The organism is Brevibacillus sp. JB24b, from assembly GCF_051713385.1.
Lineage (GTDB): Bacteria > Bacillota > Bacilli > Brevibacillales > Brevibacillaceae > Brevibacillus_B > Brevibacillus_B laterosporus.
The window spans coordinates 30,001-145,000 of record NZ_JBNVQV010000001.1 but is presented as its reverse complement, the minus strand read 5'-3'; the positions used below and the strand labels follow the sequence as shown (position 1 = coordinate 145,000).

The following is a 115,000-nucleotide window of genomic DNA, read 5'->3' as shown; positions in this document are numbered from 1 at the left end:
CTTATCGATTAATTTCAAGTACTTCGTATTGAATAACGCCCGCTGGAACGTTTACATCTACTGTAGATCCTTTTGCTTTTCCAAGCAAGGCTTGACCAACAGGAGATTCGTTTGAAATTTTATTGTTTAATGGATCAGATTCAGCAGAACCAACGATAGTGTAGTCTACTATGTCCCCAAATTCAAGATCTTTTAGACGAACAGTCGAACCAACACTTACCACATTGGTATCAACATCTTCGTTCGTAATAATGCGAGCATTACGTAACATTTTTTCTAGGGTTAGAATGCGCCCTTCGATGAACGCTTGCTCATTTTTAGCTTCTTCATACTCAGAGTTTTCACTAATATCTCCAAAGCTAATGGCTTCTTTAATACGCGCAGCTACTTCTTTACGCTTAACAGTTTTTAAATCTTCTAATTCTTGCTCAAGCTTCGCAAGGCCTTCAGGTGTAAGAATGACTTCTTTTTCAGACATCTTCGTATTCCCCCGTTTATCAATTTTTAATCCCGTTATCAAAAAAGTACACAGGATTATATGTAGATCACCCACTTAATATACTAGGGGTAATCGGGTTTCTTTTTGTAATACAGTGGGTCATAGGGAAAGCTGCCAGATCAGATCTGGCAGCTTCAAGTACATAATACGATGAATTATAGGATATGGGAAATACGTTGTCAATGTTTGATTTCCATTATAAGGCAGAGATTTTTACAGACCCTTCTTTTTCAATCTCTGTATCATCAAACACTCCGCTTTCTACCCAATCAACGTACTCATGTAATAGACGGTGTAATTCCTCTTCTGTTTCAACAGAATTTATCAGGTGTTTAGTCTGAGTGGCACCTTTTAAACCTTTCAAGTACCATGCAGCGTGTTTGCGCATCTCAAGTATGCCAACTCTTGGTCCTTTTAATGCAACTAAACGTTTAGCATGTAGCAAACAGATATTAACCTTATCACGGGCAGTAGGCTCACCTAGCAATTCTCCTGTGGTTAAATATTGAATCGTACGATACAGCATCCAAGGATTCCCTAGAGCTGCACGACCGATCATAACCCCATCGCAGCCTGTCGTATCTAACATTCTTTTTGCATCTTCTGGTGTTGATACGTCACCATTACCGATAACCGGAATATTAACTACCTCTTTGACTCGGCGAATCCATTCCCAATCAGCCTGACCCTTGTACATCTGAACACGAGTACGAGCATGCACAGAAACTGCTTTACCACCAGCGCGCTCTACCGCCTGTGCATTATCTAGGACGTATAGATGATCCTCGTCCCAGCCTAAACGCATTTTGACTGTTACCGGTTTGTCTACAGCATCTACTACTGCTGACACCACTTCATAAATTTTTTCCGGGTCTAGTAACAAACGAGCTCCTGCATCACAACTAACAATCTTAGGAACAGGACACCCCATGTTAATATCGATAATATCTGCATTGGTGTTTTGGTCAACGTATTGAGCTGCTCCCACCAATGTCTCCTTATCTCCGCCGAAAATTTGTAGACTCAAGGGTTTTTCACGTTCATCTACATATAACATGTCTAACGTTTTTTTGTTACCATGCATAATTGCCTTGTCGCTAACCATTTCAGCACAGACCAGACCTGTGCCAAATTCTTTAGCAATCAAGCGAAAAGCAGGATTACATACTCCTGCCATTGGGGCTAAGACAACATTATTTTTTAGTTCTATGTTCCCGATTTTCATATATAAAACCTCCTTAAGCGAAGGGACTCTGCCTACTTTTCATTCCCTTTATTTATAGCACATAATTCCTCATATTCAACTTGTAAAGTGTTGGCTATCTTCCGTAACACCAGTTCAGTCGGTGGTTTCGTCCCTCTCTCCAAGGTACCTACAAATGATAATGATACTCCCATTTCAGTGGCTAATTGCTGTTGTGTAAAGCCTTTTAATTTGCGGAACGCTCTGATTCGGCTCCCCAATCTAATGTCCCCCATACCTGTACCCCCTGCGTTTCTATACAATGATGGATTGCTTCTTCTATGGTTAAATCTGTTCCCGGTATAACTCCTTGCCATACCTCTTGAAGAGGAATAAGCACAAACGCACGATGAATCATCTCTGGATGAGGAATAACCAAATTCGGTAACTTCACTTGCTCTTCTCCAAAAAGCAATAGATCAATATCAATATTGCGTGGGCCCCAGCGCTCAAGGCGAACTCTCCCTAATCTTTGCTCAATTGATAAGGCTGCCTCCAATAACTCTAGGGGCGCTAAGCTGGTCTTAATCTGAATCACCATATTTAAAAAGGCAGGCTGATCTGTATAGCCCACTGGATCCGTTTCATATACAGAAGAAAGGCGAGATACCTGAATAAAATCATGTGCATGTAACTCGGCGATGGCACCTTTAAGCATAGCTTCTCGCTCTCCCTGATTAGATCCAAGGGCAATATATGCTTCTGTAAGGTTGCCCATGCTAGTTACTCCCCTTTTTCCTGATCATCTCAATCGCAACTGACTGGTAATGCCCTGCAATAGGAGGGTCTGGTTTTGTTACTTTTACTTTGACTTCATCTAAAGGAAAATCACTCAACAAGCCATCGCAAATCTGCGACGTCAATTTTTCCACTAATTGATAACGCTCTCCTTCGACGATAGCCTTCACCCTTTCGTAAATATCCGCATAATTAACGGTATATTCTAGCTGATCCGTATCAGCAGCCTTTTGCAAGTCAAGCGAGAGCTCCAAATCAACATAGAACCTTTGACCTAGCCTAGCCTCTTCTTGAAAAACACCATGATAACCATAAAAAGCCATACCATTAAAATAGATTTTATCCATTGTAACGTGCCCCTTTTTTCATAGCATCCATCATCGTTGCTGTTCGTTTTATGGCTTTAACATCGTGCACACGCATGATATGACAACCTTTTTCAATACCTAGTGCTACCGTAGCTATTGTACCCTCTAAACGTTCTTCCACAGGTAAATCAAGAACCTTACCAATCATGGACTTCCGTGAGGTTCCTAGTAAAACAGGATAGCCAAGAGCCACTAAATCGTCCAACCGCCGCATAGCCTCCAGGTTTTGTTGCAATGTTTTAGCAAAACCAATGCCTGGGTCCAGCACGATCATCTCATCCGAAACACCTGCTGCTAAAGCTAGCTGGATAGATTCCTGTAGATCCTCTATATAGTCGGGGAAGAAATCCTGGTACTCCATCTGCTCTCGATTGTGCATCAAGATAATCGGCACATTCCATTTAGCAGCTACAGCAGCCATTTCGGAGTCTTTTTTCGCCCCCCACACATCATTAATAATATGGGCTCCTGCCCGCAACGCTTCGTCAGCAACCCGGGCTTTATAGGTATCAACAGAGATCGGTACATCTATATCGCGGGAGAGGCGCTCGATAATCGGAATGATTCGCTCTAATTCTTGTTCCGCACTAACAAGCTGAGAACCTGGCCGTGTCGACTCTCCCCCTACATCGATGATATCCGCCCCATCCTTCACAAGCCTCTCAGCATGGCGCATAGCGGCATCCAGCTGATTGTAATGTCCTCCATCCGAAAAAGAGTCAGGAGTGACGTTAAGGATTCCCATAATTAAAGTTCTTTCGTGTAGCGGAAGATTATATGTACCACATGATAGTGATGTAAATTTAGTCAGAGGACGCTCATGATCATGTTTCATCTTTTTCGAACTCCTTTTTATAATGTGGAAAGCATAACACAATCAGTTGGACAATTCTACCAATCGCCTGTAGGCTTCGTGCAACTTTCGTGTCACCTTTCCATAAACGTATGGAATTTCTATATTCTCTACAATCGACACCGGAACAAGCTCTTGAATTGAGTTCGTTACGAACACTTCATCTGCTGTTAATAAATCCTCAAGGGGATAAAGACCTTCCTCCACGTTTAGACCACCTGCATGCGCAATAGTAATGACAGCATCCCGGGTAATTCCCGCTAACAGATTAGTATCCACGGAAGGCGTATATACCTTATTGTCCTTCACCCAAAAAACATTACTTACGACTCCTTCACAGATATGACCTTCTTTTGTTAAAAATAGACCTTCTATATCCGCTGCCTTTCCTATTTCTTGTTTACCCAGAGCGCAATTCAAATAATTGTGAGACTTAAAACGCTGGTTTCCTTCCTGAGTCTGCCTTGGAAAGGAAATTACTTTCAATCTTTTGGCAATAGGAGGCTGTGCGATTTGCGTTACTGATTTGACAAAAATATAAAGCGATGGCTGCTCATATACACCGCTATGCAAACCAACACCCTCTTCTCCCCCAGTAATACTAATTCGTACATAAGCATCCTCTAGCTTATTCTTCTTGAGAGTAGCCTGCACAGCACGATATATCTCACTACGATCCCACTTGTGACGAATACATAAGGCAGTCATTCCTTGTTCCAGACGCAACATATGCTCATCCCAAAAACACGGTTTTCCTTGATAGATTCGAACGCTCTCAAATAAACCGATACCATATAAAAAGCCATGATCCATGGCTGAAACTACTGCTTGTTCAACAGGTACAATGTTATCATTAACAAACACCCACATCCGCTTAATCTCCTAGCTATCAGACGTTTATCCCTCTTCTACAGCACATAAAATCATAGTATCATAACTAAAACTTTCCTCGAAACTCTCCTGTCGTGACTTTGGTTTATTCCACTTTTGAAAAAACCACCTGCAATCATTTTTGCAAGTGGCTTTGAAGTAATGTTTCGTTATTTGATAGGTTGAATCTCTTTTGCATAAGCCGTCAAAAAGTTTTTCAACATTTGTTTTCCGTATTGGGTAATGATTGATTCGGGATGAAATTGAACCCCTTCGATAGGTAGCTTTCTATGACGAATGGCCATTATTTCACCTTCAGGCGTTCGTGCTGTAATCTCTAGTTCTTCTGGAATTGATTCTTCCTGGATCACTAACGAATGATAACGCGCAGCTTGGAATGGTGAAGGTATTGATGCAAAAATAGTTTTGCCATCATGTAATACCTCCGATGTTTTTCCATGCATAAGCCGGTCTGCTCGGACTATTTTCCCACCAAATACTTGGCCAATTGATTGATGTCCGAGGCATACACCAAAGATCGGAACCTTACCCGCAAAATGACGGACGACATCCATACTAATTCCAGCTTCATTCGGTGTGCAAGGACCTGGAGAAATCATCAGGTAGTCTGGCTTCATGTTTTCGATTTCTTCTAGCGTGATTTTATCGTTACGAAATACCCGTAACTCCTCACCCAACTCTCCAACAAATTGTACTAGGTTGTACGTAAAGGAATCATAGTTATCAATCATAATGATCATACTCGGCTCTCCTCTCGGCTCTTCAGCCTCTCGTTCTCGAATTCTTCCCTCAGCTCAACTGCTTTCCACAAGGCCTCCGCCTTCTTCAACGACTCGTCACTCCGCTTCTGACATAAGAATTTAAATGGTCAAAAGCAACAGGTCTTGATCTATCATAACATACAGATCTGATAGCTGTAAGTCATCATTTGGAAGCTTTTGTAAGATTAATTCAAAAAATGAATTGATTTCATAGCTTAGATAACCGGATCTTCAGGCTCAGTAGCTGCTTCATACACGTCGCTACATAATCCCTCATTCCTTGTCACAGAAAGAAAAGGGAATCATGCAATTTCACTCTTTCCACACAGAGAACGACAAAAAGAAGTGGTCCCAGCATCGTGCCGAGCCACTTCCATTCGATTATTCCTTATAAAAAAGCCAAACCACTATTAATCTTCAAAATGATAAAGTGGCGTAGATAAATAGCGTTCTCCATTACTAGGAATAATAACCACTACTTTTTTCCCTTTACCTAAACGACTTGCTATATCGAGAGCCGCTGCAATAGCCGCACCTGAAGAAATTCCACCTAAGATTCCTTCTTCCTTAGCTACACGACGAGCTGTTTCAAAAGCAGCCTCGTTTTCAATAGGAAGAATTTCATCATAAATAGACGTATCCAAAATCTCGGGTACGAATCCAGCACCAATTCCCTGAATCTTATGAGGACCTGGTTTTCCTCCAGACAAGACCGGTGAAGCCTGAGGTTCTACCCCGTAAATTTTTACCTCTGGGTATTCCTCTTTTAGCACTTGGCCCACACCTGTAATCGTTCCGCCTGTACCAATACCAGCAATAAAAGCGTCAATACCACCAATCTCTTTTCCTTGCTCAAGTAACTCTTTTGCTGTAGTTTCTCGATGTACCTTAGGATTGGCTGTATTATTAAATTGTTGCGGGATAAAATAGTTTGAGTTCTCGCGAGCAAGTTCTTCTGCCTTACGAATCGCTCCGCCCATTCCTTCCGCTCCAGGGGTCAAGATTAGTTCCGCTCCATACGCACGTAGCAAATTACGTCTTTCAATACTCATTGTATCTGGCATAACCAAGATAGCACGATATCCCTTTGCCGCAGCCACCATTGCTAATCCAATCCCTGTGTTACCGCTGGTTGGTTCAATTATGGTATCGCCAAGCTTCAATTTACCTTCCGCTTCGGCTGTTTCAATCATAGAAAGTGCGATACGATCTTTCACACTACTTCCGGGGTTAAAGAACTCCAACTTCAAATAGATATCAGCCATGTCTTCTGTTACGACACGATTGAGTTTGACTAATGGCGTATTTCCAATCAGTTCTGTAATAGATTGTGCAACCCGCATGTTTTTGTCCCCCTCAAATAATCACCGAGTAATTTGCTAGGATTTGTAGGTATTATAACAAATCATATTCATTAGCGTCAACGATATGTTAGCTCCTTCACTTCTACTTTGGTGGTCTTACGTAAACGATTTAAAATTTCATCAAACGACTCGGCTTTGGCGATAGCCATGTCTTCAAAAACTTTTTCCTTCGATTGCTCAAAAGTTGGGATAACTTCTTCCTTCCGCTCTGTTATACGCAATAGTGCATAGCCGTCTTCAACCGGAATAGGAGCAGATACTTCATTTATTTTCATATCCTGAAGAGCGAACTGTTCATTTTCTGTTAAAGAATCATCCTTTAATAAAATGATCCCCATATCTCCACCACTTGAAGCTGTTTGAGCATCTACAGATCGTTCTTTGGCTAACGCAACAAAATCTGCTCCCTTTGACAGCTCTTGAAATAAATCTTGAGCTTCTTGTTCTGTTTTTACTAACAGTCGATAAAGATGTACGGTGGTTGGTTGAATATAATCTGATTGGTGTTGCTGAAAATAAGCTCGTAGCTCATCATCACTGATTGTCACATTCTTTGAGGCCAGCTTTTTCAACAGCAATTGATAACGAACTTCCTGCTCCATTTGAGCTGGAGTCTGTCCTAATCGATCCTGCACCTCACTAGGGATATCACCCTCATGTGGGAAATGACTTCTTATCCTCTGAATCTCTTCCTGAACTCGCTGATCAGAAACAGTAATTTGCAGACGACTTGCTTCTTGGAAGACTAGTTGGTGGTCGATCATACGATCCAACATCTGCTTTCCATAGCGCTCTTTTAACTGTGAGATTAGCGCTTGCTCTGTAACGGTTTCGTCTCCCACCTTAGCTACTGCTGCTAAACCTGCTCCTTTGTACCAAGCACCCGATACGACAGCTAACAATAAGATGAGCGCACCAATCAAGCTCCACAAAAACCGAACGTTACGCATCCATTTCTCTCCATTTCATTGAAATTCTATAATATTAGGGCAAGAAAAAAACGGTAGTTGACGTGTCGTTAGCAATCGCACATGTCTCATGCTCTAGTCTCCACCGTTTTGTCTCTTATTCTTTATTTATCCAAATCATTAATGATTTCCTGCAAATCATCCCGGTCAAACTGGTAAAGTTCATTACAGAAATGGCAGTGAACCTCTGCTCCGCCCTCTTCTCTTTGCATGCTCATTAATTCTGCCTTACCTAAGCTTGCTAATGTATTACCCACTTTTTCGGCTGAGCAACCACAGTTAAAGGTAAGATCGAGCTTGCTATGAATAGTAGGATTATCCAAAACCTTAGCTATCAATTCTTCCGGCGTAATGCCTTCTGCAATTAATCGTGATACCTGCGGCAATTTACTAATTTTCTCTTCAATTTTCGCAATATCCTCTTCAGGAGTACCTGGTAGTAATTGCAAAATAAATCCACCTGATCCAAAAATGGAATGATCCTCAGGATTGACCAATACACCTACTGCAACAGCTGAAGGAGTCTGCTCTGATACCACAAAATAATAACTAAAATCTTCACCGATCTCACCAGATACAATCGGTACACTGCCTTGATACGGTTCTCGAAGACCTAAATCCTTCGTTACATATAAAAAACCATCGGTACCTACTGCTCGTCGAACGTCTAGTTTGCCAAGTTCATTTAACTCAAAATGGACTTGTGGATTTGTTACATACGCACGCAATTCGCCATGGGCATTGGCCTCCGCAAAGATACTACCAATCGGACCACCGCCATTAATCTTGACCGAAATACGTTCGTCCCCTTTAAGCATAGCACCCATCATAGCGGTCACTGTAAGCGTGCGCCCTAAAGCTGCACTAGCAGTATTCAGCATACCGTGCCGTTTTCTAATATCCTCTACAATTCCGGTCGTCCGGGCAGCAAATGCTCGAACGTTACCATTAAAACCTGTTGCTCTTACCAAATAGTCGCTCATATTAGTCCTCCTTGCATGTCCTCTTCTTTTGTTTCAGTGTGCCTCGTGTGCTCAGTACACATTCTCTTGTTTTTGCACATTCTGGGTTACTGTTGTTTGACTGTAGGTAATTGATTGCACCAAAGTATTTCTCTTGTTTACGCAACTTTGATCCAATCAATTAGCTATTCATGCACAACAAAACTCCCGCGCAAGAGGCAGGAGTCCTCCATTCAGTCCCTATTTAGAATGTACCCAGGATTCGGCCCAAGTTTGCACAGCATCCATGACGGTTTTTAACCCTCTGCCCTTATCTGTTAACTCGTATTCAATACGTACAGGGGTTTCAGGATAGACATTCCGCGTCAAAACACCAGCAAGTTCTAACTCCTTAAATCTTTCCGCCAACATCCTATCACTCATACCAGGTATGACTTCAGATATATCTTTAAAGCGCTTAGGCCCTGTCATCAACACACAAATAATTAATCCCGTCCAGCGTTTCCCCAACAATTCAAAAGCAGTCTCAAGCTTTGGACACAATTGGTGGTCACTCATCTTTATCACTCCCTTATAGTTATTTTACCATAGCTACTTGACAAAAATAAGTTCTCAGAAGTGGAGATTCCTTTCAAAGTGTAGTTTTCCCGCTTTCCAATTAAAAAATGGTTACTGCCTACTCACTTATTTACTTTCCTCATATGAATAGTATAAGGCCTTCCTATTATTAGACAAACCTCTATGGTAATTATGTTAATTATATAGAATTTTCAGTTTATTTCAAATGTAGGAAGAGTTACACAGACATAAGAAAAATAGACAATAAAAAGGAGCATGATCATGCTTCTTAGCATGTAGCTCCTTTGACCTCCAATTATGGGGACAATGAATGAATGATCTTCTTTTTACATACCTTAGGAAAGGTACTCCATCAAATTGCGTGAACACTTCTGTTTGCGCAATCTCTCAATCGTAGTCGCTTCAATTTGACGTATACGCTCGCGAGTAAGACCAAACATCTTGCCCACTTCCTCTAACGTATAAACCTGATCATCGTACAGTCCATAACGCATCGCAATGATTTCTTGTGAACGTGGACTTAATACGGATAAAGCATCAAAGACTTGGTCTCTTAGATCAACTCGTTCAATCCAGTCTTCTAATGAGTTTTCTTTGTCATCAACAATTTCGGCGTAGCTTAGCAATTCTTCGTCATCTTCCATGTGGAGTACGACGGGCTGCTCGTCAATTGATTCCATTTTAATGCGAAGAGCATACTCGATGGTATCCATTTTTTCCAAGGGAATATTTAAATAGTTTGCAATCTCATGTCGTTCGGGATTGCGGTTCAGCAAATGAGCTAATTGCATTACTTTCTTTTGATAGAGACGTATTTGCTCATGCATGTGTACAGGTATACGAATAAGACGGCCTTTGTCACTGATAGCACGTGTGATGGCTTGTGAAATCCACCAATGCGAGTAGTGATATAAACGGACGCCTCTTGTAATATCAAATTTTTCTATTGCAGTAAATAACCCAATTGTTCCTTCCTGAATGAGATCAAGGAACGGCATTCCCTTTTTTAAATGACGAAGTGCAGTGTTAACGACATAACGAAGATAAGCACGTACTAGAACCTCGCGAGCTTCTAAATCACCATCACGCTGATACTGAATCAAATATTGCATTTCTTCATCTTTATCCAACATAGGTGTTGCTGCTACGCCCTCCAAAAACAATAACGCGGAAGTATCTGACCGTAAAGATTTAGGAACAACAATCGATAATTCGTTCTCGACTTCACGCCAACGCCGGGCACAATCTTGGAAAGAGGTGTGACTCATAGTGGTCATGTGCAACCCTCACTTCATCGGAAATAGAAATATTCAGTTATCTCCTGTTGACACATTAAAACATATTGTATAATTCTTATGTTAACAGAATATCAGGAAAAAGGTGAACAAAATTTTTGAAATAACTAGAACTTTTTACATCTAGTTATTAATTCCTTAATTATGCTATACCTTTCATGATATACATTACGTACCAGTTCTAATTTTACCGTACGTAGGAGATAACGGTCACATTACTACTTACCGGAAAATGTTTTGTAGCGAATCATTAGTACTTCGGTAAACGAACTAGTGCATTCTTTTATGGTAACTGATCCTTTGTTAATCAGTGTACACCAATTTTACCTTGTACCAAACCCTCTAAGTTAAAAACTTTTTGAATTAACTCGCTACTAATATTGACTCCCTATCCCCCCAAAAAGTTGCATTTCTTCCTATATGTAAAATCTGGATACCCATTTGCTGTCTACTTATAAGAAAATAAATGATATGAAACGCAAAAAAAGTGTAAGAAAGCTATCATCATCTCGTCTATTTCCTTACCCAGCTTTTTGGAGCTTCAAATAATGCTAGTAAGGATGAAGCAGACTTGTTTTTTACATATACTCCAAGACTATCAGAGGGTAATTCTTTAAAAAGAGGTGTTACACAAATTGACTAGGCGCGAACACATTGAGGAGTGGTTTGTTCATTATAGTGACGATATATATAAATTTTTAGTTTACTATACGCGTAACCGCGATGTAGAAGATTTGGTGCAGGAAGTTTTCATGAAGGCTATGAGAGGTTATGAAAAATACGAAGGAAGAGCTCAACCTAAAACCTGGCTTTTTTCAATTGCACGCAATACAGCAATTGATCATGAACGAAAGAAGCGCTATATGAGTTGGCTACCAGATACCTGGTTAAAACAAATAAAATCAACTGACGAAACACCTGAAGAGATTGTAGGCAAACAGGAAGAAAATCAAATGCTCTATGCCGCTGTGCAGCGATTAAAACCATCCTATCGGGAGGTTGTGATCCTACGCGGAATAAAGGGATTGTCCCCAAGTGAGACCGCAGAAATCCTGCAATGGAGCGAAAGCAAAGTAAATACAACCTTGCATCGTGCTTTAAAAACTTTACAGAGAAGCCTGGGCAAAGAAACTGATGTAGATGGGGTGATTAATCGTGTCATTTAATAAATTTACAGACCTAGATGATCAATCGAATCAAACGTTAAAGCATCTGCAAACACTCCCAGATCACAAACTGGATGCTGAAAGCAAGCAACACATGCTGGCTCATTTATTAAGAGAAGAGAAAAAAGATTTGCACAGAAGTGATCTATCTACTTATTTTACTTGGATCAGTAAGGGGATTGTGTGCAGTTCATTAGTTCTAGCCACCTTCTGGTTAGGAAATTCGTGGGTTCAACAGAATCAGCTAACCAATCCAAACAAAGCTCTGGTATCTGCTACTCCAAGTTATTATAAGGAGTCTCGCAGTACTGATTCACTCAACTTTTTCCATGATAGCAAGAAAAGTGTGGGGAAAAATAGCCAAACAGTGACTCCTGCGCAAAACAAGCTTTTATTAAACGTAATGGAGAGAGCTAGAAGCGGTAAGGTTATAAATGCAGATATTGCTGTGGGAACATCCCAAGCGGACGACATAAAAAAAGTGTGGGGTGAATCAAAAGGGCAGGATCAGGTACGATTTGGTCTGCCTACTGCTAATTACCCTGAGAAGTCATTAGCGTTTGCTTACAATAAAGGGGGAGTGCTAGTAGAAATTATTTCAACCGACTCTCGGCTGACCGCTCTAAATAAAGAACAAGTGGAACAGGTTCTTGGGAAGCCCCAATTTGTGCAACAGTACACGGATCAACTGAAATACAGCTATTCTGCGGGTGATGATTATCAATTAGTATTTTATTTTACTCCTACCAGCATCAATAATAGTTCGAACACAACTGATCCGTCTGTTGGGAATCATGATGTATCTCTACAAATTGAACATGTAAGTATCGTCTATCCACACGGACGGATAAACCCCATGTTTGGAGATAATATTGATCTCTTACAAAGAAAAAATGAATCTGCTTCTCAAGGACTGTTAGTAGAAGACTTTAGAGTGGGACAAACCACTAAGGAGCATATAGAGCAACGCTGGGGTAAAGCTGATAAAATGGACACTCCATATAAAACTACCTATGCGGTCTATCGTAAGCAAGGTACTGTCGTAGGATATGATTCTAAAGGTCTACTGATTGAAATCCGAAGCTTTGATCTTCTCTTGCAAGACATTCACCTATCGGAGGTCAAAACAGCCTTGGGCGAAAAATTAAAAGGATACTTTAATAGAAATAAAGAACAGATCTTTACTTACCCACTAAATAATGAGTATCAGCTTCAAGTGGTCATAACTCCTGTAACAAATAATAATACAGACCCATTAGTGGATCATGTAAATGTAGTACACAAACAATCCGAGAGTTGGGAAACGTGATTTCTTGAATAAGAACCACGGTAGATAGAGATTTTAGCTGGGACACTATTTGGTTTTTTATGACTTTGCCTGGGTTAGAAATCAGGCAAAGTCATTCTTGCTTTTTTGATGCCTTACCATATGCTTTCATTTTGTGGCCCGGATATGTTCATCTTTATCCCTAAATGCTTAAACCATCTTACGCTCACCACTTTAATTCTTCTACACTGATAACAGGGAATTCATGTGGCTGTTGAAAAGGAAGGATAGAAGGTTCAGAAGCGTATACGACAACAATTCTCGATGGCCCGATCATTTTCTTTGGAGCTAGAGTTTTCGGCTTAGCTTCTTGGTCAAAAACCGTTATATTTAATTTTCCACCAGTTACTTCCTTTTCAGGTGAAACAACAATATTTTTGGCAAAGAGCTTTTTATCACGATATTGCAGATCTATTTTGTGATTTTTATACCACTGTTCAAAGTCTATATAAAGTGAATACATTGCTAATGGTTGTGATGTAATAGAGGATTTCCCAGGTTGTAACTCTACTTGTCTTACAACGTAATTCCCATTCTTTTTCATACTGTCACTAAAACGAATAAAAGCCTGTTTTTCAATCAAATCAATAATTCCTTCTGATTTTAGCTCCTCATGAATAGCAAAAGAAGCATTATGATTACCTAATTCAATTAATGACTTAATCTCTTGCTTTTTTTGTATGATGATTTCTGTATCGACCACAACTAGACCCAAAAATAGAAAGAGAAGCAGTGTTGACATCGTAAGTAGTTTAATTCCCGTATGCTTCCCTCCTAAAGATCATAGTCCATTGCGTTAATCGTTCCCTGTCGATGTGCATAAATGAGGGGCTTATCAGTAAGAAATAGCTGTGAAAAAGCAGGGATAGCCAATCCCATTTGTAACCTGAATTCATCAGCATGACTCCATAAGGCCTGATCCTGAGCATAGCTTCGCTTAATTGAAAACACGATATCTGTATCTTTTAGCTGATACGGTTTGCGCTTTACTTCTTCCTTTATAAATTGCTCCACAGCTTGAGTAACATCCGCCTCACTTCTAGCTCCACGGTTACTTATAAATTTTGTTGTAGCAAAGCTTACATCAAGTAATTCATTTTTCATCTGGAAAACAGTATGGATTTGTACACAACCAATTTTTACAAGTATTAAAAGAATGACCGATAATATGGTAGTTATTAGTTGCCCCATTTATCTCACCCCAAAATAAGTGGCAATCTCTATAAGACGGGAAAAGAATTTGGTACTAGCCCCCAGTACACTGTCGGTTCCCATAAATAATACGTTTACAGCTAACGGTAATGTGATTACTAGCAAGACCAAAACAGCTATAAGTTTACTCATCATTACCACCTAACATCAAAATATTCAGAAGGTTGTCGGCTATAAAAGGCAAATATATACGTGCCTTTTGTATATTTGTTCAACATTCTAGCTACACGAGATGGCTTTACTTGCAATTGTAATTCAATAAATTCTTGCTTTTCTTTTAATACACGCTGATTAATCTCTCTGGGATAACTGCCTTGAAAATAGTCACCATCCACTGCTTCCCACCCAAGTTTATTCATCTTTTCACTGTAATACCTTTCTACATCCCTATCTAAATAGCCAATATCTCTCATATCATCCATAACATCACTGAAAATCCCTCTAGCCAAGGCGTGTTCAACAATAGACATCTCCAAACAGGCTGTCATGGAAATTAAAAAGACGATAGCTACTAGGCAAACAAAAAATAATTTTATTTTTATCATCTCTTATTACCCACCACTGTTAATAAAATGTAAGAACGGTAGCTTGCTTTATTCTTTGATGATGTCCTTCTACTAATTTTTCAAAGGGATGTATGGCCCAAATTGCTGCAGAAATCATACTCGTCGCTGAAATAATAAGTAAAGCAGAGATAAAGTTAGTCATCTTAATTACGAGGAGCAGAAGTATATGAGGTTCCATTTTGCATTTGAAACCTAATGACTTGATTACCTGTATCATAATTTAGAGAAGAAACAGAATCATCGATTCTTTTGGAGGCGTTTGTGGCCGATGGACTTAATTCGTTGCCATAAGACGATACTCCAATACCAAGTACCATGACACAAGCTAGAAAAATAAAAAACATCTTGGACATATACAACACCCCTCTTAATATTTATTGTAGAATTAATCTAGTCTGGTTTTTTCTAACGGAATGGCACTATCAATCCATTTGATAGTTTTGTCACGCAATCCATTCTTCTTTACTACAGCTTCATTTAAAGAACCCATTGAACCAACAATGATTCCGAGTGTGAAAATGATGCAGCACAATACTGCAAAAAACTTACTCACATTCCCCCCTCCCTTAAACCAAATATTTATTTAAAATTTCATGTAAAAACTTGTACCAAGGAAACATTGCAACGATTAGACCTATATAAAATGCTGGATATACAATCAGACTGTATGCCATGCCTAAGGATTTAATCTTTTTCCTCTGTCGAAACATTCTGCGGTTATCTACTGTCATCTCAAGACGATGCATGGTTTGTGATAGCAGAATAGCAGGCATTTTTTCTAATGTACGCATATTTGAGACGAGAATAATTGCATCCTCCACACCAAGGTCACGCTTAAATTGCTCAAGAGCAACAACTCTATCCCTATTCCATTCTGATAAAGAAGGTAGGTATCGCTTCAAGTGCTTCGTCGGTCTTGCAGCTTTCACCATGGCAGAATAAGCTGGGACATTATTTTCTAATAAGGCTATATATCTATTAGTAAACCGAGCAATATCCTGACTAAGAATATCCTCGCGATAGGAAGCCCACCATTTCAAAAGAACATACGGTATAAAGTAGGTAATTGTCGGTATTACTAAAATCCAAAATAAAGAAAGCGCTGTTGAAAAAAATATCATCTTTACCATTAACAACATTAAAAAAATGGCTAAACCTCCAAAGAATTGTATTGCTATCCATTCTGACTTGCCCAACCCCAATAGATATCCAGCTTTTTGTAAAAGCTTATCCCATTCCCCATCAGTTTCCTTTTCTAATGTATCCCTCCATCGCTTCCATAAGGTTTGAGATAGATATTTCGGCTTAACACGAATCCTTTTTGTCACAATAAATAGAACAGATATAAAATTGATAAAAAGTAGGATGGCGGTACCAAGTAAATAAAGATAGGATAGATATGGTGTCATGAATCACTCCTCCGGGCCCAAATAAATGCTAGCAAAATTGAAAAGGACCATGTCATTACTGCTAAAGAAAGCAATGATTGTCCATCAGCTGTAAAGAAATAGAGTCGATAGGAATCTTCTAAAAGGATTTGATTATAAGGGATTAACAGCAGACAAATCATAATCACAGCAATCAAGCTGATCCAGATAGCATGAATTTCACTCCTCCGTTCATTCCATTCATCTTGCTGGACAAACATTTCATTCGTTAATCGATTAAGGGCTGATTGAATATCTTCTGTTTCTCCTTCTAGTCCGCTCATAATATAAGTAGCAAAATCCTCCGCCCAAGAATGATTTAATCTCTCAGCAAATTGTTCCAAAGCGAGATGAAAATGACTCCCGTCTGCTAATCTATTATTCAATATAATTAATTCTGATTGGAGATCTTTCGGGCATTCATCAATCATCTCGCGAAATGCTAACATGATATTTTTATGCCCGCTATAATATCTAGCAAAAAGATCAATAAATACTGCAAAGGATTTGATTTTTCGATTAGTTGTTATCACATAGGTAGCATAAAGAAGTAACCAAGGCACTAATAAAAATAGTAGGAATAACGATAACGACACTATGATATTTCTAGTAAGTAATCCTAATAAAAAACCGACACCTGAACCAATTAAGGAAAACAACATAAATGCTTCTGGGTTATAAGCTCCGACGACATCACACCATGTAGCTACCCTGTTAAACATATATCGAGTATTTTTATCATTATTGAAAAACTCACGTAACTTCCAAAAGGTTATGGGATAACTAGCCTGTCTTCCAAGCCATGCTCTATAAATCAGTATACCGAGAGAGTAAAAACCGATTATGAAGCAAAGCAGCATAGGTAAAAGGAGTAAATAGTTCATATAGCACTCCCCTTTTCAATCACCCCTAATTCTTGCAAAACTTGAAGATCAGCTTGTCCTGTCAGACACATATACTCTGCTAACTGCCTCTTAATTTTTCTTCCTGTCCATTCATATTCTCCCGAAGCGACATTGAATATAACTAAGGGGATAGATTCTACTCTGCACATTTGCTCATTCCAGCTACTAGTATATATAGCATCAATATATCTGTGTCCTGTATTACGGATTTTCAAAGAGTTAATAAAATTCACTGCTCGACTAATTCTTTCTTGAGTTAATTCGATACTTCTCCCTCCATATTGGAAGACCAAATCTGTTAAATCATGAAGGGCTTTATCTGGAAACCGTTCATGTAATGCTGCAATCGTAGCATCAGTGCCTCTAATTCCTGCATTGACGAAATGGTACGCTTCTAAAGGCTCACGAATCTCTCCTATTAAAACCGTATTAGCTGTTGTTCTGTATATATCCTTAAAGCAGTTTTCTAAGCTAATGCCAATCTCTTCTACATTTTGGAGTTCGACTACCTCTCCCGGCCAGACATCAGCAAATCGCATCTCATGCTCACTTTCATAAATAGTGATATAGTCTTCATACGGATTTTTAAGTTTTAACATCGAGATTAGTAATGTTGTTTTCCCCGCAGCCATTGGACCAATAACCAGTACATTTGCCCTTCCATATACTTGTTGTTCAAGTAAAAGCTGAATTTTTTTATCAAAGGTTGGCTGAGATTGAAGTCGTAGCTCTTCAAGAGAAAATGAAGTAGTAGTAAACCTACGGAGTATAATGGTCGGGTTCCTTGTATACGGGTACGTAAACATCGTTAATCTTGATTTTAACTTTTCCAAATATCCACTTAGCCTTGGTCTTTTCTCATGAAAAAGTAACCCAGATGCATTTGTTAGTTTTTGTTGCAATACCTGTACTTCTTGCCAAGTAGGTACATAAGGTAAAAACTTTTTATTCCCTCCCTCCATATAAGTGACCTGTTTCTCTGCTGTAATCCTTACCTCTTCTATGAGAGGAGATAAGTGTAGAACCACATCGAGAATTCCCCATCCGTAAGTAGAATATACGAGCCCTTCGTAGCTGCTACAAAAGGGCAATATTTCCTCCCTTACAGGTCGGTGTAAGATTTCTTCAAAATAGTGCTGTAACCGTAAGATCAAATCCCGTTGACTCTCTCGATCTCCCTGTTCGACTAACACCAGCTTTCGCTGAATTTCAAGGCTTTCTTCCTTCGAATTTCCATAATGATTTAAATAATCTCTTGCTGCTTGTTTAACATTATCTATCGTCTTGATTTGCTCAGCTGATTGGGTCGCTTGTTTCCTTTTACCTTGTCTGTTCATTTGGCTACCCCCCGGTCTTTTGTACAATCAACAGGCATCGGGAAGCTTTTTAAGCTTTGAACATATGCCTTTGGTGGAAATATCTCATTTATCATTACACTCTTACCCATACTAGATTGATGTATTCTACATGCCTCTATCCTAGCTACTGTTGCTTTGACTGGAATATGCGCTAGATTTTTCATGTTAGCTTTACTCATTTCCGCTTCTGAGTAGGGAGAAGCTACTAACCCGATAGGCAGATCGATTAAATCTATTTCATCCAGTATTTTTTTCACATACTGCAAGCTAAACTTATCTGGCCGACTGAATATGTAAACATAATCGGACTGCTTACATATCTGTTTAGATGGCTCCAGTTGCAAAAGCGGATTGCCCAAATCGATAAACAACACATCAAAAGTGGTCTGTAGGATATTCAATAAGGTTATTACTTCATGATTTTTCCACCTACTAGTTGCATTCGAATAGTAAAGATTATGTAATGAGGATACCTTTTGAAACGCTGCTAGCCAGTCTCTATTTAATATAGAAATAGATCGACTAAGATCAGGACGAAATTTTGATAAAGTTTTACTTTTTAAAGAGAAGAATTCGCTCATATCCGGCTTTGTACTATGCATGTCTAATACCCCAATACTTAGTTCAGGATGTTTTCTGGCCAGCCAATGAGGGTAATTTAGACAAAATGTCGTAACCCCTGCTCCACCTGGGCTTATCATGGTATATATTCCTCCCTTTTTCACCACGAAATTTTCTCTCGGCGTTATACGTTTGGGGGAATTTAATAGCAAGCGCATCTCATCCTTGATTTCGAGATGAGATAAACCAGTGGGTAACATATACAAGTGACATAAATTTTTTACGTGTATAATTTCTTCTATTATCTTTTGGTCTTTATTCAACGGTATGATAAAGCTTGGAATATCTATAGGGAGTCGGCTTGAAATCTTCGGAAGCCACTCCCATACAGGATCTGAAAATGCCTCTGAAAACAGTAGACAAAAATCTGGTTTGTATATTTGTACATATTCGATAAATTCATCTATACTTTTTGCGCAAATATATTCATATTCTTCTGGCACAAAAATCCTTGCTATAGAGTTCATTGGATAACTTACAAGCCCTCTCAATATCCGTTTCCTCCCTCCAACATCTCACGGCCAATCTGGATTGTTCCGTATTGCAAAGCTTCAGTTAGTATCAAATACTGTTGATCTGTTAAATTAAAGCCAACAAATGCAGCCACAGCAGAAGGTTGTGCTCGATAGTCCCAATATCTTTTTTCCAATTCATCTAATGGGGTGGCTTGGGAACCATGAAAAAAAGCTTTAGTCATTTTTCCTGCATCAGGGAAAAATTGTGGCTGTATAGTGTAAATCTCAAACCCATTGCTATCCTTTACTGTTACTAGTTGACTAGTAAAAAGTAACTCTGCTGATGTACTTTTCATTTCAAAATGCTTAGGTTTCGGTAGGTTTTCTAATTCAGCTGTTGTTTTATATCTAAGCCAAACTTTTACCTGATCTCCCTTTCGCATTTCAGTAACAGGCATCATAGCTGTAAGAGGTAACTCATACCTTGCCTGGCCTCGGTCAGGAAGTAAATATCCATCTCTTAGTTTTTGAATAAGGATTTGCTCACCAGAATAAATAGTTTGAACACTTTGCTTCCCTAAAATTTCTTCCAGCGATTGAATTGCTTCCGGATGAATTTTATCCACTTGCTCTTGTTCAATGATAATATCTGCCCTTGAAATGGGGTGAAATGGTTCCAACCGTTTCCCCTGAGCAACTTTAATAACTGGAGCAAACATTTTTTCATGTACTAATTTATTAATATATTTGGTAGCTACATAGAAGCACCCTAATGCTAACAGAAAGGATGTTATGCATATTAGCAATAACGTTTTTTTCTTCATACACCTACTCCTTAGTTATATAAAAGCTCAAACCAATCACTGTATTCTGTAAAAAGCTCACAATAAAATCTCCCCTGTAGCTGTGCTTGAATTACCTTATCTGCACACATTTGAGATATATAACAATCGATTTTTCTGGGTCTGCTATCTTTGTTCCAAAGTGATAATGTTCCCTCTATTTGCTTATCTAGGGCATGCTCGGTCATATTGTCGTTCCAGCGATTCAATATATATTTGCATTTTTTTGAAATATCATTCCAAAACACAGGTGGTTCTTCAGTACATATAAGTTGTGCTAAACGGGATATATTTGTATCAAGCGTAATCCAAACCTCATCAGCCCATTGCATTAGAAGTTCAATACCTTCTTCTCTCCAAAAAGAAGATAAATCTACAAGGAGTAAACTGCTCTGCTTTTGAAGAGTAAATAGATCAGATAACATTTGCATTTCTATTTTTCTTGTTTTTCTTTTTATTGAAGTATCTACACAAATAAGTAATCTCTCGTTTTCTAAGTATGCTATCTGATTAGATGGTCGAATCTTGGTGGGAGTGTTTTGTGAGAAACACTTTTTTGCCTCCATGTCCAGCGCAGTGTAATAGTAAGAAGGTCGAAGGGGATGTTCGCATAAAGTAGTTTTACGTTTTTGGCTGGATAGCCAAGCATAATTCCCTGCAATAAAACTAGAGCCTGTTGAAGGATATAAACTAATGATGATAATTACTTTTGAAATTACTTCTATCTCTTCTATTAAGGGAGTATGTACTAATTTTTGTTTAAGCAGCAACCATCGCTTTTCTTCAGATTGACTAGATGTAAACTCTTTACTCTCCAAATCTCTAAATATTTTGAGAAATCGTTGAGCATTATTATTCATCGAATTTCACTTGATAAAAAATTCTCTAATTGATCGTTAACCTTCTCTTTTCGATGTTTAGCTTCTATATAATTAAGGAACTTCGATACCATTCCATCAATTTCCAGATGATTGCGATAGTAATAAAAAATCTTACGAATTCGCTCTCTTTCTTTCCTATTTAGAACTGGCTGCATTTGCTCAATTTGGTCAATGAGCCTGCTCAGTTGGACGTTATTGGGCCTACCCCGTCTAATTGGTCTTTGATAATAAGCTTGTTGGTATTCATCAAACGCTTGAGGATTTTCAATGAGCCATGAATCAACTAATGCCTCAATATCATTAAAATTACGGATTCCTAATTTATCTAAATAATGAAAATACATCACTTTAGTTCTATTCCCTTTAGATTGCCACTGCTCCATATAGCCGTTTGATTTAGTAAGCACTTGCGTTACATATTTAATTAATTCTTGTCTATTTCTGACTTCATACATTCCTATCGTTCTACGTACAATAGAAAATAGAACGGAGTGAAAACCCGCACTTCTGTTATTATTTATCCTTCTCTTTCCATACCAATCCTCTACTGCTTGATCAAAATCTTTTCGACAATGAACCAGATGTAATTTTTGCAAGTGCTGATAGAAAAAATCTGAGTCATGCTCCGCTACTACCTCTTCCTGGTAATCAACGAATACATAATCAATAAATTTATTCTTTAACTCTTCCTTCTCCAGTAAACTGCAGACTTGCTCATAACAACGCTCTACTAGTTCTAAAGAATCACTTGCTAACATAGTAAGTAAACCTCCTATAATAGTTAAAATATTTCGGCTATATTTTGTGTGATTATAAGAGTCACGTCAACAAAACAAAGAAATTACTACCGCCCCTACAGAAATACCCAGAGGCGGTAGTAGGAAAATCACTGAATCAAAAGATACAGTTCTTCCCCCGTTGGCAATAGAAATGCGATTCTTCCATTGCGGATTATGACGGTTGGAGCACTCTCCATCATGATTAATCCGTCATTAATGACCATGTGCTTTCCAAATTGGTGTACTGACTCAATTGGAAAGGCACCTTTTGGCATCTCCTCTACTGAAAGGAATGCTCCCGGTCTGTGTTTCTGATAACGAACTTGAAGACCAATTATCGTTTCCAATGTCAAAGCTTGCGTCGTGTGAGCAATTACCGTTGCCATAGCAACCCTCCTTCTCACCAACAGATTAACGGCCGTTCCATACGCTTATAAGCTTATGAAACTATCTCTACGGTATAAAAAGACAGAGGGTATTCGCAAATAATTCTTACCTATGTTCTGGTTTATTGAAATTACCTTCCTCTCCCCATAATCTTGGTTCAGCTAATTCAGGATATATCTCAGTGATTAGATCAAAAGGAGAGAAATACAAAGTATCTACTAAGATTTTTAACTTGTATGTACGTAGAATTTGATAGGCTTGTTCTGTTTTTCCAAAAATCCTTGGAAGTTCTGAGATATTCGTAATCTTTAAAAGCTCTTCACACATATAGATAAAACAAATTTTAGCTCGTTCCTCTCCTAATACGCTCTGAAAATAATGCAGTGGGAAATGTCTCCGACGACCATTTAGAACTTCTTGGTACACCCAAAGCGCTTTTTCCTTTTCTGTTAATTTAGGTAAATAGGGATAAGCATAGTCGATAATATAGTACACATCTGTCGCTTTCGCTTCGATTGGAGGCTGGATGAACTCAATAATTAAGTGTAGCTTTAACTTTTTAATGTCTTCTAAAGAAAGCTGACTTTTAGCTTGCTCAGGTGTCCATTTCTTTACTTCCTCCACTGCATATTGAATGATTAACTGAATCTTTTTCTTTCGGAATTGAATATCTTCAAATTCATAAGGTGAAAAACGTTTTTGCGTTCCAGCTAATATTTTCTTGTATTTCGTGATAATTAATGAGGGCATGCCGATACACTCCTTACTTAGAGTCGGTTTCCCTAAAATTAGCACGTGAAATTAGGACAAAAATATCAAAATTATCCTATTTTTATCAAATTATTCTATTTTGCTATTTTTTCTTATTCCTGCCTGAGATGTCCTCCGAAAAAGAAATTCACGTGCCCCGAATAGCATATAAACCTTCTTTTTCATCTCAATAGCTACATGATATATTCCTTGGGTATATAACGAGGATTTCTCGCCTTTTTGATGCGTTATGTTAATATCACTAGCTATCCGATTCAGCCCTGTTTTATTTAAACGATAGAGAATCTCTGCTTCTTCTCTAGCGCCTCGAATAATACTCGCCTTTTTTCTCTTAGCTTCTTCCGTTGTAGCTATTAATAAAGAACGTGCCTCTTTTGTTTCCGAGTCCACTTCGATCCATTGCCCAGCTGTTCTTGCTCCTCTAACGATGACATCCGCCGTTTGTTGTATTCGCATTTGTGTCAAATCTGCTTGTTGCATTAACAACACCATAGATAACAATAAACAAAGACAGATAAGAAAAAAGAGCGAGGTGGGTAACATACTTCCTCGCTCTTCTACTATGATTCTTCTCAGAGACATATTAGTCATATATCAACCTCGATCTCTTGCATTTTCAATCATCATCAAATAAGATTCTTCTACCGTATAGGACTTTCCTGATCCTAGGAGAGGGAAGGTAATCCTTACTTTTGCTTCCACATGATTCCCTTGTGACCAACCACCCCTAACTATCAATTCAATCTGTTTATGTTCAAAATAAAGGGCCTGTTCCAGCTCCTTTTCGGCATACTTTTTCGCCATATAGGTGGCTAAACCATAGTTAGGTTGTACACATGCAAATCTTCCTGCCTCATATGATGCAGCTAAAGCCTTTTGTTTTTGATACATAATACTAAATTGATCACAACCATAAATAAATAAAAACCAGAGAAGAGGAAAAACCAAAACATACTCGACAATTTGACTCCCTCGCTGATTTCTTACATATCTAAACCATCTATATCTATTGAACATAGAGCTTCACTATATAAATCATGTATGCCAATAAAAGACTTAAAGCATATGGGAGAGCTAAAGCCGATTTTCTTACCTCAGGTAACCAAAACCTACGATGGGCAGACCACATACCAGCACTACTCTTCAAATGATAATAAATCAGAGTTATACGTGAAGGACAAACTAATAGAAAGCAAATACTCACCACTAGAGAACAACAAAAAATCCAATAGGTAGTAGCTGGAGTTGTATAACTGCCTACCAGCATGAGCAATTTTTGATCACCCATTCCCATCCCCTTTACTAATACAGGTAACAATGTTAGTAAAAATCCCGCTCCTATACCTATTATCATTTGCACTATTTCGCCAATCGCGCCTCTTTGTAGGCAAGCTATACATAATGTTACACCGACAAGCCAATTAGGGACTTTCCGGTATCGTACATCGTAATAGGTAGCTATAGCCAATACTGGAATCAGTACAAAGCTCATTTACTTATTTTCTCTTGCAGCTCTTTTAGTTTCTGATCTTCCGTTGTACGTAGCTCAACCAATGTAGGGATAAGGAATATTAAAATTACTGCTACAATAATGACCATCTCTACGATTGTCACAGCATCTTCTTCTTTCCAAAATCGTCTAGCATAATGCACAATATAATTCATATTTTCCAGCCCCCTTCTCATACTCTTACTTTCACAAAAGATAGAGATCAGCTGCAAATAAATTTTTACTATTAAAGCTGATTTTTTATCCCAATAAAAGAGGGTCCAAGCACTAGAAACATCAAGGGAACACCCATAAACAAAACTACTAGGGGTAACAATCTTACACTCATTCGATTTACCTCATTTGTCATCTGGTCTTCTTCTCTTCGTAATTGCTCTTCAATATGCATTCGCAGTAAATGAGCAATACTAGTTCCTTTAGTCACTGCCTCTTGTATATCAGTCACAATTGATAAAAAAGAGGCCAGCTCCCAACGTAGAGCTAGCTCCTCCAAAGCTTTTCTCCAATTTCCATATCGCTTTTGCTCTACTTCTAAACGAGCAATTTCTTGTCCAAGTCGTTTAGGGTATCTACTTGCAGCTTTACTCATTGCCGAATGAACAGGCATACCCGCTTCCACAAGAGCCAATACAATACTAAAAAAGATGGGTATTTGCACCTCTATCTCCCTTTGTGCACGTTTGTCATACCAGTTGATAATAAGGTTAGGAGAAAAATATAACAAAAGGGAGAGGATTAACCCGATTTTTTGAAAAATATCGACCTCTCCATCTCGCAAGTACCGATAGCCTAAAAGAAACACTGCACATCCTAAAAATAAAGCACCTAGCGCTTTTAAAACGAACCATTCCTCTACTTTTGTTTTCCAACGTAAACGCTGAAGCTGTCTGTCCACACGAAGCAAATCAAATCCTAATCTCCTTGCAAAAGCATCCAAACGTTTTGGCTCCGTCATCCACAATATAATACGTTGATCTCTTGAAAACAGCCTTTTCTCCTTCTTTTCTTTTTGCTCTTCTACCATAAATCTGGTAAATAAATTCGTTTTCTCTCCCATATTAACTACATAGAAAAAAGGAGAGGCTATCATAATTACTAAAATTCCAATCGATATACTTGCAAAAAGAGCCATTGTCTCCCCTCTCCTATCCTTCTTGACTTCCTACTGAAAGGGCTAAATAACGAATAACCTCTCCTCCAGCTATAATTAACAAAAAGCTGCCCAACATTGCAAAGCGACCACTCAAGCTCTCCGTTAATGGAGCAAAATGATTAGGATTGTTCACATATAAAATACCAACAAAAAAGAAAGGCATTGCACTTAGCAAATTAACTTGAGATAAAATTTGAGACAAGGCAGACACCTGTCTTCTTTTTGCTTGTTTTCTACGGATTAGTGAGGAAACAGCAATATCTAGCGTTTGGGCCATATCGCCACCTAACTCACGCTGAACCTGTATAATCGTCGCTACATATTGAATATCTGATGATCCGGTTTTTACATACAACCAGTTCATCGCATCTTCTAATAAAAGTGTGCCACGTAACTTTTCAACAATCTTTCCATACTCCTGTGCAATACTCTTATCAATGAATCTACTAGTAGCCACTTGTTCAAAAGCATGAATATAAGAGGGATTCGCGCGAATAGAGCTTGCAATAATTCGAAGTGCCTTCTGATTCTCTTCTTCAAAGCGTTCTCTTTTCTTATTCCGCCAAATTGCCAACCAACGATGAACAACTAAAACCCCAATAAACCAAAAGGGTAGGGCAAGCCACCAAGAATCTAAAACATATAAAGTTAGAACATAAAAAAATAAGCCCGTAATAAAACAGAGGACTACATATCTTCTAATGCCGATATCTACACGCGCTTGTTTCAGTCTTTCCTCGATACGCATGTCCCAGCTTTTTCGATTTTGATGCATTTCAGTGATAACCATATGAGTAGAGCTATTTTCAGTTTTTACATTCAAAAAATTAGCCGGCATCATAATGCTCAAGATAAGTCCACCTGAGAGTAAAGCTACACAACGGGCGGTCCACTCAACTAACACTACCTCACCCTCTTTTGTTACAGCTTAATAGGCTCCGTAAAGAACATCGCATCTATTTCCTCTTCACTTATTCCTTTTGCTTTCCAACACTTTATCAAGCCCTCTGGTCTATATCCCGTCCACCTGTATTGACCAACAATCTTTCCTTCTTTTACTCCCATGGGTTCATAGACGTAAATATCTTGAAGATATACTCGATTAGGTATCACCTGCTTGACCGACAGCATTTTTCTAATCTTATCTTCATCCGACTCACCAGTTCCTATAACCTCTGTAATAGAGATAACCTTCCTACTACCATCTTCTTCAAAGCGTTTAACTTGCACGATCAAATCAAGAGCCGAACCAATCATCAAGTTTCTCTCTAAGGAGCTGTAGGATTCTTCTGCCTTCCCAAACAAAATGGGCAAAGTTGAATCAATCAAGGCCCGTGGAGAATTGGCATGAGCAGTACTCCAGCTACCTGGGTGATCAGTATTCATAGCCCAAATGATGTCTATAATCTCTCCTCCGCGAGTCTCTCCTACAATGATGACATCTGGCCGCTTGCGCAAAGAAAGCCTGACACAGTCACGTATGGAAAATCCACCTTTCCCCTCATGATTAACTGGCTTCGTTAAGAATCTACGAACAAAAGGATGCTGTAGCTTTAATTCCAGGACATCTTCAATCGTAATAACACTAATCTGTGGAGAGATAAATTGAGAAATAAGATTAAGAAGGTGGGTTTTTCCTGAACCTGTACCCCCACTTACTATTCCAGAGGCCCTTGCTACTCCCACAGCATGCTTCAAAAATGACAACATCGGTTTACATAATGAACCATACCGCAAATAATCCTTTTGAGATAAAAGATCTCGGTGCTTTCGAATAGTAAGCATATGCCCATCCGGTGAAATAGATCGATGAGTAGCTGTAAGCCTTGAGCCATCGGGAAGTTGAGTATGTAAATCAGCTCTGGATTCGTTAAACTCTCGTCCCATAGTAGCTGCGATCTGCTCGATTAAGCGCAACAACTGCTCCTCATCAAAGAAATATTTCTCAGTCAAGCGTTCAAGCCTACCGGTACTTTTTCGCTCTACTATTACATCACTAAATTTTTGTACAATGATCTCTGTAATATCTTGATCTTCAAGTAATTCGTCCAGATGCCCCCAACCTATTAATTCATGTAAAATCCGATGTACCTCGACTTCCAACTGATGGGTTGGCAACGGTGCTTGTCGTTCTACCAATCGCCGTAATTCTTCCTTCACTTCCTCTATCAAGGCTGGTGAGCTTTTCTCTTCCCATAATCGTTTTCCATAAGCTTCAACAATCTGTCCCTTTACATGAGTTTCCTCCTCTTGGGATAAAAACCATTCCTTTTCTACATACTTACTAGTACTCTCCTGAACAACATGACCTACTTTCCTACGTAGGTTTGAAAAATCATGAGCCTGTCTCTTTAAATCAGATATATCTAAACGCTTCTGTCTCTCTGTTCCTAATAGCGTTTGACGCGAAAAGCTCATCGTAACCCCCACCCTCCTTTACTAAACCATTTAAATAAACCTGTCCTTTTTCTACTATGTGTAGAATCATCAAAAAATTGTTCCTCTTTTTCGGAACGTGGAATGAGTACTTGCCCCAATTTTTCTATGGCAAGTTTGGCTTGAGACCTAGACGCAGTTAGCATAAGTGGAGTTCCTGTATTAATTGATCTTTTCACTTCATCATCATCAGGAATTGTTAATAGGGTCTGACTGGGATGTAGCTGGAAGTATGCTTTCATTTCTTCTAATGTAAACATTTCTCGCTTTTGCAACCGATTCATACAGATTTGAATTTTCTGTTCTGGATACTCAGCTTCACGCAGTAATTTTAAGATTCGGTGAATATTTTCAATTGCATCCACCACAGGACTCCCTACCATTACCACTCGTTCAGCGAAAAATAATGCTTGGATGGTGGCATCCGTAGTATCTGGCGCAGTATCAATTAAAACAACATTGTATACACTTCGTTTAATGGTTTCGAGAATGATGTACAAATGATAATCCTTAATCTCAAAGCTTTGTCGTATGTCCCTTGGTGAAGTAAGCACATGTAGTCCGGATTCAGGATGTATCACAATATAACGCTCAATCTCTTCTGGATGAAGAGCCATTGAAGCTGCATACTCCTGCCATTCCTCGTGACTAATGAAATCAGGATCCCTTCCGTCTCTCTGAACTACTTGAATTAATCTATCTTGTATATCTTGAACCCATGTGAACAGATTCGGAGTACGAGGCAAATTTAATGACGTAGCAAACGTACCCAAATCTAAATTAAAATCAATGGCGAGTACTCTATTCTTTCCTCCTTCTAAGGGTTGAAGTGAGTAATAGATTGCTAATTCACGCGATAAAAATGTTTTACCTACTCCTCCCTTGGGTCCATATACAGTAATCAAATGCTGGTGGTGTTCTTGAGACAAACCAGCAACCGATAGATTGCGAGTTGCTATTTCAGAAGCTTGCGCAAACTGCTGCTTGGGGGTATCCAACTGTTGTATAGTCATAGAAGGCAATATTCCTTGAGAGGGATCTTGCATGGCAACCATTTCAATCATCGAGGGGGAAATTGGTTTTTGTAATACAAACACACCTAGATTCCTTATTAAGGCTTCCCATTGCGCCGCATGTAAATCGCAAGCTGCTATACAAGTAATGGTAGGAAAGTAAAAACGAATTTGATGACATAACAGACCTAGTTCTGTTTCACGAAAAACCCCAACCAGCACGATATCTGGTTGTTTTGTCTGTAAAGTATGGAAAATCTCTTTATATTCATTGACCACCCCACATACTTTCACATAATGACTCTCTACTAGTTGTTCCACTAAGTCACTCGTACATTTTTCATCCTCATCGACAAGTAACAAACCCTTAGGACAAGTCTGCATTTTAGCTTCCCCCTTCCCCTTCCATATCCGTCCATCTTTTATTACTTTTCATCATTGCTGTAGCAAAATGAATGTCTCCAATTCCTGATATTTGGTCTTTACCATACCCTGCTTTTCCTAGGTGTAACTTGCCATAGTGCAAGGCATGGGTGAGCAATCTAGCTTCATGAAGCGTTAAGGAAATCGTCACTGCTTTCAGAACTGCACCATCCCCGTCCACTCCACGTTGTACACTAACTACCGGCATCGCCTTTAATAAAAGTCCAGTATGTGCCCCCTCGTCATCCTTAAAAGAGGCGTATATATGAACACGCTCTCTCTCCTGCAACTGTGCTGATACACCACTGATGTTATCAACTGGTATTGTCAACGCCGTTTGATTGGGTTTGTTAATCTGTATCTGACTTTCTTCTGTACTTATTGGAATATCTCCCATGAGTAATGGACCACCTGCCTTTACGTGCCGAGTCACTGGCAGTCCAATTAAATTACTGGCCTCTTTCCAGGGAATGAAACCGGGTACCTCAACCGAGCTACTAAAAAATCGATTACCCATTTCTAATACTCCTTTTTCAATATGATCAAGTGACAGAGGGGTTCCCATTTCTAGTTCACTCTGCTCCTTCACCTTAATGTAATAAAACACCTCAGGTCGTACTGCCTGATAGCTTAGGAAACCACATGCAATTGCCAACAGCGTGATAACTAGCAAACGAATATAACTAATACGAAAGCCTCTCACTGCAACCCCTCCTTCACCATCCAGTAAAGGAATCATACTGTTGATTTTTAGGACAAAAAAAGCCATGAAGAAATCCCCATGACGGTAATAACACTCTTATATTTCTTCATTCTTCCTTACCTAATCATAGGAAGCTCATCATAGTGGGTGGTGTTGCCGCTGTTACAGCTGGCCTTTTTGTAGGGGAAGAGTTGGATAAACAAAGGAAAAAAAATAGGGATGTTTATTTAAGTACAAAGAAAGAAATCGAAGGTGCTGCTGATGCAATCCCCCAGAAATTAAAAAAGAAAAACGACGATTACTCTGTAGATTTAGATAAATTTACTGATAAAGTAAAAGGAAGAAAAGGTACATATAAAGATCAAAAAACAGGTTGGACTATTGAAAAAACTAGGGGAACTGGAGGCGATAAGAACGGACATAAAGGAGATGTATGGAAATTGAATGATAGAAAAGGAGAGAGAATTGCTTCTTTGACGAAAGAGGGGAAAATTGTTGGACAGTAAGCGTTTTGTAACGTTCCAAGACTACATTTCACATTATGCCATCGACATGGATTATCTAAAAAAGGGTTGTGATGAACCTGAAGATTGGGATACGGATGCTCTATTTTGTTGATAAGTGGGATGAGTTTGATATTCAATATACGAATAAAATGTATAGAATCAAAAAGGGCAGCAATCAATAATTAAGGTGGTATATATGGAATTAAAAAATTTTATGGAAGAGCATTATAATAATTTAAAGTTAATGCCTGATTTTTATCATCTTTGGGGACTAGGAATCCATGTTGAATTAGGCGATGGTATATATCAAATTGATGACAATGGTCGACTTAATATGGATAGGTTTTATAGGGTGTATGAGCAAGTTTCTGAAATTATTTCCTTGTTATTTCAACAAAAGGATGATGTCATTGTTGTTGTGAACTCATATCCGAATGAAACAAAAAAAACAGTATATCCGAACTTTTTTAAACGTTATGTAAAAAATCAAAAGCTAAAATATTCATTACGTCTTCATGAATGTTATTGGCAGGTTGATGGAGATAATGAGTTTGTGCAGCAGATGGAATTGTTCTGTAAAGTATCTGACTTAAAATTAGAGTGGTTATTAAAAACATTGATTCATGAAGATTTTTATGAATTACAGCCTCGTTTAAGAAAAAAAGGTAGTTTTTATGCGCCTGATGTATTCTTAGTAAACATCAATACAAATTGTATTTTCCATCTTTATGACGATAGAGGTTGCGAAATCATGAATACAAATAGGGCATTTCATCAAGAACTAATGAATTACTTCAAAGAATGGGAAACCCAATCGAAGTCTTAATTTTTCAATTTAACGGGCGCTTTTTAGGAAGGTACGAAAATCTCCACCCGATCCTTGCCATTGAAAAAGTCTTAGCTTTGGTGATCGTCCGCTTGTAAAACTTATCCAAAAGGTCTTAATGGGCCCTTTGCCTTTCTGGTAAAGGGCTTGCTTCTTTGACGAAAGAGGGGAAAATTGTTGGACAGTAAGCGTTTTGTAACGTTCCAAGACTACATTTCACATTATGCCATCGACATGGATTATCTAAAAAAGGGTTGTGATCGACCTGAAGATTGGGATAAATATAATCAAGCAGAGATTTTTTATGATACAGATAAGGAGATCAAGGAGCAACAGAGCTATTTAGAGCTTGAACGCAAATTTCTAAATGTTTTTGGAAAGGCCTGGTGACTTTGCTTGCCCTACCTATTTGACAGATCAATCTAATAGGGAATTTCTAGAAAAAATTTGTAATGTTGAAGGGGTTTATCTCTGCCCTTTGAGCTCATAAAAGGGAAACGCTCTGGCTTACTATGAACTGCACCACAATGTTAGACACATCTAACATTGGAGGTGTAGTTTTTCTATGCAATCATTTATGACACTCTACCTGTTAAATCAAATCCTCTAGGTAAAAGACGAAGTGTTAAAAAAAACCACAGGATCATGCCCATGGCTCTTGAAAGCACCTCTTACATATTCCGCTCATAAATCAATCGTAAACCCTTTAACGTCAGATGCTGATCGACCACATCAATACAATCGGTCTCTCTCGCAATGAGTGGAGCAAGACCCCCTGTTGCAACCACCGTTGGCTTGCTATTACACTCCTGCTTCATTCTTCTCACAATGCCCTCAACTTGTCCAATAAAACCATAAAAAATACCGGATTGCATGGAAGCAATCGTGTTTCTGCCAATCACAGTCGCAGGCTTGGCAATCTCAATACGGGGTAGCTTTGCGGCACGCGTAAAGAGCGCCTCAGTCGAAATCCCGATACCTGGCGCGATTGCACCTCCCCAGTATTGGTTCTTTTCATCTACATAACAGAAGGTCGTAGCCGTACCGAAGTCAACAATTAATAAAGGCGATCCATACTCATGAATCGCTGCAACAGCGTTGACGATTCGATCTGCTCCCACCTCTCTCGGATATTCTGCTTTTATATTCAGACCGGTTTTAATACCTGGTCCAATCAATAGCGGCTTCTTGGCAAAATACTTTTCACACATACTTTCCACCGCTTTATTTAAAGGTGGTACGACCGAAGAAATAATAATTCCGGTCACGGCTTCTAGTGTAAGCTTAGCGTTTTGAAATAAATTGAGCACTAGCATACCATACTCATCTTCGGTCTTATTGCGGTCACTTGCAATACGCCAATGGTAAACTAGCCTATCTCCTTGATACATCCCGAGCACAATATTGGTATTGCCTATATCCATTACGAGTAGCATGGGTAGTTCCTCTTTTCTCTATCTTGTCCACTGACGCTGACTATCTTTTCCGTTGGTTCAAATCTAAGCTGATATCTAAAGCAGTAACGGAATGCGTGAGTCCACCCACCGAAATCACATCCACACCAGTTTCAGCAATAGCTCTCACCGTCTCTAATGTAACTCCACCAGATGCTTCGATGATTGCCTTGCCTTGTATGATTTGGACTGCTTCTCTCATCATATCGCAGGACATATTATCCAGCATAATAATATCGGCTCCTGCTTCCAATGCTTCATGTACTTGCTTTAGTGATTCAGCTTCTACCTCTATTTTCATTGTGTGGGGAATGGCTTCACGGGCCTTCCTCACTGCTTCTTTTATTCCACCTGCACCTTTACTATGGTTGTCTTTGATCATCACTGCATCGTACAGGGCAAACCGATGATTATGCCCACCACCTACACGCACTGCGTATTTTTCCAATAATCGCAGACCCGGTGTTGTTTTACGTGTATCTACCACTCTCGCCTGTGTATGCGAAATCTCCCTCACAAACAATTGGGTACGTGTAGCAATCCCTGAAAGACGCTGTAATAAATTAAGGGCTAACCGTTCACCTGTTAAAATAGCTTGTACCGAACCAGTTACTTCAGCAATCACATCCCCTTTTTGTACCTGACTGCCCTCCGGCACTAACCGTTGAAAGTCCAACTCATGATCCACGGTATGAAAGACCTGTTCGGCAATATCTAATCCTGCAATCATACCTGGTTCTTTAGCATACAAGATTCCCGTACCTTTTTCATCTGCCGGAATCGTTGTCATTGTTGTGATATCCCCATGACCAACATCTTCGAATAGCCATTCCTCTATTTTCCGTTGTAAATCGCGTTTATTCCATAGCATTACGGATTTCACTCTCCTCTTGTAGTCCTGAGTTGATGCCTTGCGTAATATGCTTGTGCCATCTCTCTTCATTTGGCTCAGGATAATCGACGCGATAATGACCACCGCGGCTTTCTGTGCGTGCCAGCGCTGCTCTGGTGGTAAGGATGGCTGTTGTTAGCAGGTTTTTCAGTTCAAGGACCTCACGTTTTATTGTATGAGTTGATAAAACTGTCTGCATGCTCTCAAGTTCTTGCAACGTTTCTTGTAAGCCCTGTGCCTCACGCTTTACCCCTACTTTACGCAACATGATCTTTTGTAGTTGCAGGCGCATTTTTTTGAGGTTACCTATTTTCCCAGTACGTAAAGATGATTCATTAAGCGAAATAGATGACATAACAGGTGATAGCTTTTGTAAACGTTCTACGATACGATGACCAAAGACAATCGCTTCTGACAATGAATTACTAGCTAAGCGATTAGCACCATGTACACCTGTACAAGAAACTTCCCCGCACGCAAATAGCCTCGGTACATTTGTTTCACCATATAAATCAGTCTTTACGCCACCCATCATATAATGGCAGGCAGGTGCCACTGGTATCCAGTCAGCTACCATATCAAGTCCATAGGCCAGACAGAAATCATAGATTGTTGGAAAGCGATGTTTAATCAGCTCTTCAGACTCATGTGTAATATCAAGATAGACAAAGGTAGACTTCGTTTTTTCCATCTCTGATACAATAGCTCGTGCCACAATATCTCTCGGAGCCAATTCTTGCTGTGGATGATACTTGTCCATAAAGCGTTCACCCGAAATATTGCGCAAATAGGCCCCTTCTCCTCTGACAGCCTCGGAAATTAAAAAACGCGGAGCATCTGGATAGCAAAGAGCGGTAGGATGAAATTGAATGAATTCCATATCCTTTACCTCTGCTCCAGCCCGATAAGCCATCGCTATACCGTCTGCTGTTGCAATTTCTGGATTCGTGGTGTAGCGATATAGCTGGCCAGCACCACCTGTTGCCAGAATAGTAGCATGGGATCGTATAACAAACATTTCTCCGTCCGGTTTAAGAGCTATCACTCCCACACATTCTCCTTGATGTGTAAGAATATCGACGGCGAAATGCTCCTCTAATAACGTAATGTTCGTTGTTTCTGCCACCTTTTTAGCTAGAGCTCGGACAATCTCGGCACCAGTAGCATCTCCTTGCGCATGCAGAATACGTCGCTGACTATGCGCACCTTCTCGTGTTAACTCATATTCTCCATTGCTATTTTTATCAAATTGAGTCCCGTAGGTTATTAGCTCCTGTAAACGCTGAGGTCCTTCATGTACCAATACATCTACTGCTTCATAGGTACAAATTCCGGCTCCTGCCAGCATGGTATCTTGACGATGTAATGCGGGAGAATCATTTTGAGCAGTAACCGCTGCAATGCCCCCTTGAGCCCAGCGAGTATTGCTATCTTGCAAACCCTTTTTACTGATTAGTACTACCTTTGCTTTTTTGCTCGCTTCTAACGCTGTATACAAGCCTGCGATTCCACAACCAACTACAATCACATCGGTATACATGTTTTGTAAATGATCGGTCTGGTAGTTCAGTACATGTCTCGGGAACATCACACATCACCATCTCCTGTGACTCTCTACTTTTTTCCTCATCATTATAGCAAATGCCTCTCAGGAGCAGAAGTCGATAATCATTGGAGAAAATTTTTACGCTTATACAAACGGGAGCATACGAAAAAACGGCAAAGGCCCAAAGGCTCCTGCCGCTTCTTTTGTCCAATCTATTTACTTCCCAACACCAAAACTCATCATCAGCTTATTCAAAAAAGGGGGCTCTTCATTACGGTAGATACAATATCCATTTCTAAATAAGAATGATACTTATTTACGTAGTTCTAGTGCTTCATTTGTAAGTTCAAGCTTGCCATTTTTCAATGTCCAAGTTGTTTTTGCCGCACCTAAACGATCAGCATGGTAGGCACCAGAAATGCTTTGTACAGCTTGAAGCTCTAGTACACCATTCTTGTCTACATCAACCGGAGTCAATACAGATAGCCCATCAGCCCAACCAGTTGTCTCTTGTAATAGCTTTCCGTTGTTATCATATACTTTTGTTTCAACATACTCTTTTTTGTTTTTGCTTACATCCAAGGTTTCTTTTTTACCAGTGGCTTTGCTAGAAATCTCTACTTTAAAGCCATCTTTAAATACCACATCGTATTCTACACCTTTATTTAATAGCTCCTGATCAGCTAAAGGGACGATTTTGTTATCAGAGAAAGTCAACAAGCTAAAAGTAGATAGGCCACCGCTACCACCTGTTGGTGCACTTACTAGGATGTCCTTATGTTTATCAGTGTTAAATGCACCAATATATAGCGTAGCTTCGTCATAGCCAGTGTTTTCTTTTCCTACTGTACCCATAGTGAGTTTTTTGGTTTTACCATCTTTTACAGCTACTGTTAGCTCGGTAGCGAAGCGGTCTTTTTCCCCTTCTTCCTTATGACCGATCAAAATTACTTCATCACGTACGCCATCGCCATTTACATCAGCATATTTAGAATCAATGATGTAGTTATTTTCTTTTGTAGAAAGAGCTGCTTCTGTAAATTTATCGCCTGGTACATAGTTAGGAGCAATGGAGAAATTATCATGATCAAAAGCTGTTACTTCTGTTTTTTCGAGTTTCAATTGGCCGTTTTCAATTTTCCACGTACTTGTTGCCATAGCGATGCTGTCAGCGTGGTAGCTACCCCAAATTAGTTGTGTTCCAACCAAAGTAAGTCCACCGTCTGCTTGTTCCACTACTTCTAAAGAGCCAAATCCGTCTTGCGCGCCCTCAACTGCTTTTAGTAGCTTTCCTTTTGCATCATAAATTCCAGTTTTGATATATTGAGCTTTATTTTCACTAATATCTACCGTTGTTTTTTCTTTCGTAGCTTTGTTTGTAATTTCCGCTTTGAAGCCTTCTTTGAACTGAATGTCGAAGTCAACACCTGCGTTCAGTTTTTCTTGGTCAACCATTGCGGCACCTTTTCCATCTTTAAAGGATAACAAGCTATATGTAGAAGTTCCGCCGCTTCCGCCATCTCCCATTTCCACTAATACATCCTGCGCACCATCTTTATTAAAATCGCCCACTGTTAGCTTTGGTTCATATCCGCTATTTTGTTTTCCAATCGGTACCTGTGTGAATTTCATTGTTTTGCCATCTTGCATAACAACCATGATATCACTTACGGAAATAAAACCTTTCTCTTTTGTACCGATCAAGGTTACGCCGTCCGCCACGCCATCACCAGTGAGATCAGCTTGTGTGTAATCAAGTACATAGCTATTTGGTTTTACTTGCAGATCCTTCAGTGAGAAAGGAGCTCCTACTTCAAAGGCTTGCAGCGCTTTTTGTGTATCCAATGCAAACACTGGTACATTAGCTACTGCTCCAACTCCTGCAAATACTCCACCGCAAAGTGCTACGCTTGTTACTACTTTTACTAATGTTTTCATGTATCATTACCTCCATCAATTGAGTGAATAAATGTTATTTCATTTGTTTTTTTATCTGTTGTTTTCTTGTTGTCTTAATCATACACTCCAAAAAATGCTAAGTAGTTACAAAAGGTTTACATTTTATTTTCCTCAGAATAGAACAGGTATTTATTATTTAGACGCACCTTTGTTACTTTCGTTACATATCAAATCATCAACGTTCCTTCGTAATATAAACCCATTAAGGGGGCCTTGAATCTCTCCTACAGTCAAAAAGTAAAATAAAAAAGCACCTTATCGGGTGCCTTTTATATCTTATCGATTACATAGCTATATGTTCATTACAATCTTTACAGGTTCCGTATACTTCGAACTTATGCCCTGTTACGACAAATTCCCCAGAAATCTCAGGAATTACTGTCATCGGACAATTCGGCAATGATTTTGTCTTACCGCATACCGTACAAATCACATGATGATGATGTCCATGTGTAGAGCATGAGAGCCTGAACTTCCCTTCGCCATCTAGTTCTGTCTCTTCTAAAATTCCCAGTTTTACGAAGGTAGAAATATTCCGGTATACCGTATCAAAGCTTAAACTCGGATAATTATCCTTCATCCGCCCCATGATATCGCGTGCGGACAAATAACGCTTTTCCTCAGCACAAATGCGCAACATCTCTTCACGTTTACCCGTGTATTTATATCCTTTGTCTTTTAACAACTGGAGCGCTTGTTCCAAATTCAACTGCAATCTCCTCCTTTACTTCAACGTAAGATTGCTCGTAAACGTTTGAGACCCAACACAATCATTAGAATAAAGACAGCTACCAACACAATGGTACCACCCGAAGCCCAATCGAGCATATACGCAAAGTATAAACCTGTTAAAACAGAGATTTCGGCAAACAAAATGGAGTAGAAAATAGCCTGTCGAAAGCTCTTAGCAATTTGCAAGCTGGCTGCTACTGGAATGGTAATCAACGCAGAAATCAGTAGAACACCGACAATCCGCATGGATGCAGCAATTGTTAGAGCCACTAGAACCATGAACCACAAATTAATACTGCGTCTGGCCACGCCTGATACCCGTGCGAATTCTTCATCGAACGAAACGGCAAACAATTCTTTGTATAAGAGAATAACCGTTCCTAGCACTACAACAGCCACCCCAATCAAGGCTAATAAATCCTCAATGGTTACCGTTACGATCTTCCCAAATAAGTAAGAGTATAAATCTTGATTAAAACCGTCAGCAATACTTACTAAGACTGTAAATAAGCCTAGACCGGTAGACAAAATGATCGGTATCGCCAAATCCTGGTACGAACGGTATACCTTACGTAACCGCTCGATAAACAGGGACCCAATCACAGAAAATAGCATTCCAAAAAATAAGGGATTCACTACGCTAAAGAAAGCCACCTTTTTCGATAAAAGCATCCCTGCTGCTACTCCCGAAAGCGTCACATGAGAAAGTCCATCCGCCATCATAGACAAGCGGCGAACAATTAGAAACGTCCCCAAGATCGGGCAAACCAATCCGATCAGAAGTCCTGAAAACAAGGTATATCGTAAAAACTCATAATTCCACCAATCGGCTAGCATTCTTTCGTGTCCTTCCTTCTTCCGCCCAGTGGCAGATTAATGATGATGGGTTAAAAGCCGCACGCTCTCACCGTACATCGATTGAAAAATTTGCTCCTGTTTATGTTCGAACTCTTCTGCTGTGCCATGAAAATGTAACCGACGTTGTAAACAAGCTACTTTATTTACCCATTCAATCATGACGCCAACATCATGGCTTACGATCATCATCGTCATCCCTGTATCCTCTTTAAGCGAACGCAAGAGCTGATAAAATTGCTCAATAGATTCTTGATCTACACCTACTGTTGGCTCATCTAGTATCAAGAGCTCTGGCTCTGCTACCAAAGCACGAGCGATAAACACCCGCTGTAGCTGTCCACCAGATAAGTTGCTAATGCGCTCATTTTCCTTCGCAGACAAACCAACACGCTTAATTACATCGGACACCTGCTGATAGTGATCAGAAGTCAATCGCCGAAACAACCCTACTTTACCTACCAGCCCCGAAGCCACTACTTCACGTACAGTCGCCGGAAATCCACTCGCTCCATGAGCTGCTTGTTGAGCAACATAGCCAATCTTTGTCCAATCCTTAAATTTTTGGATCGGCTGTCCGAAAAGCTTAATCTCTCCTTTAGTAGGTAAAATCAAACCTAAAATTAATTTCATTAATGTTGATTTCCCCGAACCATTTGGACCAACAATACCTACAAAATCGCCCTTTTCCATTGAAAAATCTATATCTTCCAGCACCGTTTTTCCATCTTCGTAACGAAAAGACACGGATTTCAGAGAAACTACACTTGTATGATTTTTTGCATTGTGCATATAATCAACTTCCTAACTGTGGCATAATCGTAATAATTCTTATTTAATACTATCATGGTACTATGAAATGGGCAGGGACTCAAGGCTTTCACCAGTCTCTTTGTCTCTTTTCTCCTATCCTTGTGAAGTAGCTTTTCGTTTTCTATAATAAAGAAAGGAAGAGGTGAGCACTTTGGCTTATGAAGATCAAACGGAAAAAGACGTATGCGAGATAGAATGCGTTGAAGTCGAGAAAGTAAATCAATTAAAACCGAGAATAAAAGAGGCAGATGGAGTAGCCCCTTTGTTTAAGGCCTTAGCTGATGATACACGCTCCAAAATTATTTATGCCCTCTCCCTCGAAGATGAACTCTGTGTATGTGATGTTGCAGCCGTAATTGGGATTAGCATGGCGACCGCTTCTCATCATCTCCGACTACTACGGAATATGGGCTTGGCTAAATATCGCAAGGTAGGGAAAATGGTGTACTACTCTTTGGATGATGATCATGTTCGTATGCTGATAAACGCAGGAGTTGAGCATGCGAATGAACAAAAATAACTGTATTGCTGAAAGAAACCGCCGCCCCAATCAAGGAGCGGCGATCTTTATTTAAGCTTATCGTAGGGCCTGGCGTAAAACTTCCATGTTTTCACGCATAATGGAGATGTAGTCTTTGCCCGCTGTTTGTTCTTCTGACGTCAATCCTTCTAAAGGATTTAATATCGCTGTTTGCGCTTTTGTTTCACGTGCGATTACTTCCGCTACTTTTGGAGAGGCTAATGTTTCAAACATGACATATTTAATACCTTTTTGTTTTACCTTCTCCACTAGATTCTTTAGCTCAGCAGGTGATGGCTCATCATCAGGAGAAACACCAGAAATCGCAATTTGCTCAAGTCCATAACGAGAAGCTAGATACGTAAAAGCCTTATGTGAAACTAAGATTTCCTTCTTAGATGATTGTTCTACCATTGTTTTAAAATCCTGATCCAGTTTTTTCAAATCATCTACTAGCACTTTATAATTCTGTTCAAATTGTTCCTTATGTGCCTGATCTGCCTTAACAAATGCATCCTTCACCTGAGCAGCTTGCTTCTCTAGCATTGTCGGGTCAAGCCAGACATGCGGGTCAAACTCCCCGTGATCATACTCATGCTCATGTCCAGCTGATTCTCCTTCATGCCCATGATCTGCTTCATGATGATGATCGTCTCCCTCTGAGGCTAGAAGCGTAAGACCTTCTGTCGTATTTACGGCAAGTAAACTAGCTTGATTCAGACTCTTTACAGCTTTCTCTACCCATCCCTCTAAACCGCCACCATTATAAATTAAAACATTAGCCTTAGAGATGGCCACCATATCCTGAGCAGTCGGTTCATAATCATGTGGTTCGACTCCAGCCGGAACAACGTTCTTAATGGAAACATACTCCCCACCAATTCGATCTGCTACATAATACAATGGATATATAGTTGTATAAACAGAAAGTTTTCCACTCTCTTGTACTGAACTTGCTATATTGGTATTGCCACATCCACTTGCAAACAAAGCCATACTTGCCACGCCTAAAATAACTCCCCATTTTTTAACGAACTGTAACATATAGTCCTCCTCCATGCTCTCTTCTCTGTCTGTATTTGTGTTTATGTTTCTTATTATATTACTATAATTCGTAATGATTCCTATTTGCCTCTCTTATTATACTTAGATGCAAGCATTTTGTAAACAAGAACCATTACGATTTAATATCAGCATCTACAGCCCTGCGAATAGCTTATGGTATAATCAAGGGAAAATAAGGGGGGAATTTACGTGAAAATGGCAAAACTATTGTCTCTCTCAATCCTTGGTATCGCATTGCTCACAGGATGCGCCAATGGCAGTTCGGTAGGACCCCATACGGCACACGCACCCAATGGCGATTTACAGGAGCTAACCACCTCTATCTCCACTCTCCCGACTTTTCTGGATACGGTTGACCCAAATATTAAAGATGTCTATCGGATCGCAGCAGATCATAATGACTTGCTTCAGTCCATTCCCTGTTACTGTGGATGTGGAGAATCTGCTGGTCATCAACACAACGGAAACTGTTTTATAAAAGAAGTGAAGGAAGATGGTTCTGTCACATGGGACGATCACGGCACTCGTTGCAAAGCGTGTATGGATATCGCCATTACCTCTGCTAAAATGATGCAGGAAGGTAAAACTACGCTTGAAATTCGTACATATATTGACGAAAACTTTAGCAAAGGCTATGCGGACCCAACACCTACTCCTATGCCTACTGCTTAAAAGATGAAATGATTACTATATTTTCCGATTGTTCTATCCATGAGTACGTTCCCACTAACCAGAGCAGATAGAACAATACTTCCCAATCGTACAAAAAGTCTACGCTCATTTGGCGCAGACTTTTGTTTATCTTCAACCTCTGTTATTTTTTACGATTGGATCAGCCGGGAGCTACCTCTAACATACGTTCTAACGAAGCCCGTGCCGCATTTGCCACATGTTCGGGGACATAAATTTGCGGTTTTAAGGTCTCTAAAGCTTCTACACACTTTTTCAACGTATTTACTTTCATATTTGGACAGACCAAATACTTAGAAGCGAAATAAAACTGTTTATTTGGGCTATCCTTTTCTAACATATATCTTGTTCCATCTTCTGTACCGATGATAAATTCTTTTTGGTTTGATTCTCTACAGAACTTCAATATTCCGGTAGTGGAACCTACATAGTCTGCCAATGCAACAACTTCTGGACGGCATTCAGGGTGTACTACCACAAGCGCCTCTGGGTGCTCTGCCTTCATCAGCATGATATCTTGCACAGATAGCTGATCATGTGTGTTACAGTAGCCCTCCCAAATAATCATTTTTTTGCTTGTGAATTGTGACACATAGTGTCCCAAATTTTTATCAGGAACCCAAATAATCTCGTCACTGTCTACCGACTCGATAACCCTCTGTGCATTGGAGGATGTACAGCAGATATGTGTTTCTGCCTTAACATCCGCCGAGGTGTTGATGTAAGCTACCACTTTTGCATTGGGGTGTTGAGCTTTTACTTTGCGCAATCCTTCCACGTTAACCATATCGGCCATTGGACAACCAGCTCGCTCATCAGGAATGATAACTGTTTTGTTGGGATTGAGAATTTTTGCACTTTCACCCATGAAATGCACACCACAAAATAAAATAACATCTGCTTTTGTTTCTTTTGCCTTTTGTGCTAGTCCAAAGGAATCCCCAATAAAATCAGCTACTTCCTGAATCTCCGGACGTTGGTAAAAATGAGCTAAAATAATGGCATTGCGTTCTTCTTTTAGCTGGAACAATCGTTCTCTTAATTCGGCATCGCGTTGCTTCTTCTTCTGTAGAGCTAAAGCTTCCATACCCTTACCCCCTGCTAGGTGATGTAGACGATTTCGGCGCTATTGTACTGTCTCCATCGACTATTTGTCAATTAGCAAGGGGTGGGCTAACTGTAAAATGATTACTGATTAGGCAACATATATTCTCGAATAAAACATGCCACTCCATCCTCACAGTGGTGCTTCGCCATATATCTCGCAAGCTTTTTCACTTCATCCTCGGCATTTTCCATTACAACTGGGTGACCCACATGAGACAGGATTTCAAAGTCATTCATTGCATCCCCGAATGCGGCAATTTCTGCTGCGGGCACATTCCATTTCTGCATAAAGGTTTGTAATCCGACCCATTTACTCAACCCTAGTGGAATCACTTCCATATTAAATGGCCCAGAACTAGTTAGGCTCACCTGTCCAACAAATTCTGTCGTCTGTTCACGTAGCCATTTCAACACATTCGTATCCTTATGCCAAAAAAACATCTTGCTGATCACAAATTCTCCTGAAGCGATTTTGCTTACAAGCTCATCTTTGAGCATAAACTTTGCTAATTCATTATAGGAAAATTGACGGTTAGCATATTCACGTTTTGTGTGCTCTAAGGTAATTCCCTCTGTTATGAACGGTTCTGAGAAAAGCATCTCTCCAATACGTTCTTTATCTTCTTCAACCATCCAACGGTTGCTGTTTTGATCATGAACCTCATAATAAATATCTTTTTGTCTGCTTATTTCTACAAGAGAAATAATAACTTCTCTCGGTAATTCAGCATATTTTACTAATGTTCCATCCTCTGTAAACAAAGCGGCTCCATTACTACATACATAACCATCAAAAGGGTAGTAGTCTGATGCGATACGAGCTGAAACAAATGGTCTACCTGTAGATAGCAGAAGCTTTACCCCTCGTTGTTGTAATTCTTCACATGCTTTCCATGTTTCTCGGGAAATTTTTGCTTCTCCATTTAACAAGGTCCCATCCATATCAAACGCTACGATTTTACAATCTGCTACACTCATGCTGATCCCCCCACTGTTGTCATTCACATAATAGATCGAGAAAAAAATAAGAGCACCATCCGGCGCTCTTATTTCGGTTCTTGATTATCAGGATGGTCAAGTGTTTCATCCGTTTTTGTAACTTCTGGTTTTGGTTCTTGATTTAGTTTATCAATGGTTACTTGATTAACTGGCTCTTCAGGCTTGGATTGAATGTTTACTACTACATCCTCTCCAGGCTCTTTATCCAGCTTGCCGTTTTCAATGATCTGTTTGATCTGTTCAGCATCAAGTGTTTCCACGCGAAGCAAGGTTTGTGCAACCGCTTCTAACTGATCTCCGTATTGAATCAACAAGTCCTTACAACGTTGATATTGTTCGTTAATGATTCGTTGCATTTCTTGGTCAATTTCGTAAGCGATTTGTTCAGAGTAGTTGCGCTCATGCCCAAAGTCGCGTCCCAAGAATACTTGACCTTGAGATTGCCCGAATTGCATTGGTCCCAAATTACTCATACCATATTCGGTAATCATGCTACGCGCAATTGCTGTAGCACGTTGGAAGTCATTATGCGCTCCCGTTGAGATATCGCCCAGAACCAATTCTTCCGCAACACGTCCACCAAGCAGACCCACAATTTTGTCTTCCAAATCTTTTTTGGTAGCAAAGAAGCGATCCTCTTTTGGTAGCATAACGGTATAGCCGCCTGCTTGCCCACGTGGGATAATAGTAACCTTGTGTACCATATCGGCACGTTTTAAATGGAAACCAACGATCGTATGACCTGCTTCGTGATAAGCTACAAGACGACGCTCGTCTTCGCTTACAACACGTGATTTCTTAGCAGGACCAGCAATGACACGGTCAATTGCTTCATCTACTTCTAGCATGTTGATTTGCTTCTTATTTTTACGCGCTGTAAGCAATGCAGCTTCATTTAACAGGTTCTCAAGATCAGCACCTGTAAAGCCTGGTGTACGGCGAGCAATGATATCCAAATTCAAATCCTCGCCTAATGGTTTATTGCGCGCATGCACCTTCAGAACAGCTTCACGACCACGTACATCAGGGCGATCTACCGTAACTTGACGGTCAAAACGTCCAGGACGCAACAAAGCTGGGTCAAGAATGTCAGGTCTGTTAGTTGCTGCAATCATAATAATTCCTTCATTTGCTCCGAAACCGTCCATCTCTACGAGCAATTGGTTTAGCGTTTGTTCACGTTCATCATGACCCCCGCCAAGACCAGCTCCACGTTGGCGACCAACGGCATCAATTTCATCAATGAAGATGATACACGGAGCATTTTTCTTTGCATTTTCAAATAAATCACGTACACGTGATGCCCCAACCCCGACAAACATCTCTACGAAGTCAGAACCTGAAATGCTAAAGAATGGCACGCCTGCTTCACCAGCAACGGCACGCGCAAGCAATGTTTTACCTGTACCTGGAGGACCTACTAAAAGTACCCCTTTAGGTATGCGGGCACCTACAGCAGCAAATTTGCGTGGGTCTTTTAAGAATTCTACGACCTCTACAAGCTCTGCTTTCTCCTCATCAGCACCAGCTACATCTTCAAATGTAACTTTTTTCTTTTCGTCGTTATATAACTTCGCCTTGCTCTTACCGAAGTTCATAACTCGACTTCCGCCACCCTGTGCCTGATTTAACAGGAAGAAGAACAAGATAAAGATGATCACGAATGGAATGATAGAAGTTAGGAATGTTAGCCAGATACTGTTACCCTCTGCTGGTTTATACTCCACCTTATTAATCTTCTTAGCATCAATCTTATCATTGATCAGTTTAACTAGTTGTTCATCATAAATCGGTGCATTGGTATAGAATGATTCCTGACCGGCTTGAGTCTGTTTAAGCTTACCCTCTACCCGATATGTACCACCCTCAACACGAAGAGATGCCTCTGCAATGTTGTCTTGATTGAGATGATTACGTAGCTCCTGATAAGAAATTGGAGCCATCTTATCGGTTCCGGAGAGGACAAAATTCACAATCCCTACCGTGACAAGGAAAATCAGTAAATAGAAACCTGTATTCCGAAAAAAACGATTCATTGCTTACCTCCTCTCACGAAAAAAGACACTTCCATTATTTTAGCATAGAGTAAAACCCATTCACAACCTACCTAGCTCTTGTCTATTTCGAATAAATTTCAGGTTTTAAAACACCGATATAAGGAAGATTGCGATAGGTCTCGGCGTAATCCAGACCGTAACCAACCACAAATTCATCAGGAATAGTAAAACCACTGTAATCAGGAGAAATATCTACATTACGGCGCTCTGGTTTATTTAGTAGTGTTACTACTTTCACTGAGGCAGCATGACGTTGCTTCAATAGTTCTACTAAATGACTTAACGTCAAGCCACTATCCATGATGTCCTCCACAATTAGGACATGACGATTCTGAACAGTTGTATCCAAATCTTTCAAGATACGTACAACACCAGAGGATTCCGTACTGTTGCCATAGCTAGATACCGCCATAAAATCCATCTCGCACTTAATATCCATCTCACGTAGAAGATCGGCCATGAAAACAATGGCACCTTTTAAGATACAAATAACCAAAGGATTCTTATCGCGATACTCATCTGCTAAGATTTTACCCAGTTCTTTTACTTTTTGATCAATTTCTTCCTTAGTGAGCATAATTTCTTTTATATCATTATTCATATGTAACCTCCTGCTACTCTTCTCTGAAATCCGCCTGTATGATAACAAATGCACGCGATTTCTCATGTATCATGGCATGCGTTGATCGCTTTACTCCAGGTATCCAAATAATTTGGCCCTCGACTACTAAGATAGGAATTCGATCACGCCTGCTTTTTGGTACTTTTTCATCAATAAATAGCTCCTTTACCTTTTTACTGTAAAAATGAGTAGCCGTTCCAAGTTGAATACGGTCACCCGGCATCCTACTGCGGATGATGCATTCGCCTACCAAAGCATCGGCGTCACATACAGCACTATAAGGAGATAAAGATGATAGATCAGGTAAATCGGATAATGAATCATACCGTTTTGTATGTATGAACATCCCTGCCTCTTCTACCCATGTCGTACCAGGTATGGTAATAGGGTATGAATACGGCCGGAATAAACCTTGAGCAGTTACTTTTTTCCTACGAAAACATACCTGCTCATAGACCCTCTCTACAAAAATATCGGAGGGCAGATGTAGTACTGCAGAAGGATTTTGCTCGAAAATGATACGCAAAACGGCCTCCACATGCTGCAGAGACCACTCCGTTTCAGTTGCGAGATAACTTAATATTAGAGGAATCATTCTCCTTTGTAAAGCAAGGTCAAAAGTTTTTAAGCACTTCCTATCTAGGATAATTTTGTCAGATTCCTTCCGTACAATTATCCTATTTAGCGCCTCTTGACTCAGCTTTTGCAGGTAATCGTCATCCACTCTTGCCATCTCCGCTAGCTGAAGCACGTGTTCTCTGTATCTTAGGTTTACTTGTTGCAGGTGAGGTGTTACTTCGTGCCGTATTAAGTTGCGTTTATATTTGCGCGAATCATTGCTACTATCGTGTCGTGGTTGCAGTTTATTCGCCTCACAGTAGGCTTCTAGCTCCTCTCGGAAAACGTGCAGAAGTGGACGAACCAACTCGACTTGTTCTGCATGAAGCCACCTACGTTGCGGCATACCAGTGAATCCATATAGACTAGTACCTCTCATCATGCGGAACAGTATAGTCTCTACCTGATCATCAGCATGATGGGCAAGCGCCACTTTCGTAGCCCCTACTTCTCTTGCCACTTGTCGATAGTATTGATAGCGTAGTTCACGACTTGCAACTTGTGGTCCTTGACCGGTTTCCTTCATTATATCAGGCACGCTTTCATAGAAGGAGTAGCACTTAACTCCTAATGTATGACACAAGTCCTCCACGTATGCGGCATCTTGGTCAGACTCTTCTCCACGAAACCCATGATTCAGGTGAACAGCGTACAACTTCCAGCCGTACTGATATTGTTCATTCATTTTGCTTAAGATATGCAACAGCGCTGTAGAATCTACTCCGCCCGAAACTCCTACCACAATCGATTCATGTGGCAAAAGCAGCCTATCCTGCTCCATTCGCTTTTGTACCTTTTCGTACATAACGCGCCACGATTCCTTTCCATAAAGAGAAGATGGAGAGACCAAGTATTAAACCTGAAGCGATAGCCCCAGCCAGCATCATCGTCTTGACCCCAAGCGTAATTCCTTCCAAGTAGTCAGCATTGATGAACGCCAACATCGATTTATAAGCAGTCGAACCTGGAACTAATGGAATGATTCCCGCAATACTAAAGTTAGTAGAAGGAACACGCATCTTCACAGAAAGGATTCGGCTACTTAGCGAGATAAACGTTCCCGCTGCAAAAGAAGAGAGAGTAAGCTCAGCTCCAAACATCGGCAATATTTTATAGATATTCCATCCCATCATTCCAATTAAACCAGCAAAAAGAATGGTGCGTTTTGGTGCATTAAACAACATAGCATAGGCAATGGTAATGATAAAACTTAACAGCATCCCCAGCAACATATGCCTAATCCCCTCCTATAATGACAAGACAGCTGCCGCCGCAACAGCTACCGCTAAGGCAGTTAATCCTGCCTCAACTCCTCTCGCCATTCCGGCAACCAAGTCTCCCGCCATTAAATCACGCACAGAGTTCGTCAAGGCTACTCCTGGAAACAAAGGAATCATCGCTCCTATTATCATAACACCAAGATGCAGATGATTGGGAAAAAGCCATGAGGCAATTAGTGTAAACATTCCTCCTAAAAAAGAGGCTGATAATTCGGCAAAAAAAGGTATTTTAAGAAAGCGATACAAATAATTAGCGCTGGCAAAGACGATTGCCCCTGCAATGGCACTCGGGAAAAAATCAAGAAAAGTCCCACCAATCAAAACAGCAAAAGAGCCGCTGCCTAAACCAGCCGCTATATTTAACACACGATCTGAAAATTGGAAGCGCATGCTTTGGATCTCTTCCAATTGAATATGCGCTTCGTCCAAGGTAATCTCTCCTGACACAAAGTAACGGGATACCTGATTAACCAACGTTACTTTGTTCAAATTGATCGTTCGGTCACGCATTCGAATCATTCGGGTACGATCCACACCATTATTATCTTTAAAGGAAAAAATAATGCTAGTTGTCGTCACGGAACTATGGACGCTTTTCATGCCTGCAGCATGTGCAATATGAGTCATCGTCTCTTCCACACGATACGTTTCCGCTCCATTACGAATCATAATCTCTCCAGCTAAAAGGCACGTCTCCATCACATAATTATTGGACGTCATGCAGAATGATCCCTCACATCCATACATAATACAACGAGCCAGCAAGCAAAAGCATAGAGGCTACAAAGATTCCTCCAATAATTTTGCTTCCTATTCCCTCCCCAGGCTTCTTGGTGTTGGGTACACTTGCCCTCGTCTCTGATTTTTGTCGAAACGCTTGCAAGAATTCGGCTTTCATTTGAGTAGCTGTTGGATATTTCCCATCCAATGCCTTAACTAACACGGGGCGGTAAGGAGCTAACAATTCGTTGTCCCGTATTATATCATAAAGCTTTTGAACATGTCGCCCTGATACGGGAAGTGTTGTCCATTTCTCTTTTTCAGTAGTTAGCTTGATCATCATAATCGCTAAAGAAAAAAGATCGTATGCAACATCCGCCTTACGATCCCCCGCCTGCCAAGTGGCGCGATCATACTCTTCTGTAAATTGACGTACGGCATGACCCGACTTGGTTACCCCGCCAAAATCAATTAGACATACCTGCTTCCCAGCTTGTACAACAATGATGTTCTCTGGCTTTAGGTCACCAAATACATATCCTAGCTCATGAATGATCTGTAAATGAGACAGGATTTGCGTGCACAACAAAATAAGCCACTCTTTGCCTACTCTCTTCAAGCTATGATCCAATCGTTCCCCTTCAATATACTCCATTGCATAAAAGGCATACACCTTGCCTTTTAAAATCATATCATCTACATCATATATGTTTGGTCCAATCTTTTGGTTATGAGATTGTAAACTTTTTAGTACGTTTGCTTCCATTAATAAATCAATAGAATCGGCACCCATTTTAATCGCTACCTTTTTACCCTCATGAAGAACTAGGTAGACGACACCATTGGCTCCCCTACCTAGTTCTTTTACCACTGAATATGTTTGATGGTGCCATTTTCCTGTGAAATAATGGGGAGCATCGGGTAACAAGGAATTAGAATACATGGTCTTGCAAATAACCGTCATCTTCTTCATTCGCTTTTCTCTTCGTACGGTAGCGATCCGCTAAAGGTTTAGGTAGCTCCACGTGTTCAAACAAGGCGATTGCTTCTGTAATGGCAGGACCCGTCGGAGTAATTCCGCTCATCGTCAAACCGGCCGTTAATTGGTACGCCTTTTCTACTTGATCCGTCCAGGGAATACGCACTTCAAGGTGCTTTTCTTTCCCAGGAAATGAGCAAACGGCCATTCTGCTACTCCCGCTGCGGGAACGTAAGCTAATGCTAAAATCATAGATGGCTTGCTGTACAGCTGACATTTTATTTTTCATGGAAGCAGATGTATCAACGATCATCACTACTTCTAGAGCGCTTTGTTCGCCCAATTCATCCACCATGCCTGCCACCTGCATCCTCTTTTCAGGAGCAAGACCTTCCAATTCAGCATCACCAAGAATATGCTTTAATTCTTTGTTCACCACATGCTGAATGGTTCTAGTCATCGCTTTTCGCGTTAACATTTGGACAGTTTGGGCTAACTGGGCAGGATAAACAATGTCGCTTAGTCCTCCCCCCGCTTGAGCCATTTCACGGATTTCCTGTTCCCCTTGCTCACCCATCTCATGCTTATCCACCACTCCAATCACATTTACTGTGATACCTTGTTCTCTGGCTAAGGTTGCGGCTGCAATTGGGCTTATTCCTACATTGGAGCAACCATCTGTCACAACCAAAATCTGACGAAGCGTCGCCGGTTTTGCCATACAGATACCTCCCCTTTCTTTGGTAGCGTTTTTTACCATTATGGGCGTGGGAGGTGAAAAACATACCTTTAACTTACTACACGTGGCCGTTCCATCTTCTCCATTCCTGATACCTGAATCGCCGACCATTGCGGTACAAATCGATCAATTCGAGCGACTAAAACCGTCATATCGTCTACGATTTCACCACTATGTTCTCTAATCACTTTTTCTAATAATAAGTCAGAGATTTCCTGAGGGTCTTCTGTTTCGAGCTGAGAGATTAATCGCTTCATCCACACCGGTCTATTTTCGATATGGCGTGGAGCCTCAAAAATTCCATCTGACATCATGATTAATAGATCACCTGCCTTTAGATTTCTAGTCACAATATCTACTTCAATATCATCTAAAATACCAACCGGTAAATTATTTGCCGATACCATAAACACATCATTTCCTCGTTTAATAAACGAAGGTGTAGAACCAATTTTAATAAACCGTGTCATTGCAGTCTGTAAGTCAATTACAGCCAAATCCACTGTTGCAAACATCTCATCAGCCGAACGTAATGCCAAAACAGAATTTACTGTTTTAATAGACAGTTTTTCATCCAGCCCTGATTTTAAGAGCTGTTGCAGCATGTCCAATGCTGATTGACTTTCCATATAAGCGCGCTCCCCGTTTCCCATTCCATCACTGATCGCCACAGCCACCTTTCCATTTCCTAAATCCATTGTTTTAAAGCTATCTCCTGACAATAGTTTGCCACCCTTAGCGGCTCCTGCCACTCCAATTTCGATCTCATATGTTTTTGCTGAAGCCAGGCACATTTTGCAATGCTGATCCTTAAAGGCTTCACATTGTCGTTCCTTCACAATAATGTTCTCGCCTAAAATCTCGGTAAGCATCGGAGCCACAATCTTGGCGCATTCATCCCTCCCATAACAACTAGGCTGACTGATTTCTATATCCACCTTCCCTTCTTCTAAGCTATGAATATCTACACGTCTTACGGATAGTCCTAAGCCCTCCAGCGCTTTTGAAACCTGCTTCTCTTGTAGGCTTAGTGCAAGTCCTTCCCTTTGGATTTCCCGTGCAAAATCGCTCATGACCCGTGATACTCCTGATAATTGATCGGCTACCAGCTTGCGACTATCTTGAATTTGTTTTTTTAATTGATTATGTTCAATCATCTGGTGGTACTCTTGCTCCATATGTTGGATTACCTTTTCTGTTTTCACGCATTTCTTTTCCCACTCCTTTGGTATAGTTGCTCCTTGCATTGTCCCATGCTCGAATACCGTAATAAGCATGTTACTCATCGCTTCGTAGGTCATTTGAGTATCTCGCTCCCAGCACTGCTCTTTCTTCCAGCAAAGCTGGCATGTCCTCTCCGTCACTTTACTTAAATAAAGATCTATCTCTTCCTCCTCAACTCCATTTTTTGTTTCAGCTGTTTGAGCGAATGAATGGGATAACTCAATAAACAAATCGGAAAACTGTTGAATTTTACCTGCTGTCATGTCACGTATGCGCCGCATATATTCCTGGTGAGATTGTATGTGTTCCGAAGTCCCCGGAATGAAGCTGGCTACTCTTTTCCAAATAAAAGCTGGCGTTAATAAAAAGAGGAAAGCGGCAATCGAAGTCTCGATTAAAGAGAGATATAATCCACTTTCGGCACCACCATAGATTCCCAGAATGGAAGTTCCGATTAAGAGTCCTGCTACTACACCAATTTTCTTTCCTTCCTTTAATAGCCCCGCTAGTAATCCTGCGAAAGCGAGTAAACTAATTTGTTGTAAGGCACTCACATCAGCCAAACTGAGAATGAGCCCGGTAACCACCCCCACTGCGGCCCCGACCGTCCCTCCTCCAACAAAAGCGAATAATAATAGAAGATAACGGGACAGGATGTGTTCCATGGAAACCCCCTGTATAACCCAGCCTACTGTTCCCGTCATTAAAGAAGCTAATAAAATGACAAGGCATATAATTTCTTCTGTCTTTAAAGGTTCAAATGGTTTATTTATGTGAATGATGGATAAGGACTGAATAAAGATAAGTGTCAAAACAAAACTAAGAATTGCTTCAACCGCAATCATAGTCACACTGTATGTGTTTACCTGATTCTGAATGACCTTACATAATAGATGGCTAGCAAATACGGTTCCTACCACCATAAATGGGGTATAGGAAAAGTCTTTTCGTTTCCATTTCTCCGAGATACGGCACACACCAGCAGCAAGTATGATACTCAGTAACGTCTGCATACCTAGAGGAATTGAATGAGCTAATGAGCCTACCAACATTCCCAATGCACTAACTAGCAATGTATCCCGACGGAGAAAGTACATCACTATGAAGTAAGGAACAACAAATGGTGATAATTCTTCAAGAATAAGAGCTCTTCCTAATAAAAAACCCATAGTAAGTGTAAGAATATGCCATTTTTTTAGAAAGGCAGCAGCTTTATCACCGAACCTCCCCATAGTCTGAGATACTTGATTAGATAGCTGTTGAGTAAAGAGATTAGCATTTGGAGAAACTACTTGGCTTTTATTGAACATATACTAGCACCACCCGTTTTGAGTTTTGTGTACCCAATTATACGAATGGACTGCTGTAAATTTTGTCAAACGATAGAGGCATATTCCTAAAATCGTCCGACAAATTTAAACGTATCTCGTTTATTTGTTTGATCGTTCATGGATTTATGCTGAAGACGATACGAATTGATTGGGGTACCTGTCGAGGATTGAATAGAAGATATATGCTTTATCACTTTAAATCGAAAAAGAATGGAAATAAAAAAAACCGACGTCTTGCGTTCAACGTCGGCCATCAGGTGATTCGCGCTCGGCGAAACGGGCTTGTTATATTATATTCGCCATTTAATTAAAATGACCTTCCTGTTTTTAAAATCTATTGCACGTTTTCGTAAATTTATTTTAGCTAGATCCAAATGGCTTAATTATCAGGGATCAAAAAGATGATCTCACCCGGCTTGGACATAAAATTATTTTTGCGTGCAAGCTCTGCGATGTATTCTGGATCATCCAATCGTTTCATCTTCTTGGTTAGCTCTTCTTGTTGTCCTTTTACTTCCTCTGCCTGTTTTTGTAGCGCTTCTACTTGTTCTTCCGTCTCAGCAATAACAGAGCTTTGAAGATATGCCGTATAGCACGTCCAGATAAGGAAGCAGAACACGAAGAACATAATAAAGCGAAGTCTGCGCTTACGACCTAGATTATTCGATTGAGAGGGACGTTCTTTGGCCATGTCTGCTCTCCACCTTTGCTACCTTTCTACTCTTTGTTTTCCTTGTTAAACCATTTCTTCAGTACTTCCTTTGCTCCTGCCATCTTGCCCCTAATACTTTTCCACAAGTTACGACTCCATGGAACAAATGGTGACAATGGCCAAGAAATGATTCGCCAAATGAACAATCCTATCTTTGCCAGTACAGTAAAAAGGAACACAACAATAACCCAGATAAAATGAAAAATTATCTCTATTGGTTTAATCAATAGAAAGTCAATAATTTTAACACTGATCTGAAATACCCATATACTCCATTTTAGCACAGTTAACAAAAATCTGATATAAACCTTACTACCTATAAGGAAATAGAGCCATGCTCCTATAATAATACCTAGATATATCGGAAATCTCACTATCCCATCGTTAACCCATACCAGCACATAAAAAACAATTCCCACACTACTTAACCAAAATAACATATCTAATATGAAAACGATCCAAAGCGGGAAGCGGCCTTTGCCTTTTATGACATGGTACGTATCAAACCCCATCCCCATACAAATTCCGCACAGGGACATGAAAGCCATCGTCTGAAACTGAATACTGATACTCACTTAAATAATTTGCCGAAAAATCCTTTCGATCGATCTCCGGCCTGCCCCTGTTCTATATACCCCATGTCATGGACGAAACCCTCAATGGCCACTTCTCCGGTTTCAAGACTCAGGTTTTTCATATGAAGATTCTGGCCGCGTATAGTAAGAAAACCACCTTCTGTTTCTAACAGAAATTCTTCACTATCAAAGCTTTCTACCTTTTTTACCCCGGATATAGCCAAACTACGCCGATTGATCATGACAATTTCATGGCGAGGTCGTTTATTTGGTTCGATCATATAAAAACCCTCCCTATCTTGGTGGTCTGGAGTACGATCCAAAACGCTGGGAACAAAATGTTCCTCTTTGTACCAAGATATGGAGGGGGATGTCCTTTTAGAACTATTGCTTACGCTCTTAGGTATTCATCTTCTTCTTTTTCATCGCGTGGCACAGGTACTTCACCAATTACTGTGTAAAGGGAAGCGGCCTCATCCTTACGCGCGTTTTCTTTAATTTCTTCAACTTTTACCGTAACGATCTTTTGTCCAAAACGAATGGAGATAGAATCGCCCACTTTTATATTGCTAGACGCTTTTGCAGTACGTTCATTAATTTCGACACGTCCCTGATCACAAACATCCTTAGCTAAAGTACGTCGTTTAATTAAACGGGACACCTTTAGAAATTTATCAAGACGCATAAGTATTCCTCCTCTATGTAGCTTTGACTACTCTTGAGCTTTGGCCTCATTCCAATAACGATCCAGCTCTTCTAACGTTGTATCAGTAAATTGCTTGTTATTTTCATGTAGCTTTTGTTCAATATAATGAAATCTACGCTTAAATTTAAGATTAGTTAGCGCTAAAGCCTGTTCAGGGTCAACCTTCATAAAGCGGGCTAGGTTGATTACAGCAAAGAGCAAATCTCCCAATTCACCTGTTTGCTCCTCTGGAGTTGCTTGCTGTACCTCCTTGTACTCTTCTTCAATTTTAGCATATACATCTTTCACTTCGTCCCAATCGAACCCAACTTCCGCTGCCTTCTTTTGAATTTTGACAGCTGATAAAATCGCCGGTAAATCCTTTGGTAGAGAATCCAGCAAGGAAGAAGTTTCAGGTACAACCCCCTTCTCCGCTTTCTCTTGGGCCTTTATCTGCTCCCAATTGACCACTACTGCATCGGCATCAGCTACTTCCGATTCACCAAATACATGCGGATGACGTCGAATCATTTTAGCAGTCAGAGTGGAAATGATATCTTCAATTGTGAAGTAGCCCTCCTCTGAAGCAATCTGTGCATGAAGCATGATCTGTAAGAGCACGTCCCCTAATTCCTCGCAAAGCGCATCCACATCATCCTGATCGATCGCTTCTACTGTTTCATAGGTTTCTTCTAACAAATAACGGCGCAAGCTTTGGTGAGTCTGCTTACGATCCCATGGACAACCTTCTGGTCCACGCAAAGTTGCAATCACTTCTTTTAAATAGGAGAATTGACGTTGCTTTACTGACTCTTCTACGGTAGGGGGAACATAGATTAGGCTTAGATTACCCAGATGCTCCACTCGATCTAAATTGTATAATGGTAGACGCTCCACAATCTCTTTACCTTCTATCCCAACCGCTGTAGCGACGATAACCTCATATTCGTCTGGTAGTACTTCCATTAAGGTAAGCTTCGCGTCTGAAGCAGACATTTGATCGTAGACCTGGGCAATAACGGTATGTAGCCCTGGATTTACTTGATCTGCTGTCATGCTTGTCGCGTCTAACAAAGTAAAACCTTCGATTGGATCAATAGCAAGGCGAGCGAACAGCGGATCTAAGAAGCTTTGTCCACCTAATATCTTTACCTCTACTTGCTCCTCTACCGCATGACTTAGTAGCAGTTGCACCGTCCGTTCTGCTACTAAAGGATGTCCAGGAACGGCGTAGGTTACTTCACCTTCTGCTTTAACCTTGGATAACAGTTGCCCAGCAATCTCTTGATATACCTGTTCAAATGAATCATGTTTTTCATAAATAGAATCAAAGGACGTGTAAGTAAGCCCTTCTTCAGCCAATTGATCCAATACCGGATGATCAGCTGTACGGACATACAAATGCTTCGTCTGTTTTAAGCGTTTATACATACCCAGAGGCATTTGGTCTAGATTACCTGCCCCAAGTCCTACAACATAAATGGTATTCACCATGTAGGAAATTCCTCCGTTCCTTTAATCCCTGTCTATTTTTGAATCTGCAAAAGCTTATATCGCTCTAAAAGAGAGACTAATCTCTTTCCTCTTGGCAAATACAAGATCTCTTCACGCTTGATACCACCTGTATATAACAGAGAAAGCATATACACTACTAATCCCACGGTAACTGCAGAAACACCGACGATCGTTTGAACGAAACGCTCACTATCGATCAGAGAACCCACAATTACATTCATCAAGCCTTGAACGATTAAGACCATGATTGACATAAGAGCCACACTTATTAAAGGTTTGGTCAGCATTTCTTTTACGTGAAAGGAAAGCCCCAAATAGTGGCGAATAGATCTCATGTTTAATCCCATTGAGGTCACATAGGCAAAGACTGTAGCTACTGCCGCACCCTGTATGCCCCATAAAGGCGTCAAAGCAAGATTAGCCAACAATTTTACCAGTACACCAATCATCAAGTGTCTAGCTGGTAATTTAACATGTCCCAATCCTTGCAAAATGCCAGAGGTAGCGATACTTAATGTCGCAAATACAATGACAAAAGCTTGAATAGCAAGTGACCACGTTCCTTTATCATTTCCGTATACCATGATATTGACTGGTTCGGCTAATAAAGCGAGCCCAATAGAAGCTGGTAATCCAAGCATCAGGGTTAAGCGTAGGGCCATATCTGTACGACTGATGATCATTTTATCCTGTTTTTGTGCTACGGCCTCACTAATAGCAGGCACTAACGCCAAGGAAAGTGATGTGGCAAAAAACGTTCCAAATTGAATGAGTGGTTGTCCACGATCATATATTCCTTTTAATTCTTTTGCTATATCAAGTTCATATCCGTTCCATTGAAGTAAATTAGAAACAGTCACCGAATCAATTAATGGAATCATCGGCAACACCAGAGCACCGATGCAGATAGGAATTGCATAATGTAGAATACTGATCAACACTTGCTTGTTCGTTACTGTATCTGTAAGTTGTTGAGCACGCAATTGTTTACGATATCCTCTGCGTCGATGGTACCGTCTGGATTTTCGATAATAATAGTACAGAACCAAAAAGGCTGCTAACGCCCCAGGAAAAGCAGCAAATACTGCTCCTGTACCTGCAAGATAAGCGTCCTGATAGGCACTCATCATCCAGTAAGCAGAGACTAAAATAACGATTACACGAATAATCTGTTCGACTACCTGTGAAACACCTGTGGGTACCATGTCTTGTTGTCCTTGAAAATATCCACGCAATATGGACACCAACGGGACTAATGGTAAAGACCATGCTACTGCTCGTAGCGGTAATGTCAGCTGTTCATCGCCCATAAATCGGGCTAATGCAGGAGCACCTAGATACAAAAGGAGAAAAAAGAATACTCCTAGTATTCCTAGTGAAACGCTGGCTACACGGAAAGCCTTTCGTGCACCCAGATGATCCTCGACTGCTAATCGTTCTGAGACGATTTTGGAAATGGCGATAGGAAAACCCGCTGTTGCCAAAATCAATAAGGCTGTGTACAACGGATACACCTGCATGTACACATATAACCCAACATCACCTGTGATATTTTGATAAGGTATGCGATAGATCGCTCCGAGAACCTTGGAGAGCAAGCCGGCAATACCTAGAATAGCAGCACCTTTGACAAAATGATTTGCACTTCTCTCTCCTGCCATACAGTATCTATTTCTCCTCTTACAAAAAAGTCTACGTTCAGAAACTTTGTCCATTATACCACACAGAGGAAGTGAGTTATCAAGGGGGATGAGATGTGCATTCTTCGTGGTTTACTTGCATGTAGTAGAGAAAGTCAAAAAAAACAAGCCTTACACAAGAGGCTTGTTTTTTTGACTGTCGTTATTTAATCACTATTATTGTTCCATTTGTTTGGCTAAGAATCCAGCGGCTGTTTCTGCCATTTTCAGCTCTAACTCGCCCATTTTAGCTTCTGCTTTGTTGACCAGGATCACTGCACCAATCGGGTCCCCACCTGCAACGATAGGAGCCACTACATAAGACGAGTATTGTTCCGGCATATCACGACATAATTCATATTGACCAGAATTTTTTTCTACCCTACTCTTACGCTCTTCCAACGATTTTTCTACTAGACTACCAATCGGTTTTTCCAAGTATTCTTTCTTGGAAGCACCAGCTACTGCAATGACCGTATCTCGATCGGAAATAATGACAATATGATTTAAGCTTTCGTATAAAGAGTCAGCATATTCCTTAGCAAAATCAGCTAATTCTCCAATTGGAGAATATTTTTTAAGGATTACTTCCCCATCACGATCGACAAAAATCTCAAGTGGATCCCCCTCACGAATACGAAGTGTGCGACGGATTTCCTTCGGGATTACGACCCGTCCGAGGTCGTCTATACGACGAACAATTCCAGTTGCCTTCATAACCTTGTTGCCTCGCTTTCTTGAGAAGACTGATTTTGTGGTTTTTTGAGGATTTACTCCTATGATTTCCTATCTTCTCGCTTTTTACTAATATCTTGTATTTGTATTTGTTACCAATAAGCCTTGCTCTGTACTCTCCCCCGGGCGGTAGCGAGTGATAATAGTATTTGCCTTGGCAAGAAGAATATGCGATCAAAACAAAATTAAACCAGCCTTTTTTATTTCAAGGTAACCCTTTGATGAATTTCACTTGCACCGACATTTATACAATAGAAAAAGCTCCTCCTGCAATCGACCACAAACTGTAAACACAGTTCGTTTGATTACAAAAGGAGCCACTCTTTATCTATGCTATTTTGTTTCAGGAGCAGGGGTTGGAGCTGGAGTAGCTGGTGCTTTTACCTCTGGAAGAGATTTTTTCGTAATAATCGCGTCCAGATCCTTGGTAACATATTGCTCAAACTTCTTCTCCAAAACTTGCTGCTTCAACTGATCTTTTACTTCATCAAATGTTTTTACTTTACGATCTTCTACTTTAACAATGTGATAGCCATATTCAGTCTTTACTGCTGGTTCACTGAGCACTCCAATCTTTTGAGTTAGAGCTGCCTTCTTAAATTCTGGCACCCAGTTGTTTACGTCAGCATTTGCATACAATCCACCGTTTGCTTTACTACCTTCGTCCTCAGACACTTGTTTTGCAAGAGTAGCAAAGTCCTCCCCTTTTTTCAAACGAGCAAGATAATCTTTTGCCAACTTGTCTGCTTCTTCTGGCTTACGGTTCTCGAATTTAACCAAAATATGACGTACAGAAGCTGTTGTATATGCAGATTTATCTGCTGTATCATATGCTTTCTTCAAATCTGCATCTTTTACTTCACTTTCCATAACCTTCACAGAAGCATTAATACTTGCTAGCTGTTTAACAATCGCTTCCTTTGTGATGTTATGATTCTTCATCAATTGATTAAATTTATCCTCGCTACCAAGAACTTGGATATACTGGCCTTTTAGCGATTCAAAAGATTTATCCGCTTCTGTAGCTGCTGTTTTCTTAATCGCCTCGTCAGCCTTTTCCGCTTTTAGCTTAGTAGCTAGGTATTGACGGGCATAGTTATCGATCATCTCTTGTGTGGAAACTCCAATGGCATAGGCTTGCGGAGGATTCATGAAGCCAAGTGCACGCAAGAAGTCCTCAAACTCCTGACCTGTTAGCTTCCCACCCTGATATTCAAAAATAGAAGCATTCGGATCAACTGTAAAAGGCAATTTAACTGGCGGGAATTGTGCCAGGGTATCTTCCGTATCAGCCGGTTGTTCCGCCCCCGGTTTAGCTGGTTGTGCTGTTTCAGCCTTATTAGTCGTTCCGCAGCCACTCAGAATCGCTAGCGTTAATGCCGTGGTGGAAAGTAGGGCCAACACACGTTTACCCTTCGTAAATGTTGTTTTTTTCATGAAACAAAACTCCCTTCTCGGCACCTTTAGCACCTAGTGGATTTAGTGTAATGAGGGATCAGGACTCTTACTCTTTTCAATCAGATGGAAGTCGTTAATTAAGTCTATTACCATCTTGACCCCAGCCTCAATCTTTAACCCCTTAACTTTAACAGTTACGATGATCTGTTGTCCACCTGGGGTCGTTGAAAGCCCAATACGTCGATCATATTTACTAGACAAGCCAAATAAAGCCCCACCATCAATGTTAGAGGTTTGCTGTTCTGCCAAAATGATTTTAATAACATCAGGATCTTTCTGACTAATCTCAACAATATGATGTACCATCGCTTGAATACGTAAACGTGAAATCATCAGCAAGTTGTCCACTGGATATGGGATATTACCAAAACGGTCGATCAACTCATCAGCAAGATCATCCAGCTCCTCGATTGTTGAGGTTGCTACAAATTTTTTGTACATCTCGATCTTCTGACGACTATCAGTAATGTAATCAGAAGGTAGGTACGCATCAACTTGTAAATTGATTTCGACTGGTGGAACAGGGGCAATCTCTTCTGTCCTTACTTCACCACGTAAATCATCAATCGCTTCCTTAAGCATTTGTGTATACAAATCAAATCCGACAGTATTAATGAAGCCATGTTGCTCTGCTCCCAATAAATTACCTGCCCCACGAATAGATAAATCTCGCATGGCAATTTTAAAACCAGATCCAAGCTCAGTGAATTCTTTAATAGCCTGTAACCGTTTCTCAGCTACCTCTGTCAATACCTTGTCACGTTGGTATGTGAAGTAAGCATAGGCAATTCGATTAGAACGACCTACGCGCCCACGTAGCTGATACAGCTGAGACAATCCCATTCGGTCTGCATTATAGATGATTAGCGTATTAACGTTTGGGATATCGACACCAGTTTCAATGATCGTTGTACTTACCAGCACATCATAATTCCCGTCTAAGAAATCGAGAATAATTCTTTCTAGCTCACTTTCATTCATTTGTCCATGAGCAACCGCTACCCTAGCATCAGGAACTAGAGCAGAAATATGCTCAGCCATTTGTTCAATACCTTGTACCTGATTGTAAAGGAAGAATATCTGTCCTTCACGGGCCAGTTCTCGTTCAATCGCTTCTCGAACCAGAGCTGGACTATAATCTAATACATAGGTTTGTACAGGAAAGCGATTTTCTGGCGGTGTCTCAATGACAGATAAATCACGTACTCCTAGCATGGACATATGAAGCGTACGGGGAATAGGAGTAGCTGTAAGCGTCAGTACATCTACATTGGTTTTTAATTGCTTCAATTTTTCTTTATGGCTTACACCAAAGCGCTGCTCCTCATCGACAATCAATAACCCTAGGTCGCGGAATAAAATATCCTTAGACAGCAATCGATGCGTACCGATCACCACATCTACCGTTCCTTCTTTTAGACCCTTCATTGTTGCATTTTGTTCCTTTCGAGAACGAAAACGGCTCAAAACCTCCACTCTGATCGGAAAATCAGAGAAACGCTCTTTAAAAGTTTCAAAATGCTGTTGAGCTAGAATTGTGGTCGGTACAAGTAAAGCTACCTGTTTTCCGTCCATAACCGATTTAAAAGCGGCACGTATCGCTACTTCTGTCTTTCCATACCCTACATCCCCGCAAACCAATCGATCCATAGGGCGCTTGCTTTCCATGTCAGCTTTCACTTCTGTGATAGCACGCAATTGATCCACAGTCTCCTGATACGGGAACATAGCCTCAAATTCTCTTTGCTCCAAGCTGTCCTTGTTAAAGCTATAGCCGACAGCTTGTTCTCGTTGCGCATACAGCTTGATTAGATCCTCGGCGATATCTTTTACCGATGTTTCTACCTTGCTCTTAACACGTTTCCATTCATTCCCGCCTAAATTATAAATTTTAGGCTGAGCTTCTTCACTGCCCACATACTTTTGTACATGATCAATTTGATCAATTGGTACAAACAAACTATCTCCGCCTGCGTACTGTACATGTAAATAATCCTTATGAATACCTAGGATTTCCTTTGTTTCAATTCCTAGATATTTACCAATCCCATGATTAATGTGTACAACAAAGTCACCAGGCTTTAATTCCATGTAGTTCTTGATGCGCTCAGCATTGCTCATGTTTTGATTTACTTTGCGAGCTTTGCGCTGTTTTGCTGTAAAGACTTCCCCTTCCGTAACAACAACCATTTTGCTTAATGGCATCTCAAAACCGCTTTGAATATTTCCAATAATAATAGTAGGTCGGCCTGGAGGAATTGTTCGTACCTCTTCTAGCAGCAAATCAGCTTCCATCTCATAATCATCTAATACTCGTTCCAAACGCTTGGCACGCTCCGCATCGGCAGCAGCAAAGATGATTTGATGTTGACCCTTTATCCATCGTTGTAGCTCGCTTTTTAATACGTTCATTTGCCCATGAAAATTTTGCATCGTACGACAGTTCATGTTGACGATATTTTGTGGATGCGTTTTTGGGGTTTGACGTAAAAATAGCGACAAATAAACAATCTGTCTCTTCTGCTCATGAATTAGCTCATCATACGACCGCGACAGAATAAGATTTGACATAAAATCGCCTTGCTCAATACGACCAGTGACCCACTCTGATTCGTCCTTTTGCAGTTGAACCGCAGTATCAATAACACGGGACGGTTCATCAATAATCAGTAACGTATCAGAAGGTAGGTAATCCAGGATGGTTTCCATCTCAGGATATAGGACGGATAAATAACTGTATAAATTAGCTGGTCGGCTACCTTGGCGCATGATTTCAATATCGCGTCCTATTTGCTCCATCAATCTTTCTTTTACAACTTCATCCTTAGTGTTACCTAATGTTTCACCTAGTTTTTTCTCTAAGTAAGTAGCACTCTCAACTAATTTTGATGAAAAAACGATCGTCTCTTTTACCGGGCCAATCACATATTGTTCCAAATGTTCTTGAGAACGCTGAGTACCCATATCAAATGTTCGTATGGAATCAATCTCTTCATCAAAGAGTTCAATTCGAATCGGCCAGTCCGAATCAACAGGAAATAAGTCAACGATTCCACCACGAATACTTAATTCACCTTTACGCTCAACCATTTCAACACGTTCATAGCCTAATTCGACCATTCTCTCTAAAAAGTCATGTAAATCTAGTGTTCCTCCACGACTGACAGTCATTTGGGCCTCTTTCCATACTTCGTGAGGCACAGTTAAACGGCGAATACCTGCAAAAGGAACAACCAAAATACCCGTGAAGCCATTCGCTAAACGGTTAAATACTTGAATACGTTGTGCTAATGTCTCTGGACTCGCAATTGCCATCTCTGACCCAATCAGCTCATTACCCGGATAAAGCATGACTTCTTCTGGGGAAAGGAGTTCTGCTACGTCCTCATACACTTTTTGCGCTTGAAACATATTATGCGTCACAATACACAAGGGGCGCTTACTCTCTTGATAAACAGCTGCCATAAAAATATGACGCGCGGAACCAGATAATCCGGCCATCAACTGTTCGTGTAAACCTTGTGACAAACCAGCAAGAATGGTTCCGAAATTGGAATCTTCTTTTATACGATTAATGATGACTTGCATCCCTAATCTCCTCTCCAACCTTACTCTCCTATTACTACATAGGTTACAGCACTAAAACTGCGGCGCAGATCAACCTACCCACATCGCAGTTTGTACAAAAAAGTTATTTATTTATTCAATCGATAAAAATCCACAGGTAGCCTTAGCTACCCAAAAAGCTAAGGCTACCTAAATTTGCATGCCTTGTCATTTTGAAAAGGTAAAAATTCACAAGAAAAATAGTTGCTACTGTAGTGGATTACCTACAACGGACAGATCAGGATTTTGATCAAGGGCTTCTTTACAATAATCACAAACAACGCGAACAACTGTATTCCCTATCTCATCCTTGGATATTATATGTTGGCGCTCTTGTTGGGTCAAGAATTGAAAGCCTAGCTGCCATTCGGATACATCCGATTGCTGAATTTCTCCCACTTTCATTCCACAACAACGACATACATAGCGGTAACTCATATGATTACCCCCTAAGTGAAAATATAGTACTTTCTTCCACTTAGTATGGGCATCTTATAGCTATTCGATACTGTACCTACCCACGTGTTGGATTATAGTGGTTCATAACTGTCAGGAAGCTATCACCCTTAATCCAATCCTCACTGGCTTTTGCTGCTGATTGAATTGCATCCTGGATATGCGGCAAATCACTTTTTGGAAATGAGTGTAACACATAGTCACTCACACTTTTGCCTGGCTCAGGACGATCAATACCAATTTTGATGCGGCTAAAATCTTGGGTGCCTAAATGTGCAATAATAGATTTAATTCCGTTATGTCCTCCTGCACTACCCTTTTCCCGCAATCTCAGCTTGCCTACCGGTAAGTCAAGATCATCATAGATGACAACTATATCCTGTGCCGTCAGTTTATAAAAAGAAACGATTTGTCCTACCGTTTCTCCAGATAGGTTCATGTAGGTTTGTGGTTTTACTAGTAAAACCTTTTCTCCTTGTACATTTCCCTCTCCTATAATGCCACGAAATTTCATCGTGGTTAACGGAATTTGTAATTCTTTACTTAATGTATCTATTGCAAGAAACCCTACATTATGTCTGGTATCCTCATATTGTTTACCAGGGTTCCCTAACCCAATGATGACTTTCAATGAAATTACCTCCAAAGCAAAATAACCTACTTATTTCTATTGTACATGAATGTAAGCCTTTTAAAAAGAAAGGGAAGTCGACTTCTTCCGTCAAAAACCGGCATGCCCATACATAGAAAGAGCCTCCCAAATGGATTGGGAGGTCACTGGTTATACTTTTTCCGCTTCGGCTACAGGAGCTTTTGCTTGTTCTGCAACTTCCATAGCACTTTGCTGAGCTTCAATTGATTCATCCGATTTTGCTTTTGGTGGGAGTACGCTAATCACTACTTCCAGCTCATCAAGATGCACTTCTACGTTTGGAGGTATTTGCAAATCTTTAACAAGTACAACATCTCCTATATGTAGTCCATCTGTATCTACAGAGAGTGTTGCTGGAATATCTGTAGGTAAACAAGAAATCTCTACACTATGACGTACCAATGTAGCAACTCCTAATTCAGGATCTCCTGTCATAGTAATAGGCACAGACGTATGAATTTTTTCTTTCATGTCAATCTGTTTAAAGTCAGCATGCAAAATTCTACCTTGAACCGGATGTCTCTGAAGCTCATACACCATCACATCATATTCTTTTCCATCTACTTGTAACGTAAAGGGAACGTTGGTGTTTTGCTCACGTAAGGCTTGATCCAGCTCAAGCGCAAGTATCTTTACTTCCTTATTCCCTACATCTGTTCCGTATAACATAGCAGGAACCCAGCCCGAGCGACGAATCGCTTTAGCTGTAGTTCTATCTTGAGCTGTACGTACCTCTGCTTTAATTGCTACCATAAAAAAACCTCCTCTGACCAAGTAGATCTAAGACAGTTCTAGCTTGTCCAGAGGAGGTTGTGTTTATCAACTATACTGTAATTTTAATCGAACAATTTACTAATTGACAATTCTTCGTGAACACGGATAATCGCTTCTCCAATCAATGGAGCCACAGATAATACCTTCACCTTATCAATTAATTTGTCTGAATCTAAAGGAATCGTGTTTGTTACAATTAATTCCTTAATCATGGAATTTTGGATACGCTCTATAGCAGGACCAGAGAGTACAGGATGTGTGCAGCAAGCATACACTTCACGAGCACCTGCATCTACCAATGCATTAGCAGCTAAAGTAATCGTTCCGGCTGTGTCAATGATATCGTCAATGATGATAGCTGTTTTACCTTCAATGTTACCAACAATATTCATAACCTCAGCTACGTTTGGTTCAGGACGGCGTTTATCAATGATGGCAATTGGGGCTTCTAATCGTTCAGCCAGTTTACGAGCACGTGTAACTCCTCCGTGATCTGGTGATACAACAACAACGTCTGAGAGATTTTTCTCTTGGAAATATTTAGCCAAGATTGGAACTCCCAACAGATGATCTACAGGGATATCAAAGAAACCTTGAATTTGCGTTGCGTGTAAGTCCATTGTAATCACACGCTGTGCCCCTGCTGTTTCGATAAGATTTGCCACTAATTTCGCTGTGATTGGATCACGAGAACGCGCTTTGCGATCTTGTCTTGCATATCCATAATACGGAATCACAACGTTAATGCTTTTGGCAGAAGCACGTTTTAGAGCGTCGACCATAACCAGTAACTCCATCAAGTGTTCGTTAACTGGTGCGCAAGTAGGTTGGATAATGAATACGTCTGATCCACGCACACTCTCATTTAGCTTGATTTGGCACTCACCGTCGCTGAATCTTGCTGTCTCCATGTTGCCCACGTTTAAGCCGATATGTTCAGCAATCTCCTGAGCCAATTTAGGATTGGCACTGCAAGTGAAAACCTTCAGCTTCGGGTCACGATAATTAGCCATCTTGTTAAAAGCCTCCCGTTATTCTTATTCGCTTTGTTTACGTGGTAGTTTTACCGCGTAGTCCAGTTTATTGGTTTGGCGTTCACGCGCAATGGCAAACGCTCCATCTGGTACATCTTGATTAATGGTCGAACCGGCAGCAACGTAAGCATCATGACCTACCGTCACAGGTGCAACTAAGTTAGAGTTGCATCCGATGAAGGATCGATCGCCTACTATCGTCTTATGCTTCTTCGCTCCATCATAATTCACGGAGATTGTTCCGCATCCAACATTAACACCTTGACCAATCTCTGCATCTCCTAGATAGCTGAGATGAGGAACTTTACTTCCTGCACCAATTTTAGCATTTTTCAGCTCCACAAAATCTCCAATTTTTACCCGAGAGCCAATATGTGTCTGAGGTCGTACATACGCAAACGGACCAATTGTAGCCTGTTCATCCACTTGGCTGTCCACTAGTACGGAATAAGAGATACTTACACTATCCGCCACTTGCATATTGGTTAGTTCAGTCTGTGGGCCAATTTTGCAGTCTGTGCCAATAACCGTTTTTCCTCGCAAATAGGAATTCGGTTCAATTATTGTATCGGCTCCAATCACTACATCTGCTTCAATATAGGTAGAAGCTGGATCAATGATAGTAACACCGTTCTTCATGTGTTCAATAGCAATGCGTTTACGCATATAAGCTTCTGCCTCAGAAAGCTGAACGCGATCGTTAACCCCCATAGTCTCATCGGGGTCTTGGGCAGCATAAGCCGATACTTTCTCGCCCGCTTCTCGTAGAATACCCACACAATCGGTGATATAGTATTCACTCTGAGCATTATCATTTTTCACTTTGGATAATGTTTCCCAAAGCTTCTGATTATCAAAGCAATAAATACCTGTGTTAATTTCTGCAATGTTACGTTCCTCGTCCGTCGCATCCTTATGCTCAACGATCCGTAACACTTCATTTCTTTCATTTCGAACAATACGACCATATCCAGTTGGATCGGCCATTAAAGCGGTTAAAACGGTAGCAGCAGCGTTCTGCTCTTCATGATAAGCCAATAGCTTGGCAAGTGTTTCCTTTGAGAGCAATGGCACGTCCCCATATAAAAGCAGGGTCGTTCCTTCTTGGTCCTTTAAGAAATCCTTGGCTTGCAAAGCTGCATGAGCTGTTCCCAATTGTTCTGCTTGCATGGCGTATTGAACACGGTCTTGTAGCGTATCACGAACTTTATCAGCTCCGTGTCCTACTACTACAACCACATCGTTTACTTGCATGGAAGCCAAAGTATCCACAACATGCTGAACCATTGGCTTGCCGCATACAGGATGCAGTACTTTATACAATTTGGATTTCATACGTGTTCCCTGACCAGCAGCAAGAATTACCGCATGTATAATAGACATGTTAACCCTCCAACATACTGAAGTTCCATCATGACTATATCTTAAAATAGGTGTTCATTTCAAGACATGATGAAACTTTTCCTATTTGATAACTCTCCATAAAACAACTACTATTTAAGTAACATACTCTATTTTATTCAAAATACAAGGAGGATGAAATGAGTACAGATGTATATATATTGACAGGTTATCTGGGTAGCGGAAAGACGACTCTGCTACAACAACTGCTAGCCTATCTGCGTGATCAGAGCAGTAATGTTGTTGTCATGATGAACGAAATGGGAGAAGAAGATGTAGATGGGGAGCAAGTCGAGGGATTTGGTTTTCCAGTAAAAAAAATGTTAAATGGTTGCATCTGTTGCTCCATTCGCGGAGAGCTGACAGAAAATCTCAAGGAAATCATGCAAAATATAAAACCAGAGCACCTCATCATTGAAACAACAGGTGTAGCCGATCCCATTGAAGTAGTTGATGCCATGACGCATCCCGAGCTTTATGACAAAATGAATTTAAAAGGAATTATCAGTGTCATAGATGCTTCGAGGTATCTAGAGCTGACTTCTTTTTTTCAAGCCGGTGGAGCTTTAATTAAAACGATTCGGAATCAGGTAAAGTATGCTGACCTATTAATCATAAACAAAGTTGACTTAGTTGAAGAAGATATATTAACAAAAGTAAAAGCAAAGCTTCAGGAGGCAAACGCCCATGCTCCTATGCATGTGACGATACGTACAGAAATGGATTTGGAGAAGCTGCTACAAGTAAAACGGCTTGCTCAAAGTAGGGAAATGTCAAATGTATCCCCCTCTATTCCTGTTCAAAAAACGATTGGCCGATTTTCTCCATTAGATAAATTAAAACAAACATTAGGGTTTAAAACAAACCCGCCTTCCCTTTTTCATTCTATTGATACATTTTCATACCATTTCAGGGGTCCAGTTGATGCTGAAGCCTTTGAAGACTTTCTGTACCATCTTCCCAAAACAATCTACCGCGCCAAAGGATATGTGCAATTTATTGGACAAGATGACCTAATTTCTTTCCAGCAAACTCAAACACAGGTGCACTTATTTCCTTTTACCAATTTCGGGCCAAAAATGGTAGCCGTCTTCATTGGAGAGGGGTTTGATAAAGACAATATTATAGAAGCCCTAGAAAAATGTTACCGCACTTAATAAATGAACCAGTTATACCGAAAAAAATAAAAAAGCACCCTAAAAACAGGTGCCCTTTTATTTCATTTTTCATTAATTTCAGAATTATGACGTTTGTAAAATGCCTAGGCATTCACCGAATACAGGGCGAATGCCAGCTCTTTTTCATCATGCTCCCGCTTCAATCTGCGCTTCTTCTTCAACTCCGACACGCTCATATTCAGATAGAACTGCTGCCTGAATTTTTTCGCGAGTTGTTGAAGAAATTGGGTGGGCAATATCTCGGAATTCACCATCAGGAGTGCGTTTGCTAGGCATAGCCACAAACATTCCGTTGTTCCCATCAATTACGCGGATATCATGAACCACAAACTCGTGGTCGATGGTAATTGAGGCAATCGCTTTCATTCTGCCGTCCGTATTAACACGGCGAAGTCTTACATCAGTTACTTCCATCATGTTCACTCCCTTTATCTATGTCGGATAGCGTATATTTTCAACGTGATGGTTAAATATTCCTGCTTTTTTTCCGAAAAATTGTAAAAAATATTTTTATCTGTCTTTTCTTTATTTTGATATAGAAAAGGGTCCCATTCATAGCTAAGCTATAAGGACCCATTACATCTAGTGTATTATTCTTCTTTATTGGAAAAATAACTACCTAGTTCAATCATTATTTGTTTTTCTTTGACATCTACTTCTTGTAGCTTAGCAAGTGAAATATAATCTTCAATTAAGCGATCCTCATCATCTGCTGTTTCTACAAACACGCCACAACCCACAACCGTAGCCTTGAACTCCTGCAACAGGTCCATCATACCTTGAATGGTTCCACCTGCTTTCATGAAATCATCCACAATTAGGACACGAGACTGTTCTGGGAGTGCACGTCTGGCAAGAGACATCGTCTGAATGCGTTTACTGGAACCAGATACGTAATTAATACTTACTACTGAGCCCTCTGTTACCATATTGTTTCTTCTTACCACCACCACAGGGACATTCAAAAAGCTTGCAGTCGCATAAGCAAGCGGAATACCCTTTGCTTCTACCGTCATTACTACGTCTACATCACTTTGACGAAAAGCCGAGGCAAGTAACTTTCCAATATGATTTAAGGTTTTAGGATCGCCAAGAATATCAGACATATACAAATATCCGCCTGGCAATAAACGCTCAGGTTTAGCCAATTCCATAATCAATGTTTCCATAAACGCTGCGGCATGTTCATGAGTGGTTCGCGGGATGTATTTAACTCCTCCAGCCGCACCTGCTACCGTACGTAGGTCACCGATTCCCTGAGACTCAAATGCTTCTTTGATAATGGACAAGTCTTCACTGATAGAGGACTTGGCCGAACCATATTCTTCTGAGAAATATGTCAGGGGAATCAATGTGTGTGGATGAGCTAACAGATGTTGTGTCATGTCCACTAACCTCGCGCTTCTGCGCAATTTTCTCATCAATTCTTCCTCCAAACAAAAAGCCGTATATTATTACCATAATGTAACATTAATGTACGTGTTTAATCAAGTATTTCCATCTCTGCTTCGCCTAACATTCGGACTGCATACACATCTTTGACAAATCCTCGCAATGCATTATAGATCCGATGCACCTTAGCTTCTTTTTGTACCAAAGCAAATACCGTGGGTCCACTTCCTGACATCAGTACACCATCTGCCCCTGATTCTAGCATAAGCTCTTTAATTTGACGGACTTGAGGATAACGAGTAAGTGTAACCTCTTCCAAGACATTACCCAACGATCTTGCCATTAAAGAAAAATCTTGCTCGCCTATAGCTTGTAGCATCTTTTCTGTCTTTGGATGCTTCTTAATCTGATCGACCCGCAAGTTTCCATACACATCTGCTGTGGAAACACCGATCGGCGGCTTGGCCAATATCACCCAGCAGGGGGTGGGACTGATCATGTGTCTGAGTTTTTCTCCTCGGCCTTTAGCCAGGGCTGTCCCTCCGTACACACAGAAAGGTACGTCAGAACCGATCTCTTCCCCAATCAAAGCCAATTCGTCCAGACTTAGCCTCAAATTCCACAAACGATTCAAGCCTCTTAGCGTTGCAGCTGCATCGCTGCTTCCTCCTGCTAAACCTGCTGCAACAGGAATTTGTTTGTCTATATAGATATGGACACCTTTATTGACCGAATAACGCTCTTGTAATAACTTGGCTGCCTTATATGCATGATTTCGCATATCATTTGGAACAAAGCTTGCGGAACAATCGATTAGGATATCTCTTGACTCCAACAATGTCAGGTCAACGCGATCGGCCAAGTCAACCGTAGTCATAACCATCTCAACTTCATGATAACCATCTGGTCGCTTGGAGAGTACGTCCAATGTAAGATTTATTTTTGCGGGAGCTTTGATTGAAACTCGCACCGTGTTCACCTCAGCTTATCCTAATCTCTTCTTCTGATTTTATCACAGGCAGAAATAAGCTTGCCACTTGCGAGTGGGAAAGTCAATAAGAAACAAAAAAGCCGTGGGAATTCCCTACGGCTTTTGGATGTCAGTAAGTTATTTTGTCGATTGTCTAGCTAATGCTTCTTCGGCAATTTGAATTGCTCGTTTCACCATGTTACCAGCATCGCGGGTTGTAATGCCACCCCAGCCTTCGCTTTTGACGGTGTCGTAAAAGCCCAATTCCTTGGCTAATTCATTTTTGAACTCCTCGGACATGATGCCTCTTCTTCGACTCATCGTGCTTCAGCCTCCCTTACTTACTGACAAGGTTAGTATGATCAGTAAAGGGTAAAACAAAACAGTAGAACATAGGCTCTACTGTTGAATAAAGGTAATCTTTATGTGTGTATCGTCTCGACATACCATTAGTTCTACTGTTTCCGTCAAAATATCAGCATAGCTGTAAGAAACTCGTTCAAATAACTGGTCGTCATCAAGCTTAACTACAAATACTGAGGGGTATGTCTCTTCTAGGATGCCAGTCCGCTCGACGGTCTTACGACGACCGCCATTGGCCTTGAGCATGATACGTTCTCCAATGTGTCCGTCCAAACTGCGTTTAATATCAACTAACGCGTTCCTAGCCATTCCAATTATCCACCTCGCTTATGTACAAGTATAACAGCCTATCCTTAGTTTGTCAAACAAACGAAAAATTATATCAACCAAATGAGCTTTTTGTCAATGAATTTTTTAGGACATTTTTGTCATTTCTCATCGAAAAATATCTCACCGTCCATAAAAAATGCCCTATCCTTTTCGTGAAGGATAGGGCATACACTTATTTTATCTATAATCGGTGAATGGTATTGGCTAATGTCGCAAATTCCTGAATAGATAGCGTCTCTCCACGTCTGCTTGGCAGAATATTAGCTTCCTCCAGCGCTTGTAATGCCAGCTCCTTCTTTTCTTTACCAAAATAGTTGGTAACTAAGTTATTCAATAACGTTTTGCGTCTTTGAGCGAAGGAAGCTTTTACAATCCGGAAGAAAAGCTTTTCATCTGCTACCTCTACGATTGGTTGCTTACGAATAGACAGCTTGATGACCGCTGAATCAACATTAGGTCTAGGAATAAATACGCTGGCTGGCACAATCATCTCTATGTTAGTCTCGGCATAGAATTGAGCTGCTACACTTAGCGAGCCATAATCCTTCGTACCAGGTTTAGCGGCAATGCGCTCTGCCACTTCCTTTTGAATCATGACAACAATATGATCAAGCTGAATACCTGACTCCAACAACCCCATAAGAATTGGTGTCGTTACGTAATAAGGCAGGTTAGCTACCACACTTACTCCAGTACACCCAGATAGGTGTTCTTCTATAAGGGCAGCCACGTCGAGCTTCAATACATCACCATGAACCACTGTGATATTATCGTAAGGAGAAAGTGTCTCCTCCAAAATTGGCAAGAGTCGTTGGTCGATCTCAATCGCCATTACTTTTCCTGCTGCTCGACAAAGCTGCTCCGTCAAAGCTCCAATACCTGGTCCTATCTCAATAACAGCTTTATCTTTAGAGAGCTCTGCAGCATCTATGATGTTATGCAAAATGTTTATATCGGTTAGAAAGTTTTGTCCCAAGCTTTTTTTTAGGGAAAAGCCATACTTCTCAATGACCTCCCGCGTTCTGGTCGGAGTTGCGATATCTTTATATCCAGCCGTCATCTACTAGCTTCCCCCTTGTTCTGAATCAATCTGGTTCACAGCAGCATCAAATTCTGCCTTACTGATTTGAAACATGTTTAGCCTTTTACCCAGTTGTTTAGCATTAGAGTAACCGATGCCCAATATCTCTCCTAAACGGGTACGACGATGCTTCGTATCCATTCCCGCTACCATTCCGGCTTGCACGAGGTGTTCTAAGGTAATTTCTCCCTGCCCCTCTAGGAATTCTGTTTTTACATCAGAAAGAGCCTGTCTAATTACTTCCGGTGTTGCATGCTCCACACCCAGGTTTCTTCCCTTTTTTCTAGCATCCTCTTTTTTTATAAAAGCATGCTTACATCCAGGCACATATTGACTAACAATTTTTCTAATGCGTTCACCTGGATAATCTGGATCGGTAAATACGATCACTCCGCGTTTCTGTTGTGCCATCTTTATTTTTCGAAGGGTTACCTCGTTGATTGCGGAACCACCTGTCTCGATGGTATCAGCATCGACTGCCCGCTTAATTGCGGCCGTATCGTCTCGTCCTTCCACCACGATAACCTCTTTGATCTTCATCCGTTAATCCATCCTTCGTTCTTGTGTACTTGCTTGCAAAAAAAAATTTTTTATTTGTCCTAAAATAGGAAACGAAAGCAAGCTTACTTGCGTATAAGAAGTATAGAGATTCAAACAGCTTACCACATTTATTAACAAAACAAAAGACAGGAGAGACTCCTGCCTTTTTCCTAAAGTAGCTGTTACGGCAACTTCGGGCCGATTACATGTACTTTGTATCCTTTTTTTCTACCGAATCTCATTGCTTCTGATTCGCTACCCAAATATACATCCATCTTGTGCCCTTTGATGGCTCCCCCGGTATCCTCTGCACGACGATAACCGATGCCCTCAATATAGACCCACCAGCCTAATGGAACCAATTTGGGATCGACTGCCACTGTTTTTCCAACTGTAGCTTTTACACCCATTGCTGTTCTTCCGTATCCGCCGCCAGCGTTCGGAGCATAGGCTGTAAGAGTTACATTATTCAAGACGCGTTTTGAGCGAATATTTTTTCCACCACGCGAAGGTAGGGAAGCCGCCATAACTTCTTGTTTCTTCGTACCCACTGCCAAAACGCGGTCTTGTTTTTCTGTTACCACGTCGGTTTTCACCAGTTTGCGGGATACCTCTTTACCATTCTCCAGTACTACACTATAGTGCAGTACAGCTTTCCCAGCTTGACCTTTTTTTAATTCACGCACTTCTCCCTTGTTGAGGGAAGTGTCATTTTGGCGTATTTCTCGAAAAGCGATATCTTTACTGACTTGAACTGCTTTTTCTTCCACTCTAATGACAGAAATTTCCGTATCTTTCGTCAGCTTTGAATCTACAGATGGATTTATTTTATCCTTCTGACTTACTTTGACACCTGCATCCGCCAAAACACCGGCTACTGTTCGTTTTGTTGTAGGAACCACAGTCTTCTGTCCGGCAATTTGGACAGGTATTGCCCAGCTCGTTTGCAAATCAACGGTCATGGCTTTTTCAACAGATGTCTCCAAGCCTGGTTGAATACTATCTTTATCGGTAAGTTGAATTTGTTTTTCTTGTAATAATTGCTCAACCGTTTTTGCCGTAGTCATGACTTCCTGGGATACCCCATCAATGACTAACGTTACTTGCTTTGGCTGGGTAGATAGGTTAAAGAAGTAGATACCCACTGATAACAACACAAAGGTTGCAGCTCCTAAAATTGAGAGGAACAATCGATTGTGCGGTACCCAGATTTTACCTAATTCCATTCCCCACACTCCTTTTTTAAGCCTGAGAAGGATATTATATCACTTTTTTTCTTTTGTCAAATTCTCCCCCTTTTCCTCTCCAGATTGTGCGGCTGATTTTTTTACGAAAAATCCAGCTATTCCTATGTCTCTCAACATGTCTTTTACCTTACCAAATAAGCCACGGAGAATGAAAGCAGTTTTCTGTCGAGCAATTCTGTCGATTCCTCGTTTTCGTTCGACAGGGCACGAAACACACTTTAAAAAAAGCCTACGAAAGGGAACCTACGAAAACATGTTATGTCAATATGCAGATCGATAGAACGTATTTAATTTTTACTCATCGCCTAGCTATCATGTGACAATCCTGTAACAAAAAAATAAAAACCCATTAAAAGTTTATATATATTAATACTTTTTGAAATTTCAATAAAATATTTTCTGTTATATACTTGCTTTTATTTGGCTACATTATATTTTGTTTACCAATAATGGAAAATAAGCAGGTAAACTTCTCTTTTTTAGTTTTAAATATATTAAAAATTCACCTATACTAATCAATTGAATTTACATCACTTTTTTATACAAAAATAAGAGAATTTTCTTGAAAGCATTTTCCAACCATTCTTTAAAAAGTACTTGCTAGAAAGCTACTTTTCCATCAAGAGACAACACATTCCCATAAAAAAAGCCCGACCAATTTCCAGATGAAATCAATCAGGCTTACCCGTTCCTTCATTATAATATAGTTTCTCTAATGTTAAACAAACGACGTGCATTATCAGCCGTAATTTTTGCCAATTCCTCATATGGCAATCCATGAATCTGAGCCATCTCTTCTGCAACATATTTGACATAAGCTGATTCATTTCGCTTACCTCTAAATGGATGAGGTGTTAAATATGGGCAGTCCGTTTCAATTAAAAGACGCTCCAGCGGAATTTTTGCTGCCACTTCTTTTGGTTTTTTTGCATTTTTAAAAGTAAGAGGTCCTCCAAAAGAAATATAAAAATTCATATCTAAAGCCATCTTAGCCAATTCATAACTACCAGAGAAGCAATGCATAATGCCACCTACTTCTCCTGCTTTTTCTTCTCGCAGGATATCGATAATATCCTGATGTGCATCTCGGTCATGAATAATAATAGGCATTTGTAATTTTCGAGCCAGACGAATCTGTTTACGGAATACCTCTGCTTGTACATCACGTGGTGACGTATCCCAATAATAGTCCAGACCCATCTCTCCAAGCCCAACAACCTTAGGATGCTTACTCAATTCTTCTAACCATTCTAGGTCTTGTTCCTTCATAGTAATAGCATCTTGTGGATGCCAGCCAACAACTGCGTAAATAAAGTCGTACTTCTCAGCAAGCTCCATTGTTGTAGGGATTGTTTCGCGGTTAAAACCAACGTTCACAATTGTACTTACTCCATTTGCCTGCGCACGAGCAATTACGTCGTCGCGATCTTCATCAAATTGTTCCGCATTCAAATGTGCATGTGTATCAAACAGCATGGATTTCCCTCCTTTATTTCATAACCTGTATTGATATCGTTTACCGTTGAGATCATGACTCAAAAAAGGCAAGCAGTGCGAACGCCACACAAGGCTCCCGCACTGCTTTTAAGCAAAATTCTTCTTATCTATTAGCTTGCTAGTCTATTTTACAACAGAACCATTCGGCATGCTGGCATCAACAGTAGAAACTGTTAATTGGTCACCATGAGAAGCAGCTAAAATCATACCCTGAGACATTTCTCCACGTAATTTTACAGGCTTCAAGTTTGTTACTACGATAACCTTTTTACCAACTAAATCCTCTGGTTTGTAGTATTTTGCAATTCCTGATACGATTTGGCGTTGTTCATCACCTAAATCAACTTGTAAAATTAATAATTTATCCGCATTTGGATGTGCAGCACATTCTTTTACCTCTGCTACACGTAATTCAACTTTAGCAAAATCATCAATTCCGATTAAATCTTTTGTTTCAGAAGCCTTTTCTTTTGATTCAACTGTCTCTTTTTTCTCTTCGTTCACTTTGCCTTCTCCTTTCAATGCATCTTGTTTCTTTTTATTCTCTTCTGCCTGTTTGCGAGCTTCTGCTGTGCTTGCATCAATATAAGATAGCTCCTGTTCAACATCAAGGCGTGGGAATAACAATTCTCCGCCGCGATTTACCTTTATCCCGACTGGTAATCTTCCCCATTCACCAGCTTGTTCCCACGTCAATACAGACTCTTGTTCTGCAACACCCAGTTGAGCCCAAATTTTGGCTGGAGTCTTGGTCATAAATGGTTGCAACATAATAGAAGTAATGCGGATACTTTCCGCTAAATTATACATGACAGTTGCTAGCCGCTCTTTATTTTCTTCGGATTTAGCCAAAGTCCATGGTTGTGTTTCATCAATATATTTATTTGTGCGGCTCACTAGATCCCATAGATGGCTCAGTGCATTACTAAAGCGCATCTCGTCTAAATGCTCTTCTACATACTGTTTCGTTTCAAGCGCTTGCTTTATTAATTGATCATCGAATTCCCCTGATTGACTTGGATTTGGAATGATACCGTCGAAGTATTTTTCAATCATGGCAATCGTACGACTGACCAAGTTACCTAGATCGTTTGCCAAGTCGTAATTTAAGCGTTGTATAAAGCTTTCTGGTGTAAACACTCCATCCTGACCAAAGGCGATCTCACGAAGCAGGAAGTAACGAACCCCATCAGAGCTATAACGCTCAATTAAGAATTTAGGATCGATAACATTCCCTTTCGATTTAGACATCTTACCATCTGGCATCAACAACCAACCGTGACCAAAAATTTGTTTAGGTAATGGAAGATCCAACGCCATCAAGATAATCGGCCAATAAATCGTATGGAAACGGAGAATATCCTTTCCTACCAAATGAACATCAGCAGGCCAGTAACGTTGGTACTTTTCATCGTTGTCAGATAAGTAACCAAGTGCTGTAATGTAGTTAGCAAGCGCATCAATCCATACATAAATCACATGCTCTGGATCTGTTGGTACCTTTACGCCCCAATCAAATGTACTGCGAGACACACTCAAATCCTGTAAGCCAGGTTTTAAAAAGTTATTTACCATCTCATTGCGACGAGATTCAGGCTGGATAAAGTCAGGATTTGCCTCAATATGAGCAAGTAGTCTGTCTTGATACTTAGACATACGGAAGAAATAATTCTTTTCCTTTACCATCTCAACAGGACGTCCACAATCTGGGCAGAAGTAGCCTTTATCGGTTTTCGCTTGCGTTTCTGTCCAAAACGCTTCATCTGGCACACAGTAGTATCCTTCATATTCGCCTAGATAAATGTCACCTTGATCGACTAAGCGTTTAAATATCTTTTGAACGATAATTTCATGTCGTTCCTCTGTTGTACGGATAAAATCATCATAAGAAATGTCTAGTTTTAACCATAAGTCTTTAATCCAATCAACTACAGGATCAATAAACTGTAAAGGAGCTAATCCTTCTGCAGCAGCACGTTCTTGCAATTTTTGACCATGCTCGTCTGTACCTGTCAGATAATACACATCGTAACCACGCAATTTTTTGTAACGTGCCATCGCATCTGCAGCAATCGTTGTGTAGGCATTCCCGATATGTAGCTTATTACTTGGATAGTAAATAGGCGTTGTAATATAAAAAGTTGGCTTTTTCGTCATGTTATGCACCCTCCTAAATATGTTTTTACGCATACAAAAAAGACTCCTCCCCTAATTGGGACGAGTCTTGTACTCGCGGTACCACCCAAATGCTCCGTTTCCTCACAGAAACGGACTCGGTAAGTAGTCAACAGCTACTCTCCTATAACGCAGGAATACGTCGCCCCTTATCCGCCATTTCCTACAATGGCTGTTCATGAACGAAACTCAAGGACCATCTTCCACTTCTTTCGCTTAACTGGCTTTCACCTGCCCCAGCTCTCTAAGTAAGCTCTGGAAGTGTACTCTTCCCATCAACGTTTACTCTAAAAATGATACTTCTATTGTATACTAAATTATCTGTTCATAAACATAATGTCAAGGGATTTACGATAGGTTTCTTTTTCGCCAAAAAAATGTCGAATCTCCGAATATAATTCGACATTTTTCTATATTAATATCCATTATTAGGTTAATTTGTCGTATGACATTTTCCAGCTTTTATGAAAAAAGATTTCTGACATATTCATATACAAAGGGGTTTTTAGCCTCTAATTTAATATAATTGTTACTGTTATTTCGTGATTATCACGTTTTATTCATGTAAATTGTAATAAATGTAAAAATACCATTGACACCTTTGGTAATCACTGGTATCATAAGCTATAATAAATTGTCGAATATTGACGATTAATAGATAAACATTCGGTATTCATCGATACAGGATCCACCCACTTTTTTTAAGAGTTTGAGAGGAGCTTGAAGGGTATGAAATCAACTGGTATTGTAAGAAAAGTAGATGAATTAGGACGTGTTGTAATTCCAATTGAACTTCGTCGTACACTTGGGATTGCAGAGAAGGATGCACTAGAAATCTTTGTTGACGGAGAACGCATCATCCTTAAAAAATATGAACCTGCTTGTATCTTCACAGGAAACGCTGAAGACCTGGTTTATTATAAAGGGAAGATGATCAGCAAGTCTTGTATTCAAGAGATGGCATCCTTGCTTGACGATAGTTCCCAAACGAATTCATAATAATAAAAGGCTATTGCTCCTTTATAAAGAGCAGTAGCCTTTTTTCTTGAATATCTGACATAATTCTTATCAATTAGTCTTGGTGGTATTCATTATATACTTCTCTACGTGTCAGCCTTCGATCTTCAGCTGTTCTTTTACACGCTTCTTTAATAGACATTTCCTGTTCTGTATAATGATCCACATGTTCTTTGAGACTGAAGGTACTCCACCAAATCTCTGCATCTTCTTCAATTAAAAGTTGACCATCAAAGCCAGAAACAATTATACAAAACTCTCCTCTAATCTCTGCTTGCTCTAGCCACTCAATCAGCTCAGACATCGTGCCTCTGGCAAATTCCTCGTATCTTTTGGTCAGCTCTCTTGCCAGCACCGTCTCACGATCCCCCAATACCTCTTGCATAGCGCCCAACGTTTTCGTAATACGATGGGGTGCTTCATAGAACAGCAACGTTTCTGGGTAAAGAGCTAAACGATCCAGTTCTACCTTACGCTGCTTTTTATCACGTGGTAAAAAACCGCAGAACACAAATTTTTCAGTAGGTAACCCAGAGGCAATCAATCCTGTTAACGCTGCATTAGCACCAGGTATAGGAACCACCGTACAACCAGCGTCAATCGCTTCTCGGACAAGGTCGGCACCAGGGTCGGAAATGGCAGGTAATCCGGCATCACTAACTAGAGCAATGTTTTTTCCATCTAACAGCCAGTTAATTAATTCGGGTCCACTAGCTACTTTATTGTGTTCATGATAGCTAAGTGTACGTTTTTCTATCTGAAAATGAGTAAGGAGCTTTCTGGTTTGGCGTGTATCCTCACAAGCAATAACATCCACCTCACGCAATGTCTGCAAAGAACGGACTGTTATATCATCCAAATTTCCGATAGGTGTTGCCACCAGATATAGGATACCTGTGCTTTTGTCCTGAGCAAAACTCTTTTGTATATTCATCTATCGTAACTCCTAAATGGTTATTTCATCAATCAAAGTAGATTGAACCGACGGATTGCCAAATAAAATCAAACTTTCCTTTGCTGAGCGTTGAAGACGTTTAATTTGTTCTTCCCTTTTAAGTCCCCATGATCGATCAGCGCCTTCCTCCCAATACACCAATTCAATAGGACAACGCCCTCTTGTATATTTGGCACCCTTCCCTATTCTATGCTGCTTGAGTCTACGCTGTATCTCCGTTGTGTATCCTGTATACAACGAACCATCTGCACATTGTAACATATATACAAAATGACTTTTATGTGAGGGAATCTCGCTTTCCATAATAGATTTCATATAATTCATCGCAATACTCTTCCCCTTGCTTATACACAATCAGTGGAGGTTGTATACGAAGCTCCGGTTTCCCTCCGCGTATCCCTTCCACAAGTACCATGTTAGGTTCACTGTCTTGGCGGGAATGCACGAACCGCATACGTTTAGGCTCGATTCCATACATTCTCATTCCAGTAACAATATCGATCAGACGAGTAGCACGATGCACTAATGCCAGCTTACCACCATTCTTCAGTAGCCTACTTCCAACTCGTAGTACATCATCTAATGTAAGATGAATTTCGTGACGAGCTATGGCACGATGATCATTTTTACTTACCTCTCCTGTGATCGGAGGCATATATGGTGGATTACAGGTGATGAGATCATATTTACTATCTCCAAATCTCTCTACTGCCTTACGTACATCACCATGATGAATAGTAATACGTTTTTCTAACCCATTCATGATTACATTACGGTCTGCCATGTGAAACAATCGTTCTTGTAATTCAATACCTTCAAATTCGGCAAATGGTGTCCTTGTGCTCATTAAGAGCGGGATCACTCCATTACCTGTGCAGAAATCTAACACTTTTCCCCTTTTAGGTACCTGTGCAAAACGAGCAAGTAACACTGCATCCATAGAAAAGCAAAACACTTCATGGCTTTGAATGATTTTTAATTCGTAGGTTAACAAATCGTCAATCCGTTCTGTATCATACAAGGTAACCTGCTGTTTTTCTGTCATATTGTATCCTCTCTTACCAATCAGAAGGTAGCTATACTATCAATTTATCAGTAAAAAGCGACCCGTCTGTGTAATAGACATCAGGTCGCTTTTGTTTTTCGTATCACTTGTGTCCACCGCTTAAAAAAGATAAGCAGAACAGGCAATCGCCTTCTTTTCTTATACTACCATAATGTACGTTGCAAATATGAAATCCTTCCGCATATAGTCGCGCAAGGTTATCGTATCCTTCGCCCACTATTTTTTGATTGCCTACTATCTTTTGACTGGTTGCTACCCTTTTTTGTTGGCCAGCACTTTGCTTTTTGGAAGTAGACTGATCGACCCTTTTCTGGAATCGGTTACGCAAGTGTTCATTTTCAATGAGAAGCTGAGCATTCTCTTCCAAAAGGTTGACGATCACGTCTTTTAGGCTGCCAATCTCCTGATAGAGTTCGCCCACTCTCTCTTCCATGCTCGCGATTTTAGCGAAGATTTCCTGTTTCTCCAACTTCATCACCTCTCGCTACCCGTCCTCTATCCGATCTCTGGTCGACTTGTTACGATCTCATCAAAAGTAAACTCCATGACTCTTCCTACTTCTAGGAGATCAACCTGAGCCACCCTGCCTAAAATATTCAAGCTTACAACTCTGCCATCCCCCATTGGTGTTTTCACCCATGAGCTTAGTTCAGGTATCTCTTCCTTCGTTGTTTCGTAATTATCATTTTCATACTTCAAACAGCACATGAGACGTCCACACAAACCGGATATTTTAGCGGGATTAAGCGAGAGATTTTGATCTTTCGCCATTTTAATGGATACCGGTTCAAAATCACCCAAAAAGGTGGAGCAGCATAGCATTCGACCACAAGGTCCTATACCGCCAAGCATCTTAGCTTCATCTCGAACACCAATCTGTCGCAATTCAATACGCGTACGAAAAACTGCTGCTAAATCCTTCACTAATTCACGAAAATCAACGCGGCCGTCCGCCGTAAAATAAAAAATAATTTTATTTCGGTCGAATGTATACTCAACATCTACCAGCTTCATTTCCAGTTGATGTTCTCTAATCTTGGTTTGGCACACCTGAAACGCATTTTTTGCAGCAGATCGATTCTCATCGACTTGCTTAGCATCTGAGTCGTCGGCAATTCGAATCACTTTTTTCAAAGGAAGAACAACATCAGAGTCTTCCACTGTCTTTTGTCCGATCACGACCTTGCCATACTCAACACCCCGTGCTGTTTCAACAATCACGTGACTGTCTTTGTCTATCTGCATTTCGTCAGGATCAAAATAATATATCTTACCCGCTTTTTTGAAGCGGATTCCGACCACCTCGTACAAAATTTATCCCTCCTGGATATGAAGAACAAGTCGCTCTAACGCTAATTGTGGGTTAGCATTACGCTCTATCCGATTTCTTGTCTCCATGGCTACATCAATTCCTCGCAATATCTCGGTTTGCGCCCATTGCAAGGCCTGCTCTTCTAATGCATCCTGTTGGTCTATGTTGATGATGTTGGCCCTACGCCCTACTTGAATATAGAGGATATCTCGCAGCCAAAGGATGAGCAAATCCAGAAAGAGAGGAAGTTCTTCTTTTAATCTATCGTTACGTTGAAATTGATCTTGAATCGTAAACAGCGCTTGGGAATCACGTTGTTTCAAATCCCTTCCCAATTGTATCACCATAGCTTTAAGCTGTGCAAACCATTCTGATTGGCTTAATAGCCGGGCATCGTCCAGATTTGTTGTAATTTGGGAAGCAACTTGGGCTAAGCCCTTCGTAATTCCTTCGTTTACAAGCGATTGCACTATCATTTCAACCGGTAGAGGGTTGAATACTACTGTCTGGCATCTGGATAAAATTGTGGGTAAAATAGCATGGCTGTTTTCAGATAGCAACAAAGCAAGCACACCCACTGGTGGTTCTTCTAAAAATTTCAGCAAACTATTTGCCGCTTGGGTTGTCATTTTATCTACATGCTCTAGAATATAAACCTTATTCTTCGATTCAACAGCACGCATCTTCATTTCTTTTTGCAAGGCTCTTATCTGCTCTATTTTGACAGATGCTCCATCTGGAGAGATTTGATACACATCAGGATGATTCCCTGATTGAATACGTTGACAGTTCAAGCATGTCCCACAAGCGTCACCGGGCTGATCTAAGCAAAAAATGGATTTGGTCAAGTGCTCGGCCACTTCCATTTTGCCTACCCCTTTTGGCCCTGTAAATAGATAAGCGTGGGCCAAACGATCATGCTTCATACTATTAGCTAAGATTTCCGACACACGCTCTTGTTTTTTTGCTACATTACTCCAGCTCATTTATTGTCACCTAAAAATATAAATTAATTAGCATGCCTCTGATTTCACCAATTCGAGAAAGCATATCTATCAGAGGGGCCTGCTCACTCAATAGATCATCTGCCAATGCCAATAATTCAGCATCAATCTCTTTGATAATTTTATGAATACGACCTCTTCCTCGACGATTGGTTCCTCTACGCTCGTCGAGAGTAATTCCAAACCGAACGGCTTCCTCCATAAATCGCTTGATAAGATTACGATACGAATAGTAATCTCGTACATTGCGGGAGCGAGCCAAAATATCCCCTTGTTTATCTATTTCAGTAAGCAGAAGCTGAAGTCTTTCCTCGTTCAATCTCTGCCCTTCACCTTTAACCATATCTCGAAAGTTCATCTTTTCCACAGATACATCTCTGCGTTGACCAATCCCTTTTACTTCAAATGTAGGTCTGATGCCATTATCAATTTTCACTTGGTCCTCACTCCCGCTCACCTTTACCCGAAACTAAAAAGAATGGAAATGCTCTACGTCCATCACAAATACGGCTGCGCCCCCCACTTGTACTTCAAGTGGATATGATAAAAATGAATCCACTCCACTTCCAAGTGGCGACACAGGGGTCACCATCTGTTTGCGGGATTGGCAGTTCTGTTCAATGATGGTAATAAGCTCTGTTACACGACCATCATCGGTCCCTACAAGAAACGTTGTATTCCCAGCGCGGAGAAAGCTTCCTGTACTGGCCAATTTTGTAGCACGGAATCCTTTTTTCACAAGGGCTTGTGATAAACGCCCACTGTCTTTATCCTGCACAACAGCGATGACCATTTTCATAGTGATTTCATCCTTTCTGCTTCGCAATTGTAGTGCTTAGCTCTCTTACCAGTAACACCATGTAATTACTCTGGCTATAATTCGATTGAAGGGTACCACTTTCCTTTAGAAAAGTGCATTACTTAATCGGAAAAATCAAATAAAATCTGGTAATTTGTTATTTTTAAGGGGCTTACCTTATTGTTATGTCAAAACAGCTACTTGGTGTAATTTTTGTAGCTTTCACACAAGGAAATCTTCCTTAGTGCTTTTTCCTATTATACAGCATGTACGACCTATTTTTCATTCAAACAAATTTTTCTTACGACGAAAAAAAGAGCATCTCATCATTGTTGCTTTTCACCGTCTGGCGAGGAAAACACTTATGATGCGTCTGCTCTTTGTTTCGGGTTATCCGTCTATGCTTTTTTTATTTTTTCTTGCATAATAGTAAGCATTTCGTCTACTACCTGCTCTATTGGTTGGTCAGCATTAATACGAACAATCCGTTCTGGGAATTTAGTAATCAATAGTTCATATCCTTCACGTACCCGAGTGTGAAATGACACTTTTTCCAAATCAAGACGATTTTTTTCCCGATTAGAATTAGCTTCAATCCGAGCTAGTCCCACTTCTGGGGATACGTCAAGATAAAAGGTAAGATCAGGCATACGATCCTGAATAGCAAATTGATTAATGGCAAATATTTCGTCTGTAGGTAGCCCTCGCGCCACTCCCTGATAAGCTAAACTACTATCAATGAATCGATCGCAAAGTACAATTTTACCTTGCTCTAACGCAGGGATCACCTTTTCAACAAGATGCTGGCGTCTCGCTGCTGCATATAATAACGCCTCTGTTCGCCCATCCATTTTTGTATTTTCTCGATTCAATATAACTTCACGAATTTGTTCAGCGATATCAACCCCACCTGGTTCACGTGTGACTAAAACCGCCGATCCCTGTTCTGTTACTCTTTTTTCTAAAAGCGCGATTGCAGTGGATTTTCCTGCACCGTCTCCACCTTCTAATGAAATAAACATGCCTGCGTTCACCATACCCCTTCGTTTAACAATGTTTACCTTTTATGACTTGAATGGTTTTTACAGTAGCATCCTTCACACCATGAAAGCGGGCCTCTCTTCTCTGTAATTCCTGTAAAAGAGAAATCACTTGTTCATCTAGGACTTCACCTGGAACAATCATAGGTATACCTGGTGGATATGGAATAACCATCTCAGCGCAGATGTGCCCCTGTGCTTCTTCTAATAATAGAGATTCCGCTTCCTCGTCTACAGCTACATGCATACTCATAGCTACTTTACGTAAAAAGCAGGAGGAGACTAATCCCGTTTCAAAAGCACGCAGACCTTCTCCCCTCACTTGTTTTGACAGCTCCTCCACAGTAGCAAGTAACCTTTTACAATCCATCTCTGTTGTGCCTGTGGACCCTAGTAGCAAAAGATGATGCAGTCCCGCTAACTCTGTATAAATATAAGCTTCTTCTAGCTTTGTTTGCAATTCAAACCCTGATAGCTGAGATAAATGTAAATTAATTACAATTCGTAGTGGATCTAGTGTCTGGTATCCTGTTTGTTTTTTCCACCCAGCTACTGTAAACCAATCGAAATGGCTAAGGCGTTCTTTCGTTTTTTCAATAAGCCCAATAGCCTTCTCCAGCTCTTGTTGCCCCTCTAGCACCATATGCCGACGTGCTAAATCAAGAGATGCCATTAGCGGATAAGATGGGCTAGAAGACTGTAGCATCGCCAGATAACGATACAACCGACTACGATCAACAAGCTCTCCTTGGACATGTAGCATTGATCCCATTGTAAAAGCGGTTCCCATCTTATGCGTAGACTGGATTGAAATATCTGCCCCACTCTGCATGGCTGAGGCAGGTAAGTCGGGGTGGAAACCATAGTGAGCACCATGCGCTTCATCGATGATTAATGGAATATGATAACGATGAACAACGGTAGCCATCTTTTCTAAATCAATACCCATCCCATAATAAGTCGGATTGGTAAGAAAGACAGCCTTGCATTCTGGATGCTCAAGTAAAAGTCGCTCTACGTCTTCACGTCGCACACCTGCTGCAATACCAGTCTCTGCATCTACCGCAGGAACAACAAAAATTGGCTCCGCTTTCGCAAGCATCAATCCATGGTAAACCGATTTATGACAATTACGCTGAACAATAATTTTATCTCCAGGTCGACAAATCGACATGATCGTAGCCAAATTACCTACGGTTGTTCCACCTACTAAAAATTTGGTGTCTTCAGCTCCATATGCCTCTGCAGCCAGCTGCTGTGCTTGAGCAATAATATCTTCAGGCTGATGCAGGTCATCTAATCCCGTAATCTCTGTTAAATCAATAGACAAGTATTTTTCAAAAAAAGACCTTGCTTCCTTATCGAAGCTTCTCCCCATCTTATGCCCAGGTACATGAAAAGGATGGGGGTTTTGTCGTGCATGCCTCTGTAGTGCATCAAACAGCGGAGCTTGGCGCTGTCTCTCCCAAAAATCTTCCTGATTTTGCATCATCTTTTTCACGTCCTTTTGTTTCGGTACCCCCTATTGTACCATGTTCAAAAGTCTAAAAGCCCATAAGAAAAGAGGCATCGCCCATTGACATGCCTCTTTTTCATGTTATTATGCATTCTTTTTAAACCAGATCTGCCGCATCTGTTTAATATAAAAGGGATAACGTTCGTCACGTACGTCGGTCTTGACCATTTCTTGCTCGCATGTATAACAAATGAATTGGTTGAAAATGGAGATACCAACGGCTTGTTCCCTATTGCAGATAATGCAGCGATGAGAGTGGTCTTCCATATGGGACACCTACCTTTTCGCTAAGCTTATCAACCATTATATCCCATTATAATCTGTTCCATTCCAAACGTTCGGATTTTGACCAAGTGTTCGATAGCATATTTTCTCAAGTTTTGCTTCATATGATGGAAAACAGTCCACTACGTCTAAAACATTGGGCTTAGCCATACTTTCGTATAAGTTGTCTAAACGTATACTTCGAATATCCTGATCATGTCTCAGAATAAGTAGAGCATCAGCCAGTTTTGCTGCTTCAAGCGGAGTATTGCAATAATGCCAATCTCTAGGTAGATTGTTCGTTTTTTGCTGACACGCTTGCAAGTAACAAGAGACTTCCAAGCAGGAAAGCTGTGCAAGCATATCACCAGGGATAGGTGAATACCCCCAAATAGCTACACGCTTCACACTCACTTGTTGCAACAAATAATTCCACTCACGCTCAAGCCATTCTTGTTCTTGCTGTAACGTCCTCTCATCATAAACATTTGGGAATAGCCACTCTTGTCCAATTCGTCTGTCCATGCCCAGACCTTGCCCTACAATATTTGCTCTAGCCCCCAGCTCATCACATCGGGAGGCTATCCGATGATAAAATCTTGTTTTCTGATTCAAAAATATCTGGCGTGCCCACGCAATTTCAACTGCTTCTTCATATCTGCACACGAATGAAATATAACCTTGTATGGAAAATGCTCTTCGCAAATGATCATGCCAATTTCGTACTGCAAAATCATTCTCGGCTAGACACTCGCAAATACTGCTACCGAGTATAGCCCTTTTTTGCTCCATCCAGCACAGTAAGCGAATGATTTCAATCGAATCCTTGAAAGGTTGTAGTCGCTTTATAAACTCATACGCCACAATATCAGAAAGATTATCTCCTGCTAAAAGTACAAGATAGGGTCGATTGTTTAAGCGTTTATTACCCAAACACCTTGTTATATCACGCTTAAACTGTTGCCACTCTAGGATGGACAGGCTTTCAGTAAAAAGCCAACCGGATATTTCAGCATTTGTCTGCTCCCATTCCTTTGCAGAAATGATATCTATCTCACATGTGCTTAGTACCTCAAGATATTCCCGAGGTAACGATATGGGAGCTACCGAGTGCAGGTACACAAGCGTTGCCTGGCTCAAATATGATCTGCTCCTTCCGCTTGCCTATCATATAATCTGCTCGAATTTATCATTCCCAAAAATGGGGAATTGATGATCTTCGTTTTGATACGTGATCATCCCTTCTAACAAAACAGGTCCCTTTGCTTGCTTCGGATAGGGAACTGCTAAAAGATAAGCAATTGTAGCAGCTACAGAGACTATCGAACGCTTTGTAGTCACGATTTTTCCTCGATGAATAGATGTTCCATGCATGATAAGAGAGGTGTATCGTTCTTTATGACTCAGATGTACTCGTCCACCCATTCCCGTCGCTTCTCCATGATCAGAACAAACAATAAATACGGCTTGATTTAGCTTCCCAAGCTTGTCTAATGTATGATAGAACTGCGCGATCATTTGATCTGTCTGGTTTATTTTTTCAACATATTCGTCACAAGAGACCCCACATGCAATCCCTGTTTGATAGATATCTGTCATTTGCACAAGAAGAAATTCTGGATTGTCTTGATCTATGATTTGAATAGCTTGCTCTATGCGATAGTTATCAGGCTGTTGACTTTCCTGTACATAAGCATGATGAGCTTTTTCATCAAATAGGCAGCTTATCCTCTCCTCAGCCAATATCGTCCCTAGCTTACCTACTTGTTGTAAAACATCAAAGATTGTCTCTCTCTCCAATGTCCTTCGAATACCGAGATCGCTATTTATCTGGTGTTCAGACGGATAGGTTCCTGTTAAAAGAGAGCAAAAACAAGTCTTTGTATCAGCCGGATATACGCTCTCTACCTTATCCCAACTAGTTCCTGTTCGTTGTAGCCAATCAAGAAACGGGGTGTGAGCTTCGAATAATCGTTGCTTATTACAGCCATTCAATACCACTAGATAAACTCTCTCAACCGGAAAAACATACTGTGTAGTAATCTTATTAGCATTATTAATGTTCTCAACAGGCTTCCATGTAAAAAACAATTGATGAACCGTATAACTGTAAAAAAATAATACAAACGCAAATACAAAGTGAGATAGGATACTCTCACTCACCGTCCATTCTTGCCATGCCACAGAGGCTTCCTGCATCGCTATTAGTAAGATCCAGGCTTTGGGCAATTGTTCAAGTATATTGCCACTGCTTGAATCACTAGCCCTAGTTAGCCTTTTCATAAAGCGTATCCATTGGATAGGAAAGCTGATATGCTTACCTCCATAGAAATAGGAAACACCCCATAACACGGTAACCCCTAGAAGATAAAGACAGACCGCATATAAAGTCATACTAAGCAATAATGATTTATACCATAGGAGGCCTGCAAAACACAGTGGTCCTAGCAAAAACCAACGCATATGTAAGGGGTATTCATAGAAAAACAATAATAAGAAAATAGGAAAACATAATAGTAGGGATATAAAAAAGCTTTGCCAAAACACCATATCGAACCATTCAGAGAAATGAAACCACAAAAAAGCAACCACCACGAATAGGAGGGTAAATATGTTTCCCTGTCGGAAAATACTCCAGCAGACCATGGCGATTCTTTCCTTGCTGAAAGCTGTACTCATGGCATCTCCACTCCGTCTTCCTGACATTACCAATTAATCCCTATGATAATAACCCTATATTTCCCTGTCAATTGAAGGATACAATTATCTATACAACCTACCGATAATACTATAGAACGAACAAAAAGGAGGCCTGTTGATGAAAGAACAGACCATTTACAGCTACCGCTTACTATATCGTTTTCGTTGGGGAATTAGCGGTTATCTGTTACAACTAATTGGGATCATTACGGCCACTTTTATTCTGGGCCCCTGGCAAGCTCTGACTTGGTATTCTTTCATTCTTTTCCTTTGTTGTCTTATTTTCATCCCACTTTTACATATGGCAGCCTTTTGGGTGTATGCCTCTATTCTATCCCGGCCATTTCAACTATCCAGCTTGTCTTGGTTGTCTCCTTGGTGGGGCGTTACTCATTCGCTTATGGTGTCACTGGCAAACTACAGAAAAATGGAGACAGTGACTTGTCTAGGTGTATTTTTCACTTGTTTAGCTATTTTTCCATGGTCGTCTTTTCCCTACGGACATTTTTTTGTAATCATAACCATGTTTAGTTTACTTCCACGTCTGATTCCTTTGCTTGTTTCATTCCGCCTTCCACAGGAAGCCTATGTGAAATATGAAAAAGCAAGCCTTGCGTTTCTGATGACTGATGGAAAGAGTTAATGTTTAGCCTAGCAGAAATAGCCGAATGACGATCAGCGCAAGTAAGCCGGGAATTCGTAGAAATCCTGCTATAATAGCTGTTACTGGATTAATCGGCACATAAAATCCCGCCATCTCACCAAAAAAATTAGAGAAGTACAAGAGGATCGCTCCAATAATAACATTGAGCGCAATAGTTCCCGTCCAACGCAGTGGACGGGAAACTGATCTACTAAGCGCCACCAAAACCAGGAACCCAATGATAATCCCAGCTATCATGATTTCCGTGTTCATTTTCCCATCCTCTCCCTCTACGCTTCTCTTTGTTTCTCATTTTGACGGCGTATTTGCTTGAGTAAATACATGTAGCGCTTCTCAGCAAGACGGTATTGATAAATAAAATGGTCAACCTGTTGGACGCCCTCCGAGAAATCCACATGACGCTGGGCATTTTGCCAATACTGTAGAGCACTAGCAATCACTTCATGTAAATGGTAAGGATGTACCTGTTGCTCTTTCATGCTGGCGTTCCTTTTCAACCATTTCATATAAAAATCCCCCTTCCATTCATTCATGAGGTTTATGATTGATAAGAAAGAATGACACTAACTACATTGTTTATTGAATGTAATATAATCGAAGCCCACAGTGAGTGAAAGCGATGACGGACGATTCCAAGCGATAAACCAATCATAAATAAAGGCAGAAACAAAGCTAAATCAATATGAATAATAGCAAACCAAAAGCTAGCGATCAGAATTCCCCATAGAGCACCCCACTTTTTCACTAAATAAGTCTGAAGGACTCCGCGAAACATCATTTCTTCGGCGATCGGTACAAATAAGCCAGTCATAAAAAAGGAAAAGAAAATCGTTATCAAACTATTTTGCTTGGCATCTTTTATTTCGCGGCTGATCCCTTCTTCACGTGCGGAGCTTAATGATATTTGAAAAAAGTCAGCCAATGGCGCCACCACATAGCTTAGCAGGAATGTAATACCCAAATAACAGCCTATAATAAATAAAAACATTCTTCCTATATCAGTCGGATTTTTAAAACCTATCGACTCTAAGCGACCTCGAAACCAAATAAAACAAAACATACACAAGACAATTTGCAAGGAAGCAGATTCTAAAAGTCCTCCTATACTTCCCACTGTAAAAAGTGGATAGGTCACGATCCCCGTCCCATATAAGAAAATGGAGGCATTATAAAAGACTTGCATAAATGCGACTGCATGAATAAAATCTGTACCGTTTACCTGTGTATGACTAGTCGAAGTAGAGATTCGCCGATCTCGAATCAAAGCAATAAAAAACAGGGTACTCGTCAGTAATGTAAGAAATATATTCCCCCATAATACTAAAGCTTGTATCGTTCCCATATTGGCTAACATATGGATTTCCCAGGTACCGTCTGCCCTTCGCAAGATTAATGTTGCTGATAATTGAATACTTATATACAGAACATATTGAAAGGTTAATATCCAAGCCCATTTTACAGAGTGCCTTCTTATAGTTGGCATCAATTGCATATGTGGTTGCATTCATTCACTCTCCTACTCTTTAGGTTATGCCTCGTCCTAGTGAAAAAGCACTTTCTTTCATTTCAACCTTAAAATATCTTATATTATCTCATATAACAAATAACAAAAAGGCGCATGATTTCTCATGCACCTCTTATCCCTATTATTATAATTCTCGGCGACCTTCTAACGCTTTGGTCAATGTTACTTCATCAGCATACTCTAAATCCCCACCTACAGGTAGACCATGAGCAATACGTGTGACACGAATGCCAAAAGGTTTTACTAAACGAGAAATATACATTGCTGTAGCTTCCCCTTCTATATTAGGGTTTGTAGCTAAAATCAGCTCTTGTACTTGTTCATCACCTAACCGTTTGAGCAGATCGGGAATATGAATATCTTCAGGACCAATCCCATCCATAGGTGAAATAGCACCATGCAGAACATGATAATACCCCGTAAATTCTCTGGTTCGTTCCATGGCAACCAAGTCTTTTGGTTCTTGAACTACACAGATGATAGAACCATCACGGCTTTTATCGCGGCAAATCTGACATGGGTCCGAATCGGTGATATTATTACAAACCGAGCAGTAGTGCAGTTGCCGTTTGGCGTTAACCAATGCTTTTGCTAAATCAAGTACGTCATCTTCCTTCATGCTTAACACATGAAAAGCTAACCGACTTGCTGTTTTTGGTCCAATGCCCGGCAATTTCATAAATCCTTCTATTAATTTCGAGACGGGCTCTGGATAAAACACAACGACCTACTCCTTTACGGGAGCTTATGCTGGTAAATTAGAACAATCCAGGAATGTTCATACCGCCAGTAAAGCGTCCCATTTCTTTTCCAACTACTTCATCGACATTTTTCATAGCATCGTTAATGGCAGCAAGTACTAGATCTTGCAGCATTTCCACGTCTTCTGAGTCAACTACTTCTGGATTGATTGTTACATCAATGACTTGCTTATGTCCATTCGCTTTTACAACTACAGCGCCACCGCCAGCTGTACCTTCTACTACTCTGTCTTTCAATTGTTCTTGTGCTTTTTGCATCTCATCCTGCATTTTTTTTACTTGTTTCATCATTTGTTGCATGTTTTTCATTCGTAATTCCTCCTTTAAATGTATGTTTTCTGCTTTATTCTTTAATGTGAGTCAATCTTTCTCCAGCGACTCGAATCGCTTCAGCTATAAACGGGTCCTCTGGGGACTGATCTGATCCTGTGGAATTTGAATGCGTTTGTTCTCCCCGGACGTTTTCCCACTCTTCTTCTGTTATGGATAGAAGCTGGAGTGGTGTACCTGATACAGTAAGAAACGCACGCTCTACAATACCTCTTAGCTCTGGTTCCATTGTTTTTTCACAATGAATCGACCCTTTAAAAGTAACAATGACAGCATCAGAGCTAGCAACAGTTGGCTGACCGCTTACGACCCATGCATGATATTTATAGTGAACTTTTTTCACTTCTGATAAAATTTGGCCCCACGAACCACGAATTTTTTGAGAAAGTCCCTCATCCACTTGTCGAACGGTTTCGCGTACCTTTGTCATAGAAGTCTTCGAACCGCCTGTAACCGGCATAGCCCGTCGGACTTCTCGTTGTTTCCCATCCTCTGAAGGCGACTTTCCTCCTCCTACAAGGTTCCCCTGTAGAATTTGATTCAGTTTCTCTTCTAGCATTTTTACACGCTCTAAGAGAGGAGCTACATCTGGGCTAGAAACCGCTCCAGTCCCTCCAGAAGCAAGGTTTGGTTCAGATACCACCCCTACTCCATGACCAGCCTCCAATACCTCTTGCCCTGTAGATACAGGAACAGCTTTGGAAGTTGGGGCAGATTGGTGGCATAAGCGAACTAATGTCATCTCTACCAAAACTCGTGCAAACGTTGACCATTTAAGTTGAGTCAAGGCCTGATTAAGCTGCTCTATTACTTCATATAAAACAGGCAGAGCAAATCTGTTGGCTACATCTGGGAATTTTTCATCAATGAGTGTACGTTCCATAATTTCTTCCAAATTAGGGGCTGTTTTATATAACAACATATCCCTAAAATAGAACAATAGATCTTGTAAGAACTGTTCAGGGTCTTTTCCCTGAGACATAATCTTCTCCAGCTCTTCCATTACCCCAGTTACATTTTGTTCAGAAATCATATGACCAAGAGTAGAAAAATAAGCTTGTGACACAGCCCCTGTAATCTTTAACACATCGGATGCGCTCACTTGATTCCCGCTATAGCTAATCGCCTGATCTAGCAAGCTAAGTGCATCACGCATTCCACCCTCAGCCATTTTAGCAACCAACTGGAGTGCTTGTTCCTCAGCTTCAATTTTTTGAGCATCACATATATGCTGTAAACGGCGGGTCATTTCAGCTAGTGATATGCGATGAAAATCAAAGCGCTGACAACGGGAAATAATGGTTGCTGGTAGCTTATGTGGCTCGGTCGTCGCTAAGATGAATAGTACGTGCCCGGGTGGTTCTTCTAATGTTTTTAACAGTGCGTTAAACGCCTCTGTTGTCAGCATGTGTACTTCATCAATAATGTACACTTTATATTTTACTTCGCTTGGTGCAAATTTGACCTTATCACGTATATCTCGAATTTCTTCTACACCACGATTTGATGCAGCGTCAATCTCCAAGACATCGGTCACTGAGCCTTCTGTAATTGCTATACATGCTGGACATTGGTTACAAGGTTCACCAGCCTGTGGATTTTGACAGTTTACTGCTTTTGCCATAATCTTAGCTGCACTAGTCTTCCCTGTTCCCCTTGGTCCATTAAACAGGTAAGCATGCGAAAGTCGCCCCTCGCGAAGAGCATTTTGCAAGGTAGTTGTGACATGAGTTTGTCCAATCACATCACCAAAGGTTTGCGGTCTATATACCCGATATAGCGCTGTATAAGCCATCCTTGCTCACTCCTTCTCACCTGTTTTGTCAAACCTTCTGATCTTATCTATTATACTATAAGCAATAGCCTTTTTCCAAAGTTGGTTACGCCAAACCATATTTGAACTCAAATAACATAGCGCTCAGATACATCTCACTATACATGAGGACGCCCCGAGCGCTATGTTTTTTTACATATATGATAATAAAATGTGAAAGGTCGTTCCAAATCCTTTAGAGGAGACACGGATTTGTCCTCCAATATCATGAATGATTTTTTGGCAAACAGATAACCCTAGCCCAGTCCCTTCATCTTTTGTTGTGAAAAAAGGATCGAAAATCTTATCAATTAAATATCCAGGTATCCCAGGTCCCGTATCTTGAATATTTAGACTAATCTTGTTGGAATCCTCTTCGTAATGGTATGATACCGTCAGGGTTCCTTCATTTCCCATAGCTTCCATTCCATTTTTACAGATATTTAAGAAAACCTGCTTTAATAGTTCAGCATCACCGACAACCATCGGTAAGGCCTCTGTCCCTGTGTAACGAACCTCAATTCCATGCAACAAAGCTTCATTCTCGACGATAGGCATGATTTCTTCAAAGACAGTATGTAAACTGATCATTTGATATTGAACATCGCGAGGTTTGCTCAGAAGCAGAAATTCACTGACTAATGAATTAATCCGATGCAATTCAGTTAACATAATATCAGTAAAAGTCTTTTCTTTATCCATCCCGTTTTCCTTAAAGGATTGCTGAAACATTTGTAAAAATCCTTTGATTGAAGTTAACGGATTTCTTATTTCATGAGCAGTCCCTGCTGCGATTTGTCCGATCATCGCAAGCCGGTCACTCCGCTCAATCTTTTGTTCCAATGAACGCATATTGGTCACATCTTTAAAGATAACATAAGCTCCAACAATTTGACCTACTTCATTATGCAAAGTATTAGAGTCTACTAAAAGCTCGTAACGTTGCTTTTGATTGGTCCAAGACATAGCTTTATTTTGGAATTTTACCCCCTCTAAAAGCTCTCGTTGTACTAGTCGCTGCTCCTCAGGAATCCCTGCAAAAACCTGATCAATATGCTGATTTAATACAAGCATTCGTTCTACACCTAATATTTTACAGGCTACTTGACTTATATCGACCAATCGAGCCTGAACATCTAGAACGACGACACCCAGATTAATTTCAGAGGTGAGTTGGTTAGCCATACGTTGGGATAGGGATATGGATAAATCTTTGGTTAGCTGGAATAAATGGAAAAAATAAATCGGCTCCTCATTTTTATAAGAAGTAGTAATCATAACAGGTGTTTTTGATTTTTTACCCTGAACATCTTGATAAATCATTTCTGTTGGTTTTAACGACTGTTTTTCTTTGTCTAATAAACTATCGTAAAGATGACTCACAGAATTCATATACGGTATTACTTTTTGAAATGGTGCAGCGATGATCTGTTCATAGCTAAACCCTGTTGCCTGTAATAAGGCTTCACTCACTTCCAAAATGAGACCCTGTCCATCAACAATGAGTAAAGCGTGCTTGATGTGTTGTGAGTATTGCTTTAGTCTTGAGAAAGCATGGCACTTCTGTGACGTTATTATTTTCTCCAACTGTTGCCTCTCCCCTTCCCCATTACTTTCAGTAAGCGGTTTTTACTTTTAGTAGACTTCAAATACAGATTCGGCAACAAAATGGTAAGCCCCTGCTTGTATGGAATAGTTTTCCTCCAAAATATATCGCTAGCCTTCGCCAGGTAACAACAAAAAACGCCACTTATCAAAAGTGACGTTCTAGTTATATGTATAGATGCCGTGCACCTATCATTGATACATTCCATCCGAGCGTTACTTATACAATCGACTCAGACCAGGCTACCCTACGGCACACGCAAGGTCCTACTTATGGCTGCTTCCTTCCGGACCTGACCAGGTTCATAGGTTCACGTTGCATAGGACCCAATCCTCAACACCGATGGTATAAGGCAGACCTCACATAAAATGACCGCTGATAGGAATTCAATCCTGCTACTGCGGATTGCAGGTTACAGGGCACCGCAACCTCCCCATCTAGCACGGCAAACTTTATAAACAAAGTACTGAAAATCTTTTGCTCACTAAGCATACCATAATAGAATTGGGATAAGCAAGCGATAAACAAATCCAGCACAGGAAAAAGCAAGCAAGTGTATTTCCAGAGTGTCTCCTTGATTTTCGTTATCAGATCAGCCAATATAGGGAGAAAGGAAGAACAAAGTGAGGCTGAATGAATGAAACGTGAACGTCTAGATAAAATATTAGCTAACACAGGAAAAGGAACTCGTAAGGAAGTAAAACAACTGATCAAACAGCGCATCGTTACTGTTGATGGTATCGTGGCAACTGATCCTGGTATGCACGTTATTCCAGAACAACAGCATATAGAAATTGATGGTGTTCCGCTTCTATTTAAACGTTGGGTATTCGTTATGCTTAATAAACCAGCAGGTGTTATTTCAGCAACTGAGGATGCCCTACATGAAACGGTTGTTGATTTGTTACCTGATGAATGGAGACACAAAGTGCACCCTGTAGGTCGTCTCGATATCGACACAGAAGGCCTTCTCCTTCTAACCAACGATGGGCAGCTCTCCCATAGCCTGCTTTCTCCTAAGAAGAAAGTGGACAAAGAATATTTTGCCCGTATTGAGGGGCGCGTTACAGATGAACATATTGCTGCTTTCAAGCAAGGTGTAACATTGGACGATGGTTATGAAACCATGCCAGCTACTCTGGAAATCCTCCAATCAGGGGACATCTCTGAAATTCATGTGACCATCATGGAAGGGAAATACCATCAGGTAAAGCGTATGTTTGCCGCTTTCGACCTTAAAGTTATCTACTTGAAACGAGTGCGTATGGGCCCTCTCTTACTCGATGAATCACTTGAGCTAGGTGAATTCCGTGAGCTAACGGAAGAAGAATTGAACTCCTTACGTAAAGGACAAGAAAACGAATAAGATAAAAGCGGTTTTTAATTCGTTTGTGTGAGGGAGATGCTCTTTGCATCTTCCTTCTTCTTTTTTCGCAGTTGTCGAAAAAAATCTTTAAGCATCATCTGGCATTCTTCTTGTAAAATCCCTGCCCAAACAGGTACCTGATGATTAAATCTTGGTTCGTCGCATAAATTCATCAATGTTCCTGCACAGCCCGCTTTTGGATCAGTTGCCCCGTAATAAACCTGTTCGATCCGGCTTTGTACAATGGCGCCAGCACACATCGGACATGGCTCTAGAGTCACATATAGGTCACATCCGATTAACCGCCATCCCCCTAAGTTTTTACTCGCTTCACGTATAGCAATCATTTCGGCATGTAAGGTCGGGTCCTTTTGTGTTTCACGTAGATTATATCCCCTGCCGACAATCTCTCCCTTTCGTACGATAACCGCACCAATCGGAACCTCTCCTAATGCTGCTGCCTTTTTTGCTTCATTCATCGCTTCTCTCATAAACCTCTCGTGGTTTGGTTCCATCTATCATCACTACTTTCCGTACCCATTTCTATTATTCTTCAGTATAGCTCGCAATGTACTTAACTTCAAACCTCACTCTGATAGATCCACACTGCTTTCTCGGCAACTCCACTCGCCATTCCTCAGGGAAGTATCTCTGTTAGAGGAGAAGTGGCTAGTACCGAAGCATGAGCCGAGAGAAGCTCGCGTTAAGAAAATAGGCCATACAAAAAAACACGCTATCAAATAACGTGTCTTCTCTATTTTTTCGAAGCAATATGTCCTGTCGATAAAATATCGCGCAGCTTCTTTACCGCTCTTTTTTGAATACGACATACACTCATCTGTGAAATTCCCAATTCATTAGCAATGGTTCGCTGAGATAAACCGTCTATGTATGCAGAATATATGACTTTTTGCTCCTCTTCCTTTAATTGTTCCATCGCCTCCCCTAAATCCAGCTGATTTTCAAGCGCTCCAAAATCGTCTACTGGGGAACTAACTAAATCCCCAATCGTTGACCCGCCCTCGTCTGTACTTAGAGGAGCATCAAGAGATGTTAGTTGGTAATACTCACGCCCAGCTAATACCTCAATGGCTTCCTCTACAGACATTTCCATTTTATCGGCAATTTCCTGAACATCTGGAGAACGCTCCAATGTAATGGTTAGCTCATCAATAACCTGTTGAATACGTGCTCCCTTCTCCTTAATTCGACGTGGCACTTGGACATACCAAGATTTATCTCTCAAATAATTCTTCATATGCCCAATTAAACTTTTCATCGCATAAGGTTCAAAAGCAAATCCTAAACTAGCATCAAATTGCTCTAATGAGCGCAGTAATGATATCTGCCCAATCTGATATAAATCCTCATAAAAATCCCGACAGTTACGAGAGATCTTTTTAGCCGCCATTTTAATCATAGAGTCATAATTAACTAACAAATCGGTAGCTAGTTCTTGGCAGCTGGTTTCCTGATACCTTCGTATCTTTTCTAGATCACTCTCTGCTATCCCGGGAGATGACGCTAACATTGGATTCTGCTGCATGCGTATTCCCTCCTAGACTTCCGCCAAGCCATTTAGTAAGTACCACCTCTGTACCATTTTCATTTGATACCTCAACTTCATCCATCAGCGCTTGCATCATGTAGATTCCTAAACCGCCAGCTTTTACATCTGCTATTTCTTTATCATGCAAAGAGCTCGCTTTTTCAGACACCGTTTTGTAATCAAAGCTCTCCCCATAGTCTTTAATGACAATACGCAAGCTCTCAGGTGCTGTCTCGAACGCCACATCAATAAAACCATCTTCCACTCCTTCATAGGCATGAACAATAACATTATTACAAGCTTCAGATACAGCAACCTTCATATCTTCAATATCTTCAAAAGAAAAACCCATTCTGGTTGCTAATCCATATAAAGAGAGCCGAACTACATCGATAAAGTCAGCATGAGCGGGTATGGTCATGCGGACTAATTTATTTTGAGCAATCATGCCGTTCCTCCTGTCTTATCCATACGTGATTCCTTTTGTGGCATTAAAAACTTAGTAATCCCAATCATATCGAACAGACGCTGGGTTTTAGGAGAAACTTCCTCTACATTCAAAGTTGTTCCCATTTCATTCCGCATTTTTAGAAAGGAAATAATAATGCCTATCCCTGTGCTATCGATATATCGTAAATCTCGTAGATTTAAGGTTAATGTTTTATCTTTTTGTATAGCGAGGGGCTCCAAAACCGTTCGAAAATAAGGAGCCATCGATAAATCAAGCTGACCTTGCAGAAATACAATTGTGCCTGACTCTGTTTCCTGCTGTGTCATTTCAAAAACATTCGTTGGGTTCATTCTCATTATCACCTCTGCATTAATAACTGATCTTTTATCATGTACCCACATTTATCTGTTATTGAATCAATATAAAAATATTTGATACATCACTAGAAGATGCCAAAGAATGGGGAGAACCCATCCCATGTGACTCTCCCCTTTTGTTTTTCATCCTTTGGCTCTTTTTTATTTTAATTTGGTTTTGCCACTACTAATACACGACCATTGTCCAATTCACGCTCATAACGCTCTGCTTCTGATTTACTCAATCCTAGCGATTCCATTTTAGAGCGCAATTCGTCCCCACGAGAACGGAATAAATTTGCGATACTACCAAATACTCCTTCCTCGCTTACTCCTATTTCCTCCGCTTCTGTAGTTTCTGCAAGGGTATGGGTCCGCTTTTCATCATGGGCTAGTACATAAATATGATCAGGAGCGTATCCCAAACGGTCGAACTGTTGAATAACTTCTTTCACCTGTACTCCGTTTTCTACTACATGAACTTGTGGTACCATTGTTCATTCCTCCTTCAAATGTTTATGTTTCTTGCTTGCCCTTTACTTACCCTAGCTTTTTTTGACTGAAACAAAAATAACTGTAACGAATCGCTCTCGATTAGCTTGTTTCAGCTATCTATTAGTAGGGTAAAAAGTAAGCACTCACCCCTAAAAACAGCGCAACGAAAGCATCCACGCCTCTTCATCGTCGCTATAACAAAGGGATTATCAAGAGTTAATTTAGATGATCATTATAAGGGGGAATTTCCAATGAATAAGTCTACATGGATATTTCCGCCACCAAATAGAAAAAGAGCAGGTTATCTTTAAAAGGAACCTACTCTTTTTTCTGTATGCATGTAGCCTGTTTGTACCACATTGTGCTAGATTATAGCCAAACTCCCTCTCCTATCTACTACCTGAAAATTGTTCTTCTTCTGTTGATCCATGCAAGGCAGTCGTAGAAGAATTACCGCCTGAGATGACTTGTGCAACTTCGTCAAAATATCCTGTTCCTACTTCACGTTGATGCCTTGTTGCGGTATACCCCTTTTGCTCACTAGCAAACTCTGCTTGCTGTAACTCTGAGTAAGCCGCCATTCCTCGATCTCGATAGCCGTGGGCTAGCTCAAACATACTATGGTTAAGCGCATGGAAACCAGCCAGGGTAACAAATTGGAACTTATACCCCATCTTCCCGATTTCCTGCTGGAAGGAAGCGATGGTATCCTCATCTAGTTTCTTTTTCCAATTGAAGGATGGGGAGCAATTATAGGCTAATAATTTGTTTGGATATTTCTCATGAATGGCTTCGGCAAAACGTTTAGCTTCTTCTAAATTAGGCTCTGATGTCTCGCACCAAATAAGATCTGCATAAGGAGCATATGCTAGTCCTCTGGCAATTGCTGCATTTAGTCCTCCACGTATTTGATAGAATCCTTCCGCTGTACGATCCCCTGTCAAAAATTCCTGATCTCTCGGATCAATGTCACTTGTAAGTAGGTAGGCGCCATTGGCATCGGTACGAGCTACCACTATGGTTGGCACCCCCATCACATCAGCAGCAAATCGTGCGGCTACCAAATTTCTGACAGCTGCTTGAGTAGGAATTAAGACCTTTCCTCCCATATGACCACATTTTTTCTCAGAAGCTAATTGATCCTCAAAATGAACACCTGCAGCGCCCGCTTCAATCATGGCTTTCATTAATTCAAATACATTAAGTGGTCCACCAAACCCAGCTTCCGCATCGGCTACGATTGGTGCAAACCAATTGATTTCTTCTTTTCCTTCCGAATAAGAAATTTGATCTGCCCGCTGGAAGGCTTGATTAATTCTTTTTACCACTTGTGGCACACTGTTAGCTGGATATAAGCTTTGATCGGGATACATGTGACCAGATAGGTTGGCATCAGCAGCGACTTGCCATCCGCTTAAATAGATGGCTTTTAACCCGGCCTTCACTTGCTGGATCGCTTGATTTCCCGTTAAAGCCCCTAGTGCATGAACATAGTCCTCGGTATGAAGCAGATTCCAAAGTCGATCTGCTCCCAGCTTTGCCAATGTATGTTCGACTTGAATAGAACCACGTAAGCGTACTACTTCCTCAGCCGAATAAGGTCTCGTAATTCCTTCCCAACGTTTAGACTCCCAAGACTGTTCTAATTCCTTGATTTGCTTCAATTTGGTCATTGCTCCCCACTCCTCTTCCTTTTTTAGATGTGCTCATACGCTGGTATCGTAATGAAAGGCATAAATTCTTCCGCCTGAACGACTTCTTTAAACAAAGCAATTGCTCTTGAAAACTCCCCTGCCTCAAAACGTTCCGAACCGATTTCCTGCTGTAAGGTAGCGATTTCTTCATGGATCAATTCCTCTACCCATTCCCATGTGATTTTACGACCATCTGTTACTATTCCATCGGGATGCCGGATCCATTGCCATACTTGAGCACGAGATATCTCCGCCGTAGCCGCATCCTCCATGAGATTGTTAATGGGCACTGCACCCATTCCCCTCAGCCACGCCTCCACATATTGAATAGCTACACTGATATTTGTCCGTAACCCCTGCTCTGTAATCGTACCCTCTGGAACAGCTAATAAGTCTGCTGGACATACCTGTACGTCGGTTCTCTTTAGATGTAGCTGATTAGCAGAAGGCATGATTTGATCAAATACACTCATTGCAACTGGCACAAGACCAGGATGGGCAACCCATGTACCATCATGACCTGCTAGTGCCTCCCTTTCTTTATCCAGCCTTACCTTCTCGAAGGCAGCTTCATTGGCCAATACATCATTGCGAACAGGAATCTGTGCTGCCATTCCTCCCATTGCATGAGCATTTCGTTTATGGCATGTCTGAATGGTTAGATCGCAATAAGCTTTCATAAAAGGAACAGCCATGGTTACTTGAGCACGATCAGGGAATATTATCCTCTTGTTTTTGCAGAATTTTTTGATAAAACTGAAAATATAATCCCATCGTCCACAGTTAAGTCCAGCACTATGATCTCGTAGTTCATACAGAATTTCATCCATCTCAAAGCTAGCAAGAATCGTTTCTATGAGCACTGTTGCCTTAATCGTACCTTGTTCAATTCCTAGCCTTTGTTGGGCGAATACGAAAACATCATTCCATAGCCTTGCTTCTTCGTGCCCTTCTATCTTCGGAAGATAAAAATAAGGACCCGATCCTATTTCCAATAGCTTTTTGGCATTGTGATAAAAATAGAGACCAAAGTCCACAAAACTAGCTGACATAGGGTGACCATCTACATAAATATGCTTCTCTTGTAAGTGCCAGCCACGTGGTCTCACTAACAATGTAGTAATCTGCTCATGTAGCTGATATGATTTCCCCTCTTTACTAGTAAAGGAAATGGTACGGTTAATGACATCTCTCATGTTGATTTGACCTTCTATCGTATTTCTCCAAGAAGGTGAATTGGCATCTTCAAAATCGGCCATAAAAGCTTTAGCACCTGAGTTACAAGCGTTGATGACCATTTTCCGATCTGAGGTGGGGCCAGTAATTTCAACCCGACGATCCTGTAAATCATCAGGAATAGGGGCAATCGTCCAATCCGCTTCTCGAATGTCTTTGGTTTCCTCTAAAAAGTGGGGCATCATTCCCTGATCAAATCCCTGTTGTCGTTTTTCTCTCTTTAGCAAAAGCTCCTGTCGTCTCACCTCAAATATTCTTGATAGATCAGCTAGAAAAGTCAATGCATCTGGTGTCAATATTTCTTGATACCGCTCATTCATCTCTCCAGTAATCTGAACACCAGCTGGATACGGTTGAATTTCAGTCAAAATTCTTTCCATTTTCAACACTCCCCTCCGTGTAACTACCTCCACTTATTCAACTAATCCTGATCCACTACATGTACAACAACTTATACAACCATGTCCTTGGCATGAGACACAGTAATCCCCTTCGTGTGTATGACCTTTTCCCTTACAATGCGGGCAGTCATTTTCGCCATTTCCATTGCATTTGTAGCAGTCCATCTTCCATCCTCCTTATCCTGTCGTAATTCTGTATTATAACAATAATCTTTTATATGAATTAATATATAACAGTTAGTTCTGAATTGACAATCTTTTTTAAAATTATTTTCCAATAAATTCTTTTTTATCATAAAAATTCTTATTCCAATTGCTTTTTATGATGCTAAAAACCACAAAAAACTGGTAGCTGTCTATTGAATAGACGACTACCAGTTTTGCTTTTACCTATGAAGTTTTATACAGCCATTAAACAGTACCTACTCTGTTATTTCTTAGCTGTAATTCGTTCTACTCCACCCATGTAAGGACGCAATACTTCTGGAATCACAACAGAGCCATCTTCTTGTTGGAAGTTTTCCAGAATAGCTGCTACTGTACGACCTAATGCCAAACCAGAGCCATTCATTGTATGCACGAATTCCGGTTTGCTTTTTGCATCGCGACGGAAACGAATATTTGCACGACGAGCTTGGAAATCCTCAAAATTAGAACAAGAAGAAATCTCACGGTAGGTGCTATAGCTTGCAAGCCATACTTCCAAATCGTACTTTTTCGCAGCTGTAAAACCAAGGTCACCTGTACACATGCTCATGACACGGTATGGCAAGCCAAGCTTTTGCAACACGGTTTCCGCATTGTTTACCAGCTTTTCTAGCTCTTCATATGAATCCTCAGGTTTCACGAACTTCACAAGTTCAACCTTATTAAACTGATGCTGGCGAATTAATCCACGTGTATCACGTCCTGCTGACCCCGCCTCAGAACGGAAGCATGCACTGAATGCATTGTATTTAAGCGGTAGTTGAGCGACGTCAATAATCTCGTCACGATGCATATTGGTAACAGGTACTTCAGAAGTTGGGATCAAGAAATAATCAACTCCATCTACCTTAAAAGCATCCTCTTCAAACTTAGGCAATTGTCCTGTCCCGGTCATGCTAGCGCGATTAACCATATATGGTGGTAATACTTCTTCGTATCCATGCTTGTCTGCATGAAGATCCATCATAAAGTTCATTAGAGCACGCTCTAAGCGGGCACCCATGCCTTTATAGAAAACAAAACGGCTTCCTGTAACTTTGGACGCTGTTTCAAAATCAAGAATACCTAACGCATCGGCTACTTCCCAATGTGGCTTTGGTTCAAAGCTGAAGGTTGGAACTTCTCCCCACATGCGATGCACTACGTTATCATCTTCTGTTGTACCTATTGGCGTGCTTTCATGTGGCAAATTAGGAAGGCTTAATAGAATGATATTTAGCTGTTCGTCTAACTCACGTAGCTCTTCATCCAACGCCTTAATGCGTTCATTAACTTGCTTCATCTCAGAAATCAGATGATCTGCATTCTCTTTATTACGCTTTAATACAGCTACTTGCTCTGATACTGTATTACGTTTATTTTTTAGCGTATCGCCTTCTTGAATAAGCTGTCTACGTTTTTCATCCACTTCTGCAAACTGATCCAGTGCGGAGATGTCCTCGTTACGATGCGTCAATCGACGTCTTACTTCTTCAATATCTTGACGCAGTATTTTTACGTCTAACATGTAAAACCCCTCCAAATTTTAGACAAAATAAAAAACACCCATCCCATCTACTAGGGACGAATGTTAACTCCGCGTTGCCACCCTCATTGATAAGCCATATAGCCCGCCTAAATCAAACAAGCTAGTCTTATCCTCTTCATTCCACGTAAATAACGGTACGCGCGACCGGGCAAAGTTATGTCCTTTACCACTCAAAGATGGATTCTTCTGCCCATTGGGTCGATTCGCACCAACCATCGACTCTCTTAACCAATAAAAACAGAGTACTATTTCTTATCAACATGTTCTTTATGGGTGTTTTTCTTGTTATTAAATGTACTACATGATGTAATCAATTGCAAACAATGCTCTATGTTCATTTTACACGCTCTGTTTTATTTTGAAAAGAAGAAAGCACCCTATACGGATGCTTTCCCTGTTGTTAGATATTCTTTCACCATGTCTACAAAATATTTATGCATTCGATAATCATCTGTTAGTTCTGGATGAAAGGATGCCGCTAAAAATTGCCCTTGGCGAGCAGCTACGATATTTTCTTCATGTTTCGCTAACACTTCGCCTTTATCGCCGACTTTTAGGATAAGAGGCGCACGGATAAAGACAGTTGGAAAGTCAGAAGCTACGCCAGCAATTGGCATCTTGATTTCAAAGCTTTCCTTTTGTCGCCCAAAAGCATTTCGCGCCACTTTCATTTCCATTAAACCTAGATGAGCTTCTGGTGCATACTCAATTTCATTTGCAAGTAAGATAGCACCTGCACATGTTCCAAACACAGGCTTCTTCTCATTCGCAAACTGACGAATAGCGTCCATAAAGCCGTATTTATGCATGAGTTTGCTTATAGTTGTACTCTCGCCACCCGGAATGACCAAGCCATCTATCTCAGATAGCTCGTCCACCTTTTTAATTGCGGCAGCTTCTGCACCTGCTAACTCAAGCATGTGCATATGTTCTGCAACCGCACCTTGTAGTGCGAGAACACCGATTCTTGGCTTGCTCATATTACCAACCGCGCTCTTGCATGCGCTCAGCTTGCGGCAACTTAGAAATTTCGATTCCTGTCATCGCAGAACCAAGGTCTTTAGAAACGCGTGCAATCAATTCGTAATCAGTGTAGTGTGTTGTTGCTTCTACAATAGCACGAGCGAATTTTTCAGGATTCTCGGATTTAAAGATACCGGAACCTACGAATACGCCATCCGCACCTAGTTGCATCATCAAAGCAGCATCAGCTGGTGTTGCAACACCACCGGCAGCGAAGTTTACAACAGGAAGCTTTCCTGTTTTGTGAATTTGCTCCAACAATTCATACGGAGCTCCAAGATTTTTCGCTTCAGCCATTAATTCATCATAAGACATGCTTTGTACTTTACGGATTTGCGCTTGCATCGTACGCATATGGCGAACAGCCTCAACAATGTTTCCTGTTCCTGGCTCCCCTTTTGTACGAATCATAGATGCACCTTCTCCGATACGACGAAGAGCTTCACCTAAATCACGCGCACCACAGACAAATGGCACTGTGAAATCTTTTTTATTAATATGGTACAAGTCATCAGCAGGAGTAAGTACTTCACTTTCATCAAGATAATCTACTCCCATAGATTCCAGGACACGTGCTTCTACAAAATGACCAATACGTGCTTTTGCCATTACAGGAATCGTGACGGATTTTAATACTTCCTCTACAATTCCTAGATCAGCCATGCGAGCTACGCCACCGGCCGCACGAATATCAGATGGAACGCGTTCCAGTGCCATAACGGCTACTGCACCCGCAGCTTCCGCAATCTTAGCTTGCTCAGCGTTGACAACGTCCATAATTACGCCGCCTTTTTGCATTTCTGCCATTCCACGTTTAACACGATCTGTACCTACCTGTACCATCAGTGAGCCTCCCCTATAAGTGAACATCCCTACAAAAGGATTAGATTTGAAACATTGTTTTTATTGTAAACCAATCAGAAAAAGTAGACAACATATCTTGACAGAATATTTGCCTTCTTTTAAAGTTCTATTGCTCGCAACGCTACCTCTGCTTCATTAGCCAACAATACTTTTAAACAGACTAGCGATAAATTCAAAGATACTTCTAAAGAATAGGCGAATCCAGCTACCTTCTTCTACATCCTCAGCAGCTATCAAATCTACTCCGCCCTTTAGATTACTTGGCATCAAATAATCGCTTTTTCCTTCTGTATCAAGGTAGACGGTACCAATAACATCACCTTTTTTAATAGGAGCCGTCAAAATTTTATACTCGACACGAGGCGTTGCTTTAGCTTCTTCTCCAATTTTACCCACAACATTAACCGATTTAGTGGTAATAGCTGGAACTTCTAGAGCTACTCCCTTTTTAACTGGTGCATTTTCAAATCCTGGTACAGGTACGCCTTTTCCCAGCTTCTCTGTAGCTTTGTAGGTGCTATATCCATAATTTAATAACTTTTTCGTTTCTTCAAAACGACTTGTTTTTGTTTTAGCTCCCATCACAACTGTGATTAAGCGCATTCCATCACGATAAGCTGTTCCTGTAAAGCAATAGCCTGCTGCATCTGTATAACCAGTCTTAAGACCATCTACCCCAAGTGTTTCATTTGGCAAACCTGGAAGCATCCAGTTATTGTTTGCTAGCTTGATTTCATCTTTTTGACCCTCACGGAACACCCAGCGCGGTATGTTAGAAATTTTTAATGCCTCAGGATAATCAGTCACTAAATGATCTGCCAGGATAGCTGCATCACGTGCAGACATCACATTATCTTTGCTTGTGTCTGCCGGTTTAAACGGACCTAATTCATTAGCAGGCAAACCGGTTGATGTAACAAAAAACGTATTTTTCATCCCGAGTTCTTGGGCTTTTTTATTCATCATGTCTACAAAATTGGCTTCTGTTCCACCAATCTTTTCTGCTAACAGAGCTGTAGCATCGTTAGCTGAGGCAATCGCCATGGCTTTATATAGTTCACTTACCTTGTGACTTTCCCCAGCATTTAAGTACACGCCTGAGGAGTCCTTTATTTTAGCAATAAAGAAGGCATAGTCACTAACAGGTACAAGTTCATCCTCTTTAATTTTTCCTTTTTTAATAGCCTCTAATACCAGATACTCAGTCATCATTTTAGTCATACTAGCTGGTGGCAATGGAGTGTCTGGATTTTTACTATACAAAATCTTTCCCGTTGATGCTTCTACTAGAATTGCTGAACTCGCCACTAAATCAAGATTGGCAGGCGTGTCAGCAGCAGCAGCCTGCATTGCTCCCCCAACAATGGATAGCATTCCAATCGCACCAGCCAATAAAAGTTTGTTTACTCTCGCTGTCCATTTTTGCATCATGTCTACAATCACTCCCCTACTTTTTAAAAATATCCTTTTTTTTCTTTTTCTCTGTTGAACACAGTCTTTAGTCTATCATACTAAAAGCCGTTGTTTGAAGAGCACCATACGCATCTCAATGAGAAAAATTGCTGGTAATGCTAGCCAACAGAAAATCCCCTCTTTTAACCTGACGTTCTAATAGGGTGTTTTGATACAGATTTTATTTGTTTTTTTGGGGATGTAGCTTCTGATTCTACACCCTTCGTGATAATACGATCTTTTACATCGTATATTTTATTCCTTAGATCGTATAAAAAACAAAAGGACTCCCAAATGGAAAGCCCTTTTGTCTCACCTTGCTTTTTAGCTTGGTAAACCTATCGTTGCTCTATCCTTATGAAATAGAGTAGTTTGGAGATTCTTTTGTAATTTGAACATCATGTGGATGGCTTTCACGCAAGCCTGCACCAGTAATACGAACGAAAGTAGACTTATCACGCAAATCGGCAATTGTAGCCGCCCCACAATAACCCATACCAGCACGTAGACCACCAACAAGCTGATACACAACATCAGCCAAAGGTCCTTTATAAGCTACACGCCCTTCAATACCTTCAGGAACTAGCTTTTGAGCATTCTCCTGGAAGTAACGATCTTTACTTCCTGCTTTCATAGCGCCGATGGAACCCATTCCCCGATACACTTTAAAACGACGTCCTTGATAAATTTCAAATTCACCTGGAGATTCATCTGTACCTGCAAACAAGCTACCAATCATGATAACAGATGCCCCAGCACCTACAGCTTTCGCTAGATCACCAGAGTATTTAATACCACCATCGGCGATAACTGGAATATTATATTGACGTGCTACAGTGGCGCACTCATAAATCGCTGTGATTTGTGGAACCCCAATTCCAGCAACAACACGAGTAGTACAAATTGAACCAGGACCAATTCCCACTTTAACTACAGAAGCCCCTGCCTCAATCAGATCCTTTGTAGCTTGTCCAGTAGCGACGTTACCAGCAATAATCGTTAATTCAGGGTAAAGGGTACGTACCTTCTTAACTGTCTCTAGAACCCCTTTAGAATGGCCGTGCGCTGTATCAATGACTAACACATCAATTCCTGCTTGTACTAAAGCCTCAGTACGCTCAAAAGTATCATTTGATACCCCTACTGCTGCCCCGCAAAGCAATCGTCCTTGCTCATCTTTCGCTGCATTCGGATATTGAATAAGTTTTTCGATATCCTTAATCGTGATAAGCCCTTTTAAGACATTATTTTCATCTACCAAAGGTAGCTTTTCGATTTTATGCTTCTGTAAGATTTGTTCAGCTTCCGGCAATGTAGTGCCTACAGATGCTGTAACAAGATTTTCTTTAGTCATTACTTCTTTGACCATAATGGAGAAGTCATGTACGAAACGTAGATCACGATTTGTTAAAATACCAATCAATTGATTTTGATCGTTAACGATTGGTACACCGGAAATACGATATTTACCCATGAGGGCATCTGCATCTGCAACAGTGTGGTTTTCAGTTAACGAAAATGGGTTTGTAATAACACCACTCTCAGAGCGCTTTACGCGATCTACCTCACTTGCTTGCTGTTCAATGGTCATGTTTTTATGAATGATACCTAGACCGCCTTGACGAGCCATTGCAATAGCAAGTGCAGATTCTGTTACTGTATCCATACCGGCGCTAATTAATGGTATGTTGAGTTTCACCTTTTTGCTTAATACTGTGGATACATTAACGTCTTTTGGAAGCACTTCTGATTTAGCTGGTACCAATAATACATCATCAAAAGTTAAGCCTTCCTTAGCAAACTTATTTTCCCACACGGTTCAAGGACCCCTTTCAGCCGAAAATCTTTTCATCAGTGTAGCAAACGGCTCAATTTAATGTCAAGGAATGCTTATATTGTTCGCTTTTATAGGAGAAAATATAAATGTTTCTTAGATTACATAAGAATATTATTTACAAAAATGAATATTCGGAAAATAAAGGGGTAATTTTTCCATGTCTCTTCAAGGTGTCTGGCAACAGCTTTCTATTATGGAAACCGAGCCTACTTCACGTTCTTTTCTTACTGCTTCTTATCAAAGAATGGGCTTACCAAATCCTGAAAAGCATGCCTTTCAAAACAGCACTCGTTTTTTATACACTTGGATGCAGGCTAGACATTTTTATGGGATGGCTGAGAAAAGTTCTTTATTAATCAAGCCTCTCCTATTGTTTTACGGATGCGTTCATTTACTTAAGGGCCTAATCCTTACCAAAGATCCAGATTATCCCCAGAATAGTCGCATGTTACAGCATGGTGTTACCGCACGAAAAGTTAAAAAAAACCCTTATCATTTGTTGGATGATGAAATGAAACCTCAAAAGGAAGGTTTCTTTCCCCATCTATGTCGGCTTCTTTCTATAAGTCCCATATCGGATCGTTATCGAGTAGGTGATCTGTTTTTATCACTACCTGATCTTCGTGAGGAAATGAAATATTTCCAATTATCAAGTCCTTGGGTGCCTGTATCTATCATGACAGAGCGACCATTTGTGTTTACTCTCCCTCAAGCAGATGAAGGAGCACTCTCTTATTCAGATGAAACCTTGCAGCATTATTTAAATCGGTTGTTTTTAGCTACTAATAAACAGGAGTCATCCGCAAGTTTCCCTTCCTTCTGTACACTTAGACAAAACACCGATAAAGCTAGGTTCACTCTACCTCCAGCTTCTTCTTTCTCTAGTCGGATACGTCTTTTTGAGTGTGATGACCGAGTATCTCTATTGGAACATCCCCTATTTTCAATAGACCAAAATAGGAATTTTTATCTTTGGAATGATATCCAGAATCAGCCTATCGCCCTATTTGCCAATCATTATTTATTACTCTATGGTCTAAGCATGCTTTGTCGTTATGAAAGTGAATTATGGGGAGAACTAGTATTGTCACATCAATATGCTGAAAAACTATTAATAGATAAGTTCTGCACGTATCATATGAAGCTTTTTCCATATATGGTAGGGCAGCAAATACAGCTTCTTACGTAATCTGTTAACACACCAAAAAAGCTAGTTACCCATAAATGGTAACTAGCTTCTATCTTTATTCCCTGAAAACTGGATAATAAAAGTCAGCATAAAGGCAATGTGGATAAGTCCTCGACCGATTAGTATTCGTCAGCTCCATGCATTACTGCACTTCCACACCGAACCTATCAACCTCATCGTCTATGAGGGGTCTTACTAGCTTGCGCTATGGGAAGTCTCATCTTGAAGGGGGCTTCACGCTTAGATGCTTTCAGCGCTTATCCCGTCCGCACATAGCTACCCAGCTGTGCCACTGGCGTGACAACTGGTGCACCAGAGGTGCGTCCATCCCGGTCCTCTCGTACTAAGGACAGCTCTCCTCAAACTTCCTACGCCCGCGACAGATAGGGACCGAACTGTCTCACGACGTTCTGAACCCAGCTCGCGTACCGCTTTAATGGGCGAACAGCCCAACCCTTGGGACCTACTTCAGCCCCAGGATGCGATGAGCCGACATCGAGGTGCCAAACCTCCCCGTCGATGTGGACTCTTGGGGGAGATAAGCCTGTTATCCCCAGGGTAGCTTTTATCCGTTGAGCGATGGCCCTTCCATGCGGAACCACCGGATCACTAAGCCCGACTTTCGTCCCTGCTCGACTTGTAGGTCTCGCAGTCAAGCTCCCTTGTGCCTTTACACTCTACGAATGATTTCCGACCATTCTGAGGGAACCTTTGGGCGCCTCCGTTACTCTTTAGGAGGCGACCGCCCCAGTCAAACTGCCCACCTGGCATGGTCCTTCCACCCGATAAGGGCGGCAAGTTAGAAACTCCGTACATCAAGGGTGGTATCCCAACGACAGCTCCACGAAGGCTGGCGCCCTCGCTTCACAGCTTCCCACCTATTCTGTACATGATGCACAAAGTTTCAATACCAGGCTACAGTAAAGCTCCATGGG

123 protein-coding genes, 1 rRNA gene, 1 other RNA gene and 2 other annotated features (1 of these 127 cut by a window edge) are annotated in these 115,000 nt (G+C 40.6%); of the genes, 12 read left to right on the top strand and 113 right to left on the bottom strand.

The features are described 5' to 3' along the window. Window position 1: 1 nt before the first annotated feature. From greA to ACQV1I_RS00685, 13 genes are all read right to left on the bottom strand, one after another. Window positions 2-478: a transcription elongation factor GreA gene (gene greA, locus ACQV1I_RS00745; protein WP_003333840.1), complete on the bottom strand. Its 477-nt coding sequence runs from the start codon at window positions 476-478 to the stop codon at window positions 2-4. A gap of 217 nt (window positions 479-695) precedes the next feature. After that, entirely contained in the window at window positions 696-1,724 is a 1,029-nt protein-coding gene (gene dusB / locus ACQV1I_RS00740) for a tRNA dihydrouridine synthase DusB (RefSeq protein ID WP_094702113.1), read from the bottom strand. A gap of 32 nt (window positions 1,725-1,756) precedes the next feature. Next, on the bottom strand, window positions 1,757-1,978 hold the full coding sequence (locus ACQV1I_RS00735) for a helix-turn-helix domain-containing protein (protein ID WP_035312107.1): 222 nt from the start codon (window positions 1,976-1,978) through the stop codon (window positions 1,757-1,759). After that, on the bottom strand, window positions 1,930-2,460 hold the full coding sequence (gene folK, locus ACQV1I_RS00730; protein ID WP_018672270.1) for a 2-amino-4-hydroxy-6-hydroxymethyldihydropteridine diphosphokinase: 531 nt from the start codon (window positions 2,458-2,460) through the stop codon (window positions 1,930-1,932). Before folK ends, ACQV1I_RS00735 begins: the two co-directional genes overlap by 49 nt. Window position 2,461: 1 nt before the next feature. Beyond that, a complete protein-coding gene (folB, locus tag ACQV1I_RS00725) occupies window positions 2,462-2,827 on the bottom strand; it encodes a dihydroneopterin aldolase (protein WP_094702109.1) in 366 nt (121 codons plus the stop codon). Beyond that, window positions 2,820-3,683 (bottom strand): dihydropteroate synthase, encoded by an 864-nt coding sequence (gene folP / locus ACQV1I_RS00720; RefSeq protein WP_094702107.1) that lies wholly within the window; start codon window positions 3,681-3,683, stop codon window positions 2,820-2,822. Before folP ends, folB begins: the two co-directional genes overlap by 8 nt. A 42-nt stretch (window positions 3,684-3,725) precedes the next feature. Then, a complete protein-coding gene (gene pabC / locus ACQV1I_RS00715; protein WP_116335334.1) occupies window positions 3,726-4,571 on the bottom strand; it encodes an aminodeoxychorismate lyase in 846 nt (281 codons plus the stop codon). A gap of 170 nt (window positions 4,572-4,741) precedes the next feature. Continuing rightward, window positions 4,742-5,332: an aminodeoxychorismate/anthranilate synthase component II gene (gene pabA, locus ACQV1I_RS00710; RefSeq protein WP_116335335.1), complete on the bottom strand. Its 591-nt coding sequence runs from the start codon at window positions 5,330-5,332 to the stop codon at window positions 4,742-4,744. Between the two features lie 431 nt (window positions 5,333-5,763). Further along, entirely contained in the window at window positions 5,764-6,696 is a 933-nt protein-coding gene (cysK, locus tag ACQV1I_RS00705; protein WP_094702103.1) for a cysteine synthase A, read from the bottom strand. Window positions 6,697-6,773: 77 nt separating this feature from the next. Continuing rightward, on the bottom strand, window positions 6,774-7,667 hold the full coding sequence (locus tag ACQV1I_RS00700; RefSeq protein ID WP_094702101.1) for a peptidyl-prolyl cis-trans isomerase: 894 nt from the start codon (window positions 7,665-7,667) through the stop codon (window positions 6,774-6,776). 122 nt (window positions 7,668-7,789) lie between these two features. Further along, window positions 7,790-8,668: an Hsp33 family molecular chaperone HslO gene (gene hslO / locus ACQV1I_RS00695; protein ID WP_094702099.1), complete on the bottom strand. Its 879-nt coding sequence runs from the start codon at window positions 8,666-8,668 to the stop codon at window positions 7,790-7,792. A gap of 219 nt (window positions 8,669-8,887) precedes the next feature. Then, a complete protein-coding gene (locus tag ACQV1I_RS00690; RefSeq protein WP_003333851.1) occupies window positions 8,888-9,205 on the bottom strand; it encodes a winged helix-turn-helix transcriptional regulator in 318 nt (105 codons plus the stop codon). Between the two features lie 356 nt (window positions 9,206-9,561). Then, a complete protein-coding gene (locus ACQV1I_RS00685; RefSeq protein ID WP_094702097.1) occupies window positions 9,562-10,503 on the bottom strand; it encodes a sigma-70 family RNA polymerase sigma factor in 942 nt (313 codons plus the stop codon). A gap of 653 nt (window positions 10,504-11,156) precedes the next feature. Here ACQV1I_RS00685 and ACQV1I_RS00680 point away from each other — a divergent pair. Continuing rightward, window positions 11,157-11,687: an RNA polymerase sigma factor gene (locus ACQV1I_RS00680; protein ID WP_116335336.1), complete on the top strand. Its 531-nt coding sequence runs from the start codon at window positions 11,157-11,159 to the stop codon at window positions 11,685-11,687. Then, window positions 11,677-12,996 carry a YjgB family protein gene (locus tag ACQV1I_RS00675; protein ID WP_116335337.1) on the top strand — a complete coding sequence of 440 codons (1,320 nt, stop codon included), beginning with the start codon at window positions 11,677-11,679 and terminating at the stop codon, window positions 12,994-12,996. Before ACQV1I_RS00680 ends, ACQV1I_RS00675 begins: the two co-directional genes overlap by 11 nt. Before the next feature lie 184 nt (window positions 12,997-13,180). On the opposite strand, the gene ACQV1I_RS00670 is transcribed toward ACQV1I_RS00675, so the two are convergent. From ACQV1I_RS00670 to ACQV1I_RS00555, 24 genes are all read right to left on the bottom strand, one after another. Further along, entirely contained in the window at window positions 13,181-13,756 is a 576-nt protein-coding gene (locus ACQV1I_RS00670; protein ID WP_116335338.1) for a hypothetical protein, read from the bottom strand. A gap of 32 nt (window positions 13,757-13,788) precedes the next feature. Then, complete coding sequence (locus ACQV1I_RS00665) at window positions 13,789-14,205, bottom strand: hypothetical protein (RefSeq protein WP_116335339.1); 417 nt, start codon at window positions 14,203-14,205, stop codon at window positions 13,789-13,791. Next, window positions 14,206-14,358 carry a hypothetical protein gene (locus ACQV1I_RS00660; protein WP_161555149.1) on the bottom strand — a complete coding sequence of 51 codons (153 nt, stop codon included), beginning with the start codon at window positions 14,356-14,358 and terminating at the stop codon, window positions 14,206-14,208. 2 nt (window positions 14,359-14,360) lie between these two features. Further along, window positions 14,361-14,771, bottom strand: a complete 411-nt coding sequence (locus ACQV1I_RS00655) for a hypothetical protein (RefSeq protein ID WP_094702088.1) — start codon at window positions 14,769-14,771, stop codon at window positions 14,361-14,363. Between the two features lie 164 nt (window positions 14,772-14,935). Next, a complete protein-coding gene (locus tag ACQV1I_RS00650) occupies window positions 14,936-15,145 on the bottom strand; it encodes a hypothetical protein (protein ID WP_094702086.1) in 210 nt (69 codons plus the stop codon). 32 nt (window positions 15,146-15,177) lie between these two features. Continuing rightward, window positions 15,178-15,345 carry a hypothetical protein gene (locus ACQV1I_RS00645; RefSeq protein ID WP_201747442.1) on the bottom strand — a complete coding sequence of 56 codons (168 nt, stop codon included), beginning with the start codon at window positions 15,343-15,345 and terminating at the stop codon, window positions 15,178-15,180. A gap of 13 nt (window positions 15,346-15,358) precedes the next feature. Next, entirely contained in the window at window positions 15,359-16,201 is an 843-nt protein-coding gene (locus ACQV1I_RS00640) for a hypothetical protein (protein WP_116335046.1), read from the bottom strand. Further along, window positions 16,198-17,103, bottom strand: a complete 906-nt coding sequence (locus ACQV1I_RS00635) for a type II secretion system F family protein (RefSeq protein ID WP_116335047.1) — start codon at window positions 17,101-17,103, stop codon at window positions 16,198-16,200. Before ACQV1I_RS00635 ends, ACQV1I_RS00640 begins: the two co-directional genes overlap by 4 nt. Further along, window positions 17,100-18,461, bottom strand: a complete 1,362-nt coding sequence (locus tag ACQV1I_RS00630; protein WP_094702080.1) for an ATPase, T2SS/T4P/T4SS family — start codon at window positions 18,459-18,461, stop codon at window positions 17,100-17,102. Before ACQV1I_RS00630 ends, ACQV1I_RS00635 begins: the two co-directional genes overlap by 4 nt. Continuing rightward, entirely contained in the window at window positions 18,458-19,594 is a 1,137-nt protein-coding gene (locus tag ACQV1I_RS00625) for a hypothetical protein (RefSeq protein ID WP_094702078.1), read from the bottom strand. Before ACQV1I_RS00625 ends, ACQV1I_RS00630 begins: the two co-directional genes overlap by 4 nt. After that, a complete protein-coding gene (locus tag ACQV1I_RS00620; RefSeq protein ID WP_104067402.1) occupies window positions 19,591-20,382 on the bottom strand; it encodes an SAF domain-containing protein in 792 nt (263 codons plus the stop codon). Before ACQV1I_RS00620 ends, ACQV1I_RS00625 begins: the two co-directional genes overlap by 4 nt. Window positions 20,383-20,393: 11 nt before the next feature. Beyond that, entirely contained in the window at window positions 20,394-21,260 is an 867-nt protein-coding gene (locus tag ACQV1I_RS00615) for a hypothetical protein (RefSeq protein WP_116335048.1), read from the bottom strand. Next, window positions 21,257-22,039, bottom strand: coding sequence for a hypothetical protein (locus ACQV1I_RS00610; RefSeq protein WP_104067400.1), 783 nt, complete (start codon window positions 22,037-22,039; stop codon window positions 21,257-21,259). The genes ACQV1I_RS00615 and ACQV1I_RS00610 overlap by 4 nt, the downstream gene beginning before the upstream one ends. A 128-nt stretch (window positions 22,040-22,167) precedes the next feature. Further along, window positions 22,168-22,446, bottom strand: coding sequence for a hypothetical protein (locus ACQV1I_RS00605; RefSeq protein WP_094702070.1), 279 nt, complete (start codon window positions 22,444-22,446; stop codon window positions 22,168-22,170). 106 nt (window positions 22,447-22,552) lie between these two features. Continuing rightward, complete coding sequence (locus ACQV1I_RS00600) at window positions 22,553-23,197, bottom strand: hypothetical protein (RefSeq protein WP_094702068.1); 645 nt, start codon at window positions 23,195-23,197, stop codon at window positions 22,553-22,555. A 90-nt stretch (window positions 23,198-23,287) separates the two neighbouring features. Further along, window positions 23,288-23,809: a hypothetical protein gene (locus ACQV1I_RS00595; RefSeq protein ID WP_116335049.1), complete on the bottom strand. Its 522-nt coding sequence runs from the start codon at window positions 23,807-23,809 to the stop codon at window positions 23,288-23,290. Window positions 23,810-23,812: 3 nt separating this feature from the next. After that, on the bottom strand, window positions 23,813-24,235 hold the full coding sequence (locus tag ACQV1I_RS00590; RefSeq protein ID WP_094702064.1) for a TadE/TadG family type IV pilus assembly protein: 423 nt from the start codon (window positions 24,233-24,235) through the stop codon (window positions 23,813-23,815). After that, window positions 24,225-24,710, bottom strand: a complete 486-nt coding sequence (locus tag ACQV1I_RS00585) for a prepilin peptidase (protein WP_094702062.1) — start codon at window positions 24,708-24,710, stop codon at window positions 24,225-24,227. The genes ACQV1I_RS00590 and ACQV1I_RS00585 overlap by 11 nt, the downstream gene beginning before the upstream one ends. Further along, complete coding sequence (locus ACQV1I_RS00580; protein ID WP_094702060.1) at window positions 24,707-24,883, bottom strand: Flp family type IVb pilin; 177 nt, start codon at window positions 24,881-24,883, stop codon at window positions 24,707-24,709. The genes ACQV1I_RS00585 and ACQV1I_RS00580 overlap by 4 nt, the downstream gene beginning before the upstream one ends. Window positions 24,884-24,954: 71 nt before the next feature. After that, on the bottom strand, window positions 24,955-25,860 hold the full coding sequence (locus tag ACQV1I_RS00575; protein ID WP_094702058.1) for a type II secretion system F family protein: 906 nt from the start codon (window positions 25,858-25,860) through the stop codon (window positions 24,955-24,957). Window positions 25,861-25,873: 13 nt separating this feature from the next. Continuing rightward, window positions 25,874-26,785 (bottom strand): type II secretion system F family protein, encoded by a 912-nt coding sequence (locus tag ACQV1I_RS00570; protein WP_116335050.1) that lies wholly within the window; start codon window positions 26,783-26,785, stop codon window positions 25,874-25,876. Between the two features lie 17 nt (window positions 26,786-26,802). Continuing rightward, the gene (locus tag ACQV1I_RS00565; protein WP_094702054.1) at window positions 26,803-28,299 is read right to left on the bottom strand and encodes a CpaF family protein; all 1,497 of its coding nucleotides are present in this window, start codon (window positions 28,297-28,299) and stop codon (window positions 26,803-26,805) included. Further along, entirely contained in the window at window positions 28,296-29,714 is a 1,419-nt protein-coding gene (locus tag ACQV1I_RS00560) for an AAA family ATPase (protein ID WP_116335051.1), read from the bottom strand. The genes ACQV1I_RS00565 and ACQV1I_RS00560 overlap by 4 nt, the downstream gene beginning before the upstream one ends. A gap of 1 nt (window position 29,715) precedes the next feature. Beyond that, complete coding sequence (locus tag ACQV1I_RS00555) at window positions 29,716-30,522, bottom strand: hypothetical protein (protein WP_236645900.1); 807 nt, start codon at window positions 30,520-30,522, stop codon at window positions 29,716-29,718. 77 nt (window positions 30,523-30,599) lie between these two features. Between ACQV1I_RS00555 and ACQV1I_RS00550 the strand changes: the two genes are divergently transcribed. From ACQV1I_RS00550 to ACQV1I_RS00540, 3 genes are all read left to right on the top strand, one after another. Beyond that, window positions 30,600-30,962: a hypothetical protein gene (locus ACQV1I_RS00550; protein ID WP_116335052.1), complete on the top strand. Its 363-nt coding sequence runs from the start codon at window positions 30,600-30,602 to the stop codon at window positions 30,960-30,962. A 196-nt stretch (window positions 30,963-31,158) separates the two neighbouring features. Beyond that, window positions 31,159-31,788 carry a DUF3885 domain-containing protein gene (locus ACQV1I_RS00545; protein WP_116335053.1) on the top strand — a complete coding sequence of 210 codons (630 nt, stop codon included), beginning with the start codon at window positions 31,159-31,161 and terminating at the stop codon, window positions 31,786-31,788. A 177-nt stretch (window positions 31,789-31,965) separates the two neighbouring features. After that, on the top strand, window positions 31,966-32,178 hold the full coding sequence (locus ACQV1I_RS00540) for a hypothetical protein (RefSeq protein WP_236645901.1): 213 nt from the start codon (window positions 31,966-31,968) through the stop codon (window positions 32,176-32,178). A 281-nt stretch (window positions 32,179-32,459) separates the two neighbouring features. On the opposite strand, the gene ACQV1I_RS00535 is transcribed toward ACQV1I_RS00540, so the two are convergent. The 7 genes from ACQV1I_RS00535 to ACQV1I_RS00505 all read right to left on the bottom strand — a co-directional run bounded on the left by ACQV1I_RS00535 (window position 32,460) and on the right by ACQV1I_RS00505 (window position 40,018). Beyond that, a complete protein-coding gene (locus ACQV1I_RS00535) occupies window positions 32,460-33,224 on the bottom strand; it encodes a type III pantothenate kinase (protein WP_094702046.1) in 765 nt (254 codons plus the stop codon). Window positions 33,225-33,264: 40 nt separating this feature from the next. Beyond that, window positions 33,265-34,113 (bottom strand): carboxylating nicotinate-nucleotide diphosphorylase, encoded by an 849-nt coding sequence (gene nadC, locus ACQV1I_RS00530; protein WP_116335054.1) that lies wholly within the window; start codon window positions 34,111-34,113, stop codon window positions 33,265-33,267. Further along, window positions 34,100-35,722 carry an L-aspartate oxidase gene (gene nadB, locus ACQV1I_RS00525; protein ID WP_116335085.1) on the bottom strand — a complete coding sequence of 541 codons (1,623 nt, stop codon included), beginning with the start codon at window positions 35,720-35,722 and terminating at the stop codon, window positions 34,100-34,102. Before nadB ends, nadC begins: the two co-directional genes overlap by 14 nt. Before the next feature lie 270 nt (window positions 35,723-35,992). After that, the gene (locus tag ACQV1I_RS00520; RefSeq protein ID WP_116335055.1) at window positions 35,993-37,618 is read right to left on the bottom strand and encodes a hypothetical protein; all 1,626 of its coding nucleotides are present in this window, start codon (window positions 37,616-37,618) and stop codon (window positions 35,993-35,995) included. Window positions 37,619-37,922: 304 nt separating this feature from the next. Then, window positions 37,923-38,348 carry a Fur family transcriptional regulator gene (locus ACQV1I_RS00515; protein ID WP_094702230.1) on the bottom strand — a complete coding sequence of 142 codons (426 nt, stop codon included), beginning with the start codon at window positions 38,346-38,348 and terminating at the stop codon, window positions 37,923-37,925. 20 nt (window positions 38,349-38,368) lie between these two features. Continuing rightward, window positions 38,369-39,208: a metal ABC transporter permease gene (locus tag ACQV1I_RS00510; RefSeq protein WP_116335056.1), complete on the bottom strand. Its 840-nt coding sequence runs from the start codon at window positions 39,206-39,208 to the stop codon at window positions 38,369-38,371. Window positions 39,209-39,244: 36 nt separating this feature from the next. Then, window positions 39,245-40,018 (bottom strand): metal ABC transporter ATP-binding protein, encoded by a 774-nt coding sequence (locus ACQV1I_RS00505; RefSeq protein WP_116335057.1) that lies wholly within the window; start codon window positions 40,016-40,018, stop codon window positions 39,245-39,247. A gap of 172 nt (window positions 40,019-40,190) precedes the next feature. Here ACQV1I_RS00505 and ACQV1I_RS00500 point away from each other — a divergent pair, with 172 nt between their 5' ends. Then, window positions 40,191-40,559: an ArsR/SmtB family transcription factor gene (locus tag ACQV1I_RS00500; protein ID WP_116335058.1), complete on the top strand. Its 369-nt coding sequence runs from the start codon at window positions 40,191-40,193 to the stop codon at window positions 40,557-40,559. 57 nt (window positions 40,560-40,616) lie between these two features. Here ACQV1I_RS00500 and ACQV1I_RS00495 read toward each other — a convergent pair whose 3' ends face one another. Beyond that, window positions 40,617-41,603, bottom strand: coding sequence for a metal ABC transporter substrate-binding protein (locus ACQV1I_RS00495; RefSeq protein WP_116335059.1), 987 nt, complete (start codon window positions 41,601-41,603; stop codon window positions 40,617-40,619). Between the two features lie 210 nt (window positions 41,604-41,813). Between ACQV1I_RS00495 and ACQV1I_RS00490 the strand changes: the two genes are divergently transcribed. Then, window positions 41,814-42,296, top strand: coding sequence for a PCYCGC motif-containing (lipo)protein (locus ACQV1I_RS00490; protein WP_116335060.1), 483 nt, complete (start codon window positions 41,814-41,816; stop codon window positions 42,294-42,296). Window positions 42,297-42,456: 160 nt separating this feature from the next. Here ACQV1I_RS00490 and nadA read toward each other — a convergent pair whose 3' ends face one another. From nadA to glmU, 24 genes are all read right to left on the bottom strand, one after another. Further along, window positions 42,457-43,401, bottom strand: a complete 945-nt coding sequence (gene nadA, locus ACQV1I_RS00485) for a quinolinate synthase NadA (RefSeq protein ID WP_018672302.1) — start codon at window positions 43,399-43,401, stop codon at window positions 42,457-42,459. 101 nt (window positions 43,402-43,502) lie between these two features. Further along, a complete protein-coding gene (locus tag ACQV1I_RS00480; protein ID WP_116335061.1) occupies window positions 43,503-44,399 on the bottom strand; it encodes an HAD family hydrolase in 897 nt (298 codons plus the stop codon). Window positions 44,400-44,467: 68 nt separating this feature from the next. After that, complete coding sequence (gene ftsH, locus ACQV1I_RS00475; RefSeq protein ID WP_116335062.1) at window positions 44,468-46,456, bottom strand: ATP-dependent zinc metalloprotease FtsH; 1,989 nt, start codon at window positions 46,454-46,456, stop codon at window positions 44,468-44,470. A gap of 82 nt (window positions 46,457-46,538) precedes the next feature. Continuing rightward, window positions 46,539-47,078: a hypoxanthine phosphoribosyltransferase gene (hpt, locus tag ACQV1I_RS00470; RefSeq protein WP_094702214.1), complete on the bottom strand. Its 540-nt coding sequence runs from the start codon at window positions 47,076-47,078 to the stop codon at window positions 46,539-46,541. Window positions 47,079-47,091: 13 nt separating this feature from the next. Next, window positions 47,092-48,522 carry a tRNA lysidine(34) synthetase TilS gene (gene tilS / locus ACQV1I_RS00465; protein ID WP_094702212.1) on the bottom strand — a complete coding sequence of 477 codons (1,431 nt, stop codon included), beginning with the start codon at window positions 48,520-48,522 and terminating at the stop codon, window positions 47,092-47,094. After that, window positions 48,485-48,949: a threonine/serine exporter family protein gene (locus ACQV1I_RS00460; protein ID WP_018672307.1), complete on the bottom strand. Its 465-nt coding sequence runs from the start codon at window positions 48,947-48,949 to the stop codon at window positions 48,485-48,487. The genes tilS and ACQV1I_RS00460 overlap by 38 nt, the downstream gene beginning before the upstream one ends. Window positions 48,950-48,964: 15 nt before the next feature. Further along, window positions 48,965-49,717 (bottom strand): threonine/serine exporter family protein, encoded by a 753-nt coding sequence (locus ACQV1I_RS00455; RefSeq protein WP_018672308.1) that lies wholly within the window; start codon window positions 49,715-49,717, stop codon window positions 48,965-48,967. 13 nt (window positions 49,718-49,730) lie between these two features. Next, window positions 49,731-50,690 carry a serine/threonine protein kinase gene (locus tag ACQV1I_RS00450; protein WP_094702208.1) on the bottom strand — a complete coding sequence of 320 codons (960 nt, stop codon included), beginning with the start codon at window positions 50,688-50,690 and terminating at the stop codon, window positions 49,731-49,733. Next, complete coding sequence (locus ACQV1I_RS00445) at window positions 50,650-51,456, bottom strand: VWA domain-containing protein (protein ID WP_081621624.1); 807 nt, start codon at window positions 51,454-51,456, stop codon at window positions 50,650-50,652. Before ACQV1I_RS00445 ends, ACQV1I_RS00450 begins: the two co-directional genes overlap by 41 nt. Before the next feature lie 29 nt (window positions 51,457-51,485). After that, window positions 51,486-53,969, bottom strand: a complete 2,484-nt coding sequence (spoIIE, locus tag ACQV1I_RS00440) for a stage II sporulation protein E (RefSeq protein ID WP_116335063.1) — start codon at window positions 53,967-53,969, stop codon at window positions 51,486-51,488. A 400-nt stretch (window positions 53,970-54,369) separates the two neighbouring features. Next, window positions 54,370-54,681 (bottom strand): FtsB family cell division protein, encoded by a 312-nt coding sequence (locus ACQV1I_RS00435; protein ID WP_018672312.1) that lies wholly within the window; start codon window positions 54,679-54,681, stop codon window positions 54,370-54,372. A gap of 26 nt (window positions 54,682-54,707) precedes the next feature. Further along, window positions 54,708-55,277: a spore cortex biosynthesis protein YabQ gene (gene yabQ / locus ACQV1I_RS00430; RefSeq protein ID WP_094702204.1), complete on the bottom strand. Its 570-nt coding sequence runs from the start codon at window positions 55,275-55,277 to the stop codon at window positions 54,708-54,710. Then, complete coding sequence (yabP, locus tag ACQV1I_RS00425; protein WP_018672314.1) at window positions 55,274-55,558, bottom strand: sporulation protein YabP; 285 nt, start codon at window positions 55,556-55,558, stop codon at window positions 55,274-55,276. The genes yabQ and yabP overlap by 4 nt, the downstream gene beginning before the upstream one ends. A gap of 110 nt (window positions 55,559-55,668) precedes the next feature. Further along, window positions 55,669-55,962, bottom strand: a complete 294-nt coding sequence (locus tag ACQV1I_RS00420) for an RNA-binding S4 domain-containing protein (RefSeq protein WP_018672315.1) — start codon at window positions 55,960-55,962, stop codon at window positions 55,669-55,671. Between the two features lie 27 nt (window positions 55,963-55,989). After that, entirely contained in the window at window positions 55,990-57,456 is a 1,467-nt protein-coding gene (gene mazG, locus ACQV1I_RS00415) for a nucleoside triphosphate pyrophosphohydrolase (RefSeq protein WP_116335064.1), read from the bottom strand. A gap of 32 nt (window positions 57,457-57,488) precedes the next feature. After that, entirely contained in the window at window positions 57,489-59,138 is a 1,650-nt protein-coding gene (locus ACQV1I_RS00410; protein ID WP_116335065.1) for a putative polysaccharide biosynthesis protein, read from the bottom strand. 195 nt (window positions 59,139-59,333) lie between these two features. After that, window positions 59,334-59,873 carry a stage V sporulation protein T gene (gene spoVT / locus ACQV1I_RS00405; protein ID WP_094702198.1) on the bottom strand — a complete coding sequence of 180 codons (540 nt, stop codon included), beginning with the start codon at window positions 59,871-59,873 and terminating at the stop codon, window positions 59,334-59,336. A 351-nt stretch (window positions 59,874-60,224) separates the two neighbouring features. After that, complete coding sequence (locus ACQV1I_RS00400) at window positions 60,225-61,328, bottom strand: peptidylprolyl isomerase (RefSeq protein WP_094702196.1); 1,104 nt, start codon at window positions 61,326-61,328, stop codon at window positions 60,225-60,227. Between the two features lie 42 nt (window positions 61,329-61,370). Further along, entirely contained in the window at window positions 61,371-64,937 is a 3,567-nt protein-coding gene (gene mfd, locus ACQV1I_RS00395; RefSeq protein WP_094702194.1) for a transcription-repair coupling factor, read from the bottom strand. Window positions 64,938-65,162: 225 nt separating this feature from the next. After that, complete coding sequence (locus ACQV1I_RS00390) at window positions 65,163-65,393, bottom strand: anti-sigma-F factor Fin family protein (RefSeq protein ID WP_018672321.1); 231 nt, start codon at window positions 65,391-65,393, stop codon at window positions 65,163-65,165. A 76-nt stretch (window positions 65,394-65,469) separates the two neighbouring features. Further along, window positions 65,470-66,042 (bottom strand): aminoacyl-tRNA hydrolase, encoded by a 573-nt coding sequence (gene pth, locus ACQV1I_RS00385; RefSeq protein ID WP_116335066.1) that lies wholly within the window; start codon window positions 66,040-66,042, stop codon window positions 65,470-65,472. A 150-nt stretch (window positions 66,043-66,192) separates the two neighbouring features. Continuing rightward, the gene (locus ACQV1I_RS00380; protein ID WP_116335067.1) at window positions 66,193-66,816 is read right to left on the bottom strand and encodes a 50S ribosomal protein L25; all 624 of its coding nucleotides are present in this window, start codon (window positions 66,814-66,816) and stop codon (window positions 66,193-66,195) included. Between the two features lie 83 nt (window positions 66,817-66,899). After that, window positions 66,900-67,850, bottom strand: a complete 951-nt coding sequence (locus tag ACQV1I_RS00375) for a ribose-phosphate diphosphokinase (protein WP_018672324.1) — start codon at window positions 67,848-67,850, stop codon at window positions 66,900-66,902. A 24-nt stretch (window positions 67,851-67,874) separates the two neighbouring features. After that, the gene (glmU, locus tag ACQV1I_RS00370) at window positions 67,875-69,254 is read right to left on the bottom strand and encodes a bifunctional UDP-N-acetylglucosamine diphosphorylase/glucosamine-1-phosphate N-acetyltransferase GlmU (RefSeq protein WP_094702190.1); all 1,380 of its coding nucleotides are present in this window, start codon (window positions 69,252-69,254) and stop codon (window positions 67,875-67,877) included. Window positions 69,255-69,412: 158 nt separating this feature from the next. Here glmU and ACQV1I_RS00365 point away from each other — a divergent pair, with 158 nt between their 5' ends. After that, window positions 69,413-70,429: a CobW family GTP-binding protein gene (locus ACQV1I_RS00365; protein ID WP_094702188.1), complete on the top strand. Its 1,017-nt coding sequence runs from the start codon at window positions 69,413-69,415 to the stop codon at window positions 70,427-70,429. A 147-nt stretch (window positions 70,430-70,576) separates the two neighbouring features. On the opposite strand, the gene spoVG is transcribed toward ACQV1I_RS00365, so the two are convergent. The 10 genes from spoVG to metG form a co-directional block, all read right to left on the bottom strand. Then, window positions 70,577-70,864 (bottom strand): septation regulator SpoVG, encoded by a 288-nt coding sequence (spoVG, locus tag ACQV1I_RS00360; protein WP_003343428.1) that lies wholly within the window; start codon window positions 70,862-70,864, stop codon window positions 70,577-70,579. Between the two features lie 176 nt (window positions 70,865-71,040). Beyond that, window positions 71,041-71,871, bottom strand: coding sequence for a pur operon repressor (purR, locus tag ACQV1I_RS00355; protein ID WP_094702186.1), 831 nt, complete (start codon window positions 71,869-71,871; stop codon window positions 71,041-71,043). A gap of 62 nt (window positions 71,872-71,933) precedes the next feature. After that, window positions 71,934-72,812, bottom strand: a complete 879-nt coding sequence (ispE, locus tag ACQV1I_RS00350) for a 4-(cytidine 5'-diphospho)-2-C-methyl-D-erythritol kinase (protein ID WP_018672328.1) — start codon at window positions 72,810-72,812, stop codon at window positions 71,934-71,936. Window positions 72,813-72,950: 138 nt separating this feature from the next. Beyond that, on the bottom strand, window positions 72,951-73,133 hold the full coding sequence (locus ACQV1I_RS00345; protein WP_018672329.1) for a small, acid-soluble spore protein, alpha/beta type: 183 nt from the start codon (window positions 73,131-73,133) through the stop codon (window positions 72,951-72,953). A 78-nt stretch (window positions 73,134-73,211) separates the two neighbouring features. Next, on the bottom strand, window positions 73,212-73,484 hold the full coding sequence (veg, locus tag ACQV1I_RS00340; RefSeq protein WP_003333913.1) for a biofilm formation stimulator Veg: 273 nt from the start codon (window positions 73,482-73,484) through the stop codon (window positions 73,212-73,214). A gap of 202 nt (window positions 73,485-73,686) precedes the next feature. Further along, a complete protein-coding gene (gene rsmA / locus ACQV1I_RS00335) occupies window positions 73,687-74,565 on the bottom strand; it encodes a 16S rRNA (adenine(1518)-N(6)/adenine(1519)-N(6))-dimethyltransferase RsmA (RefSeq protein ID WP_094702184.1) in 879 nt (292 codons plus the stop codon). A gap of 3 nt (window positions 74,566-74,568) precedes the next feature. Next, window positions 74,569-75,126, bottom strand: a complete 558-nt coding sequence (rnmV, locus tag ACQV1I_RS00330; protein WP_094702182.1) for a ribonuclease M5 — start codon at window positions 75,124-75,126, stop codon at window positions 74,569-74,571. 182 nt (window positions 75,127-75,308) lie between these two features. Beyond that, window positions 75,309-76,352 (bottom strand): 3D domain-containing protein, encoded by a 1,044-nt coding sequence (locus tag ACQV1I_RS00325; protein ID WP_116335068.1) that lies wholly within the window; start codon window positions 76,350-76,352, stop codon window positions 75,309-75,311. Window positions 76,353-77,069: 717 nt separating this feature from the next. Further along, window positions 77,070-77,849 carry a TatD family hydrolase gene (locus ACQV1I_RS00320; protein ID WP_018672334.1) on the bottom strand — a complete coding sequence of 260 codons (780 nt, stop codon included), beginning with the start codon at window positions 77,847-77,849 and terminating at the stop codon, window positions 77,070-77,072. A gap of 144 nt (window positions 77,850-77,993) precedes the next feature. After that, the gene (metG, locus tag ACQV1I_RS00315) at window positions 77,994-80,027 is read right to left on the bottom strand and encodes a methionine--tRNA ligase (protein ID WP_236645902.1); all 2,034 of its coding nucleotides are present in this window, start codon (window positions 80,025-80,027) and stop codon (window positions 77,994-77,996) included. A 53-nt stretch (window positions 80,028-80,080) separates the two neighbouring features. Then, window positions 80,081-80,333 (bottom strand) — a binding site (T-box leader). A gap of 441 nt (window positions 80,334-80,774) precedes the next feature. Here metG and ACQV1I_RS00310 point away from each other — a divergent pair. Further along, on the top strand, window positions 80,775-81,044 hold the full coding sequence (locus tag ACQV1I_RS00310) for an AbrB/MazE/SpoVT family DNA-binding domain-containing protein (protein WP_018672337.1): 270 nt from the start codon (window positions 80,775-80,777) through the stop codon (window positions 81,042-81,044). A 73-nt stretch (window positions 81,045-81,117) separates the two neighbouring features. On the opposite strand, the gene rsmI is transcribed toward ACQV1I_RS00310, so the two are convergent. From rsmI to ACQV1I_RS00245, 13 genes are all read right to left on the bottom strand, one after another. Next, window positions 81,118-81,996, bottom strand: a complete 879-nt coding sequence (gene rsmI / locus ACQV1I_RS00305; protein ID WP_116335070.1) for a 16S rRNA (cytidine(1402)-2'-O)-methyltransferase — start codon at window positions 81,994-81,996, stop codon at window positions 81,118-81,120. A 12-nt stretch (window positions 81,997-82,008) separates the two neighbouring features. Continuing rightward, the gene (locus ACQV1I_RS00300) at window positions 82,009-82,341 is read right to left on the bottom strand and encodes a GIY-YIG nuclease family protein (protein WP_094702275.1); all 333 of its coding nucleotides are present in this window, start codon (window positions 82,339-82,341) and stop codon (window positions 82,009-82,011) included. Continuing rightward, complete coding sequence (locus tag ACQV1I_RS00295; RefSeq protein WP_094702273.1) at window positions 82,295-83,062, bottom strand: tRNA1(Val) (adenine(37)-N6)-methyltransferase; 768 nt, start codon at window positions 83,060-83,062, stop codon at window positions 82,295-82,297. The genes ACQV1I_RS00300 and ACQV1I_RS00295 overlap by 47 nt, the downstream gene beginning before the upstream one ends. 103 nt (window positions 83,063-83,165) lie before the next feature. Beyond that, a complete protein-coding gene (yabA, locus tag ACQV1I_RS00290; protein ID WP_094702271.1) occupies window positions 83,166-83,552 on the bottom strand; it encodes a DNA replication initiation control protein YabA in 387 nt (128 codons plus the stop codon). A 26-nt stretch (window positions 83,553-83,578) separates the two neighbouring features. Next, window positions 83,579-84,394, bottom strand: coding sequence for a PSP1 domain-containing protein (locus ACQV1I_RS00285; RefSeq protein WP_018672342.1), 816 nt, complete (start codon window positions 84,392-84,394; stop codon window positions 83,579-83,581). 3 nt (window positions 84,395-84,397) lie between these two features. Further along, window positions 84,398-85,381, bottom strand: a complete 984-nt coding sequence (gene holB, locus ACQV1I_RS00280) for a DNA polymerase III subunit delta' (RefSeq protein WP_094702269.1) — start codon at window positions 85,379-85,381, stop codon at window positions 84,398-84,400. A gap of 10 nt (window positions 85,382-85,391) precedes the next feature. Further along, window positions 85,392-85,835, bottom strand: a complete 444-nt coding sequence (locus ACQV1I_RS00275) for a YaaR family protein (RefSeq protein WP_116335071.1) — start codon at window positions 85,833-85,835, stop codon at window positions 85,392-85,394. Between the two features lie 33 nt (window positions 85,836-85,868). Beyond that, window positions 85,869-86,198 (bottom strand): cyclic-di-AMP receptor, encoded by a 330-nt coding sequence (locus tag ACQV1I_RS00270; RefSeq protein ID WP_003333929.1) that lies wholly within the window; start codon window positions 86,196-86,198, stop codon window positions 85,869-85,871. A 398-nt stretch (window positions 86,199-86,596) separates the two neighbouring features. Next, the gene (gene tmk / locus ACQV1I_RS00265) at window positions 86,597-87,220 is read right to left on the bottom strand and encodes a dTMP kinase (protein WP_201747443.1); all 624 of its coding nucleotides are present in this window, start codon (window positions 87,218-87,220) and stop codon (window positions 86,597-86,599) included. A 25-nt stretch (window positions 87,221-87,245) separates the two neighbouring features. Further along, complete coding sequence (locus ACQV1I_RS00260) at window positions 87,246-88,730, bottom strand: aminotransferase class I/II-fold pyridoxal phosphate-dependent enzyme (protein WP_116335086.1); 1,485 nt, start codon at window positions 88,728-88,730, stop codon at window positions 87,246-87,248. A 108-nt stretch (window positions 88,731-88,838) separates the two neighbouring features. After that, on the bottom strand, window positions 88,839-89,021 hold the full coding sequence (locus ACQV1I_RS00255) for a sigma factor G inhibitor Gin (protein WP_081621625.1): 183 nt from the start codon (window positions 89,019-89,021) through the stop codon (window positions 88,839-88,841). Window positions 89,022-89,057: 36 nt separating this feature from the next. After that, window positions 89,058-90,158, bottom strand: a complete 1,101-nt coding sequence (locus ACQV1I_RS00250) for a hypothetical protein (protein ID WP_116335073.1) — start codon at window positions 90,156-90,158, stop codon at window positions 89,058-89,060. A 27-nt stretch (window positions 90,159-90,185) separates the two neighbouring features. After that, a complete protein-coding gene (locus ACQV1I_RS00245) occupies window positions 90,186-91,301 on the bottom strand; it encodes an alkaline phosphatase family protein (protein ID WP_236645903.1) in 1,116 nt (371 codons plus the stop codon). 535 nt (window positions 91,302-91,836) lie between these two features. Here ACQV1I_RS00245 and ACQV1I_RS00240 point away from each other — a divergent pair. Continuing rightward, complete coding sequence (locus ACQV1I_RS00240) at window positions 91,837-92,361, top strand: hypothetical protein (protein WP_116335075.1); 525 nt, start codon at window positions 91,837-91,839, stop codon at window positions 92,359-92,361. Between the two features lie 3 nt (window positions 92,362-92,364). Here ACQV1I_RS00240 and ACQV1I_RS00235 read toward each other — a convergent pair whose 3' ends face one another. The 8 genes from ACQV1I_RS00235 to ffs form a co-directional block, all read right to left on the bottom strand. Continuing rightward, complete coding sequence (locus ACQV1I_RS00235; RefSeq protein ID WP_018672352.1) at window positions 92,365-92,634, bottom strand: pro-sigmaK processing inhibitor BofA family protein; 270 nt, start codon at window positions 92,632-92,634, stop codon at window positions 92,365-92,367. Between the two features lie 17 nt (window positions 92,635-92,651). Further along, window positions 92,652-92,888 carry a DUF2508 family protein gene (locus ACQV1I_RS00230; protein ID WP_116335076.1) on the bottom strand — a complete coding sequence of 79 codons (237 nt, stop codon included), beginning with the start codon at window positions 92,886-92,888 and terminating at the stop codon, window positions 92,652-92,654. A gap of 32 nt (window positions 92,889-92,920) precedes the next feature. Next, entirely contained in the window at window positions 92,921-93,886 is a 966-nt protein-coding gene (locus ACQV1I_RS00225) for a CPBP family intramembrane glutamic endopeptidase (protein ID WP_116335077.1), read from the bottom strand. 145 nt (window positions 93,887-94,031) lie between these two features. Then, window positions 94,032-94,628, bottom strand: coding sequence for a recombination mediator RecR (gene recR / locus ACQV1I_RS00220; RefSeq protein ID WP_018672355.1), 597 nt, complete (start codon window positions 94,626-94,628; stop codon window positions 94,032-94,034). 37 nt (window positions 94,629-94,665) lie between these two features. Then, the gene (locus tag ACQV1I_RS00215; protein ID WP_116335078.1) at window positions 94,666-94,977 is read right to left on the bottom strand and encodes a YbaB/EbfC family nucleoid-associated protein; all 312 of its coding nucleotides are present in this window, start codon (window positions 94,975-94,977) and stop codon (window positions 94,666-94,668) included. A 34-nt stretch (window positions 94,978-95,011) separates the two neighbouring features. After that, window positions 95,012-96,793 (bottom strand): DNA polymerase III subunit gamma/tau, encoded by a 1,782-nt coding sequence (gene dnaX, locus ACQV1I_RS00210; RefSeq protein WP_116335079.1) that lies wholly within the window; start codon window positions 96,791-96,793, stop codon window positions 95,012-95,014. 171 nt (window positions 96,794-96,964) lie between these two features. After that, on the bottom strand, window positions 96,965-98,398 hold the full coding sequence (locus ACQV1I_RS00205) for a PAS domain-containing sensor histidine kinase (RefSeq protein WP_018672358.1): 1,434 nt from the start codon (window positions 98,396-98,398) through the stop codon (window positions 96,965-96,967). Window positions 98,399-98,597: 199 nt separating this feature from the next. Further along, an RNA gene (gene ffs, locus ACQV1I_RS00200) (signal recognition particle sRNA large type) lies at window positions 98,598-98,863 on the bottom strand. Window positions 98,864-99,054: 191 nt separating this feature from the next. On the opposite strand from ffs, the gene ACQV1I_RS00195 reads away from it, so the two are divergent. Next, entirely contained in the window at window positions 99,055-99,783 is a 729-nt protein-coding gene (locus ACQV1I_RS00195; protein WP_094702249.1) for a pseudouridine synthase, read from the top strand. 14 nt (window positions 99,784-99,797) lie between these two features. Here the strand turns inward: ACQV1I_RS00195 and tadA are convergent, their stop codons facing one another. From tadA to guaB, 12 genes are all read right to left on the bottom strand, one after another. Then, a complete protein-coding gene (gene tadA / locus ACQV1I_RS00190; RefSeq protein ID WP_094702247.1) occupies window positions 99,798-100,298 on the bottom strand; it encodes a tRNA adenosine(34) deaminase TadA in 501 nt (166 codons plus the stop codon). A 239-nt stretch (window positions 100,299-100,537) separates the two neighbouring features. Beyond that, window positions 100,538-101,329, bottom strand: a complete 792-nt coding sequence (locus ACQV1I_RS00185; protein WP_176452476.1) for a sigma-70 family RNA polymerase sigma factor — start codon at window positions 101,327-101,329, stop codon at window positions 100,538-100,540. Continuing rightward, entirely contained in the window at window positions 101,280-101,780 is a 501-nt protein-coding gene (rsbW, locus tag ACQV1I_RS00180; protein WP_094702245.1) for an anti-sigma B factor RsbW, read from the bottom strand. Before rsbW ends, ACQV1I_RS00185 begins: the two co-directional genes overlap by 50 nt. Then, complete coding sequence (locus ACQV1I_RS00175) at window positions 101,777-102,133, bottom strand: STAS domain-containing protein (protein WP_018672363.1); 357 nt, start codon at window positions 102,131-102,133, stop codon at window positions 101,777-101,779. The genes rsbW and ACQV1I_RS00175 overlap by 4 nt, the downstream gene beginning before the upstream one ends. 173 nt (window positions 102,134-102,306) lie before the next feature. Beyond that, window positions 102,307-102,633: a general stress protein gene (locus ACQV1I_RS00170; protein ID WP_018672364.1), complete on the bottom strand. Its 327-nt coding sequence runs from the start codon at window positions 102,631-102,633 to the stop codon at window positions 102,307-102,309. A 390-nt stretch (window positions 102,634-103,023) separates the two neighbouring features. Next, window positions 103,024-104,307 carry an isocitrate lyase gene (gene aceA, locus ACQV1I_RS00165; protein ID WP_116335080.1) on the bottom strand — a complete coding sequence of 428 codons (1,284 nt, stop codon included), beginning with the start codon at window positions 104,305-104,307 and terminating at the stop codon, window positions 103,024-103,026. 23 nt (window positions 104,308-104,330) lie between these two features. Then, a complete protein-coding gene (gene aceB, locus ACQV1I_RS00160; protein WP_116335081.1) occupies window positions 104,331-105,944 on the bottom strand; it encodes a malate synthase A in 1,614 nt (537 codons plus the stop codon). Window positions 105,945-106,395: 451 nt separating this feature from the next. After that, a complete protein-coding gene (gene serS / locus ACQV1I_RS00155) occupies window positions 106,396-107,679 on the bottom strand; it encodes a serine--tRNA ligase (RefSeq protein WP_094702238.1) in 1,284 nt (427 codons plus the stop codon). Between the two features lie 49 nt (window positions 107,680-107,728). Further along, window positions 107,729-107,968 (bottom strand) — a binding site (T-box leader). Window positions 107,969-108,077: 109 nt separating this feature from the next. Further along, window positions 108,078-108,680: a pyridoxal 5'-phosphate synthase glutaminase subunit PdxT gene (gene pdxT / locus ACQV1I_RS00150; protein ID WP_094702236.1), complete on the bottom strand. Its 603-nt coding sequence runs from the start codon at window positions 108,678-108,680 to the stop codon at window positions 108,078-108,080. 1 nt (window position 108,681) lies between these two features. Then, window positions 108,682-109,566, bottom strand: coding sequence for a pyridoxal 5'-phosphate synthase lyase subunit PdxS (gene pdxS, locus ACQV1I_RS00145; protein WP_018672370.1), 885 nt, complete (start codon window positions 109,564-109,566; stop codon window positions 108,682-108,684). 156 nt (window positions 109,567-109,722) lie between these two features. After that, window positions 109,723-111,018, bottom strand: a complete 1,296-nt coding sequence (locus ACQV1I_RS00140) for a D-alanyl-D-alanine carboxypeptidase family protein (protein ID WP_116335083.1) — start codon at window positions 111,016-111,018, stop codon at window positions 109,723-109,725. 376 nt (window positions 111,019-111,394) lie between these two features. Further along, window positions 111,395-112,855: an IMP dehydrogenase gene (guaB, locus tag ACQV1I_RS00135; RefSeq protein ID WP_018672372.1), complete on the bottom strand. Its 1,461-nt coding sequence runs from the start codon at window positions 112,853-112,855 to the stop codon at window positions 111,395-111,397. A gap of 178 nt (window positions 112,856-113,033) precedes the next feature. Here guaB and ACQV1I_RS00130 point away from each other — a divergent pair, with 178 nt between their 5' ends. Beyond that, window positions 113,034-114,065, top strand: coding sequence for a YaaC family protein (locus tag ACQV1I_RS00130; RefSeq protein ID WP_094702232.1), 1,032 nt, complete (start codon window positions 113,034-113,036; stop codon window positions 114,063-114,065). A gap of 99 nt (window positions 114,066-114,164) precedes the next feature. Here the strand turns inward: ACQV1I_RS00130 and ACQV1I_RS00125 are convergent. Continuing rightward, window positions 114,165-115,000 (bottom strand): 23S ribosomal RNA (locus tag ACQV1I_RS00125) (it continues 2,093 nt past the right edge of the window).

Excerpts from the sequence above, each read along its gene's own strand:
- greA (WP_003333840.1), bottom strand. The coding sequence starts at position 478 with ATGTCTGAAAAAGAAGTCATTCTTACACCTGAAGGCCTTGCGAAGCTT.
- dusB (WP_094702113.1), bottom strand. The coding sequence starts at position 1,724 with ATGAAAATCGGGAACATAGAACTAAAAAATAATGTTGTCTTAGCCCCA.
- ACQV1I_RS00735 (WP_035312107.1), bottom strand. The coding sequence starts at position 1,978 with ATGGGGGACATTAGATTGGGGAGCCGAATCAGAGCGTTCCGCAAATTA.
- folK (WP_018672270.1), bottom strand. The coding sequence starts at position 2,460 with ATGGGCAACCTTACAGAAGCATATATTGCCCTTGGATCTAATCAGGGA.
- folB (WP_094702109.1), bottom strand. The coding sequence starts at position 2,827 with ATGGATAAAATCTATTTTAATGGTATGGCTTTTTATGGTTATCATGGT.
- folP (WP_094702107.1), bottom strand. The coding sequence starts at position 3,683 with ATGAAACATGATCATGAGCGTCCTCTGACTAAATTTACATCACTATCA.
- pabC (WP_116335334.1), bottom strand. The coding sequence starts at position 4,571 with ATGTGGGTGTTTGTTAATGATAACATTGTACCTGTTGAACAAGCAGTA.
- pabA (WP_116335335.1), bottom strand. The coding sequence starts at position 5,332 with ATGATCATTATGATTGATAACTATGATTCCTTTACGTACAACCTAGTA.
- cysK (WP_094702103.1), bottom strand. The coding sequence starts at position 6,696 with ATGCGGGTTGCACAATCTATTACAGAACTGATTGGAAATACGCCATTA.
- ACQV1I_RS00700 (WP_094702101.1), bottom strand. The coding sequence starts at position 7,667 with ATGCGTAACGTTCGGTTTTTGTGGAGCTTGATTGGTGCGCTCATCTTA.
- hslO (WP_094702099.1), bottom strand. The coding sequence starts at position 8,668 with ATGAGCGACTATTTGGTAAGAGCAACAGGTTTTAATGGTAACGTTCGA.
- ACQV1I_RS00690 (WP_003333851.1), bottom strand. The coding sequence starts at position 9,205 with ATGAGTGACCACCAATTGTGTCCAAAGCTTGAGACTGCTTTTGAATTG.
- ACQV1I_RS00685 (WP_094702097.1), bottom strand. The coding sequence starts at position 10,503 with ATGACCACTATGAGTCACACCTCTTTCCAAGATTGTGCCCGGCGTTGG.
- ACQV1I_RS00670 (WP_116335338.1), bottom strand. The coding sequence starts at position 13,756 with ATGTCAACACTGCTTCTCTTTCTATTTTTGGGTCTAGTTGTGGTCGAT.
- ACQV1I_RS00665 (WP_116335339.1), bottom strand. The coding sequence starts at position 14,205 with ATGGGGCAACTAATAACTACCATATTATCGGTCATTCTTTTAATACTT.
- ACQV1I_RS00660 (WP_161555149.1), bottom strand. The coding sequence starts at position 14,358 with ATGAGTAAACTTATAGCTGTTTTGGTCTTGCTAGTAATCACATTACCG.
- ACQV1I_RS00655 (WP_094702088.1), bottom strand. The coding sequence starts at position 14,771 with ATGATAAAAATAAAATTATTTTTTGTTTGCCTAGTAGCTATCGTCTTT.
- ACQV1I_RS00650 (WP_094702086.1), bottom strand. The coding sequence starts at position 15,145 with ATGTCCAAGATGTTTTTTATTTTTCTAGCTTGTGTCATGGTACTTGGT.
- ACQV1I_RS00640 (WP_116335046.1), bottom strand. The coding sequence starts at position 16,201 with ATGACACCATATCTATCCTATCTTTATTTACTTGGTACCGCCATCCTA.
- ACQV1I_RS00635 (WP_116335047.1), bottom strand. The coding sequence starts at position 17,103 with ATGAACTATTTACTCCTTTTACCTATGCTGCTTTGCTTCATAATCGGT.
- ACQV1I_RS00630 (WP_094702080.1), bottom strand. The coding sequence starts at position 18,461 with ATGAACAGACAAGGTAAAAGGAAACAAGCGACCCAATCAGCTGAGCAA.
- ACQV1I_RS00620 (WP_104067402.1), bottom strand. The coding sequence starts at position 20,382 with ATGAAGAAAAAAACGTTATTGCTAATATGCATAACATCCTTTCTGTTA.
- ACQV1I_RS00615 (WP_116335048.1), bottom strand. The coding sequence starts at position 21,260 with ATGAATAATAATGCTCAACGATTTCTCAAAATATTTAGAGATTTGGAG.
- ACQV1I_RS00610 (WP_104067400.1), bottom strand. The coding sequence starts at position 22,039 with ATGTTAGCAAGTGATTCTTTAGAACTAGTAGAGCGTTGTTATGAGCAA.
- ACQV1I_RS00605 (WP_094702070.1), bottom strand. The coding sequence starts at position 22,446 with ATGGCAACGGTAATTGCTCACACGACGCAAGCTTTGACATTGGAAACG.
- ACQV1I_RS00600 (WP_094702068.1), bottom strand. The coding sequence starts at position 23,197 with ATGCCCTCATTAATTATCACGAAATACAAGAAAATATTAGCTGGAACG.
- ACQV1I_RS00595 (WP_116335049.1), bottom strand. The coding sequence starts at position 23,809 with ATGACTAATATGTCTCTGAGAAGAATCATAGTAGAAGAGCGAGGAAGT.
- ACQV1I_RS00590 (WP_094702064.1), bottom strand. The coding sequence starts at position 24,235 with ATGTTCAATAGATATAGATGGTTTAGATATGTAAGAAATCAGCGAGGG.
- ACQV1I_RS00585 (WP_094702062.1), bottom strand. The coding sequence starts at position 24,710 with ATGAGCTTTGTACTGATTCCAGTATTGGCTATAGCTACCTATTACGAT.
- ACQV1I_RS00580 (WP_094702060.1), bottom strand. The coding sequence starts at position 24,883 with ATGAATTATATTGTGCATTATGCTAGACGATTTTGGAAAGAAGAAGAT.
- ACQV1I_RS00575 (WP_094702058.1), bottom strand. The coding sequence starts at position 25,860 with ATGGCTCTTTTTGCAAGTATATCGATTGGAATTTTAGTAATTATGATA.
- ACQV1I_RS00565 (WP_094702054.1), bottom strand. The coding sequence starts at position 28,299 with ATGAGCTTTTCGCGTCAAACGCTATTAGGAACAGAGAGACAGAAGCGT.
- ACQV1I_RS00560 (WP_116335051.1), bottom strand. The coding sequence starts at position 29,714 with ATGCAGACTTGTCCTAAGGGTTTGTTACTTGTCGATGAGGATGAAAAA.
- ACQV1I_RS00555 (WP_236645900.1), bottom strand. The coding sequence starts at position 30,522 with ATGGCTTTTTTTGTCCTAAAAATCAACAGTATGATTCCTTTACTGGAT.
- ACQV1I_RS00545 (WP_116335053.1), top strand. The coding sequence starts at position 31,159 with ATGGAATTAAAAAATTTTATGGAAGAGCATTATAATAATTTAAAGTTA.
- ACQV1I_RS00535 (WP_094702046.1), bottom strand. The coding sequence starts at position 33,224 with ATGCTACTCGTAATGGATATAGGCAATACCAATATTGTGCTCGGGATG.
- nadC (WP_116335054.1), bottom strand. The coding sequence starts at position 34,113 with ATGCTATGGAATAAACGCGATTTACAACGGAAAATAGAGGAATGGCTA.
- nadB (WP_116335085.1), bottom strand. The coding sequence starts at position 35,722 with ATGTTCCCGAGACATGTACTGAACTACCAGACCGATCATTTACAAAAC.
- ACQV1I_RS00520 (WP_116335055.1), bottom strand. The coding sequence starts at position 37,618 with ATGAAAACATTAGTAAAAGTAGTAACAAGCGTAGCACTTTGCGGTGGA.
- ACQV1I_RS00510 (WP_116335056.1), bottom strand. The coding sequence starts at position 39,208 with ATGCTAGCCGATTGGTGGAATTATGAGTTTTTACGATATACCTTGTTT.
- ACQV1I_RS00505 (WP_116335057.1), bottom strand. The coding sequence starts at position 40,018 with ATGCACAATGCAAAAAATCATACAAGTGTAGTTTCTCTGAAATCCGTG.
- ACQV1I_RS00495 (WP_116335059.1), bottom strand. The coding sequence starts at position 41,603 with ATGTTACAGTTCGTTAAAAAATGGGGAGTTATTTTAGGCGTGGCAAGT.
- nadA (WP_018672302.1), bottom strand. The coding sequence starts at position 43,401 with ATGGAAGCTTTAGCTCTACAGAAGAAGAAGCAACGCGATGCCGAATTA.
- ACQV1I_RS00480 (WP_116335061.1), bottom strand. The coding sequence starts at position 44,399 with ATGAGTGTAGCAGATTGTAAAATCGTAGCGTTTGATATGGATGGGACC.
- ftsH (WP_116335062.1), bottom strand. The coding sequence starts at position 46,456 with ATGAATCGTTTTTTTCGGAATACAGGTTTCTATTTACTGATTTTCCTT.
- hpt (WP_094702214.1), bottom strand. The coding sequence starts at position 47,078 with ATGAATAATGATATAAAAGAAATTATGCTCACTAAGGAAGAAATTGAT.
- tilS (WP_094702212.1), bottom strand. The coding sequence starts at position 48,522 with ATGTACGAAAAGGTACAAAAGCGAATGGAGCAGGATAGGCTGCTTTTG.
- ACQV1I_RS00460 (WP_018672307.1), bottom strand. The coding sequence starts at position 48,949 with ATGTTGCTGGGGATGCTGTTAAGTTTTATCATTACCATTGCCTATGCT.
- ACQV1I_RS00455 (WP_018672308.1), bottom strand. The coding sequence starts at position 49,717 with ATGACGTCCAATAATTATGTGATGGAGACGTGCCTTTTAGCTGGAGAG.
- ACQV1I_RS00450 (WP_094702208.1), bottom strand. The coding sequence starts at position 50,690 with ATGAAGAAGATGACGGTTATTTGCAAGACCATGTATTCTAATTCCTTG.
- ACQV1I_RS00445 (WP_081621624.1), bottom strand. The coding sequence starts at position 51,456 with ATGGTAAAAAACGCTACCAAAGAAAGGGGAGGTATCTGTATGGCAAAA.
- spoIIE (WP_116335063.1), bottom strand. The coding sequence starts at position 53,969 with ATGTTCAATAAAAGCCAAGTAGTTTCTCCAAATGCTAATCTCTTTACT.
- ACQV1I_RS00435 (WP_018672312.1), bottom strand. The coding sequence starts at position 54,681 with ATGGCCAAAGAACGTCCCTCTCAATCGAATAATCTAGGTCGTAAGCGC.
- yabP (WP_018672314.1), bottom strand. The coding sequence starts at position 55,558 with ATGATCGAACCAAATAAACGACCTCGCCATGAAATTGTCATGATCAAT.
- ACQV1I_RS00420 (WP_018672315.1), bottom strand. The coding sequence starts at position 55,962 with ATGCGTCTTGATAAATTTCTAAAGGTGTCCCGTTTAATTAAACGACGT.
- mazG (WP_116335064.1), bottom strand. The coding sequence starts at position 57,456 with ATGGTGAATACCATTTATGTTGTAGGACTTGGGGCAGGTAATCTAGAC.
- ACQV1I_RS00410 (WP_116335065.1), bottom strand. The coding sequence starts at position 59,138 with ATGGCAGGAGAGAGAAGTGCAAATCATTTTGTCAAAGGTGCTGCTATT.
- spoVT (WP_094702198.1), bottom strand. The coding sequence starts at position 59,873 with ATGAAGGCAACTGGAATTGTTCGTCGTATAGACGACCTCGGACGGGTC.
- ACQV1I_RS00400 (WP_094702196.1), bottom strand. The coding sequence starts at position 61,328 with ATGAAAAAAACAACATTTACGAAGGGTAAACGTGTGTTGGCCCTACTT.
- mfd (WP_094702194.1), bottom strand. The coding sequence starts at position 64,937 with ATGCAAGTCATCATTAATCGTATAAAAGAAGATTCCAATTTCGGAACC.
- ACQV1I_RS00390 (WP_018672321.1), bottom strand. The coding sequence starts at position 65,393 with ATGAGTTACCGCTATGTATGTCGTTGTTGTGGAATGAAAGTGGGAGAA.
- ACQV1I_RS00380 (WP_116335067.1), bottom strand. The coding sequence starts at position 66,816 with ATGGTAGCAATTAAAGCAGAGGTACGTACAGCTCAAGATAGAACTACA.
- ACQV1I_RS00375 (WP_018672324.1), bottom strand. The coding sequence starts at position 67,850 with ATGGCTAATTATCGTGACCCGAAGCTGAAGGTTTTCACTTGCAGTGCC.
- glmU (WP_094702190.1), bottom strand. The coding sequence starts at position 69,254 with ATGTCTATTATACATGCGGTAATTCTTGCTGCTGGTCAGGGAACACGT.
- ACQV1I_RS00365 (WP_094702188.1), top strand. The coding sequence starts at position 69,413 with ATGAGTACAGATGTATATATATTGACAGGTTATCTGGGTAGCGGAAAG.
- spoVG (WP_003343428.1), bottom strand. The coding sequence starts at position 70,864 with ATGGAAGTAACTGATGTAAGACTTCGCCGTGTTAATACGGACGGCAGA.
- purR (WP_094702186.1), bottom strand. The coding sequence starts at position 71,871 with ATGAGAAAATTGCGCAGAAGCGCGAGGTTAGTGGACATGACACAACAT.
- ACQV1I_RS00345 (WP_018672329.1), bottom strand. The coding sequence starts at position 73,133 with ATGAGTCGAAGAAGAGGCATCATGTCCGAGGAGTTCAAAAATGAATTA.
- veg (WP_003333913.1), bottom strand. The coding sequence starts at position 73,484 with ATGGCTAGGAACGCGTTAGTTGATATTAAACGCAGTTTGGACGGACAC.
- rsmA (WP_094702184.1), bottom strand. The coding sequence starts at position 74,565 with ATGACGGCTGGATATAAAGATATCGCAACTCCGACCAGAACGCGGGAG.
- rnmV (WP_094702182.1), bottom strand. The coding sequence starts at position 75,126 with ATGAAGATCAAAGAGGTTATCGTGGTGGAAGGACGAGACGATACGGCC.
- ACQV1I_RS00325 (WP_116335068.1), bottom strand. The coding sequence starts at position 76,352 with ATGGAATTAGGTAAAATCTGGGTACCGCACAATCGATTGTTCCTCTCA.
- ACQV1I_RS00320 (WP_018672334.1), bottom strand. The coding sequence starts at position 77,849 with ATGCTGTTTGATACACATGCACATTTGAATGCGGAACAATTTGATGAA.
- metG (WP_236645902.1), bottom strand. The coding sequence starts at position 80,027 with ATGACGAAAAAGCCAACTTTTTATATTACAACGCCTATTTACTATCCA.
- ACQV1I_RS00310 (WP_018672337.1), top strand. The coding sequence starts at position 80,775 with ATGAAATCAACTGGTATTGTAAGAAAAGTAGATGAATTAGGACGTGTT.
- rsmI (WP_116335070.1), bottom strand. The coding sequence starts at position 81,996 with ATGAATATACAAAAGAGTTTTGCTCAGGACAAAAGCACAGGTATCCTA.
- ACQV1I_RS00300 (WP_094702275.1), bottom strand. The coding sequence starts at position 82,341 with ATGAATTATATGAAATCTATTATGGAAAGCGAGATTCCCTCACATAAA.
- ACQV1I_RS00295 (WP_094702273.1), bottom strand. The coding sequence starts at position 83,062 with ATGACAGAAAAACAGCAGGTTACCTTGTATGATACAGAACGGATTGAC.
- holB (WP_094702269.1), bottom strand. The coding sequence starts at position 85,381 with ATGAGCTGGAGTAATGTAGCAAAAAAACAAGAGCGTGTGTCGGAAATC.
- ACQV1I_RS00270 (WP_003333929.1), bottom strand. The coding sequence starts at position 86,198 with ATGAAAATGGTCATCGCTGTTGTGCAGGATAAAGACAGTGGGCGTTTA.
- tmk (WP_201747443.1), bottom strand. The coding sequence starts at position 87,220 with ATGTTTATTTCATTAGAAGGTGGAGACGGTGCAGGAAAATCCACTGCA.
- ACQV1I_RS00260 (WP_116335086.1), bottom strand. The coding sequence starts at position 88,730 with ATGATGCAAAATCAGGAAGATTTTTGGGAGAGACAGCGCCAAGCTCCG.
- ACQV1I_RS00255 (WP_081621625.1), bottom strand. The coding sequence starts at position 89,021 with ATGGAAGACCACTCTCATCGCTGCATTATCTGCAATAGGGAACAAGCC.
- ACQV1I_RS00245 (WP_236645903.1), bottom strand. The coding sequence starts at position 91,301 with ATGAAAAGGCTAACTAGGGCTAGTGATTCAAGCAGTGGCAATATACTT.
- ACQV1I_RS00240 (WP_116335075.1), top strand. The coding sequence starts at position 91,837 with ATGAAAGAACAGACCATTTACAGCTACCGCTTACTATATCGTTTTCGT.
- ACQV1I_RS00235 (WP_018672352.1), bottom strand. The coding sequence starts at position 92,634 with ATGAACACGGAAATCATGATAGCTGGGATTATCATTGGGTTCCTGGTT.
- ACQV1I_RS00230 (WP_116335076.1), bottom strand. The coding sequence starts at position 92,888 with ATGAAATGGTTGAAAAGGAACGCCAGCATGAAAGAGCAACAGGTACAT.
- ACQV1I_RS00225 (WP_116335077.1), bottom strand. The coding sequence starts at position 93,886 with ATGCAACCACATATGCAATTGATGCCAACTATAAGAAGGCACTCTGTA.
- ACQV1I_RS00215 (WP_116335078.1), bottom strand. The coding sequence starts at position 94,977 with ATGAAAAACATGCAACAAATGATGAAACAAGTAAAAAAAATGCAGGAT.
- dnaX (WP_116335079.1), bottom strand. The coding sequence starts at position 96,793 with ATGGCTTATACAGCGCTATATCGGGTATATAGACCGCAAACCTTTGGT.
- ACQV1I_RS00195 (WP_094702249.1), top strand. The coding sequence starts at position 99,055 with ATGAAACGTGAACGTCTAGATAAAATATTAGCTAACACAGGAAAAGGA.
- tadA (WP_094702247.1), bottom strand. The coding sequence starts at position 100,298 with ATGGAACCAAACCACGAGAGGTTTATGAGAGAAGCGATGAATGAAGCA.
- ACQV1I_RS00185 (WP_176452476.1), bottom strand. The coding sequence starts at position 101,329 with ATGCAGCAGAATCCAATGTTAGCGTCATCTCCCGGGATAGCAGAGAGT.
- rsbW (WP_094702245.1), bottom strand. The coding sequence starts at position 101,780 with ATGATTGCTCAAAATAAATTAGTCCGCATGACCATACCCGCTCATGCT.
- ACQV1I_RS00175 (WP_018672363.1), bottom strand. The coding sequence starts at position 102,133 with ATGAACCCAACGAATGTTTTTGAAATGACACAGCAGGAAACAGAGTCA.
- ACQV1I_RS00170 (WP_018672364.1), bottom strand. The coding sequence starts at position 102,633 with ATGGTACCACAAGTTCATGTAGTAGAAAACGGAGTACAGGTGAAAGAA.
- aceA (WP_116335080.1), bottom strand. The coding sequence starts at position 104,307 with ATGACCAAATTGAAGCAAATCAAGGAATTAGAACAGTCTTGGGAGTCT.
- aceB (WP_116335081.1), bottom strand. The coding sequence starts at position 105,944 with ATGGAAAGAATTTTGACTGAAATTCAACCGTATCCAGCTGGTGTTCAG.
- serS (WP_094702238.1), bottom strand. The coding sequence starts at position 107,679 with ATGTTAGACGTAAAAATACTGCGTCAAGATATTGAAGAAGTAAGACGT.
- pdxT (WP_094702236.1), bottom strand. The coding sequence starts at position 108,680 with ATGAGCAAGCCAAGAATCGGTGTTCTCGCACTACAAGGTGCGGTTGCA.
- pdxS (WP_018672370.1), bottom strand. The coding sequence starts at position 109,566 with ATGGTACAGGTAGGTACAGATCGTGTTAAACGTGGAATGGCAGAAATG.
- ACQV1I_RS00140 (WP_116335083.1), bottom strand. The coding sequence starts at position 111,018 with ATGATGCAAAAATGGACAGCGAGAGTAAACAAACTTTTATTGGCTGGT.
- ACQV1I_RS00130 (WP_094702232.1), top strand. The coding sequence starts at position 113,034 with ATGTCTCTTCAAGGTGTCTGGCAACAGCTTTCTATTATGGAAACCGAG.